Raw genomic sequence first — 111584 nt, forward strand, 5'->3', positions numbered from 1 at the left:
ATCAACTCCATCGGGGTCGACAAGATCGTCGCCGCCGGGGTGGAGACGGTCCGCGTACGCAGCGTGCTCACCTGCGAGTCCAAGCTGGGTGTCTGCGCGGCCTGCTACGGCCGGTCGCTGCCGACCGGCAAGTCGGTCGACATCGGCGAGGCGGTCGGCATCATCGCGGCCCAGTCCATCGGTGAGCCGGGTACGCAGCTGACGATGCGTACCTTCCACACCGGTGGTGTCGCGGGTGAGGACATCACCCAGGGTCTGCCGCGTGTCCAGGAAATCTTCGAGGCCCGGGTCCCGAAGGGTAAGGCGCCCATCGCCGACACCCCCGGCCGGATCCGGATCGAGGACGGCGAGCGCTCGCGGAAGATCATCGTGGTGCCGGACGACGGCAGCGACGAGATCGTCTACGACAAGATCTCCAAGCGGGTCAAGCTGCGGACCCAGGACGGCGGTCACGTCGAGGTCGGCGAGAAGCTCACCGAGGGCACCATCGACCCGCACGAGCTGCTGCGCATCCTCGGCCCGCGTGCGGTCCAGGTCCACCTGACCCAGGAGGTCCAAGAGGTCTACCGCTCGCAGGGTGTGCTCATCCACGACAAGCACATCGAGATCATCATCCGCCAGATGCTCAAGCGGGTGACGGTCATCGACTCCGGCTCGACCGAGTTCCTGCCGGGTGTGCTGGTCGACCGGGCGCTGTTCGAGTCGGAGAACCGCCGGCTCGTCGGCGAGGGTGGCGAGCCCGCCGCCGGTCGCCCGGTGCTGATGGGTATCACCAAGGCCTCGCTGGCCACGGACTCCTGGCTCTCGGCGGCCTCCTTCCAGGAGACCACCCGGGTGCTGACCGACGCTGCGATCAACTCGCGCAGCGACTCGCTGGTCGGCCTCAAGGAGAACGTGATCATCGGTAAGCTCATCCCGGCCGGTACCGGCATCAGCAAGTACCGCAACGTCCGGGTCGAGCCGACCGAGGAGGCCAAGGCCAAGGTCTACTCGATGACCGGTTACCCGGAGACCGACTACGGCTTCGGGCCGGCCAGCGGGCAGGCAGTGCCGCTGGACGACTTCGACTTCGGGTCGTACCGCTAAGCACCAACCGCACGAAGAGGCCCCCGGCACCTGCCGGGGGCCTCTTCGCGTCCCGGACCGGCGCACGAGCGAATCGGGTTCGGCATGATGGAGGCATGACGACCGCACCCGGGCAGGTGTCCGTCGCGCAGCAGGGCCTGCGCCACCCGCTCGATCCCGACCCGGCCCGCGCCACCAAGGCACGGGCGGTCTTCGCGCTGGGGCTGCTCGGCCTGCTGACCGGGCTGTTCATCGGCGGGGTGGTGCCGGCCACCGTGGCGCTCCAACTGGCTCGGCAGGCGCGTCGGGAGGCGTACGCCTCGGGGGGTTTCCTGACCGGCGGCACCTGGCTGCGGCGGGGTGAGCGGCTGGCGTGGGCCGGCCTGGTGCTGGTCGCGGTCACCGTGGTGGCCGCGGTGGTGATCGGGGTGGTCCGTCTGGCCGGTTCGCCGTTCGGCCACGACTACCCCTCGAACATGGACTGAACCACTCGGCCCGCAGCCGCGTCCGGCGCGGGCGGCACCCCCGGCGGTAGCCTGACCCGTGCCCGTCGCACGGCTGTGGCGGCCCTGTCGACAGGAGGACTTCGTGACGGAACCGGCGCGGCCCCCGGCGGACGAACCGGCCGGGCAACCTGGCGCGCCGACTGCGGCCGGGGGCCCTTCCGAGCCGAGCGGCTGGGCTCGACCCGACCCCGCTGGCGACCCCGTGACGCCGGGCTCGTCCGCCGCCGCTCGCGACGGGGGTACGCCGGCGAGGGAGTCCGCACCCGACTGGGGCACCCCCCTCGCGTCCACGCCCGGCTGGGGCGCGTCGCCGCCTTCCGCACCGGCGTCCGGTTGGGGTGCCCCGCCGCCCGGTTGGGGTGCTCCGACCATGCCGCCCGGTTCCGCCCAACCGGCACCGGTCTCCGGCGCGACGCCTCCGGTGCCGTACGGCTGGGGCCAGCCGGCGGTGGCCCACGGTGGGCCGTCCGCGCCGCCCGGGTGGGGTCAGCCGGTCCCGGGGCATGCCCCCGGCTGGGGCGCGGCCCCGGGGCATGCCCCCGGCTGGGGCGCGGCCCCGGGGCGGTTCGTTCCGCCGCCCACGGACGATCAGCGCCGCGCGCCGAAGCGGGTGGAGATGGTGCCCGGGACGCCGTTCGGCATGGTGTACCTCGACGTGCCTCCGGTCACCTCCGGGCTGGCCGTGGGCGGACTGGTGGCCGGGATCGCCTCCATCCTGGTCTCGCTACTGGTGATCTGCTTCGGGGTGGTCGGCGCGAACCGCGGCGGGCTGTGGGCGTCCGGGGCGTTCACCGTGCTCGGGGTGTTGGCCGGGGCGGCGGCGATCGTCGCCTGCCTGCTCGGTCGGCGGCAGATCCGTCGACCCGCCGCACCGCCAGCGGTCCGGTTCACCGGGCGTGGACTGGCGGTGGCGGGGATCAGTTGTGGCGCGGCAGGAGCGCTGCTCAGCCTGCTGGGCCTGGGCCTCGGGCTGCTGATCTCCCTGGCATGACGCCGGTCACTGCTCGAATCGGCCCGTCGCAGGCGGGGCGCCGGGTCCTGGGCGTCCGGCCCGGGGGCGACGGGTGGTCCGGCGGGGGAGCCGGTACACTCGTATCCGTAGGTGCCCATCGCGGGCGACGGGGCAGGACGAGATCCGGCCGGCGGGTGTGAGACAACCCCCGGGCCAATCTGTTTTGACCTGGCCGGCTGTGATAGGTACTCTTCCCTCTTGTGCCCGGGCCTGCCCGGGCAAATTGTGCGTGCGCTGGGTCCGGAGTTCGGCCGGCGGTACGACAAGCCAAAGATCCGGTGTGGGGCGACCCGCGTGCCGGTGACAGACCCCGGTACGCACGCGAGAGCGTCCGCACCGGGACCGTGACTCGGGCGACACGCCCGACCGCGGGTGCCGGGACCTCCGCAAGGTGGCCCTGGCCGGAATGTAGGAGAGCCGGTCATCAGGCCGGCTAACGAGCAGACGGCGCGGCCGCAACACTGCGGCCGAAGGGAGCGGAGAAACCCGGTGCCCACGATCCAGCAGCTGGTCCGAAAGGGCCGCCAGGCGAAGACGAGCAAGACCAAGACCCCGGCGCTGAAGGGTTCCCCTCAGCGACGCGGCGTGTGCACCCGTGTGTACACCACCACCCCGAAGAAGCCGAACTCGGCGCTGCGCAAGGTCGCTCGTGTGAAGCTCAGCAGCCAGATCGAGGTGACCGCCTACATCCCGGGCGTGGGTCACAACCTGCAGGAGCACTCGATCGTGCTCGTTCGTGGCGGCCGTGTGAAGGACCTCCCCGGCGTGCGTTACAAGATCGTTCGCGGCTCGCTGGACACCCAGGGTGTCCGCAACCGCAAGCAGGCGCGCAGCCGTTACGGCGCGAAGAAGGAGAAGAGCTGACATGCCGCGTAAGGGACCCGCTCCGCGGCGGCCGTTGGTCGCTGACCCGGTGTACAACTCGCCACTGGTCACCCAGCTGGTGAACAAGATCCTGCTGCGCGGCAAGCGTCAGCTCGCCGAGACCATCGTGTACGCGGCCCTCGAGGGCTGCCGCGAGAAGTCCGGCACCGACCCGGTCGTCACCCTCAAGCGGGCGATGGACAACGTCAAGCCGACCCTCGAGGTGCGCAGCCGCCGTGTCGGTGGCGCCACCTACCAGGTCCCGGTCGAGGTTCGCCCCACCCGGGCGACCACCCTGGGTCTGCGCTGGCTGGTCACGTACTCCCGCGCCCGCCGCGAGAAGACCATGGTCGAGCGGCTCATGAACGAGCTGCTGGACGCGAGCAACGGCCTCGGTGCCGCCGTCAAGCGGCGCGAGGACACGCACAAGATGGCCGAGTCCAACAAGGCCTTCGCGCACTACCGCTGGTAACACCCTGGTTCCGGCGCCCACGGGCGCCGGAACCGCCACCAGTTGAGTCGAGACGACGATAAGTAGGGATTGAAGTGGCCGCCGCAGACGCGCTCGCCAACGTACGCAACATCGGCATCATGGCGCACATCGATGCCGGTAAGACCACCACCACCGAGCGAATTCTGTTCTACACCGGTATCACGTACAAGATCGGTGAGGTCCACGAGGGCGCTGCCGTCATGGACTGGATGGAGCAGGAGCAGGAGCGTGGTATCACCATCACCTCCGCTGCTACCAAGTGTGAGTGGAAGGGCCACACGATCCAGATCATCGACACGCCCGGTCACGTCGACTTCACGGTCGAGGTCGAGCGGTCGCTGCGGGTGCTGGATGGTGCGGTCGCGGTCTACGACGGTGTCGCCGGCGTGGAGCCGCAGACGGAGAACGTCTGGCGGCAGGCCGACAAGTACAACGTCCCGCGGATGTGCTTCGTCAACAAGCTCGACCGGACCGGCGCCGACTTCTTCCGCTGCGTGCAGATGATGATCGACCGGCTCAACGCCACCCCGCTGGTGCTCCAGATCCCGATCGGGCTCGAGGGCGACCACATCGGTGTCGTCGACCTGATCGGCATGCGCGCGCTCACCTGGCGTGGGGAGACCCAGAAGGGTGACGACTACGCGGTCGAGGAGATCCCGGCCGACCTGGTCGACTCGGCGGCCGAGTGGCGCGAGAAGCTGATGGAGACCCTGGCCGACGTCGACGACGCGGTGATGGAGAAGTACCTGGAAGGCGAGGAGGTCTCCGTCGAGGAGATCAAGGCCGCCATCCGGCGTGCCACCATCGCCGGCAAGGCCAACCCGGTGCTCTGCGGCTCGGCGTTCAAGAACAAGGGCGTCCAGCCGATGCTCGACGCCGTGGTCGACTTCCTGCCGTCGCCGCTGGACGTTCCGGCGATCGAGGGTACGGCCACCGACGGCGAGACCCCGCTGGTTCGGAAGCCGTCCAAGTCGGAGCCCTTCTCCGGCCTGGCCTTCAAGATCCAGACGGACAAGCACCTCGGCAAGCTCACCTACGTCCGGGTCTACTCCGGCCTGCTCGAGTCCGGCTCCCAGGTGGTCAACTCCACCAAGGACCGCAAGGAGCGGATCGGCAAGATCTACCAGATGCACGCCAACAAGCGTGAAGAGCGTCCGTCGGCCCAGGCCGGCGACATCATCGCGGTGCAGGGTCTCAAGCAGACCACCACCGGCGACACGCTCTCCGACCCGGCGAACCCGGTCATCCTGGAGTCGATGACCTTCCCGGAGCCGGTCATCTCGGTGGCGATCGAGCCGAAGACCAAGTCCGACCAGGAGAAGCTGGGCACCGCCATCCAGCGGCTGGCCGAGGAGGACCCGACCTTCCGCGTCAAGCTGGACGAGGAGACCGGTCAGACGGTCATCTCCGGCATGGGCGAGCTGCACCTGGACATCCTGGTCGACCGGATGCGTCGTGAGTTCAACGTCGAGGCCAACGTCGGCAAGCCGCAGGTGGCGTACCGCGAGACCATCCGCCGCAAGGTGGAGAAGGTCGAGTACACCCACAAGAAGCAGACCGGTGGTTCCGGCCAGTACGCCCGCGTCATCGTGAGCGTCGAGCCGCTGCCGCTGGACAACGACTCGCCGACCTACGAGTTCGCGAACGCCGTCAGCGGTGGCCGCATCCCCCGGGAGTTCATCCCCTCGGTGGACGCGGGTGCGCAGGACGCCATGCAGTACGGCATCCTGGCTGGCTTCCCGCTGGTCGGTGTCAAGCTGACGCTGCTGGACGGCCAGTACCACGAGGTCGACTCGTCGGAAATGGCATTCAAGATCGCCGGCTCGATGGTGATGAAGGACGCGGCCCGCAAGGCCGATCCCGCGTTGCTCGAGCCGATGATGGCCGTTGAAGTCACCACTCCTGAGGAGAACATGGGTGACGTCATCGGTGACCTCAACTCCCGCCGCGGCATCATCCAGGCGATGGAGGAGCGCAGCGGCGCCCGCATCGTCCGGGCTCTGGTGCCGTTGTCGGAGATGTTCGGCTACGTCGGCGACCTGCGGTCGAAGACCCAGGGCCGGGCTAGCTACAGCATGCAGTTCGACTCCTACGCCGAGGTTCCGCAGAGCGTCGCCAAGGAGATCATCGCCAAGGCAACGGGCGAGTAACACCCTGAGCTGGTGATTCGTGGTTGGTCGCGGGTGGGATCACCCGCCCGCGGCCACCACGAACGAACCGCGTGAGACCGGGCCTGTAGGCTTCATCGCCGCAGAACCCACAAAAGCTCTCCGGCCGTCAGGCCGGAAAGGCTGTCGACAGAGTCCTAAGCGCCGACCGGCGCGCCGGGCGTACGAACCAAGAAGTCCACAGGAGGACACCAGTGGCGAAGGCTAAGTTCGAGCGGACTAAGCCGCACGTCAACATCGGCACCATTGGTCACATCGACCACGGTAAGACGACGCTGACGGCGGCCATCACCAAGGTCCTGCACGACCAGTACCCGGACCTGAACCCTTACACGCCGTTCGACGAGATCGACAAGGCGCCTGAGGAGAAGGCCCGCGGTATCACGATCTCGATCGCGCACGTCGAGTACCAGACCGAGTCGCGGCACTACGCGCACGTCGACTGCCCCGGTCACGCCGACTACATCAAGAACATGATCACCGGTGCCGCGCAGATGGACGGCGCGATCCTGGTGGTGGCGGCGACCGACGGCCCGATGCCGCAGACCCGCGAGCACGTGCTGCTGGCCCGTCAGGTCGGTGTGCCGTACATCGTCGTGGCGCTCAACAAGAGCGACATGGTCGACGACGAGGAGCTCCTGGAGCTCGTCGAGCTCGAGGTCCGCGAGCTGCTCTCCTCGCAGGAGTACCCGGGTGACGACCTGCCGGTCGTCCGGGTTTCGGCGCTGAAGGCCCTCGAGGGTGACCCCGAGTGGACCGGCAAGCTGCTGGACCTGATGACCGCGGTCGACACCTCGATCCCGCAGCCGGAGCGCGAGGTCGACAAGCCGTTCCTGATGCCGGTCGAGGACGTGTTCACGATCACCGGTCGTGGCACCGTCGTCACCGGTCGCGTGGAGCGCGGCGTTCTCCTGCCGAACGAGGATGTTGAGCTCGTCGGTATCAAGGAGAAGAGCTTCAAGACCAAGGTCACCGCGATCGAGATGTTCCGGAAGACCCTGGACGACGCCCGCGCAGGTGAGAACGTCGGCCTGCTGCTGCGTGGCACCAAGCGCGACGAGGTCGAGCGCGGCATGGTCGTCGTGAAGCCGGGCTCGAACACTCCGCACACGGAGTTCGAGGCGACGGTCTACATCCTCTCCAAGGAGGAGGGCGGCCGGCACACCCCGTTCTTCCAGAACTACCGCCCGCAGTTCTACTTCCGGACCACGGACGTCACCGGTGTCGTCACCCTCCCCGAGGGCACCGAGATGGTCATGCCGGGTGACAACACCACCATGACGGTGAAGCTGATCCAGCCCATCGCCATGGAGGAGAACCTCAAGTTCGCGATCCGCGAGGGTGGCCGCACCGTCGGCGCCGGGTTCGTCACCAAGATCATCAAGTGAGCTAGGTAACCCCGATTAGACCCGCCGCCGGTCGTGCGGCATACTAGTCAGGTTGCGTAACGACAGTTCGTCGCCTGTGTTCGGCTTTCGCTGAACCTCCGGGTGGCGAGACAGTCGAGCGTCGGGTGGTTGGCGGCTAGCCGCCAACCACCCTCGCACGGCGTTCAGGTCGCGGTAGTGCGATCGGCGCCTTGACCCACCGTGCGGTCAGCACCGCTCCGGAGTCCCGGGGCGGAGCCCGGCCCGAGGGCGCGACACGCCCGACCGCGGGGGTCGGCGAAGTGGGCCTGTGCCAGCCGGCACAGGCGCCCGCAACACAGCGGCATCGAGAGAAGGAACAGAAGCCACCATGGCGGGACAGAAGATCCGCATCCGGCTCAAGGCCTATGACCACGAGGTCGTCGACTCCTCGGCTCGGAAGATCGTCGAGACGGTGACGCGCACCGGGGCGCAGGTCGCGGGCCCGGTGCCGCTGCCCACGGAGATCAACCGTTTCTGCGTTATCCGCTCGCCGCACAAGTACAAGGACTCGCGCGAGCACTTCGAGATGCGCACGCACAAGCGGCTGATCGACATCATCGACCCGACCCCGAAGACGGTCGACTCGCTCATGCGCCTCGACCTGCCGGCTGGCGTCGACATCGAGATCAAGCTGTAGGGACCGGACAAATGGACAGGCAAGTCAAGGGGATCCTGGGCGCCAAGCTCGGCATGACCCAGGTCTGGGACAACAACCGTGTTGTTCCCGTGACCGTGGTCGAGGCCGGCCCGTGCGTCATCAGTCAGGTTCGTAGCGCCGAGAAGGACGGTTACTCCGCGGTCCAGCTGGCGTACGGCATCATCGACCCGCGCAAGGTCAAGAAGCCGGTCAGCGGGCACTACGCGAAGGCGGACGTGGCGCCGCGCCGGCACATCGTCGAGCTGCGCACCACGGACGCCGCGGACTACTCGCTCGGCCAGGAAGTCACGGTCGAGGAGTTCCCGGTCGGCGTCACGATCGACGTCACCGGAAAGACCAAGGGCAAGGGCTATGCCGGCCCGATGAAGCGGCACGGCTTCCACGGTCTGCGCGCCAGCCACGGTGTCGAGCGCAAGCACCGCTCGCCAGGCTCCATCGGCGCCTGCGCCACCCCGGGTCGTGTCTTCAAGGGCACCCGGATGGCCGGCCGGATGGGTGGCGTTCGCTACACCGTGCAGAACCTGACCGTTCAGGCGGTCGACACCGAGAACAACCTCCTGCTCGTTCGTGGTGCCATTCCTGGTCCCAAGGGCGCGCTGGTTCTGGTCCGTACCGCGGCCAAGAGCAAGGTGAAGAAGGGCGGTGCGGCCAAGTGACCACCGTTGACGTGCGCACCGTCGAAGGCAGCACGAGCGGCTCCGTGGAGCTGCCGGCTGACATCTTCGACGTGCAGGCCAACGTCGCGCTGATGCACCAGGTCGTGGTGGCCCAGCTCGCGGCGGCCCGACAGGGCACGCACAAGGCCAAGACCCGCGGCGAGGTCGCTGGTGGCGGCAAGAAGCCTTACAAGCAGAAGGGCACCGGTCGCGCCCGGCAGGGCTCGATCCGCGCGCCGCAGTTCGCCGGCGGTGGCGTGGTGCACGGTCCCGTGCCGCGCGACTACAGCCAGCGGACCCCGAAGAAGATGAAGGCCGCCGCGCTGCGCGGTGCCCTCTCGGACCGGGCCCGCGCCGGGCAGGTGCACGTCGTCGAGGCGTTCGTCTCGGGCGAGAAGCCGTCGACCAAGGCGGCCCTGGCCACGCTGACCAAGCTCACCGAGGCCCGTCGGGTCCTGGTCGTGCTGAGCAGCACCGACGAGCTGAACTGGGTGTCGCTGCGCAACGAGCCGCGGGTGCACCTGATCGAGTCCGGCCAGCTCAACACGTATGACGTGCTGGTGGCCGACGACGTGGTCTTCACCAAGGACGCCCTGGACGAGTTCCTGGGCGTGCCCGCCGAGACCACCGAGGAGGGTGGCAAGTGAGCACGATCGCCGACCCGCGCGACATCATCGTGGCGCCGGTCGTCTCGGAGAAGAGCTACAGCGAGCTGAACCGGAACTGGTACACCTTCCTGGTGCACCCGGACGCGAACAAGACCGAGATCAAGATCGCTATCCAGCAGATCTTCGACGTCCGCGTCCTGACGGTCAACACGCTCAACCGCCAGGGTAAGCGCAAGCGCACCAAGACCGGTTTCGGTCAGCGCAAGGCGACCAAGCGGGCGATCGTGAAGCTGGCTGACGGTGACCGCATCGAGGCCTTCGGCGGCCCGGTCAGCTGAGGGGTGTAGACAATGGCTATCCGTAAGTACAAGCCGACGACGCCGGGCCGACGCGGCTCCAGCGTTGCCGACTTCGCCGAGATCACCCGGTCCACGCCGGAGAAGTCGCTGCTGGCTCCGTTGCCGAAGAAGGGCGGGCGTAACGCCCACGGCCGGATCACCACGCGGCACCACGGTGGCGGTCACAAGCGCCAGTACCGTCTGATCGACTTCAAGCGGGTCGACAAGGACGGCGTGCCGGCGAAGGTCGCCCACATCGAGTACGACCCGAACCGCACCGCGCGCATCGCGCTGCTGCACTACGCCGACGGCGAGAAGCGGTACATCATCGCGCCGAAGGACATGAAGCAGGGCGACCGCGTCGAGTCCGGCCCGGGCGCCGACATCAAGCCGGGTAACAACCTGCCGCTGCGCAACATCCCGGTCGGTACCACGATCCACAACGTGGAGCTGCGTCCGGGTGGCGGGGCCAAGCTGGCCCGTTCCGCCGGCGTCGGCATCCAGCTGCTCGGCCGCGAGGGCGCGTACGCGACCCTGCGTATGCCGTCCGGTGAGATCCGGCGGGTGGACGTGCGCTGCCGCGCGAGCATCGGCGAGATCGGCAACGCCGACCAGTCGAACATCAACTGGGGCAAGGCCGGCCGTATGCGGTGGAAGGGCAAGCGCCCGACCGTCCGTGGTGTCGCCATGAACCCGGTCGACCACCCGCACGGTGGTGGTGAGGGTAAGACCTCCGGTGGTCGCCACCCGGTCAACCCGCAGGGTAAGCCCGAGGGCCGCACCCGCCGTAAGGGCCAGCCGAGTGACCGGCTGATCGTCCGCCGCCGCTACGCCACGCGTAAGCGCGGCTGAGGGAGATAAGACATGCCTCGCAGCCTGAAGAAGGGCCCGTTCGTAGACGACCACCTGCTCAAGAAGGTGGAAGTGCAGAACGACAAGGGCTCGAAGAACGTGATCAAGACCTGGTCGCGGCGCTCGACGATCATCCCGGAGATGCTCGGGCACACGATCGCCGTGCACGACGGACGCAAGCACGTCCCGGTGTTCGTGACCGAGGCGATGGTCGGGCACAAGCTCGGCGAGTTCGCGCTGACCCGCACGTTCAAGGGTCACGAGAAGGACGACCGGAAGAGCCGTCGGCGCTGACGCCGCGGGCATACGGATAGAGGGAACAAGGGGTTACAGCGATGCCAGGAAAGGGCGACGCTCCGGTGCTTCCGGGCGCGCGGGCGGTTGCGCGGCACGTGCGCATCTCGCCGATGAAGGCGCGCCGGGTGGTCAACCTCGTCCGCGGCCTGCCCGCGAAGGAGGCTCTCACGGTGCTGCAGTTCGCGCCGCAGGCTGCGAGCGAGCAGGTATACAAGGTGCTCGCGAGCGCGATCGCCAACGCGGAAAACAACGAGCGGCTGGACCCCGATGCGCTGCTCGTTAGCGAGGCGTTCGTGGACGAGGGCCCGACGATGAAGCGGTTCCAGCCGCGGGCGCAGGGCCGCGCATTCCGGATCCGCAAGCGCACCTGCCACATCACCGTGGCGGTCGAGGCGGTCGCGCCGGCAGCGCCGAGGAAGGCCGCGGCGAAGAAGGCCGCCCCGGCGACGCAGGCCGCACCGGCCGAAGCGGAGAGCAAGACGGAGGGCGCCGAGTAATGGGTCAGAAGGTTCACCCCACTGGGTTCCGGCTCGGCATCTCGACCGACTGGAAGTCCCGCTGGTTCGCGGACAAGCTCTACAAGGACTACATCGGCGAGGATGTCAAGATCCGCCGCATGATGTCCAAGGGCCTCGAGCGTGCCGGCATTTCCAAGGTCGACATCGAGCGCACCCGCGACCGGGTCCGGGTCGACATCCACACCGCCCGGCCGGGCATCGTCATCGGCCGTAAGGGTGCGGAGGCCGACCGGATCCGCGGCGAGCTCGAGAAGCTCACCGGCAAGCAGGTGCAGCTGAACATCATCGAGGTGAAGAACCCCGAGTCGGACGCTCAGCTCGTCGCGCAGGGCGTGGCCGAGCAGCTGTCCAGCCGGGTCAGCTTCCGTCGGGCGATGCGCAAGGCCATGCAGTCCGCGATGAAGAACCCGGTCTGCAAGGGCATCCGGGTGCAGGTCTCGGGTCGCCTCGGCGGTGCCGAGATGAGCCGGACCGAGTTCTACCGTGAGGGTCGGGTTCCGCTGCACACGCTGCGGGCCAACATCGAGTACGGCTTCTTCGAGGCCCGTACGACGTTCGGCCGGATCGGTGTGAAGGTCTGGATCTACAAGGGCGACGCGGTTCCTGGCCGGGAGGCTCCGGCCGAGGCCGGTCCGTCCCGCCCGCGTCGTGGTGAGCGTGGCGACCGCCCGGAGCGGCCGCGCCGCGGCCGGTCGGGTTCGTCCGGCACGACGGCTGGTGGCACCGAGGCTGGCCGGGCTGCCGCGACGACGATCGCGCAGCAGGCCGAGACGCCGAGCGGCGAGCCGGTTGACAGCGCTGCTGTCGCCGCCACGGCTTCCGCTCCGGCAGAAACGCAGCAGGAGGGCTGACAGATGCTGATGCCGCGCAAGCCCCCGAAGGGCTTCCGCAAGCCGCACCACCCGGACCGCAGTGGCGCGTCCAAGGGTGGTAACCGGGTGGTGTTCGGCGAGTTCGGGATCCAGGCTCTCGAGCCGGCGTACGTGACCAACCGCCAGATCGAGTCGGCGCGTATCGCGATGACCCGTCACATCAAGCGTGGCGGCAAGGTCTGGATCACGATCTTCCCGGACCAGGCCCTCACCAAGAAGCCTGCCGAGACCCGGATGGGTTCCGGTAAGGGTTCGCCCGAGTGGTGGGTCGCCAACGTCAAGCCGGGGCGGGTTCTCTTCGAGATGTCCTTCCCCAACGAGCAGATCGCGCGAGAGGCCATGCGTCGCGCGATCCACAAGCTCCCGATGAAGTGCCGCATTGTTACGCGCGAAGTGGGTGAATCCTGATGGCAGCGGGCGTTAAGGCGACCGAGCTGCGTGAGCTCTCCGAGGAGGAGCTGGTCACGAAGCTGCGGGAGGCCAAGGCGGAGCTGTTCAACCTCCGCGTGCAGGCCGCAACCGGGCAGCTGGACAACAACCGGCGGTTGCAGGTCATCCGTCGGGAGATCGCCCGGATCTACACGATCATGCGCGAGCGCGAGCTGGGGCTCTCGGCTGCGCCTACTGAGGTGACTGCATCATGACCGAAGACACCGCGACCGCCGCCGCGCGGTCCCGCCGTAAGGTCCGTGAGGGCCTGGTGGTCAGCGACAAGATGGACAAGACCGTCGTGGTCGAGGTCGAGGACCGGGTTCGGCACGCGCTGTACGGCAAGATCATGCGCCGTACGAGCAAGCTGAAGGTGCACGACGAGCAGAACGCCGCTGGCACCGGCGACCGGGTCCTGATCATGGAGACCCGGCCGCTGAGCGCCACCAAGCGTTGGCGGATCGTGGAGATCCTGGAAAAGGCCAAGTAGCGAAGGCTCGAGCTCGCCCGGCGTTGCGTCGGGCGTAGGTTCCGCCAGGCTCCGGCCGCTCCGGCGGCCGGAGAACCGGCAGACATAGGAGATAGACGTGATTCAGCAGGAGTCGCGACTGCGCGTCGCCGACAACACGGGTGCTCGGGAGATCCTGTGCATCCGGGTTCTCGGTGGCTCCGGTCGGCGCTACGCGAGCATCGGCGACGTCATCGTGGCCACCGTCAAGGACGCGATCCCGGGTGCCGGTGTCAAGAAGGGCGACGTCGTCAAGGCGGTCGTCGTTCGCACCGCCAAGGAGAGGCGGCGTCCGGACGGCTCGTACATCCGCTTCGACGAGAACGCCGCCGTCATCATCAAGGACGGCGGGGACCCGCGCGGTACCCGTATCTTCGGCCCGGTGGGCCGGGAGCTGCGGGACAAGCGGTTCATGAAGATTATTTCCCTCGCGCCGGAGGTGTTGTGACCGTGAAGGTCAAGAAGGGCGACACGGTCGTCGTCATCGCCGGCAAGGACAAGGGTGCCAAGGGCAAGGTCATCGCGGCCTACCCGCGGCAGGACAAGGTCCTGGTCGAGGGCGTGAACCGGGTCAAGAAGCACACCCGAATCAGCACCACCCAGCGTGGCGCCAAGACCGGCGGCATCGTCACTCAGGAGGCCCCGATCCACGTCTCGAACGTGCAGGTCCTGGACTCCGACGGCAAGCCGACCCGCGTCGGTTACCGGTTCGACGACAACGGCCAGAAGGTCCGCATCGCGCGTAGCACCGGTAAGGACCTGTGATGACCACGGCTACCGAAAAGACCCTGCCGCGCCTCAAGGAGCGGTACCGCAACGAGATCGTGGCCCAGCTGCGTGAGCAGCACAGCTACGGCAACCCCATGCAGGTGCCGCGGCTGGTCAAGATCGTCGTCAACATGGGTGTCGGCGAGGCTGCTCGCGACGCCAAGCTGATCGACGGCGCGGTCCGCGACCTCGCCACGATCACCGGCCAGAAGCCGCAGGTGCGGCGGGCGACCAAGTCCATCGCGCAGTTCAAGCTCCGCGAGGGCATGCCGATCGGTGCGAAGGTGACCCTCCGCGGCGACCGGATGTGGGAGTTCCTGGACCGGCTGCTGTCCATCGCGCTTCCGCGTATCCGCGACTTCCGCGGTCTGGACGGGCGCAAGCTGGACGGGCACGGCAACTACACGTTCGGTCTGACCGAGCAGTCGGTGTTCCACGAGATCGACCAGGACCGGATCGATCGCCAGCGGGGCATGGACATCACGGTGGTCACCACCGCCACGACCGACGACGAGGGCCGGGCGCTGCTCAAGCTCCTGGGCTTCCCGTTCAAGGAGAACTGAGATGGCCAAGAAGGCGCTGATCCTCAAGGCGGCCGCGAAGCCGAAGTTCTCGGTTCGCGCGTACACCCGCTGCCAGCGGTGCGGGCGTCCGAAGGCGGTCTACCGCAAGTTCGGGCTCTGCCGGGTCTGCATCCGGGAGATGGCCCACCGCGGTGAGCTGCCGGGTGTGTCCAAGGCTTCCTGGTAAGGGCGACCGCGTCCCGGCTGTCGGCCGGGAACTCCTGCACCGATTAGGTATTGCTCTTCGCCGTAGGCCCGGGGCTGATGCCCCGGGAACCCCGGCGAGAAAGGCTGACGAAATCCATGACGATGACCGACCCGATCGCAGACATGCTCACGCGTCTGCGTAACGCCAACCAGGCGTACCACGACCAGGTGAAGATGCCCTACTCCAAGATCAAGGCGAACATCGCCGAGGTCCTGAAGGCCGAGGGTTACATCGCCACCTGGTCGGTCGAGGAGCCCGAGGAGGGCGCCGTCGGCAAGCGACTGGTCGTCGAGCTGAAGTACGGCCAGAACCGCGAGCGGAGCCTGGCCGGCATCAAGCGCGTGTCCAAGCCCGGTCTCCGGGTTTACGCCAAGTCGGACGGGCTCCCGCGGGTGCTCGGTGGGCTGGGCGTGGCGATCATTTCGACGTCCCAGGGGCTGCTGACCGACCGGCAGGCCCGCAAGCGGAGTGTTGGCGGGGAAGTCCTCGCCTTCGTCTGGTAACGGGAGACAGGTAGAAATGTCGCGAATTGGACGTAAGTCGATCCCGGTGCCAGCCGGCGTCGACATCACGATCGACGGGCAGACCGTCAAGGTCAAGGGCCCGAAGGGCCAGCTCCAGCACACCCTCGCCGAGCCGATCACGATCGAGCGGGCCGAGGACGGGCAGCTGAGCGTCAACCGGCCGAACGACGAGCGCAAGGCCAAGGAACTGCACGGCCTGAGCCGTACGCTGGTTGCCAACATGATCGTCGGGGTCACCGAGGGCTACCGCAAGAGCCTGGAGATCGCCGGCACCGGTTACCGGGTCACCGCCAAGGGCCAGGACCTCGAGTTCGCTCTCGGGTTCTCGCACCCGGTCGTGGTCCCCGCGCCGGCGGGCATCACCTTCACGGTGGAGCGGCCGACCCTGTTCCACGTGGCCGGTATCGACAAGCAGCAGGTCGGCGAGGTTGCCGCCAACATCCGGAAGATCCGTCCGCCGGAGCCCTACAAGGGCAAGGGCGTGAAGTACCAGGGCGAGGTCATCCGCCGCAAGGCTGGAAAGGCAGGTAAGAAGTGACCGCCACGCTGCTCAAGCGCCGCCGCGGCGTCGCCGCCAAGCGCGCCGTCGGGCGGGCGCGTCGGCACTTCCGGGTCCGCAAGAACATCAGCGGTACGGCCGAGCGTCCGCGCCTGGTCGTCACCCGTTCGCTGCGGCACATGGTCGCCCAGATCGTCGACGACACCAAGGGTCACACCCTGGCGTCGGCGTCGACCCTGGACGCCTCGCTGCGCGGTACCGAGGGCGACAAGAGCGCCCTGGCCGGCAAGGTCGGCGCACTGCTGGCCGAGCGGGCCAAGGCCGCCGGCATCTCCAAGGTCGTCTTCGACCGCGGTGGCAACCGGTACGCGGGGCGTGTCGCCGCGCTTGCCGACGCCGCCCGCGAAGCCGGGCTCGAGTTCTAACAACCCCGTCACGAGAGAGAAGGAAGGCTGCTGATGCCAGGTCAACAGCGCCGTGGCGGCGGGTCCGGTGGCAACGAGGGTGGTCGCCGCGACAACCGCCGTGAGGGCGGCCGCGGAAACGCGCCCGTCGAGAAGACCCCGCACCTTGAGCGGGTCGTCGCGATCAACCGCGTCGCCAAGGTCGTGAAGGGTGGTCGTCGCTTCAGCTTCACCGCCCTTGTGATCGTGGGCGACGGCGACGGCACGGTCGGCGTGGGCTACGGAAAGGCCAAGGAGGTGCCCGCGGCGATCGCCAAGGGTGTCGAGGAGGCCAAGAAGCACTTCTTCAAGGTGCCGCGCATCGGCGCCTCGATCCCGCACCCGGTCACGGGTGAGGACGCCGCCGGCGTGGTGCTGCTCAAGCCGGCCTCGGCCGGTACGGGTGTCATCGCCGGTGGTCCGGTGCGTGCCGTTCTGGAGTGCGCCGGTATCCACGACGTGCTCTCGAAGAGCCTCGGCTCGTCGAACCCGATCAACATCGTGCACGCCACCGTGGCGGCCCTGAAGGGGCTTGAGTCCCCCGAGCAGGTCGCGGCGCGTCGTGGCCTGCCGGTGGAGGACGTCGCGCCGGCCGCCATGCTGGCGTCGCGTGCGGGGGTGGCGTCCTGATGGCACGTCTGAAGGTCACCCAGGTCCGGTCCGGTATCGGGACCAAGCAGAACCAGCGTGATTCGCTGCGTTCGCTCGGTCTCAAGCGGATCAACGACGTGGTGGTCAAGGAGGACCGGCCCGAGATCCGCGGCATGATCTTCACTGTGAACCACCTCGTGAAGGTCGAGGAGGTCGAGTAATGACGATCAAGGTGCACCACCTGCGCCCGGCGCCCGGTTCCAAGACCGCGAAGACCCGTGTGGGTCGCGGTGAGGGTTCCAAGGGCAAGACCGCTGGTCGCGGTACCAAGGGTTCCAAGGCCCGCAAGAACATCTCGGCGGCGTTCGAGGGTGGGCAGATGCCCATCCACATGCGCCTGCCGAAGATGAAGGGCTTCAAGAACAAGTTCAAGGTGGTCTTCCAGGTGGTCAACCTGGACCGGCTCGCCGAGCTGTTCCCGAACGGCGGCCAGGTTGGCCCGCTCGAGCTGGTCGAGTCCGGCGCGGTCCGCAAGGGCCACCCGGTCAAGGTCCTCGGCACCGGGGACCTTGGCGGAGTGGCTCTCCAGGTGTCGGCGCACGCGTTCAGCGCGTCGGCCAAGGAGAAGATCGCCGCCGCCGGTGGCTCCGTCACCGAGCTGTAAGGCGTACGACCCATGGCGCCCGTCCAGTTGTGAGCAACTGGCGGGCGCCATGGTCTACCTGGGGCGTATGCGCCCAGTAATATCGGATTCGGTTTATGTAGCCGGGCGCACCTGCCCGGACCGGGATGGGGCTGTTAGAGTCCCATCCCAGCCATGGATTCCGGGCGCTCGCCCGGGATCCACCCCGACCCGCCAGGGATCACCGGCGGCCCGCCTCGCGCAGGAGGAAGAAGTTGCTGTCCGCCTTTCTCAGTGCGTTCCGTACGCCTGACCTGCGCAAGAAGCTGCTGTTCACAGTAGGCATCATCGCGGTCTACCGGCTGGGTGCCACGCTCCCCAGCCCGGGCGTCTCGTACGGCAACGTGCAGAAGTGCCTCGACACCATCCAGGGTGACACCACCGGGGTCGTGAACCTGCTCAACCTCTTCTCCGGCGGGGCGCTGCTGCAGCTCTCGGTCTTCGCGCTGGGCATCATGCCCTACATCACCGCGTCGATCATCCTGCAGCTGCTGACCGTCGTGATCCCGCGCCTGGAGCAGCTCCGCAAGGAGGGCCAGGCCGGCCAGGCGAAGATCACCCAGTACACGCGCTACCTGACCCTCGGTCTCGGTGTGCTGCAGGCCTCGGCGTTCGTGGCGCTGGCCCGTTCGGGTCAGCTCTTCCAGAACCGCTGCGACCAGTTCCCGATCATCCCCGAGGGCACCGGCATCCCGGACTGGCTGACTCTCGCCATCCTGGTGATGACCATGACCGCCGGTACCGGCATGGTCATGTGGCTCGGCGAGCTGATCACCGACCGGGGCGTCGGCAACGGCATGTCGGTCCTGATCTTCACCTCGATCGCGGCTCGGCTGCCCGGCGAGGGCTGGCAAATCAAGACCACCAAGGGCTGGGACAAGTTCGCCCTGGTCATCGTGCTGGTCCTGGTTGTCATCACCCTGGTCACCTTCATCGAGCAGGCGCAGCGCCGGATCCCGGTGCAGTACGCCAAGCGGATGATCGGCCGGCGGATGTACGGCGGCACCTCGACCTACATCCCGCTCAAGGTCAACCAGGCGGGTGTGATCCCGGTCATCTTCGGTTCGTCGCTGCTCTACCTGCCGCAGTTGGCGCTGCAGTTCTTCGACCAGAACGACCCCGGCAAGACCCAGGCGTGGATCCAGGACAACCTGGTCCGGCCGAGCAGCCCGATCTACATCTCGGTCTACTTCCTGCTGATCATCTTCTTCACGTACTTCTACGTCTCGATCACGTTCAACCCGACCGAGGTCGCGGACAACATGAAGAAGTACGGCGGGTTCGTGCCGGGTATCCGCCCGGGCAAGCCGACCGCCGACTACCTGGACTTCATCCTCAGCCGGATCACCCTGCCGGGCGCGTTCTACCTCGGTCTCATCTCGATCCTGCCGAACTTCTTCTTCATCTGGCTGGACAGTCAGCAGTACCAGAACTTCCCGTTCGGCGGCACCGCTGTGCTCATCATGGTCGGCGTCGGTCTGGAGACCGTGAAGCAGATCGAGAGCCAACTCATGCAGCGGAACTACGAAGGGTTCCTGCGGTAGATGAGACTCGTTCTGGTTGGCCCGCCGGGCGCGGGTAAGGGCACTCAGGCCGAGTTCATCGCCGCACACCTCGCGGTGCCCAAGATCTCGACCGGGGACATCTTCCGGTCGAACGTCACCCAGGGCACTCCGCTCGGCGTCGAGGCGAAGCGGTACATGGATGCCGGCGAGCTGGTTCCGGACGAGGTGACCATCAACATGGTCCGGGACCGGCTGGCCGAGCCCGACGCCAGCGAGGGGTTTCTGCTCGACGGGTTCCCGCGGACCACTCCGCAGGCCGCCGCCCTGGACAAGCTCCTCGCCGACCTGGGCACCGCCCTGGATCTGGTCCTGGAGCTGGTGGTCGACGACGACGAGGTGATCCGGCGGCTGTCCGGCCGGCGTACCTGCCGGGGCTGCGGCAAGATCTGGCACGTGGAGTTCGACGCCACCACCCGGGCCAACATCTGTGACCGCTGCGGCGCCGAGCTCTTCCAGCGCGACGACGACAAGCCGGAGACCATCGCGACCCGGCTGCGGGAATACAGCGAGAAGACCGCGCCGCTGGTCGACTACTACGGCGCCCAGGGCAAGCTCGTCGGCATCGACGCCACCGGCCCGGTGGAGGACGTCACCGTCCGGGCCATCGACGCTCTGCGGTCGTACGGCGGCTGAGGTCCGGCCGGGCCACGGCGGATAGAGTGCGAACAGCGGGGTACGTGCAACGTGCCCCGCTGTTCGGCAACGAAAGGTAATCGCTCCATGCGTCGTCCCCAGCTGGACATCCAGCTGAAGACCCCTGACCAGATCGAGAAGATGCGGGCCGCCGGGCTGGTGGTGGCCGAGGCGCTGCGCCGGATGCGCGAGGCCGTGGCCCCCGGTGTCAGCACCGCCGATCTGGATGCCATCGCCGAGTCGACCATCCGCGAGGCGGGTGGCGTCCCGTCGTTCAAGGGCTACCACGGCTTCCCGGCGTCGATCTGCTCCTCGGTCAACGAGCAGATCGTGCACGCCATCCCCTCGGCCAAGCAGGTGCTCTCCGAGGGTGACCTGATCTCGATCGACTGCGGCGCGGTGCTGAACGGGTGGCACGGCGACTCGGCGATCACGGTCGGGGTCGGCGAGGTCGACCCGGCGCTGCTCAAGATGGCCGAGGTCGCCGAGGACGCGATGTGGGCCGGCATCGCCGCCGCCGCACGTGGCGCGGCCAGCGGCAAGGGCCGGCTCACCGACATCTCGCACGCGGTGGAGAGCGCGGTCCGCAAGGGCGGCCGGTACGGCATCGTCGACGGCTACGGTGGGCACGGCATCGGCACCGAGATGCACCAGGACCCACACGTGCTCAACCACGGCCGGCCGGGCAAGGGCCCGCGGCTGGTCCCCGGCCTGGCGCTGGCGATCGAGCCGATGATCACCATGGGTTCACCGCGAACGGTCGAGCTGGCCGACGGCTGGACGGTGATCACCCGGGACGGGTCGGTCGCGGCACACGTCGAGCACTCGATGGCGCTGCTCCCGGACGGCGTCTGGGTCCTCACCGCGTTCGACGGCGGCCGGGCCCGACTCGGCGACCTGGTCACCGCACGGCAGCCGGCCACCTCGACCGCGTCCTGATCGGCGCCGCCCCGGCCGCACCCCGGGACGGCCGCGGATCGTGCTCGGTACTCGGAGCGATCAAGGCGGAACGATCGGGGCGGACGTGGCTGGCGTGGCGGTGGCATGCTTGCCGGCATGGACGGGCGCGACGGGATGCGAGCCGCGGACGCGGACCGCGAGGCGGTGGCCGACCGGTTGCGGGCGGCTCTCGGCGAAGGCCGACTGGACCTGCACGAGTACGACGAGCGGCTGCAGCGGGCCTACGCCGCGCGTACCTACGCCGAGCTGGACGTCCTGCTCGCCGACCTGCCGCCGGTGACGCCCACGCAAGGCTCGGCCCTGGCGCCGGCCGCGGCCAGCGCGCCCGCTCCGGCGTCGCCGACCGGTGACCCGGGTGGCCAGCCCGGCCCTGCTGGTGGCGGTGTGACCGCCCGCTGGCTGGCCGAGGTGTGGCTGCCGTACCTGAACGTGATCACTGTCGTGGTGACCATCTGGGCGGTGACCTCGCTGCTCAACCGGGACCTGCTCTACTTCTGGCCGGTCTGGGTGGCCGGGCCGTGGGGTGCGGTGCTGGTGGTCCGTACGATCACGGGGCTGACCGGGGGAGAGCCCCGTCGGCACGCGATCGAGCGGGCCCGCCGGAAGCAGCGCCGGCAGGCCAAGCGCGCTCACCAGCGGGAGTTGGGCACCGACGGCCCGGACGAGTCCGAGGACCCGCGGCCGGCAGGTTGAGTCGGTCCGGCCGGTGACGGAGTTCACAGGGCCCGGCCTGCCGACACGGTTCTCCAGAGATCAACGGAGAACCATCGCGCCGCGGTGGGTGGCCGGTTTGGCGACGGCCCGAAGGCGGGCGTACACTTTCTGATCGGCGCACAGCGTCCACTCCGGCATGCCCACCCTGCGCTTCGGTGGGTGCTGGAGCCGCGGCTGGCGCGGGCATCTGATCTTGATCAGTTCCCCGTGTAAGACGTTGTGGGCCGCCCGGAGCAATCGACGTCAGGACAGCGGAGGACATGCCGAAAAAAGACGGAGCCATTGAGATCGAGGGTCGGGTCATCGAGCCCCTGCCGAACGCCATGTTCCGGGTGGAGCTCGCGAACGGCCACAAGGTGCTGGCTCACATCAGCGGCAAGATGCGGCAGCACTACATCCGCATCCTGCCGGAGGACCGGGTCGTCGTCGAACTCTCGCCGTACGACCTGACCCGCGGGCGCATCGTCTACCGCTACAAGTAGTCCTGACGACGGCCGGGAAGTCCCGTGTCCGTCTTCGACGTCCGGTGTCGCGCGTCGCGCGTGCCCGGGCCAGATGGGAAGTAAGGCAACCGTGAAGGTCAAGCCGAGCGTCAAGAGGATCTGCAACAAGTGCCGGGTTATCCGTCGGCACGGCCGGGTCATGGTCATCTGCAGCGACCCGCGCCACAAGCAGCGCCAGGGCTGAGTCAGCCCGTCCGGCCGTAACCACGGCCGGTGGTGTTGCCCTGGGCAGATCCCCAGCGACACACAACGCACATGCTCGTCCCAGCCACGAGCGGTACGCGAGACGTACCTCTTGGTGGCTGACCCCCGGTCGGAGGCCGGGGCCCGCTTGGGCAGCGACCGATCCCGGTCGCCGGCGCTGACAGCGTCGGAAAGACGGGACGGCCGGTAGCGGGGTGGGACGGGTCCACACCTCCGCCACACATCATGAGGAGTACGCCCGCACATGGCACGTCTAGTCGGCGTGGATCTCCCCCGCGAGAAGCGGATGGAGATCGCGCTCACCTACATCTTCGGGGTCGGTCGCACCCGTGCCCTGGAGACACTCGCCGCCACCGGCATCTCGCCGGACAAGCGCGCTCGGGACCTCACGGACGAGGAGCTCGTGCAGCTCCGCGACCACATCGAGGGCAACTACAAGGTTGAAGGCGACCTGCGCCGCGAGGTCGCCGCTGACATCCGCCGCAAGGTCGAGATCGGCTGCTACGCCGGCATCCGGCACCGCCGGGGCCTGCCCGTGCGTGGCCAGCGGACTCGCACCAACGCGCGGACCCGCAAGGGCCCGAAGCGGACCGTCGCCGGCAAGAAGAAGGCCGGCAAGAAGTAGAACTTGACCGGAATACGGGTCGATGTCGGGTCTAGCCAGACCGGCCCCGTCCGGACAGTCAACTAGGAGCGCACAGACTTATGCCACCGAAGGCTCGTGCCGGAGCCGCTGTAAAGAAGGTCCGGCGCAAGGAACGCAAGAACGTCGCCCACGGGCAGGCGCACATCAAGAGCACGTTCAACAACACCATCGTGTCCATCACGGACCCGACCGGTGCGGTCATCTCCTGGGCCTCCGCTGGCCAGGTTGGCTTCAAGGGCTCTCGCAAGTCGACCCCGTTCGCCGCGCAGCTGGCCGCCGAGGCTGCCGCGCGTCGGGCGATGGAGCACGGCATGCGCAAGGTCGACGTGTTTGTCAAGGGACCCGGCTCCGGCCGGGAGACCGCCATCCGTTCGCTGCAGGCCGTGGGCCTCGAGGTCGGGCAGATCTCCGACGTCACCCCGCAGCCGCACAACGGTTGCCGTCCGCCGAAGCGTCGCCGGGTCTGAGAGGTTAGAGAGAGATGGCTCGTTACACCGGTGCTGACTGCCGCCGTTGCCGGCGGGAGAAGATGAAGCTGTTCCTCAAGGGCAGCAAGTGCGATGGACCGAAGTGCCCGTTCGAGTCCCGGCCGTTCCCGCCCGGGCAGCACGGCCGCGGCCGCACCAAGGAGACGGAGTACCTGCTCCAGCTCCGTGAGAAGCAGAAGGCCCGCCGCGTTTACGGCGTGCTGGAGAAGCAGTTCCGCGGTTACTACGAGGAGGCCGTGGCCAAGCAGGCCAAGACCGGTGAGGTCCTCCTGCAGATCCTCGAGTCGCGGCTGGACAACGTCGTTTACCGGGCCGGCTACGCCCACTCGCGGGACATGGCCCGCCAGCTGGTCAAGCACGGTCACTTCACGGTGAACGGCAAGAAGGTCGACATCCCGTCGTACCGCGTCAAGGAGCACGACATCATCGAGGTTCGGGGCAAGAGCAAGGAGCTCACCCCGTTCATCGTGGCGCAGGCTCAGGCCGGCTCGAAGACGGTGCCGGCCTGGCTGGAGGCAATCCCCAGCCAGATGAAGGTGCTCGTGCACTCCCTCCCGGCCCGGCAGGTCATCGACACGCAGGTCCAGGAGCAGTTGATCGTCGAGCTCTACTCGAAGTAGTCGGGCTCGTTGCGGTGGCCCGTCCTGCGGGGCGGGCCACCGGAACAGTTTGTGTCGTGGGCGTCAAATAGCGGGCGCCCCGGAAGAGAAGAGACAACATGCTCATCAGCCAGCGACCCTCCCTCTCCGAGGAGTCGATCAACGAGACCCGGTCGCGGTTCGCCATCGAGCCGCTCGAGCCGGGCTTCGGCTACACCCTGGGCAACTCGCTGCGGCGCACGCTGCTGTCGTCGATCCCGGGTGCGGCGGTCACCTCGATCAAGATCGACGGCGTGCTGCACGAGTTCACCACGATCCCCGGTGTCAAGGAGGACGTGGTCGAGCTCGTCATGAACATCAAGGAGCTGTGCGTCAGCTCCGAGCACGACGAGCCGGTCAGCATGTACCTGCGCAAGCAGGGCCCGGGCGACGTGACCGCGGGTGACATCCAGCCGCCGGCCGGCGTCTCGGTGCACAACCCGGATCTCAAGCTCGCCACCCTGAACGGCAAGGGCCGGCTCGACATGGAGCTGACCGTCGAGCGGGGCCGGGGTTACGTGACGGCTGCGCAGAACAAGCAGTCCGGCGCGGAGATCGGCCGGATCCCGGTCGACTCGATCTACTCGCCGGTGCTCAAGGTGACCTACCGCGTCGAGGCGACCCGTGTCGAGCAGCGCACCGACTTCGACCGGCTGATCATCGACGTCGAGACCAAGCCGTCGATGGGTCCGCGTACCGCGCTGGCCTCCGCCGGCTCGACGCTGGTCGAGCTGTTCGGGCTGGCCCGGGAGCTGGACGAGACCGCCGAGGGTATCGACATCGGCCCGTCTCCGCAGGACGCCCAGCTGGCGGCGGACCTGGCCCTCCCGATCGAGGAGCTGGACCTCACCGTCCGCTCCTACAACTGCCTCAAGCGCGAGGGCATCAACACCGTTGGTGAGCTCATCGGGCGTACCGAGGCCGACCTCCTCGACATCCGCAACTTCGGGCAGAAGTCGATCGACGAGGTCAAGATGAAGCTCGCCGGGATGGGTCTCGGGCTGAAGGATTCGGCCCCGAACTTCGACCCGGCGCACGTCGTGGACACCTTCGGTGAGGGCGACTACGACACCGACGACTACCGCGAGACCGAGCAGCTCTAGTCGGCGCTGCCGCCACAACTGAGGAGCACCAAAAATGCCCACGCCCACCAAGGGCCCCCGCCTCGGCGGCAGCCCCTCGCACGAGCGGCTGATGCTGGCGAACCTGGCCACCGCGCTGTTCCAGCACGGCAAGATCCAGACCACCGAGACGAAGGCCCGGCGGCTCCGTCCGTTGGCCGAGCAGCTCATCACCAAGGCCAAGCGCGGCGACCTTGCCGCGCGTCGGCGGGTGCTGGGCGTCGTCAAGGACAAGGACGTGGTCTACGCCCTGTTCGACCAGATCGCGCCGCGGTACTCCAACCGCCCCGGCGGTTACACCCGGATCGTGAAGACCGGTCCGCGCAAGGGTGACAACGCGCCGATGGCGATCATCGAGCTGGTGGAGGAGCTTCAGGTCGCCGAGCCCAAGGTGAACAAGAAGACCGCCGCCCGCAAGGCCGCGCAGCAGGACAAGGTCGAGGCGCTCGCCCCGGCCGACGAGGCCCCGCAGTCGGCCCAGGCCGACCAGGACTCCGAGGCGCCGGTGTCGGCGTCCGGTGACACCGACGCCGCCCGCGAGGACAGCGACGAGGCCACCGAGAACAAGGCCTGATCAAGGGCTACGTCGGGCCCGGCACCCCATCGGGGTGTCGGGCCCGACCCATAACTGGAGGTACGAGGTGGACGAGCGGATCCGGCTGCGGCTGGACGTCTCGTACGACGGCACCGGCTTCTCCGGCTGGGCCGCCCAGCCGACCCGGCGTACGGTCGCCGGGGTGCTCGTCGAGACCCTGGACCTGGTCCTCGGTGCCGGTACGGCCACCGGGTTGACCGTGGCCGGGCGGACCGACGCGGGTGTGCACGCCACTGGGCAGGTCTGTCACCTGGACCTGCCGGTGGACGTGTGGCGGCAGCACGAGGGGCGGCTGCTGCGCCGACTGGCCCGGCTGCTCCCCACCGACGTGCGAGTGCTCGCGATCACCGAGGTGCCGGCCGACTTCGACGCCCGGTTCTCGGCCACCTTCCGGCGCTACGAGTACCGGGTCACCGACGCCGCGTACGGCGCGGAGCCGCTGCGCCGGCACGAGGTGCTGGCCTGGCCGAGGCCACTGGAGTTGGCCGCCCTGAACGCCGCCGCCGCCGGCCTGGTCGGGGAACACGACTTCGCCGCGTACTGCCGGCGCAAGGAGCACGCCACCACGCTGCGCGAGGTGACCAGGCTCAACTGGCGTCGCGACCCGGACGGCATTCTGGTGGCCACCGTGCAGGCCGACGCGTTCTGCCAGGCGATGGTCCGCAGCCTGGTGGGGGCAATGCTGGTGGCCGGGGACGGCCGCCGCCCGGTGGAGTGGCCGGGCAGCCTGCTCACCCGCCGGGAGCGGTCCAGCGAGGTGACCGTCGCGCCGGCGCACGGGCTGACCCTGGTCGCGGTGGGCTACCCGGCCGACCCGACCGAGTACGCCCGCCGCGCTGACCTCACCCGCCGCCTACGGGTCCCGGTCGAGGGTTGACCTCCGAGGGACCTCACCGGTCGTGAGGTCAGTCGCCCGGGATCGTGTCGTCGCCGTTCTGGGTTCCGGTGGTCTCGGTCGGCGGCGCCGTCGGTTGTCCGGCCGTGCCGCCGTCCACCCGCCGTTGCAGCACGCCCCGGCTGAGGTGCAGCTCGATCATGTCGAACAGGATTTCGCGGATCTTGGTGTCGCCGGACTTGACGGCCGCACCGTCGGCGCGAACCACCAGCGCGAACGCCAGGTAGTGGCCGCGGACCTGCCAGCCGACCCGGGCCGGCGCGGTGGTCACCGCGTCGGCGTCGTCGCCAGCCTCCAGGCCCCGGAACCGGCCCTGCCGCTCGTCGAGCAGGGGCCGGATCCGGTCCCTGGCCCGTTCCGCGCTGACCTTGTCGGTGAGGTTGAACAACCCGGTGGTGACCAGGTGGTCGCCGTCCGGGGTGCGCAGCGTCGCCCGGACGACCTGGTTGCAGCCGAGCCGGACCAGCAGGTCGCCCACCTCACCGGTGGCGGCGACGGCGCAACTGCCGCTGGAGTGCGTCTTGAGCACCTGGTAGCCCGGCTGGCCGTCGGCAATCTTCAGTTCCCTGCCGGGGAACAGTTCCTTGGCGGTGAGCGGAGCCTGATCGGTGTCCCGCGAGTCGAGGTCCTGCCGCTCCGCGGGTGCGGACGGAGCGGCGTTCGGCTGGTACGTCGGGGCGGTCTGCGGCTGCTGCGGGTCGCGATCGGTCAGCAGCGCGGCAGCTCCGAGCCCACAGAGCGCGAGCAGGACGAGGACCGCCGCGCCGCCGATCAGCACCTGCCAGAGTCGGCCGCCACCACGTCCGGCGGGTGACTCGATCGGCTGCGCCGAGGTGTAGATCTGGTCGCGTGGCGCGGCGACCGGAACCTCGGTGCGGGCCGGCTGCGGCTCGGACGACGGCAGTACGAGTCTGTTCGGCCGAGGCAGTGACGGGGCCGGGAAGCGCGACGGTGACGGCCCGGCCGGCGGGAGCGGCCCGGCGTCGAGCGGGGCCAGGTCGGACCCGGGCTCCGGGTACTCCATGAAAGCGTCCTCATCGGACTCGTACCGATACACCATGTCGCCTAGAGTAGGAGCCATTGTCCCTTTAGGGGGTAATAATGGGAAATGTGCGCGTGGGCCGTGTCGTGACGTGCCCGGGGCGATGCGAGAATTGCCGGCGTGACCGGCGACCACTACTTCACCGCTCAGCCCGCCAGCGACGCCCCGCCGCGCGAGGTCGAGTTCTCCGTCGCCGACCGCGACTACCGGCTCGTCTCAGCCGGCGGGGTCTTCTCCGCCAGCCGCCTGGATCCGGGCACGGCGGTCCTGCTGCGCAAGGCCGAGCTGCCTGTCGCCGGCACGACCGGCGACCTGCTCGACCTCGGCTGCGGGTTCGGGCCGATCGCCTGCGTACTGGCCGACAGGGCGCCGGCGAGCACCGTCTGGGCGGTCGACGTCAACGCCCGCGCCCGCGAGCTGACCGCCGCCAACGCGGCCCGGGTCGGCGCCGGCGAGCGGGTCCGGGTCGCCGCGCCGGACGACGTACCGGCCGAGGTCAGCTTCGCCCAGCTCTGGTCCAACCCGCCGATCCGGATCGGCAAGGACGGGCTGCACGACCTGCTGCTGCGCTGGTTGCCCCGGCTCGCCCCGGACGGCGTGGCCTGGCTGGTGATCGCCCGGCACCTCGGTGGCGACTCGTTGCACCGCTGGCTCGTCGACCAGGGCTGGCAGGTCGATCGGCACGCGAGCCAGAAGGGCTTCCGGGTGCTGCGGGTCACCCGGTAATTGGATATCCCCCCGGCTCTCGCTGGGGCAGGATCCCGGCGTGGGATACGTGGACGTGGCAGCGGTCGGGCACATCCTGCCCGACGGTCGGGAACTCTTCGCCGACGTGTCGTTCCGGGTCGGGGAGGGCGGCAAGGTCGCCCTGGTCGGGCCGAACGGCGCGGGTAAGACGACGCTGCTGCGGATGGTCGCCGGTGACCTGCCGGTGCGTACCGGCGCCGTCGCGCGGGCCGGCGGACTGGGCGTGATGCGCCAGTTCATCGGCATGATCGGCGACGAGTCGACGCTGGCCGACCTGGCGCTGTCGCTGGCACCGCCACCGCTGCGCGAGGCCGGCCGGCAGCTCCGCGAGACCGAGGCGGCCATGCGTGCGGCCGAGGTCCGCGGCAAGTACAGCACCGCCGCCGGCAAGGCCCAGCTGGCGTACGCCGACGCGCTCGCCGCCTGGGGCGAGGCCGGCGGGTACGACGCCGAAGTGCTCTTCGACACCGTCGCCATCATCGTGCTCGACCTGCCCTGGGACTCGGTTCGGGACCGACCGGTCCGTACCCTCTCCGGCGGCCAGCAGAAGCGCTTCGCGCTGGAGCTGTTGCTGCGCGGCCCGGACGAGGTGCTGCTGCTCGACGAGCCGGACAACTTCCTCGACGTGCCCGGCAAGCGCTGGCTGGAGGCGCGGCTGCGCGAGTCGACCAAGTCGGTGCTCTACGTCTCGCACGACCGTGAGCTGCTGGCACAGACCGCCGATCGGGTGGTCGCCGTGGAGGGTGGCAGCGCCTGGGTGCACCCGGGCGGCTTCGCCAGCTGGCACTCCGCGCGGGTGGCCCGGCATGCCCGGCTCGACGAGCTGCGCCGACGCTGGGACGAGGAGCACCAGAAGCTGCGCGAGCTGATGCTGATGTACAAGCAGAAGGCGGCGTACAACGACGGGTTGGCCTCCCGGTACCAGGCCGCGCAGACCCGGCTGCGCAAGTTCGAGGAGGCCGGGCCGCCGCCCGTACCGCCGAAGGACCAGGACATCCGGATGCGGCTGACCGGCGGGCGGACCGGCAAGCGCGCGGTCATCTGCGACCAGCTTGAGCTCGACGGCCTGACCTACCCCTTCGACCTGGAGATCTGGTACGGCGACCGGGTGGCGGTGCTCGGTGCCAACGGCACCGGCAAGTCGCACTTCCTGCGGCTGCTGGCCCGGGGCGGCACCGACCCGGACCCGGCCAACGGGCCGGTCGACGGGGCCGGCGCGCTCGCCCCGGTGGCGCACGACGGCACGGCACGGCTCGGCGCCCGGGTCCGCCCGGGGCACTTCTCGCAGACCCACGACCGGCCGGAGCTGACGTCGAAGACGCTGGTCGAGATCCTCTGGCGGGGTGACGAGCACCGGACCGGCATGGACCGGCACACGGCGATGGGGGTGCTCAGTCGGTACGAGCTGGCCGGGCAGGGTGACCAGCGGTTCGGCACCCTCTCCGGTGGGCAGCAGGCGCGGTTCCTGGTGCTGCTGCTGGAGCTGTCCGGGGCGACCCTGCTGCTGCTCGACGAGCCGACCGACAACCTCGACCTGGCCAGCGCCGAGGCGCTGGAGGCGGGCCTGAACGCGTTCGAGGGGACGGTGGTCGCCGTCACCCACGACCGCTGGTTCACCCGCTCCTTCGACCGGTTCGTGCTGTTCCGCGGGGACAGCGAGGTGGTGGAGACCCCGGAGCCGGTCTGGGACGTCGGCTGAGTGCAAGATCTTTAAATGCAAGGAAGGGCCCCTTACTAACGCCTGGCGTTAGTAAGGGGCCCTTCCTTGCACAGGCATAGGGTGGATCTCGTGACTGAGATGACCTATCGCCGGCTGGGCGACTCCGGGCTCGTGGTGTCCGTGGTCGGCATCGGCTGCAACAACTTTGGCCGCAAGCTCGACCTCGACGGCACCCGCGCGGTGGTGGACGCCGCCCTGGACGCCGGAATCAACCTGTTCGACACCGCCGACATCTACGGCGAGCCGCAGGGCGGCTCTGAGGAACTGCTCGGGCAGGCGCTCAAGGGCCGCCGGGACGACGTGGTGGTGGCCACCAAGTTCGGCATGGACATGAACGGCGCGAACGGGCCGGACCACGGCGCGCGGGGCGCGCGGCGCTACATCGCCCGGGCGGTGGAGGCGTCGCTGCGCCGACTCGACACCGACCACATCGACCTCTACCAGATGCACGAGCCCGACCCGGGCACCCCGATCGACGAGACGCTGGCCGCGCTCGACGACCTGGTCCGCGACGGCAAGGTGCGCTACCTGGGCAACTCCAACTTCACCGGCTGGCAGATCGCCGACGCGGACTGGGTCGCCTCGTCCAACGGCCGGGCCCGTTTCATCAGCGCCCAGAACCACTACAGCCTGCTGGAGCGCTCCGTGGAGACCGAGGTGATCCCGGCCTGCGAGCGGTTCGGCCTCGGCATGCTGCCGTTCTTCCCGCTCGCCAACGGCCTGCTCACCGGCAAGTACAAGCGCGAGGAGCAGCCGCCGGCCGGCAGCCGGCTCGCCGGTGGTGGCCGGTACGCGGAACGGCTCGCCGCGGCCAACTGGGACACCATCGAGGCGATCGAGGCGTACGCGGCTGAGCGGGGGCTCTCGGTGCTCCAGGTGGCGATCGGCGGGCTGGCAGCCCAGCCCGCGGTGACCTCGGTGATCGCCGGTGCCACCACGCCCGAGCAGGTGCACGCCAACGCCGCTGCCGGCACCTGGGAGCCCACCGACGAGGACCTGACGGCGCTGCGCGAGATCCTCTGATCCGTCCGTTCGGAGGGAGGCCCCTCCCCGGCGCCGGAGCGTCGGGGAGGGGCCTCGTCCGGATCAGAGCTGGCGACCGGGAGCGAGCCGGGTGGCATCGCCACCGAGCCGTCCGGTGCCCTTGACCGGTTTGTCGTCGTTCGCCCGTACACCGGCCTTGCTGGCCGTGCCGCCGAGCCGGACGATCATGGCGTCGGCGTCCCGGATCAGGACGTCCCGGATCTCGGCCTCCGGCACCAGGGTGGCGTTGGCGGCGAGCGCCCGGAACGCGGTCAACTGCTTGATCGCCTGCGCGTCCTTGCCGGATGCCTCGGCCTTGCGAGCCGCGTCGAGCTTCGCCGTCAACTGCTTGTGCGCGTTGGCCGAGAGCCGCCCCGTCGCCTTGAACCGGTCCAGCAGGTTCTGCATGTCCCGGAACGAGGTGGTGACGAAGAACCGGACCGCCGAGGTGGTCTTGTTGCCCGCCTTGTCGGTCGCGGTGACGGTCAGCTCGTGCAGGCCGAGCGGTAGCTCGTACATGGCCTGCAGGGTGCCGCTGACGTACGGACGGCCGTCCAGGTCGCCGACCACGGACGCGATGCCCGAGGTCGGGTCGACCGCCTGCCAGGACACCCGGACGTCCTGGCTGTCCCCGTAGAGCTGGCCGTCGGCGATCCCGGACACCAGCAGCGTCGGCTTGGTGCCGTCGATCCGCAGCACCGCCGACTTGAGCGTCTCGGCGTTGCCCGCCTTGTCGGTGGCCCGGAACAGCAGCTCGTGCTGCCCGTCGCCGGTCACCTCGACCGGCGTCGAGTACGGAGTCCACGCGCCACCGTCCAGCGACCACTCCACGGTCCCGACCCCGGACCCGCCATCGGTCGAGGTCAGCACGACCGGGATGGTCCCGTTGTGCCAGCCGGCGTCGTTCGCGGGGGCGAACGTCGCCGAGGTGACCGGTGCCGTCGCGTCGATCTTGACCGCGACGCTCTTGGTCGACTCCACGTTGCCCGCCTCGTCCGACGAGCGGAACCGCAGTTCGTGCTCGCCGTCTCCGCTGACCGTCACCGGGCCGGTGTAGTCCGTCCAGGTGGTGGCACCGTCGAGCTGGTACGCCGTGCCGGCCAACCCACTGCCGCCGGCCTCGTCGGCACCGGTCAGGGTGACCGTCACCGGCCCGGTGTACCAACCACCGGTCGGGGTGCCGGAGACCGCCGCGGTGGTCACCGGGGCGGTCTGGTCGGCCGCCGTGGTGGTGAGCCGGAAGTAGTCGAACGCGGCGGTCTTCGAGGCGGTCTGGTTGGCGCCGAGGGTGAAGAGCCCGATCTTCGGGGTGGCCCCGACCGCGGCGTTGGTGAGCGCCGTCAACGCGGTCCAGGTCGTCCCGTCGGCCGAGTACGACGCGGTGAAGGTGTCGCCGCTGCGGGCCAGCCGCAGATGCCACACCGCGGCGGTCAGGTTGCCCGCCTCCGGCTGCGGGTTCTGGACCACCCCGCCGATCTCGCTGCGGAACTCGATCCGCCGCACCACCGGCTGGCCGGCCTGGTTGTCCGCGATGTAGTCGAACTTCAGGTAGTTGTCGTCGTCCGCCTGCACGATCAGGCCGGCCTGCTGGTACTGCTCGTTCAGCAGGCTGCCGTCGACCTTCGTCTCCAGGGTCCAGTCGCCGCTCGGCGCGGTCTGCAGGATGAAGTTCTTCGGCCCGGTGTTGTCGGTGCCGTAGATGTCGCCGTTGGGCACGTCGACCCGCAGCGCGCCACCGGTGACCCGGTAGCCGGTCGGGTCCTCCCGCATGATCGCGTTCCACCGGCACTTGTCCAGCGTGTCACCGGTGAACTCGTCCGTCGGGTTCACCGGTCCGGCCGGGGCGTCCGGCGAGATCTGGAACCAGTCGAACGTCGCGTCGACCACCGGCGCCTCGGTGCCGCCGTTGAGCGCGAAGAGCCCGATCTTCGGGTTGGTGATGCCGGCCAGCTCGGCCGAGCGGCCGACCGGGGCGAAGGTCTGCCCGTCGGCCGAGACGGCCGCCGTCAGGGTCGTCCCGTCGCTGGCGATCCGCAGGTACAGCGTGTCACCGGCCGGCGCGGCGACGTTGTCGGCCGCCTCGTTGCGGGGCGTGCCGGACGCCTCCCGGATGAACTCCACCCGTCGGCTGCCCGAGTAGAGCAGGTCCAGCTTGGCGTAGTTGTCGTCGTCGCCGTACACCAGCAGGCCGGCCTGCTGGTAGTTGGTCGTGACCGGCAGGGTGACCCGGGTGGTCACCTGCCAGGCGCCGGTCGGTGCCGGCTGGAGTACCAGGTTGGTGGCGTCGTTGCGGGCGCCGTACAGGTCACCCACCGCGGTGGGCAGCCGCAACGCGCCGCCGGACACCGAGTAGAGCTGGTTCTCCCGGACCACGTTGGTCCAGCGGGCCTTGTCGAGGCTGGTACCGGTGAAGTCGTCCGAGCGCGCCCCGAAGCAGGACGTGTTCGGCGCTTCCACCCGCACCGGCACCGCGGCGTACGACTTGGCACCCTTGCTGTCGGTCACCGTGAGGGTGGCGGTGAAGGTGCCGGGGCTGGTGTAGGTATGGTTGGCGTCCAGGGTGGTCGCCGTACCTCCGTCACCGAAGTCCCAGGCGTACGTCAGCGGGGTGTCCCCCTCGGCGTCGGTGGCCGTGCCGTCGAACGCGACGGTGACCGGCGCGGTGCCGGTGGCCGGCGTGGCGGTGGCGCTCACCACCGGCGGCGCGTTCTCCGTGACGCCGCGGCCGAGGAAGTCCATCCAGTTGACGTTGAACAGCGAACCCGCGCCGCCGTTCGGGTCCCGGGCCACGAAGTACAGCGTGCCGCTCCCGGCGCCGGTCACCGGCGCGGTCACGTCCGTGTACGTCTGCCATCCGCCGGTGCCGGGCACGGTGGCCGAGGCGACCAGCGGGCCGTCGACCGCACCGGCGCGGACCTCGATCCGGCCTCCGGCGACGTCCGATGCGGCCCGGAACCGGATGTCGGTGATGTTGGTCAGGTCCGCCGGGGCGAGCGACCACCAGTCGCCGTCCTCGATGAAGCCGATGTTCTGGCCGCCGCCGGCGGTGTCGGAGCTGGTCTCCCGCTGCACGCCGGCGTCTCCGCCGCCGGTCGCCACCGGTGCCCGCCCGGTGGCGGTGAAGAACTCGGCCTGCTTGCGCTTGGGCTGCAACTGCTCGATCGCCCGTCCGGTGAGCGGACCGGCTCCGCCGGTGCCGCCCTGGTCGGTGTAGGTGGCCTCGAAGACGGCGAACACGTTCGCCTCGGCGCCGTGCCCGGAGGCGAGCGACGTCTGGACGGTGCCGGTGCAGCCGGTGTGCTGCTCCAGCGGGTGGGCGTGCTCGTCGTGGCCGAGCAGCACCTGCAGCTGGACCCGGTCACAGTCGATCTGCCCGTCCTCCGGGTCGGTCACCTTGACCGTGTAACGGACCTGGTCACCCCAGTCGAAGAAGCCGCCGTTCGGCGGGAACTCGATGGTCACCGTCGGCGCGGTGTTGCCCACGGTGACCGGCACGTTCGCCACCGCGGTACGCCCCTTCGGGTTGGTCACGGTGAGCTGGGCGTTGAAGCTGCCCGCCGTCGCGTAGGTGTGCGTCGGGTTCGCCTCGGTCGAGGTCTGCCCGTCGCCGAAGGCCCAGGCGTAGGTGAGCGTGCCACCGTCCGGGTCCCGGGAGCCCGCGCTGGAGAAGGCCACCGTCAGCGGTGCCGGCCCGGAGGTCGGGTCGGCCGCCGCCACGGCGATCGGCGCGCGTTCACCGGCGATGTAGTCGATCCGGTAGATGCCCGAGTCGTCGTTGTTGCCGCCGAAGCCGGTGCCCCACTCGATCAGGTAGAGCGCGCCGTCCGGGCCGAACTCGAAGTCCATCGGCCGGATCAGGCTCATCCCGGTGAGCAGTTGGTTGATGTCCACCAACGACTTGCCGTCGGCGGTCACCTGCATGGTGTACATCTTCGACTGGTTCCACTCGCCGAAGAGCGCCTTGCCGTCGTAGTACGCGGGCCACTTGCGGTCCGAGGCGAGGTCGGCGTCGTACCGGTAGACCGGCCCGGCCATCGGGGCACCACCCCCGCCGATCTCGGGGAAGAGCGGGTTGCCGCTGTAGTCGTAGTCGACGGTCGCCGGGATGACCGGCGGCAGGTCGGTGAGGCCCGTGTTGTTGGGCGAGTTGTTCACCGGCGCCGCGCAGTCGAACTTCGGCCCGCTCGGGCCGGAGGGGAACGGGTAGTCGTTGTAGGCGTAGTTCGCCCCGGTGCAGTACGGCCAGCCGTAGTTGCCGGGGGTCCCGACGATGTTCCACTCCACCGTGCCCTCGGGACCACGGTTGGGGTTGGCCGCGGAGGCGTCCGGCCCGTAGTCGCCGACGTAGAGGGTGTTGGTGCCGGGGTCGATGCCGATCCGGAACGGGTTCCGGAAGCCCATCGCGTAGATCTCCGGCCGGGTCTTCGCGGTCCCCGCCGGGAAGAGGTTGCCGGCCGGAACGGTGTACGTCCCGTCGTCCTCCGGGTGGATCCGGATCACCTTGCCGCGCAGGTCGTTGGTGTTGCCGGAGGTGCGCTGCGCGTCGAAGTCCTGCCGGCCCGGGCGCTCGTCGATCGGGGTGAACGCGTCCGACTCGAACGGGTTGGTGTTGTCCCCGGTGGCCAGGTAGAGGTTTCCGTTCCCGTCGAACGTCATGCTGCCGCCGGCGTGGCAGCAGGTGTTGCGCTGGGTGTCGACGCGCAGTACCTGCTTCTCGCTGGCCAGGTCGACGGTGTCGCCGGTCACGGTGAAGCGGGACAGCAGGTTGCGCGTCACGCCGTCGTTCGGGGCGTAGTAGAGATAGACCCAGTGGTTGGTGGCGAAGTCCGGGTCGAGCCGGAGACCGATCAGGCCGTCCTCGTTCCCGGTGAAGACATCCAGGTCGGCGGCGGTGACGGTGCTGCCGGTGTCCGGCTTGACGATCTGCACCCGGCCGTCGCGCTCGACGTAGAAGACCCGCCCGTCCGGGGCGATGTCCAGCTCCATCGGGTTGCTGGTGTTGCTGTCCAGCGTGACCTTCTCGAAGCTGGCGGTCTTCGAGGCGCCGCAGTCGGCGTCCGCGACGCCTGCGGCGGTCCGGATGCCGCCGAGCAGGTGGCCGAGGAACTGGGGATCGGCGTACGACTCCGGGGTGTGCCCGCCACCGGTGTACCAGGAGCGGCCACCGTCGAAGTCCTGACACCAGGAGGTCGGGTGGTCGGCGCCCATCGCACCGGTGCCCGGGGCATAGCTGGTCTCGTCGAGGCTGGCCAGCACGTGCACGTCCGGCCGGGGGTTGGTCCGGAAGTTGTACCACTCGTCGAACCGGGACCAGCGGTCCGGCAGGCCGGTCGTGGACGGGTGGGCGTGGTCCTCCACCTTGACCGTGGCCTGCTGGTTCGCCGGGTGGCTGTTGAAGTATGCGCCGACCAGGTCGCCGTACCAGGCCCAGCTGTACTCGGTGTCGGAGGCGGCGTGGATACCGACGTAACCGCCGCCGGCACGCACGTAGCGCTCGAACGCGGCCTGCTGCTCGGCGTCCAGGACGTCACCCGTGGTGGAGAGCCAGATCACCGCTCGGTACTTCGCCAGGTTGGCGTCGGTGAATGCGGCCCCGTCCTCGGAACTGTCGACGGTGAATCCGTTGGTCGCGCCGAGCTGTTGGATCGCGGCGAGGCCGGCGGGGATGGAGTCGTGCCGGAAACCGGCGGTCTTGGAGAAGACCAGGACGGAGAAGGGATCGTCGGCGGCCTGGGGCAGTGCCCGCTCGGCCGGGGCGGCCTGCACGACCGCGGGCGCGGCCTGCGCGGCCTGCGCGGCCTGCGCGGCCGGCGCGGCCGGGACGGCCTGTGCGGCCTGTGCGGGCGCGCCGAACAGGGTCGTCGCGGCGAGGGTCAGGGAGAGCAGGGTCGCGGTGAGGGGTACGCGGGCACGACGAGATTGGGACACGCCGCCTCCTATGTCGCGGTGGACAGGATCGCGGGGGCCGGCTCGCCGAAGACCGTCCCAGATGGAGCCGGCGGAACACCGTGCCAGGGTGTCCACACCGGCATTTTGTCGAATCGCTGAACAAATTAATTCGGCTGGATCAATGTCCGGCAAGATGCCGGCGGGTAACGGTTCTGCAACAGCGGGCGACAAAATCGAACAGGACCACATCAAGCGCCCAGCGGCCGTCGTCGCCCGGCACGGTCCGGGGTGGAGACGGTCGTCGCCGACCCCGCCTTGGCAGGCCGACGGATCTGTCGTACGGTGACACGCAAGTAACCCACGGGAGCCCGGTGTACCGGGCTGAGAGGGGGGCTGACAGCCCCCGACCGTCGAACCTGATCCGGGTAATGCCGGCGCAGGGAGGAGAGTTGCCGTGCCGTCCCTGGGACGACTGCATCTGATCACCGACACCCGACCCGGGCGGGATCCGCTCACCGTGGTCCGGGCCGCCCTTGCGGTGGCCCGTACCGACCTGGTGGTGCAGGTCCGGGTGGAGGACTCCGCCACCGACCGCGAGGCGTACGACCTGGCCCTACGGGTGCTGGCGCTGTGCGCGCCGTACGGGGCGAGTTGCCTGGTCAACGACCGGCTGCACGTGGCGCTGGCGGTCGACGCCGCAGGCGGGCACGTGGGAGCCGACGACCTGCCGGTCGCCGCCGCCCGCCGGGTGCTCGGGCCCACTGGCGTGCTGGGAGCCACCGCCCGCGCGCCGCAGACGGCGGCCGAGGCGGTCGCCGTCGGAGCCAACTACCTGGGCGTGGGACCGTGCCACGCCACCAGCACCAAATCCGGGCTGCCGGACCCGATCGGCCCTGCGGGGGTACGCGCGGTCAGCGGTGCCGTCGACGTGCCGGTGATCGCGATCGGTGGAGTGACCGCCGCGCGGGTACCGGCGCTGCTGGCCGCCGGGGCGTACGGGGTGGCGGTGGTGGGCGCGATCTCCGGTGCCGCCGACCCGTCCCGGGCGACCGCCGAGTTGCTCGGCGCGCTGACGTGTTAGGAGGGGTCCCTTCCTCTACAAAATCCGCTAACAAGGAGCCCTTCCTTGCGGACGTCGCGGTGGTGGGGGCGGGGCCGATCGGGCTGGCGGTCGCCTGGCGGTGCGCGGCCCGGGGGTTGCGGGTGACCGTGCACGATTCGGCACCCGGGTCCGGGGCGTCGGCGGTGGCCGCCGGCATGCTCTCCCCGGTCGCCGAGGCGTACTTCGGCGAGCGGCAGCTCACCGAACTGCTCGTCGCGTCGGCCGCCCGCTGGCCGGCGTTCGCCGCCGAGCTGACCGAGGCGGCCGGTGCCGAGATCGGCTACCGGACCGAGGGCACCCTGCTGGTGGGGCTGACCGGCGACGACCTGGCCGAGGCGAGCCGGCTCCTCGCGTACCAGCAGGGTTTGGGTCTGCCGGTGACCCCGCTGCGCCCCACGGAGCTGCGCGACCGTGAGCCGGCGCTCGCACCGAGGGTGCGCGGCGGCGCGTTCTCGCCCACCGATCACCAGGTCGACCCGCGGCGGTTGGTGCCGGCGCTGCACACGGCCGCGCGGCGGGCGGGCGCGGTCTTCGTGCCGCAGGCGGTCCGGCGGCTGTCCGAAGTGGACGCCGGGATCACCGTGGTCGCCGCCGGTTGCGGTGCCGCGGCCCTCACCGGCCTGCCTGTGCGGCCGGTGAAGGGCCAGATCCTCCGGCTGCGCGCGCCCGGTGGCGTCGCGCCGGGCTTCCGGCACGTGATCCGCGGGTACGCCGACGGCGAGTCGGTCTACCTGGTGCCCCGCGCGGACGGCGAGGTGGTGCTCGGCGCGACGGTCGAGGAGCGGGCGGACACCACGGTCACCGCCGGGGCGGTGCTGCGGCTGCTGCGCGCCGGCGTCGACCTGCTCCCCGAGCTGGCCGAGTACGACCTGGTCGAGACCATCGCCGGATTGCGCCCGGGCACTCCGGACAACGCGCCCATCCTCGGGCCGCTGCCCGGTCGGCCGGACGTGCTCGTCGCCACCGGGCACCACCGGCACGGCATCGTGCTCGCCCCGGTCACCGCCGACCTGATCGCCGACCTGGTGATCAGCGGCGTACCCGACCCGCTGCTCGCGCCCTTCCGGCCGGACCGATTCACCGGTGTGCCGGATGGTGGCGGACCTGATCGAACGACCGAGGGGGACCGGTGGAGTTGACGGTGAACGGGGCTGGACGCGACGTGCCGGGTGGCGCATCGGTGGCCGACCTGGTCCGCGACATCGTCCCGCAGCAGCGCGGGGTGGCGGTCGCGGTCAACGGCGAGGTGGTGCCCCGGGCCGGTTGGCCGGTCACACTGCTGCGCGACGGCGACCGGGTCGAGGTGCTCACCGCGGCGCAGGGCGGGTGAGCGGCGTGCCGTTCGAGCTGGGCGGGGTGACGTTCACCTCGCGGCTGATCCTCGGCACCGGTGGTGCCGCCAACCTGCACGTGCTGGAGCAGGCGATCCGGGCGTCCGGCACCGAGCTGGTCACCCTCGCGCTGCGCCGAGTGGGTACCGCCCCGGGCTCGGCCGGTGGACTGCTGGATCTGCTGGACCGGTGCGGGGTACGGCTGCTGCCGAACACCGCCGGCTGCCACACCGCCACCGAGGCGGTGAAGGTGGCCCGCCTGGCCAGGGACGCGTTCGACACCGACTGGATCAAGCTGGAGGTGATCGGCGACGAGCGGACCCTCCTGCCCGACGGGGTCGAGCTGCTCCGTGCCGCCGAGGAGTTGGTCGCGGACGGTTTCACGGTGCTGCCGTACACCAGTGACGATCCGGTGCTCGCCCGGCGACTGGCGGACGTGGGCTGCGCCGCGGTGATGCCGGCCGGCGCACCGATCGGGTCGGGGCTCGGAATCGGCAACCCGCACCACATCAGACTGATCCGGCAGGGCGTGGACGTGCCGGTGATCCTGGACGCCGGCATCGGTACCGCGTCCGACGCGACCCTGGCCATGGAGTTGGGCTGTGACGCGGTGCTGCTGGCCAGCGCGGTCACCCGGGCCGCCGACCCGGTGGCGATGGCCAACGCCATGCGGTACGCGGTCGAGGCGGGCCGGCTGGCCGCCGGTGCCGGCCGGATCGCCCGCCGTTTCCACGCCCTCGCGTCCACTCCCGACGAGGGAAGACCCGACCTGTGATCCCGCCGTCGGGTGTCGTGCCAGCCGCTGTAGATCTTGGAAGCGATCGGCCCCTGGAGGGGCTCGAATCTTCCAAGATCCCTGCGGTGCCTTCGGGTGTTGTCGTTCTGACGGATCGGGTTTCCGCGCGGGGTGCGCTGGAGCGGGTTGTGGTCGGGGTTGTGGCTGGGGGTGTGCGGTGGGTGGTCTTGCGGGAGAAGGACCTGCCCCGCGCTGAGCGCCTCGCCCTCGCCACCGAGCTGCGCGCGATCCTCGCCGATGTCGGCGGAACCCTCATCGTCGCCGGCCCCGACCCGCTCGGCGGCGACGCCGTCCACCTGCCCGCCGCCGGACCGTACCCGCCGCCGTCCCTCGCGCTGGTCGGCCGCTCCTGCCACGACGAGGCCGAGCTGGGCCGCCTGACCACCGAGCACTACGTGACCCTCTCCCCGGTCTATCCAACAAGATCAAAGCCCGGCTACGGCCCACCCCTGCGCCCCGACGGGCTGCAGAGGCTGATCCACAGCAGCCCAGTGCCCGTGCTGGCGCTAGGGGGAGTGGAAACCCCAGACCAGGTCACCGCTTGCGTCGGGGCGGGAGCCACCGGAGTGGCGGTTCTGGGCGCCCTGATGCGAGCAGACGACCCCACCGAACTTGCGACCACCCTGTGCCGAGCCTTCAGAAAGGCGTCCACCCCGATGACGGCAGACCGGCGCGGACCGACGGAGCTCTCGCAGCCCTCAAGGGCAACCACCGGAGGCCAGGCATGACACCGAGCACAGTGCTGACCATCGCCGGCTCGGACTCCGGCGGCGGTGCCGGCATCCAGGCCGACCTCAAGGTCTTCGCGGCACTCGGGGCGTACGGCACCAGCGTCCTCACCGCGGTCACCGCACAGAACACCCGGGGCGTCGACGCCGTCCTGCCGCTGCCTCCGCGCACGGTCACCGAACAGCTGGACAGCGTCCTTCTCGACTTCACCGTGTCCGCGGTCAAGACGGGGATGCTCGGCACCCCCGCCGTCGCCGACGCGGTGGCCGACGCCGCCCGGGACGGCCGGTTGCCCCACCTCGTCGTCGACCCGGTGCTGGTCGCCACCAGTGGTCACCGGCTCGGCGTGGTGGGCGCGGTCGAGCGGCTGCTCCCGTACGCCAGGGTGGCGACGCCGAACTGCGCGGAGGCCGCAGCCATCACCGGACGCCCGGTGGACGACCTGGCCGGGATGGTCGCCGCCGCGGAGGCTCTCGCGGCCGGCGGCCCGGAGTACGTGGTGGTCACCGGCGGTGACCTGGGCGGGGACGAGGCGGTCGACGTGCTGCACGGCGGCGGCGTCAGCACCCTGCTGCGCGCGCCCCGGGTGGACACCCGGCACACCCACGGCACCGGGTGCTCGTTCTCGGCGGCGATCGCCGTGCGGCTCGCGCTGGGCGATCCGGTGCCGGCGGCGGTCGGGGCCGCCAAGGAGTACGTGCTCCGCGCGCTGACCGGCGCGCGGGGTTGGGAGCTGGGCGCGGGCCGTGGGCCGCTGGACCACTTCGGCTGGTCCGCTTGATCACCAGGGAGGCTGTCATGCACGCACGAGGCAAGGTGTACGTCGAGGGCTCGCGACCGGACGTCCGGGTGCCGTTCGCCGAGGTGGCGCTGACCGGCGACCATCCGCCGGTACGGCTGTACGACACGTCCGGCCCCGGCTCGGACCCGGAGGTGGGGCTGCCGCCGCTGCGTGGGCCGTGGATCGCCGAGCGGGGTGACGTGGCACCGGTGCGTGGCGCGGGCACGCCGCTGGCCGGGGTGGCCGGTCGACGCCCCACCCAGCTCGCCTACGCGCGGGCGGGTGTGGTGACGCCGGAGATGGAGTTCGTGGCGATCCGGGAGAACGTCGACCCGGAGCTCGTCCGGACCGAGATCGCCGCCGGGCGGGCGGTGCTGCCGCTCAACGTCAACCACCCGGAGTGCGAGCCGGCAATCATCGGCAAGGCGTTCCTGGTCAAGGTGAACGCCAACATCGGCACCTCGGCGGTCAGCTCGTCGGTCGCCGAGGAGGTGGAGAAGCTGACCTGGGCGACCCGCTGGGGTGCGGACACCGTCATGGACCTGTCCACCGGCAAGCGGATCCACGAGACCCGGGAGGCGATCGTGCGGAACTCGCCGGTGCCGATCGGGACGGTGCCGATCTACCAGGCGCTGGAGAAGGTCGGCGGCGATCCGGTGAAGCTGAGCTGGGAGGTCTTCCGGGACACCGTGATCGAGCAGGCCGAGCAGGGCGTGGACTACATGACCGTGCACGCGGGGGTGCTGCTGCCGTACGTGCCGCTGGCGGTGGACCGGGTCACCGGGATCGTGTCCCGAGGCGGCTCGATCATGGCGGCGTGGTGCCTGGCGCACCACGAGGAGAACTTCCTCTACACCAACTTCGCCGAGCTGTGTGCGCTGCTGGCCCGGTACGACGTGACCTTCTCCCTCGGCGACGGGCTGCGGCCCGGCTCGATCGCGGACGCCAACGACGAGGCGCAGTTCGCTGAGCTGCGTACCCTCGGCGAGTTGACCACGATCGCCTGGGAGCACGACGTACAGGTGATGATCGAGGGCCCGGGGCACGTGCCGATGCACAAGATCAAGGAGAACGTGGACCTCCAGCAGGAGTGGTGCCACGAGGCGCCGTTCTACACGCTCGGCCCGCTGACCACCGACATCGCGCCGGCGTACGACCACATCACGTCGGCGATCGGCGCCGCCATGATCGGCATGTTCGGCACCGCCATGCTCTGCTACGTCACCCCGAAGGAACACCTCGGCCTGCCGGACCGGGACGACGTGAAGGCGGGCGTGATCGCGTACAAGATCGCGGCGCACGCGGCGGACCTGGCCAAGGGGCACCCCGGCGCGCAGGAGTGGGACGACGCGCTGTCGAAGGCACGGTTCGAGTTCCGCTGGGAGGACCAGTTCAACCTGTCGCTGGACCCGGAGACGGCCCGCTCGTACCACGACGCCACGCTCCCCGCCGAGCCCGCGAAGACGGCGCACTTCTGCTCGATGTGCGGCCCGAAGTTCTGCTCCATGAAGATCACTCAAGAGCTCAAGGAGTACGCGGCCCGCGGCATGAAGGACAAGTCGACGGAGTTCGTCTCCGGCGGCAGCCGGGTCTACCTGCCGCTGGCCTGATCTGCGGCAGACCTGACCTGCGGCCGGCCCTCTTCCGGGTGATCGACTCGGGTTCACTGATGTCGCGGTGTCCACGTGTGTGGGACCGCCCGACGTCGAGGAGCCCGAGCCGATCGGAGCCCGTGGGGCGGCGGGTCGGAGGCGAGGTCAGTCGCGGTGGTGGCGGCCGGTGGCGCGCAGTGAGCGGCGGCCGTTCTCCTGCTCCGGCTCGTTGTCCGCCACCGGCTTGCTGAGGCCGGCGACCCAGTCGACGTACTCCTCGTCCGGAGACGGCATCGGTTCCGGCGCGGCCGTCTCGTCCCGGCTCTCCTCGTCGACCCGAGGTCGGTTGCGCCGGAACAGGCCGAGCCGACCGCGCCGGGATGGCTGCTCGGCGTCGTCCTTCGCCGTCGAAGCGGACCGTTCGCCGTCGGTGCGCGTCCGGCTTTCGGCGTCGGTGCCGGTGCCGGTGCCGGTGCCGGTGCCGGTGAAAGTGTCGGTGTCGGTGTCGGTGGCAACCTCGGCGGTGGTGCCGCCCTGCTCCGGCACCACCGGAGGCGCCGGGGTGGCCGGTTCCGGCGAGGCGGGCTCGGTGCTCTGGTCCGTCGTGCGGGCCGCACGTCGCCACCGGGCGGTGGCCCGGCCCAACGGGCTGGGGCGTCCGGCCGGCGTGGCTGGCTCCGCCGGACCCGTCGGGCTCGCCGGGTCGGCGGGACTCGCGAAATCGGCGGGACTCGCCACGTCGGCCGGAGCCACCTGGTCGGTGGGAGTCGTCGACTCGCTGGTCCCGGCCGACTCGGTCGACGCCGGCCAGGAGGTGGCTGACGAACTGTCCTGCAGCTCAGCGGACCGGGGGTTGGTACGGCGCGTGGTGCCGAAGGCGTCCCAGGTGGCGGCCCGGCTCAGGTCCGGCAGTGGTGCCCGGTGGCGGGGCCGGGGCGTCCACTCGGTCGGCTCTGCCGACTCGGTCGGTGCGTCCGCTGCCGTGGCCCCGGTGTCGGCGGTCTGCGGCGTAGCTCTCCACCCCGAAGTGGCCGGCCAGGCCGACGGGGCGGGCGTCCACCGGCCGGCCTCCGGGTCATCCGATACCGCCACCTCGAACAGCGGACCGGTGGTGCGGCCCGCCGCCGAGAACCGTCCGGTGTCGGTGGCCGGGTCGGTCCCGGCCGCAATGTCGGCTGCGGAATCGGTGACCTGGCCGCTGGTGGTGGCCGTGGAACCGGCGGTCCGCTCCCCGGCGGCCACGGGTGCGCTGGCCGGGCCGCCGGTAGCGGCTGCGGATTCGGTGGCCTGTTCGGCGGTGGCGGCCGGCCGCGGGGCAGTCGGATCGCTGGCGACGGCCGGGGTGGTCCTGCCGCTGCGCCCGGCCCCGGAGGCTGACGTCCCCTCGGACACGTCGGTAGCCCCGGTGCCGTCGGTGGCCTTACCGGGCCTGGTGGCCTTTCTGCCTCGGCCGGTGGTCGTGCCAGCGACGAGGTCGGCGCCGGAGGTCGCGGCACCGGCCTCGGTCGTAGCACCGGCCTCGGTCGCGGCGTCCGACGGGCTGTCGGCTGCGGGCGGGGCGGAATCGGCGCGTGGGTGCGGGGCACCGGCCGGTGCGGGGGAGCGCGATGCTCTGGCGGTCGAACTCGGCGCGGCGTTCGGCGCGACCCCACTGACGTCGCCGGCCACGGCTGATCCGGGGGAGCCGGTCGCAGTGCCGGTGGGGCCGGCCACGGTGTCGGCCGGTGCGGTCGTGTCGGTCACCTTGTCGGCCGGTGCGGTGGTGTCGTCCGGGTCAGTGGAGGCGGCGGTGCCCTTGGACGGTGGCGCGGTCACGGACGGCGGCGCGGCCTTGGACGGTGGCGCGGCCTCGGCCTGCGGCGCGGCCTCGGCCTGCGGCGCGGCCTTGGCCTGCGGCGCGGCCTCGGCTTGCGGCGTCTCCTCGACTGCGGTCGCCGTGGTGTCGGTCAGGGTGGACTTCGACTTGCGGGTCCGGCGCGGCCTGGGCGCCGCTGACGTTGTCGCGGGGCCGGTGGCGGTGTCGCTGCTCGTCACGGGGCCGTCGGTCGGCTGCGCCGTGCCGGTGGCCGCCGCCGCGATGTCGGTTGGGCCATCACCATCACCATCACCGTCGCCCGTCGGGCCGGCGGTTGCGGCCTGCCCGGCGGTTGCGGCCTGCCCGGCGGCGTTGGTCGTCGGGGCGGAACCGCTGGTGTCGCCGGTGCTGACCGTGGAGCCGCCCCGGGCCGAGCGGACCGCGTCGGAGGCGGCCCGCCGGGTGCTGGCGGCCGGTCGGATGGCCTCGGTCGGCTCGGTCGCCTCGTGGGCGGTGCTGGCCGACGCCGGCTCGGTGTCCGCGGTGCCGCGCCGGGCGCGCGAGCCGGAGCTGCCCGCCGGACCGGGCTCGGCGACGGGGGAGGCCGTGGGTTGGTCGTCCTGGTCCGGGGTGGTCGAGGTCCGGCTGTGCCCGGCGGTGAACTCGCCGGTCGGGTCGGTGAGCCAGGTCGGCTCGACCGGGTCACGACCACCGGTACGGCGGCGCGGCCCGTGCACCGGGGTCGGGTCGGCAGCGGCCGGGCCGTGTTGGCCACTCGCCGTGGTCGTCGGCCAGTCCCAGTGTGCCGGGGCGGTGCGGATGGCACCGGTGTCGCCAACGGCGGGTACGCCCTGCCCGGTGCCCGTCAGCTCGGCGCCGCCCAGCTCACCGGTGGTGTCCTGGCTGCCGGTCGCTGTCGCCGAGCCGGTGCCCGGTAGGGCCGGGCCGGTGGGCAGCGGGCGCAGGATGTCGGTGGGCGTGATCGCCTGCGGGTCGGCGGCAGGTGTCCGGACCGGCCAACGCAGCAGTGCGGCGGCGGCAGCTCCGAGTGCGCCGGCGACGACGCCGATCAGCGCGCCGTAGTACGGGGTGGTCTGGTAGCGGTCCACCGCGTCGCCGGGACCGGCGGTCAGGTACGCGAATGCCACCAGAACCGGGCCGGCGACCCCGGTGAGCCCGCTGACCAGCGGGACCTGGCCCCGCCAGCGGGCCAGCCCAGCGGTCGCCGCACCGGCGAGCAGTGCCGCGATGGGCAGCAGGAGCAGTGCCAGTTGCTGTGCCGCGTCCCGGTCCAGCCAGCTCGGCTCCAGTACGCCGAGCCGGACCGTGGGCAATGGGCCGGTCATGCCGAGCGACGGCAGCACGGAGATCAGCGCCAGCAGCCAGACGACGCCGGCCACGGCCGCCATGTTCCAGCCCAGCTCGGGTCGGAGCAGGACGGCGATTGCCGCGCCGGCCCCGACCACCGCGCCCAGTACGGCGCAGATGCCGACCGCCCAGACCGGGTCGACGGAGATCAACTCGGCCGCACGGGCGGGCTGCATGCAGAGCGGGGCTACCGCCGTGGCGCCGAGCGCGGCGGCACCCCCGATGGCCAACTGCAGGCCGGTGCCGATGGGTACGGCGTCGCGGCGTGCCAGGCGTCCGGTCAGGACGGCGCTGGCCACGGCCGCGTTCGCGGCGAACCAGCCCACCCAGACGAGCTGTGCCGGCCACTGGTTGACGGTCGTGCCGGTGAAGGCGCCGGTGAGCCGGACGATGCCGAAGCCGTACGCGACGCCGAGCTGGCCGGCTCCGGCCAGCACGCTCACCCCGAGCGCCGTGAGCAGCAGTCTGCCCCAGGTCCGAAAGGCCATGTCGGGCACGTTACGCACCCGGTACACCCGATCGCCACCGGCGCGCCGCGCGGCGTGGCGGGCGGTCCTCCGGCGCGTCTACTTGAGTTCGACCAGTCTGGCCAGGTAGGTCGTGTCTCCGACATTGGTGAGCATGTGTACGGCGCCCGGGTCCCGGTAGACCACTCCACCGGTGGGCTCGTCGGCGTCGATCCGGGTCCCGTCGATCGTCTGTACGACGTTCTTCGCGCCCTGGATGGCCACCACCAGGTAGGGGTGGTCGTGCCGGTGCAGTGGCTGCCGCTCACCCGGCTCGAGCCGGATGTGCCAGACCCGGACCCGGTCGTTCTCGTACACGATCTCCTGGCCCACCGGCCCGAGTTCGGTTCCGTCGATCACGTCGGTCATCGTTTCCCGTCCAGTTGTGGGAGGACCTCGGAGGCGATCAGCTCGAGGTGGTCGAGGTCGGCGAAGTCGATCAGGCGTAGGTGCACCCGGGTGGCGCCGACGGCGGCGAACTCGCCGATCCGCTGCACGAGCTGCGCGGGCGAACCGACCACCGGGTCCTCCGGCGGCAGGGCGCTCTTCTCGTGCAGAGGTGCGGCCCGCCGGTGTGCCTCCGCGTCGGTCCGGCCGATGGCGACCACGATCCCGGCGGAGAGCACCAGCGGTGCCCGCCCGGACTCGGTACGGCCGGCGCGGTCGGACGCCTCGCGTACCCGGTCGTACGCCCCGGCGGTCTCGGCCACGGACTTGAACGGCATGTTGAACTCGTCGGCGTACCGGGCGGCCAGCTCCGGGGTGCGCTTGGGACCGCGCCCGCCCACGATGATCGGAGGCCCGGGCACCTGCACCGGCTTGGGCAGGGCCGGTGCGTCCACCAGCCGGTAGTGGTCGCCGGTGAAGCTGTACGTCTCGCCCGGTGGCGTCCGCCACAGCCCGGTGATCACCTCAAGCTGCTCGGCCAGCCGGTCGAAGCGCTCGCCGACAGCCGGGAACGGGATGCCGTACGAGGTGTGCTCGCGCTCGTACCAGCCGGCGCCGATGCCCAGCTCGACCCGGCCGCCGCTCATCTGATCAACCTGCGCGACCATCACCGCCAGCGGACCGGGCAGCCGGAAGGTGGCCGACGTCACAAGCGTGCCGAGCCGGATCCGTTCGGTCTCCCGGGCCAGCGCGGCGAGGGTCAGCCAGGCGTCGGTGGGGCCGGGCAGGCCCGGCTCGGTGCCCATCGACTGGTAGTGGTCGGCCCGCAGGAAGCCCTCGAAGCCACCCGCCTCGACCAGCCGGGCGAAGCGCAGCTGGTCGTCGTAGCTGGCGCCCCGGTGCGGCTCGGTGAAGACCGACACCCGCATGTTCATCGTCCTTCCGCGCCGGCCGTCGCCGGCTGGTCGCGTTCCATCAAGAGTTCGTGCAGATCGGCACTGACCTGGGCGACGTCGGCGAGGTGGGCGTTGCGGCCCAGGGTGCGGGGCCGCGGGATGTTGACCTCGACCACCTTGCGGATCCGGCCGGGACGGGGGCTCAGCACGACCACCCGGTCGGCGAGCAGCACCGCCTCGTCGATCGAGTGGGTGACGAAGACGATGCTCGGCCTGTTCTCCATGTGCACCCGCTGGAGTTCGCCGGAGAGCTCCTCGCGGGTGAGCGCGTCCAGTGCGGAGAACGGCTCGTCCATCAACATCACCCGGGGCTCGCCGATCAGCGACCGGCACAGCGAAACCCGCTGCTGCATGCCGCCGGACAGCTCGTGCGGCAGCCGCTTCTCGAAGCCGGACAGCCCGGCCACGTCGAGCAGCTGCCGGGCCCGCTCGCGGTACTTGGCCCGGCTCCAGCCGAAGATCTCCACCGGAAGCAGGACGTTGTCCAGCACGGTGCGCCAGGGCAGCAGCGCCGGCTTCTGGAACAGCATGGCGATGTCCCGGCGGGGCCGGGTGATCGGCGTACCGGCCACGGTGATCTCGCCAGAGGTCAGCGGGAGCAGCCCGGCGATCAGCCGCAGCAGGGTGGACTTGCCGCAACCGGAGCGGCCGAGCACGGCGACGAACTCGCCCTCGGCAACGTCGAGGTCGATGCCGCGCAGCGCTTCGACCTGGCCGGACCGGCCTTCGAAGGTGCGGGACACCCCGGACAGTCGGATCATCTCCGGCGGACCTCCGCTGAGTGGACGGTCAGGAATCCGACAAAGGCTAGCCGGCGAGTCTGCCTATCGCACCGTCCGGGGTGGTCGTCAGGTTGTTTCCGTTCCGCAACCCGATACGCCTGGCGTCGCAAAGGTGGGTTTCTCGTACGCTGTGCCCGCGAAGAGTCCCCCTATGACGGTGGTGCCCGGCTTCAACCCCCCTGCCGGGCCCGCCACGACAACCCCCTCCGGTGGCCTGCCGGCCCCGGTCGGAAAGGACATGGTGCACTGATGAGAAGGCTGACCCGTACGGTCGCTACGGCCGCGCTGGCCACCGCCCTCGCCCTCGTCTCCGCCTGCAGCAGCGGGTCGGATTCGTCCGACGCCAAGGGCGGCGACGGCAAGGCGCTGGAGAAGGTGACCTACCTCACCTCCTTCGGCGCGTTCGGCCGCGACTCCTACGCCTACGTGGCGAAGGAGAAGGGCTACTTCAAGGACGCTGGCTTCGAGGTCGAGATCAAGCCCGGCCAGGGCACCGGCGGTGTGATCCAGACCGTCGTCGGCGGGCAGGCCGACTTCGGCCCGATCGACCTCACCGGCGGGCTGCTCCAGATGGGCAACGGCCAGGCGAAGGACTTCGTCGCGGTGGCCGCGATCCAGCAGCGCACGATGGCTGGCATCGCCACCGTCGAGGGCAAGAACATCGCCTCCCCGAAGGACCTGGAGGGCAAGAAGCTCGCCGACACCCCCGGGTCCGTGGTCCGCAACCTGTTCCCGACGTACGCCCGGCTCGCCGGCGTGGACGCCAGCAAGGTGACCTGGGTCAACGGCGAGGCGCAGACCCTGATCGGCACGCTGGCCTCCGGCTCGGTGGACGGCATCGGTCAGTTCGTCGTCGGTCAGCCGACGATCGAGGCGGTGGCCAAGAAGAAGGCCGTCATGCTGCCGTACAGCAACGTGATGCAGGACCTCTACGGCAACGTGCTGATCACCTCCGCCAAGATCGCCAAGGAGAAGCCCGAGATGGTGAAGCGGTTCACCGCGGCGCTGCTCAAGGGCCTGGAGTACAGCCTGGCGAACCCGAAGGAGGCCGCCGACCTGCTGAAGAAGAACGTCGACGCCACCGTGGTGGCGTCCGCCGCCGCCGAGCTGGAGCTGATGGCCGCGTACGTCCGCTCCGGCAACTCCGGCACCGCGATCGGCACGCTGGACAGTGGCCGGGTCGCGAAGAGCATCGCGATCCTGCAGGGCGCCGGCGCGCTCAAGCAGAACATCACCCCCGAGCAGATCATCGACTTCAGCCTCGCGCCGAAGGCCTGATCGTCCGGTCGCCACCAGGGGGTACGTTTCGCCGGTCTCCGGTGGGGCGTACCCCCGTCGCTCGTCGGCCCCCGGGGCCGTCGGATATCGAGGAGGACAAGATGACCGACGTCCGGTCAGCGGAGCCGGCGGCGGCGGTGGCCCCACCCACGGGCTCCGGCTCCAGGGCGGGACGGACGGGTCGGGGCGCCGGCCTGCGCGCCGGGGCCGGGGCGGCGCTGCTGCCCGCCGGCGGCCTCCTGGTCGCCCTGGCGGCGTGGTGGCTGGTCGCCTGGCTGGAGCTGATCCCGCCGGCCGCCCTGCCCCCGCCGGGGGGCGTGCTCGCGGCGTTCGTCGACAAGCCCGCCCGGATGCTGGAGCACACCTGGGCGACCCTGCTGGAGATCCTGATCGGCTTCGCCCTGTCGACGGCCGCCGGTGTCCTGATCGGACTCTCCCTGGCCAGCTCCCGAGCGGTGGAGCGGATGTTCACCCCGTTGCTGGTCGCCATCAACGCGGTGCCGAAGATCACGCTGGGCCCGCTGCTGGTCGTGGCGATGGGCTGGGGTCAGAAGCCGATCCTGACCATGGTGTTCCTGCTCTGCTTCTTTCCGATCGTGCTGTCCACCGCGACCGGACTGACCACGACGCCGGCCGACCTGGCCGAGCTGGTCCGTTCCTGGAACGCCTCCCGCTGGCAGGCGTTCCGCAAGGTGCGTTTCCCGGCCGCGCTGCCGCAGATCTTCGTGGGACTCAAGGTGGCCATGCCACTGGCGGCGATCGGTGCCGTGATCGGTGAGTTCCAGGCCGGTGAGGAGGGCCTGGGTTACGTCATCCTCCAGTACGCCGGCGTCGGCGACTACGCCACCGCCTGGGCGGCGATCCTGCTGGTGGCGCTGGTGAGCATCCTGCTCTACTCGACGCTGGTGCTCCTTGAGCGGATCGCCCTGCCCTGGGTGCGGGAGACCACCAGCCGCTGATTGGTGTGTGGCCCGCCGTGCCCGGCGGGCCACACCGTCCCACTAACCCGCCAGCCGCCACCGGCCGTTGCGCGCGACCAGGGTGGTGAGCGCCTGTGGCATCAGACCCGAGTGGTTGTCCGGAGTCATCCGGATCGGGCCGGAGAGGCCGTCCATCTGGGACGTCTCCAGCACGTCCCGGATGCCGACGCGGTTGACCTTCCCCTCGGCGCCACCGGCACGCAGCTCGGCATCCGCGATCAGCTGGACCGCGTCCGCGGCGAACGACGAGGACCCGTTGTACCCGCCGAAGCGTGCGGTGTAGTCCTGGAACCACTGCCGGCGAGCCGCCTTGGCGGGCGTGGTGGCGATCACGTCGTCGATCACCATCGTCTGGGTGAAGATCAGCGTGGCCCGCTCGGTGGCCCGGGCCGCCGAGCCGAGGAAGAGATCGCCGGCCGCACCCGCGTCGAAGAACAGCGAACCCCGGAAGGTCGCCTGCTGGGCGGCGGTGGCGGCCAGCGCCGCCTGCTCCGGCGGGGTCCAGACGACCAGCGCGTCCGGCTTGCTCAGGGCGAGTCGTCGGACCTGCTGCCCGACCTCGGTGTCGGTGGTCTTCACCGACTCCTCGCGGGGCAACTTGATGCTGGCCTTGTCCAGTTCGCGGCGGAGCGCCGCCGCGCCCTCCCTGCCATAGTCGTCATCGCTGTGCAGCAGGCCCACCTTGCGGATGTTCCTGCGACGCAGTTCGGTGGTGAGCGCAGCCGCGCTGTCCGCGGCGTTCGGGCCGAGCTTGAACACGTAGCGCCGTTCCGCGACCGGGTTCGCGATCGCACCGGAAGCGGCGAGCGCAATGGTCGGAATCCGCTTCTCGTTGATGCTCCCGACCGCGCCGACCGCGCATTCGTTGCAACCACCCATGACGATGGCGCTGACCCGGGAATCGCTGCTGAAGTCGGCGATGTTGCGCAGTGACTCGGCCGCGTCGGAACGGTTGTCCTTCACGTCGAGTTTAATCTTCCGGCCGTTCAGTGCTCCGGAGGAGTTCAACTGGTCCCTCTTGAGTTCCAGCGCGCGCTGGTATGCCCGCCCGAGGGGGGCGGCGGCGCCGGAGAGTTCGAGGTCGGCGGCGATCACGATCGGACTCGTGTCCTGCTCCGCCCCGCCGAACTGGCAGCCGGTGAGCGTGGTGGCCACTACGGCCGATGCGAGCGCCGCGATGGTCGCGGAGCGGATGGGGCTCAACTCAGTCCTCCAGGTGCGGGCGCGGGCGCTGCCCGGTCACCGCCGCTAATCCGTCCTCAGTGGAGGACGGGATCTCCTCTGCCGTACGGTGTGCGCGAAGCCTGCAAAACCTTGCCAATGGCTGGCGCTGTGGTCAAGCGCGGACCCCCGGCGCATTTTCGGGACGGCCATCCCACATGCTGGGGTAACGCAATGTTTGCAAAAGCTCACTTTGCATACACGCGTGACCACTCTGGAGTTACATGCCCTGATCAGGGGCTTGCGGAAATGAAGGTATCAGTTGACCGGAACACGGGATGCGTGCCGTCCGACCGTTTCCTACCTCACTGCGGCTTCCCAAACAGGATCTTCTCTGATGAAATCGCGGCCGTGCCGCGCGTGGTCCCCTCCGCTCTCGGCACGGTTTGGCGGGTCAGGTGGGGAAGAAACGACGGAGGCGATGTCGTGAGCACCGGACCGACGACCCTGCCCGCGCACGGTGACAGTGCTCGGCGTACACGTCGAGGACTGCCGAGACTCCGCGACGCCCGGATCCGGTCCAAGCTGGCGCTGATCCTGGTCGTCCCGGTGGCGGCGGTGATCGCACTCGCGACGGTCCGACTGATCTCGGTGGGCGAGGGAGCCTTCGACGCCACCAGGGCGCGATCGCTCACCGCGCTCTCGATCGACGTCAGCGCGTTGACGCAGGACCTCCATTCCGAGCGGATGGTGGCGGCGGCCTACCTTGCCAATCCGCAGCAGCCGGCCGACGCGTACAACCTGCGGGTCCGTCAGACGCAGCAGCGGGTGGACGCGTACCGCGCCGAGCGGGGCCGCATCGGCGAGGTGCCGGCGGCGCTGCGGGACCGGCTGGCGGCCATCGACGACCACCTGGCCACCCTGGACGGCACCCGCCAGAAGGTGCTCGACCGCCGGCAGATGGCGGTCGCCGAGGCGGTGCTGCGCTACGGCGTCATCCTCACCGACCTGGTCTCCTACGGCGACGGGCTGGCCCAGCTGCCCGGCGACGAGAGCCTGTCGGACAGCCGCCGGGCGGTCGCCGCGTTCGCCCGGGCGAAGGCCGCCGTCGCCGAGGAGGAGGCGGTCGCCTTCACCGCGCTGTCCGCCGGCCAGCTCGACTCGGAGCAGTTCTCCTCCTTCGTGGCGACGCTGACCAGCCAGCAGGAGGCGCTGGTCTCCTTCTCGCTCGCCGCCGACCCGACCCAGCGGGCCCTGGTCGACAGCACCGTCTCCGGTGACGCCGTCGGCCTGGCCGACCGGGTGGCCACCGACATCACCCGCGCGGTCGGGCAGCGCCCGCTGGTCACCGCGCAGGACGCCATCGCCGCCATCGGCGCGGTCAACGACCTGATGCGGTGGGCCGAGAGTCAGCTGCAGAACCGGCTGCTGGAGCAGGCCGACCAGGCGCGCGCGGACGTCGTCCGGCAGGCCGTGGTCGAGTCGGTGCTGGTGCTGCTGACCCTGATCATCGCCGTCTCGCTGGCCGTGGTGCTGGCCCGCTCGCTCAACCACTCGCTGCGCCGACTGCGCGAGGGCGCCCTCTCGGTGGCCAACCACGACCTGCCCGACGCCGTGCAGCGGCTGCAGAACATGGGCAGCGTGGGCGACGGCGGGGTGGACGAGATCGTCCGGCAGGTTCGGGACCCGATCCAGCTCAACAGCCGCGACGAGGTCGGCCAGGTGGCGTTGGCCTTCAACGTCGTACACCGGGAGGCGGTACGCGTCGCGGCCGAGCAGGCCGCGTTGCGTACGAGCGTCTCGGCGATGTTCCTCAACCTGGCCCGCCGTAGTCAGACCCTGGTCGACCGGATGATCGGCGAGCTGGACGCGATCGAGCGCGGCGAGGAGGACCCGAAGCGGCTGGCTCAGCTCTTCGAGCTGGACCACCTGGCCACCCGAATGCGCCGCAACGACGAGAACCTGCTGGTCCTGGCCGGCGCCGACTCCGCCGCACCGCGTCACGACGACGCGCTGGTGGTGGACGTGCTGCGGGCCGCCCAGTCCGAGGTGGAGCTCTACAACCGCATCGAGTTCGGCACGGTGGACACCGACATCTCGGTGGCCGCGCACGCGGTCAACGACGTGGTACGGCTCGTCGCCGAGCTGCTCGACAACGCCACCCGGTTCTCGCCGCCGAACACGATCGTGGTCGCCGACGGCCGCCGGATCCGCGACTACGTGCTGATCCAGATCGAGGACCGCGGGCTCGGCCTCAGCGATGAGCAGCTCGACTCGCTCAACCGGCGGCTCGCTGCGCCGCCCAGCGTGGACGTCGCCGCGTTCCGCCTGATGGGTCTCGCCGTGGTGAGCCGGCTCGCCTCCCGCTACGGCGTCCGGGTCGAGTTGCGTCGCAACGTGGAAGGCGGCACCGTCGCCCAGGTGACCCTGCCCGCCGCCACCGTGGTGCTGCCCAGCAACCGGGGCCGCGAGCAGGTCCTCACCCGGCCGCGCCAGCCGATGGCGGTCGAGCAGGCGCCGCTCACCCCGGCCGGCCACGCCGAGCCGTTCGCGGGTGCCGCCACCTCGGCGGCGACGCTGCCCGACCAGTGGCGGACCAGCACACCGGCACCGGCCGCGTGGCAGTCCCCACTGGACGCCCGGGACACCACCTCGGCCGTGCAGGCCGGAGGCTTGACCGGCGCACGTTCGCCGGCGCCGTCCGCCCCGGCGCCGTCCGCCCCGGTTGCGCCGGCACGGCCGACGTACGGCAATGGCGGTGCGTCGGTGGGCAGCCCGACCGTGGCCTACCCGACCGTCGACCCGCTGCCCCACCGCGATTCGTCGACGGACGCCCCCGACGGCCGGAGCGCTCAGGTGCTGCCCGTCGGGCCGGTCGCCGGCCTCGGTTCGGTCCCGCCGCCGCCGCCGCCGCCGCCGCCGGCGCCGGCCACGCCGGTCACCAGCAGGCCCGAGTTCCCCGCCGAGGCTCCGATCTTCCGGGAGATGGAGGCGGTCTGGTTCCGGTCGCACGGCGACGACGCCACCGCGATCTTCACCCGGCCGCAGTTCGACTCGCCGCCTCCGGCGGCCAGCGCAGGTTCGGCCGACACCGGCCTGCGCCGCGGCAACACCGGCACCTCGGCCACCGCATCCGTGCCGGCACCGGCACCGGCCCGACCGCCGCTGCCCACCCGTACCCCGGGAAGTTCCAGCTCCGATGGCATCGGAACGTCGGGCACCGGCGGCACCGGCGGGTTCGGTGCGGCGACGCCGACCCCGCCGCCGTACAGCCCGTCGCCGGCGGCCCGGACGGCGCCGGCCGCGCCCGCCGCACCGAGCGCGCCCAGCGCGCCGCCGGTGGACCCGGGAGCATGGCGGACGGCTGCCGACGAGGGCTGGTCCCGGGCCAGCCGGGCGGCCGAGCCGGCCGCCGCCGGTACGACCCGCTCGGGCCTGCCCAAGCGGACGCCACAGGCGCAGCTCGTGCCGGGTGGTATCGAACCGAAGGGTGGCCGGGACCGTAGCCGGCGCACCCCCGATGAAGTACGCGGCCTGTTGTCGGCCTACCACCGCGGCGTGCAGCGCGGCCGGTCGGCCGGGACGGACCTGAACAGCACCTCGACCAAGGAGAGCCGATGAACAGGCCAGCTGCCATGCAGGACATGGGTTGGCTGCTCACCAACTTCGCCGACAGCGTGGCGGGTATCGCCCACGTGGTGGCGGTGTCCGCCGACGGGCTGCTGCTCGCCTCCTCCCGGGATCTGCCCGGGGACCGGGCGGACCAGCTCGCCGCGATCACCTCTGGCGTGGTGAGCCTGACCGAGGGCGCGGCCCGGATGTTCAGCGCGGGCGGGGTGTTGCAGACCGTCATCGAGATGGACAGCGGCTACCTCTTCCTCATGTCGATCAGCGACGGCTCGTCGATGGCTGTGCTGGCCGCGCGCAGCTGCGACGTGGGTCAGGTGGGCTACGAGATGGCGCTGTTGGTCGAGCGGGTGGGTGCCGCGCTGGTGCCGCTGCCGCGCGACGCGGTGCGCTCGTAGCAAGCAGACACGGCGCGTCAACCGCGCGCCGGACCTGGGACGGGAGGCGGCGTGTACCGGCTCCGCAGGGGACGAGGAGGTGATCGGGGATGGACAAGCGACGCGCTGACCCGCGCGGCGCTCTGGTGCGTCCGTACGCGGTCACCCGTGGTCGTACCGAGCCCCGGCAGGACATCGCCCTCGAGGCCGTCCTCACGTCCTCTCCCACCCAGGTCGCCGAGTCCCGCTTCGCCGGGCACGACAAGCACCGAATCGCCACGGTCTGCGAGGGCCGTGCACAGTCGCTGGCGGAGATCGCCGCGTACACCCGGATGCCGCTCGGCGTCGCCCGGGTACTGGTCGCCGACATGGTGGCCGAGAGCCTGCTGACGTTACACACTGCTGCTCCCGCCGAGGGGTTCGAGGAGCGGATGGAACTGCTTGGAAGGGTGCTAAGTGGACTTCGCAGGCTATGACCCCGCTGGGGGGCGGCAGAGCCGCGGAATCGTCTCGGCGAAGATCGTCGTCGCGGGCGGCTTTGGCGTCGGCAAGACGACCCTGGTCGGGTCGATCTCCGAGATCACACCGCTGACGACGGAGGCGGTGATGACCGCGGCCGGCGTCGGCATCGACGACCCGTCGAAGGTGCCGGGCAAGGAGACCACCACGGTCGCCATGGACTTCGGCCGTATCACCATGGCCCAGGACCTGATCCTGTACCTCTTCGGCACACCCGGCCAGACCCGGTTCTGGTTCATGTGGGACGAGATCATCCGGGGTGCGGTGGGTGCCGCCGTACTGGTGGACACCCGCCGGATCACCGACGCGTTCGCCCCGCTGGACTACTTCGAGAACCGCAACCTGCCGTACGTGGTGGCGCTGAACCGGTTCGACGGCGCTCCCCAGTACGAGCTGGAGGAGGTTCGCGAGGCCCTGGCCATCTCGCCGCAGGTGCCGCTCGTGATGACCGACGCCCGGCATCGGGAATCGGTCAAGCAGGTGCTGGTGACGGTGGTCGAGCACGCCATGCTCCGGCTCCAGGCCGAGCACGGTCGGGGCTTCCCCACGCCGGTCGGCTGAGCTGGCGCGGCCGGTCGGCACACGCCGGCCGGCCGCGGCCGTCAGTCGACCCGGAGCCGGTAGCCGCGCTTGACCACGGTCTGCACCACGCGGGGAGCGCGCAGGCCGGCCCGGAGTCGGGCCACCGCCATCTCCACCGCGTGCTCGTCCGCGCCCCGGGGCAGGGTCCGCAGCAGGACGGTACGGGACAGCACCCGGCCGGGTGCCTGGGCCAGCGCCCGCAGCACCGCCATCGGGGCGGGCGCAAGAGGGCGTAGCTCGCCGTCGATCACCGCGGCGTGCCCGCGCAGGGTGAGCAGGTGCCCGCCGGCCTTGAACGTCGTCGTCCGCCGGGGTAGCTCGTCGACGATGGTCCGCACCAGCGCGCCCAACCGGGCGCGACTGGGCGCGGCGACCGGCACCCCGCGTCGCAGCAGCGGCTCGGCGGTGACCGCGCCGACGCAGCTCGCCAGCACGTCACCGCGGAATGCGGACAGCACCGCGTCGGTACGGTCGCCGGCAGCGACCAGCAGCGCATCGACCGCCGGTGCCGAGGTGAACGTCACCGCGTCCACCAGCCGTCCGGCGATCAGGTCGACCAGCCGGTGCAGCGGCGCCGGATCGGTGGGCGGGGCCCAGCGGTAGACCGGCACCTCGATCACCGTGGCGCCGGCCGCCTCCAGCGCGAGCGTGCACTCCGGTTGGCGCTCGCCGTGCAGCTGCATGGCGATCACCTGCCCGGCCACTCCACGGCGGCGCAGGTGGTCGACCACCTCGTCGCAGCTCTCCGAGATCGGCGACCACTGGTCGTGCAGCCCGGCGGCCCGGATCGCGCCGCGTGCCTTGGGGCCCCGGGCCACCACGTACGAGCCGGCCAGCACCGAGCGCAGCGGCTCGGCCAGACCCCAACCCTCGGCGGCCTCCAGCCACCCGCGCATGCCGATGCCGGTGTTGGCCATCAGGATGTCCGGTGGCCGGTTCAGACAGGCGCGGGTCGCCTCGCGCAGCTCGGTGTCGTCGGACAGGGGCACGATCCGCAGTGCCGGGGCGAGCACGACCCGGGCTCCCCGCCGTTCGAGCAGGGCGGCCAACTCGTCGCGCCGCCGGTCGGCGGTCACCCCGATGGTGAAGCCGGCCAGTTCCTCCCGCATCAGCCCTCCCGGTGCAGCAGGACGCCGCACTGGAACGCGCGGTACGGGCAGTGCGCCGCCGTCTTCCGGGGCGACCGCCCCGGTCGAGTCGCCGACCGTGCACCGTCTGTCATGTCGGGAAAGCGTGCCGCTGGGCGGTTTCCGGCCCGGGTCCCGTCTGTTTCGGTCCTGTCAAGTGCGCCTCACAGCGGGTCGAGCCCCGGGTCCGGCCCAACGGTGACGCCGGTCGACCTGCCGTACGTCCGTCGGCACGCTGGGCGTTCGTGTCCCAGCGTGCGGTCGGCGGTATCGCTACCGTCGCTCTCCTGCTTAGGATATGGGACAACAATCTCATTACATGGGAGGCCCAATGAGTGTGGCGGACGCCTTCGACGCGGTGGCCGGCAGCTACGACGAGGCCCGCCGACGGCTGGTGCCCTGCTTCGACGCCTTCTACGGCGCCGCCGTGCAGGTAGCCGCGCCGCCGCTGCGCGCCGCACTGGCTGCCGGGCGTACCCCGGAGGTGCTGGATCTGGGCGCCGGCACCGGCCTGCTCTCGCTGCTGCTCGCCGCCGTGGTGCCGCAGGCCCGGCTGACCCTGGTGGACGCCGCGCCGGGGATGCTCGCCCGCGCCGCCGACCACCTGCGCGCCCGGTCCGTGCCGCACCGTACGGTCCGTGCCGATCTGGCCGACCCGCTGCCCGCTGGCCGCTACGACGCGGTGGTGAGCGCGCTGGCGATCCACCACCTGGACGACGCCGGCAAGCGGGCGCTCTACCGGCGAGCCGCCGCCGCGCTGGCACCCGGCGGTGTGTTCGTCAACGCCGAGCAGGTGGCCGGCCCGACCCCGGCCCTCGACCGACGCTACGACGAGGTGTGGACCACGCGGATCACCGAGCTGGGCTCGGACCCCGAGGAGATCGCCGCCGCGCGGGAGCGGATGCGGTACGACCGGCCGGCGACCGTCGCCGACCAGTGCCGGTGGCTCGTCGAGGCCGGCCTGGTCGACGTCGACTGCTTCTTCAAGGAGTGGCGCTTCGCGGTGTTCGGCGGCCGGCTGGCCGGGCCGGACGGCGGCGGGCGCACGCCTCGGTGACGGTGACCGCCACGTGGCGGAATGTACGTTTCGACGCCGGTGGGGGAGCGGCGAGCGCGCGGATGACTGGCGGTCATACCGATGGGTAGTCTCAGCGGCATGACTGCCAAGGTGACCCTTTCGTTCACGGACGAGACGATCGAGGAGGCCCGGCGGTTCGCCAAGCGCGAAGGGCTGTCGCTCTCCGCGTGGATGGACCAGGCCGCCAAGGAGAAGGCGCTGCGCGAGGTGTTCACCGCGCACGCCGCCGCCGTCGGTCGCGCCGGCCTGGATCTGGAGTCCGCCGCCCTCGCCGACGCCCGCGAGGTGGGCATGGTCGACGACCTGCTCTTCCGCGGACGGCCGCGTGCTGCGTAGGGGTGAGGTCTGGCGCATCGAGGGCGCTCGGGAACGCCTCGGCCTGGTGATCAGCTCGGACGTCTACAACTCCACCGACGTACCCATCGTGATCGTGGTGGAGGTGGTCGAGGAGTCCCTGCTGCGGGACTCCCCGCTCGCCGTGTCGATGGGCCGGTACGTGGTGATGCCCGATCGGCTCTCCTCGCCGATGAAGAAGTGGTTCACCGACTGTGTGGATGTCGCCGACACCGATACGATGCTCCGGGTCGGTCGCGCGCTGCGCATTCTTCAGCAGCTCTGACCGACGACGGTTGATCGCGGGTCCCGTACCCCCGCTTTGACCTGCCGATGGGGCGCCGGGTATCGTTGCCTGCTGTTGTGCGACATCCAGAGGCGTGCCCCATCAGGTACGCTTGGTCGTTCGTGCGCGCTGGTCCGGCCTGCAAGATCTGGTCACCTCGGCGCGCGACCCCAGACCGACGACGAGACAAGGTAGACCTGTGCGTACGTACAGCCCGAAGCCGGGTGAGATCGAGCGTCAGTGGCACGTCATCGACGCCTCTGATGTCGTGCTGGGCCGCCTGGCCACCCACGCCGCCACGTTGCTGCGTGGTAAGCACAAGCCGACTTTCGCGCCGCACGTCGACACGGGCGACTTTGTCGTCATCGTGAACGCGGGCAAGGTTGCGCTGACCGGCAACAAGCGCCAGACCAAGGTTGCTTACCGCCACTCCGGTTACCCGGGTGGTCTGAAGCAGGTCGGCTACGACGAGCTGCTGACCAAGCGCCCCGAGCGGGCCATCGAGCTGGCTGTGAAGGGGATGCTCCCGCACAACAAGCTCGGCCGTCAGCTGATCAAGAAGCTGAAGGTCTACGCCGGTGCCGAGCACCCGCACCTCGCGCAGCAGCCGGTGCCGTTCGAGATCAAGCAGATCGCGCAGTGAGCGCGGGCGAAGGAAGCAGCATGACCGACATCACCACCGAGACCGAGGTTGCCCCCGAGGCCACCGAGGCGCCGGCGCCCGTCGCCCGCGCGCCGCGTGGTGACCGCCCGATCCAGACCGTGGGTCGGCGCAAGGAGGCCATCGTCCGGGTCCGCATCGTTCCGGGCACCGGCAAGATCACCTGCAACGGCCGCGACCTCGAGGCCTACTTCCCGAGCAAGGTGCACCAGCAGCTGATCAAGGACCCGCTGGTCACCGCCGAGAAGCCCGAGGCGTTCGACGTCATCGCCAACCTGCGTGGCGGCGGCACCACCGGCCAGGCCGGTGCGCTGCGGCTGGCCATCGCCCGTGCGCTGATCGTCAACGAGCCGGACGACCGTCCGGCCCTCAAGAAGGCCGGCTTCCTCACCCGGGACGCCCGGGTCAAGGAGAGCAAGAAGTACGGCCTCAAGAAGGCCCGTAAGGCTCCCCAGTACTCGAAGCGCTGATCTTCACCAGCGCGTTGTACTTCTGACGGACGGCCGGTCCGCCTCCCCTCGACCGGGGAGGTGGGCCGGCCGTTCCGCTTTCTCCTCATCGGTAGTGCTCATCGGAGGTTGGCGGGTATGGGTCGGTTGTTCGGCACGGACGGCGTACGCGGGCGGGCGAACGCGGATCTCACCCCCGAATTGGCGCTCGCGCTCGCCGTGGCCGCCGCGCACACTCTCGCCGAGACGGACCGCAGCCATCCGCCGCTCGCCGTGGTCGGCCGGGACACCCGTGCCAGCGGCGAGATGCTGGAGGCCGCCGTGGTGGCCGGGCTGACCAGTGCCGGGGCCAACGTGGTGCGGGTCGGCGTGCTGCCCACCCCGGCGGTGGCGTTCCTCACCGCCGAGGCGAAGGCCGACCTCGGGGTCGTGCTCTCCGCGTCGCACAACCCGATGCCGGACAACGGGATCAAGCTCTTCGCCGCCGGTGGGCACAAGCTCCCCGACGAGATCGAGATGCAGATCGAGGCCGCCGTCGAGGCGAACGCCACCACCGCCTGGGAGCGCCCGATCGGCGCCGGCATCGGCCGGGTCCACGACCTGCTCGACGGTGCCGACCACTACGTCCAGCACCTGGTCGGTGCCCTGCCGCACCGGCTCGACGGGATCAAGGTCGTGGTCGACTGCGCCAACGGCGCAGCCGCCGAGGTCGGCCCGGTCGCCTACCGGGAGGCCGGCGCGGAGGTCATCGCGATCCACGCCGAGCCGGACGGCCTGAACATCAACGACGACTGCGGTTCCAATCACATCGAGGCGCTGCGCGCCGCCGTTGTCGAGCACGGCGCCCACCTGGGCATCGCCCACGACGGCGACGCCGACCGCATCGTGGCGGTCACCGCCGAGGGCGACGAGGTCGACGGCGACCAGGTGATGGCGATCCTCGCGCTGGCCATGCGGGATGCCGGCACGCTCACCAAGGACACCCTGGTGGCCACCGTGATGAGCAACCTCGGTCTGCGGCTGGCCATGTCCGCGCAGGGCATCCGGCTCATCGAGACCAAGGTCGGCGACCGGTACGTGCTGGAGGAGCTGCGCGCCTCCGGGCTGGCGCTCGGCGGCGAGCAGAGCGGCCACATCGTCATGCCCGCGCACGCCACCACCGGCGACGGGGTACTCACCGGCCTGCACCTGATGGCCCGGATGGCGGCCACCGGCCGGTCCCTGGCCGACCTGGCCTCGGTGGTCACCAAGCTGCCGCAGGTGCTGATCAACGTGCCGGTCGGCGACCGTACCGTCGGTGCCGCCGCCCCGGCCGTACGCGCCGAGGTCGAGCGGGCCGAGGCCGAGCTGGGCGAGACCGGCCGCGTGCTGCTGCGCCCGTCGGGTACCGAGCCGCTGGTCCGGGTGATGGTCGAGGCGGCCACCGAGCAGACCGCCCGCGAGGTCGCCGAGCGCATCGCCGAGCTGGTCCGCACCGCCAGCCCCACCAAACCCTAACCCCGCCCCACGCCCGCGCCCCGCGCCCGCGCCCCGCGCCCGTGCGCCCCGTCGATCTAGGGCAAATCGTCGTCAGTGGATCTCAAATCGCGACGATTTTCCCTAGATCGGCGCGGGGATCCGGGGTCGGCGCGGGTGTTCCGGCGAGGCGGCGCAGCCGGGTGACCGCCTCGGTCAGCACCTCGGGGCGCTTGCAGAAGGCGAACCGGACCAGCCGGCGACCGGCCTCGGCGTCGTCGTAGAAGACCTGGGTCGGCACCGCCACCACACCGCAGCGCTCCGGCAGCGAGCGGCAGAACTCCACGCCGTCGCGGCCGCCGAGGGCGGTGACGTCGGCGGTGACGAAGTACGTCCCCTCCGGCACCAGCACCTCGAACCCCGCGTCGGTGAGGCCGCTGACGAGCTGGTCACGTTGCCGTTGGAGCCCGTCCCGGAAACCGGCGTAGTAGTCGTCCGGGAGGGCCAGCGCCACGGCGACCGCCGGTTGCAGCGGGGCGGCGTTGACGAAGGTGAGGAACTGCTTCACCCGCAGCACCGCCGAGACCAGCGCCGCCGGGCCACTCACCCAGCCGACCTTCCAGCCGGTGCAGGAGAACGTCTTGCCGGCCGACGAGATGCGCAGCGTCCGCTCCCACATCCCGGGCAGGGTGGCCAGCGGTACGTGCGGGCTGCCCGCGTCGGTGAAGACCAGGTGTTCGTACACCTCGTCGGTGACCGCGTACGCGCCGTGCTCCTGGCACAGCTCGGCGATCAGCGTCAGCTCGGCGGGGGTGAATACCTTGCCGGTCGGGTTGTGCGGTGAGTTGAGCAGCACCAGCCGGGTACGCGGCCCGAACGCCGCCCGCAGCGCGGCGGGGTCGAAGGCGTACCGGCCGTCCGCGGCGGGGCGCAGGGTTACCGGCCGCCGGACCGCACCGGCCAGGGCGATCGAGGCGGCGTACGAGTCGTAGTACGGCTCGAAGCAGATCACCTCGTCGCCCGGCTCGCAGAGGCCGAGGATGCTGGCGGCGACCGCCTCGGTGGCACCCGCGGTGATCACGATCTCGCCGTCCGGGTCGTACGCGAGGTCGTGGAACCGGCGCTGGTGAGCCGCGACCGCCGCGCGCAGGGCGGGTGTCCCCGGCCCGGGCGGGTATTGGTTCTGCCCGCCGCGCAGCGCCTCGGCGGCGGCGGCCAGCATCTCCGGCGGACCGTCGGTGTCCGGGAAGCCCTGGCCGAGGTTGACCGCGCCGGTCCGGATGGCGAGCGCGGACATCTCGGCGAAGATCGTCGTGCCGAACGGCCGCATCCGGGCCACCAGCGGATCGGCATCGGTGCTCGTCGTCACCTGCGTCAGCCTACGGCCACTCCCGGCCGAACCCCAGCCTCAGGTGACCTCGCAGGTGGTCATCCAGTAGCCCCGGCTCTTGTCGATCGACGGCCTGCCGGTGCCGGTGACCGTGATGGCGCAGTCGAGGGGACCGGTGTATTCGAGTTCCGGCCAGGTGGCTTCCACCATGACCCGACTCTTGCCGTTGGTCCGGATGGTGGTGCGCCACGGCAGTGTCGCGTTGTCGACGTGCATGAGGTCGCTCTCGGCGTCGTAGTACGCGATGTCCGCCTGGCCCTGCCCGGTGACCTCGTACACCACCGTGACCGGAGCCGGCCCCGAGGTTGGGCGGGTGATCGGCTTCTTGCTGGGCGTGGGCAAGGACGAGGGTGTCGGTGCGGCGGACTCGATGCTGGGCCCGGGCCAGCCTCCGTCGTCGCCCTGGGGGTCGTCCTCGTACGGCTCCATGGGGCTCGTCTCCGAGGTAAACCAGGCGAACAGGAGAGGTGCCCCGCAGAGGCCGCCGCAGAGCAGGAGGGTGAGCACCGCGACGACCGCCACGACGATGCCGACCACCTTGCCGGTGGACGGGCCGCCACCCACCGGCGGATTTCCGGGGACGACGTAGGGCGGGGGATAGCCAGGCGGCGACCAGCCGGTGGGGTGCGGGCCCGCTGCGGCCGGCGGGGACGTCATCCACGGGGGCGGTGGTGCCCACGCCTGGCCCGGGGCCAGCGGCTCGGGTGTCGGCAGGGGGTCGGGCGGGGCCCAGGAGTACGCCGCCGTCGGGTCCGACGATGCCGGGCTCGGTGCCGTCGGATCGGGCGACGAGGCCCCGCCGGAGGAAGGCTCCGGGGACGGCGACGGCGACGGGGACTGCGACTGCGACGGCGACTGCGACGGCGACTGCGACGGGTCGGGCGGGGAAACGTCGGACATGGCTGCTCCGGACGGGAGAGATGGGACGGGGCCGTGCAGCGGGACCTGCCGCTTCCGCCGAGAGAGTCCCGTACCCGGGGGCCACCCGCAACCCCATCCCCGACGGCTGCCCATCCGGGCCTGGACGAATGTCCCGTTGCCGCCCCCCAAACCACCGATCGCTCAAATTCAGTGATTGTTTAGCCGACTTTCGAGCACCCTTGATGAGCGAAACTAGGTTAAGCTGCGGCCATGTGTGGAATCGTGGGATACGCGGGCGCGCGCCCTGCACTCGGCATCGTGCTCGACGGGTTGCGTCGGCTGGAATACCGCGGCTACGACTCGGCGGGCGTGGCGATCGTCTGCGACGACCAGCTGCTGACCGAGAAGAAGGCCGGCAAGCTGGCCAACCTGGAGAAGGTGCTCTCCGAGCGCGCCGCCGAGGACCCGGCCTCCTGCGCGGCCAGTCCGATCGGTATCGGTGACGGCACCACCGGCATCGGGCACACCCGCTGGGCCACCCACGGCGGCCCGACCGACCGCAACGCCCATCCGCACCTCGCCCCCGACGGCCGGGTCGCGGTGATCCACAACGGCATCATCGAGAACTTCGCCAAGCTCCGCGCCGAACTGGAGGCCGACGGCGTCCAGTTCACCAGTGACACCGACACCGAGTGCGCCGCACATCTGCTCTCCGCCGCGCTGGCCGACCTGCGCGCCGCCGGTCAGCCGGACGGCCCCCAGCTGCTCGCCGCCGGAATGCGCGTGGTCTGCCAGCGGCTCGAAGGTGCCTTCACCCTGCTCGCCGTCGACGCCTCGGTGCCCGGTGCGGTGGTCGGTGCCCGGCGCAACTCACCGCTGGTGGTCGGCCGGGGCGACGGGGAGAACTACCTGGCCAGTGACGTTGCCGCGTTCATCGAGCACACCCGGGAAGCGGTCGAGCTGGGCCAGGACCAGATCGTCCTGATCACCGGTGACAGCATCGAGATCACCGACTTCGAGGGTCAGCCCGCCAGCGGCAAGGACTTCCACATCGACTGGGACGCCTCGGCCGCGGAGAAGGGCGGCTACGACTGGTTCATGCTCAAGGAGATCGAGGAGCAGCCGCAGGCCATCGCCGACACGCTGCTCGGCCGGCTCACCGAGACCGGTGAGATCGCCCTCGACGAGGTTCGCCTCAGTGACCAGGATCTGCGCGACGTCGACAAGATCTTCATCGTGGCCTGCGGCACGGCGTACCACTCCGGCATGGTCGCCAAGTACGCCATCGAGCACTGGACCCGGATCCCCTGCGAGGTGGAGCTGGCCAGCGAGTTCCGCTACCGCGACCCGGTGCTCGACCGGTCCACGCTGATCGTGGTGATCTCGCAGTCCGGCGAGACCATGGACACCCTGATGGCACTGCGCCACGCCAAGGAGCAGAAGGCCCGGGTGCTGGCGATCTGCAACACCAACGGCTCGACCATCCCGCGCGAGTCCGACGCCGTGCTCTACACCCACGGCGGGCCGGAGATCGCCGTCGCCTCCACCAAGGCGTTCCTCACCCAGCTCGTCGCCTGCTACCTGATCGGCCTGCACCTCGCCCAGGTGCGCGGGATCAAGTTCGCCGACGAGGTGGGCGCGGTGGTGGCGCAGCTCCAGGAGATGCCGGGCAAGCTGCGCGAGCTGCTGGACCGGATCGAGCCCGTCCGCCAGCTGGCCCGGGAGCTGAAGTCCGAGCCGACCGTGCTGTTCATCGGCCGGCACGTCGGCTACCCGGTGGCCCTGGAGGGCGCGCTCAAGCTCAAGGAACTGGCGTACATGCACGCCGAGGGCTTCGCCGCCGGCGAGCTGAAGCACGGCCCGATCGCCCTGATCGACCAGGGCACCCCGGTGATCTGCGTGGTGCCCTCCCCGGTCGGCCGGGGCATGCTGCACGACAAGGTCGTCTCCAACATCCAGGAGGTACGGGCGCGCGGTGCCCGCACCATCGTGATCGCCGAGGAGGGCGACGAGGCCGTCGTCCGGTACGCCGACCACCTGATCTATGTGCCGCGTACGCCGACCCTGCTGGCCCCGCTGGTCACCACGGTGCCGCTCCAGGTGCTCGCGGCCGAGATCGCCGCCGCCCGGGGGCACGACGTGGACCAGCCCCGCAACCTGGCCAAGTCGGTCACCGTCGAGTAGTCGACGCCGGCATCCGAGGCCCCGGTCACCGCACCCGCGGTGGCCGGGGTCTCGTTGTCGACCCGGCCTGTCACCGGCCCAGCACGACACGGGCCATCTCGTCGAGCGCCGGGTTGCCCTGGTTCCAGTAGCCCGAATGGCCGCCTCGACCGCTGGCGAAGACGCGGCCGCCGAAGCCGGCATCGGCCGGATCGTGACCGAACCACAGCTCGTGCCCCGTCCGGTCGGGCCAGCCCAGCACGGCGGCGAGCGGCGCCGCGTTGAGCAGGGCCGGCCGACCCAGCTCGCCAACGGGGCGGGCCAGCTGGATCACGTCGTCCGGTGCGCGGCTGGCCCAGACCTGACCGGGCGGCACGCCCAACTCACCGGCGTGCGCCGCGCCGACCCCGGGCGACCCGACGAAGACCAGCGCGTCGGCGGCCAGCCCGTGCTCCCGGGCGGCCATGCCCACCACCAGCGATCCGTAGCTGTGCCCGAGCACGGTCTGCCGGGCCGGCGGCCCCTCGTGGCTGGCCCGCAGCCCCTCCTGGAAGCGGTGCAACGCCGGGCCGGCGTCCCGGGCCTGGCTGGCCGAGGCCGCCTCCGGCAGTAGGAGATCCGGTGCGTCGTAGTCCAGCCAGAGCACCGCCGCGCTGCGTTCACCCGGGGCCAGGGCCGCGCACCGGTCCAGCACCCGCGCCGCCCGGCCCAGCTCACCAGGGGCGTCGTCCAGGCCGGCGGTCGTCCCCGGCACGTGGGTCAGTACCCGATCGGCGTGGTCCGGGTCGCCGAGGGCCACCACCACCCGGCCCTCGCCGGCCGGATCAAGCCCGAGCAGGTACGCCCGTGGGCCCCTGGCTGTCGCCAGCCGCTCGGTGAGCCCGTCCAGGCCGGCCAGCCGCGCCGCCACCCCGTGCAGCCGGGCCGACGCGACCGGACCCGGCGGCACCCGGGCCAGTAACCGCCGTCGCTCCGCCAGCAACTCCTCGCGCCGGGCACCCAGCCGCAGACGGTTGGCCTGGTCGCGGGCGGCCACCGGAACCCCGTCCAGACGGCCGACCAGGGTCGGCTCGTGGCCGACCAGCCACCGTCGTTGCGCCGGGGTCAACCCGTGCCACCAGGCGCGGACCAGCGCCGGCGCGGCACCCGGAGCCGGTCGGCCGGACGGCGGCGGGGACGCCCAGCCGGAGCCGGCGGCCCGAGCCAGCTCGTCCAACCGGTCGGCGGCCGTCCGGTCCGCCGCACCGGCCCGGTCGAGCGCGTCTCGCAGTGCCGCCGCCACCCGGGCCGCCGCGGGGCCGGCCCGCTCGGTCGGCCGGCCGCGGGCCGGATCGGCGTGCACGCCGCCCGACCGGTCGACCACCAGGCCGGCCGCGTCGGCCAGGGCGACCGCCTCGGCGAGCCGTGCCTTGGCCACCGCCAGCCGGCCGGCGAGCTCGGCCAGCACCTGATCGGCCTCGATCAGCGCGGGTGCGACCGAACCCAGCTCGTCGCGTAGGCCCGCGAGCCGGGTGTCCGCAGCCACCGCGGCCCCACCCGACCAGTCGGCCCGTAGGCGCCCGCCGGCCCCGGCCAACCCGTCGGCCCGCCGGTCGACGAGACCGGTCAGCCCGGCCCAGGCCGCCCCGGCGGCCCGCCAGCCGCCCGGATCCGCGGCCCAGAGCTGCCGGTAGCCGATCGTCGTCACCGGGGCAGGCCAGCGAATCGGCCGGCGGCCCGGGAATCCACCGTCTCGTACGCCTCGGCCGCCATCCGGACCGCACCGGCGGTCGTCGCCACCCGGGCACCCAGCCGGCCGAACCAGGCGTGCCCGGCGGCCTCCAGCCCGGCCAGTGCCGTGGCGGCCCGCCAGCCGGACGCAGCCACCAGCAGCCCGGGCACCCCGGCCAGACCCAGCGCCAACCAGTGCGCCTCGTCGTCGAGGGTGACGGCCGCGGCGCGCAGCTCCTCCGGTCGGACGACGAACGGTTCCCCGGTCATGACCACACCCCCGTGTGCATCGGCGATCGACGGGCCGACGCTAGGCGGGACGGGGGTGCCCCGGGGTGCCCTGTGGACAGCTGGCGGTGGCCGTACCCCGGCCTGTCCACAGGCGTTGCCCACCGCGGACCCGACGGCTAATCTGCCGCCTCCGCCGCCGGTAGGGTGATCTGGTGATCGTCGCTGTCGGCATCGACGTCGTCCTGGTCGACCGGTTCGCCCGGTCTCTGGCGCGGACGCCGCTGCTCGCCGACCGGCTCTTCACCGAGGCCGAGCGATACACGCGCTCCGGCAACCCGCGCTCGCCGGAGTCGCTCGCCGCCCGCTTCGCCGCCAAGGAGGCCGTCGCCAAGGCCCTCGGTGCGCCGGCGGGACTGAGCTGGCACGACTGCGAGGTCGTGCCCGACCCGGACGGCCGGCCCTGGCTGACCGTCTCCGGCACCGTCGCGGCGGCGGCCGTCGAGCGTGGGGTCAACCGCTGGCATCTCTCGCTGTCGCACGATGGTGGGATCGCGTCGGCGATGGTGGTCGCGGAACGGTGACGTCGGCCGGGTGGGCCGTTCCGGCTCATCCGCGAGCGGAATGGGACACGGTGGCATGAGACCGGTGTGGCGGGTGGCCGACGTACGGGCGGCGGAAGCGGGACTGATGGGCACGCTGCCGGAGGGCACGCTGATGCAGCGAGCCGCCGCTGGACTGGCCCGTCGGGCCGCGCTGCTGCTCGCCGAGCGCGGCGGGGTGTACGGCGGCCGGGTGCTGCTGCTGGTCGGCTCCGGTGACAACGGCGGCGACGCGCTGTACGCGGGCGAGCGGCTGGCCCGTCGGGGCGTCGCCGTGTCCGCCCTGCTGCTCAGCCCCGGGCGGGCGCACGCACCGGGGCTGGCCGCACTGCGCGCCGCCGGCGGCCGAGTGGTGGACCACCCGAGCGGCCCGGTCGACCTGGTCCTCGACGGCATCGTCGGCATCGGCGGCACCGGCGGACTGCGGGCGAGCGCCGACGAGGTGGTTCAGCGGCTCGGCGAGCTGCGCGGGCGCGACGGTGGCCGGGCCACCGTGCTGGCGGTGGACGTACCGAGTGGGGTGGCGGTGGACACCGGTCACGTGCCACTTGCCGCGTCCGGCCGGCCGACCGCGGTCCGCGCCGACGTGACGGTGGCCTTCGGCGCGCTGAAGCCGGCCCTGGTGGTCGGGCCGTCCGCCGCCCTGGCCGGGGAGGTGGAGCTGGTCGACATCGGGCTCGGGCCGTGGCTGCGGGGCACCCCGGCGTTGCGGGTCACCGAGTGGTCCGACCTGGTCGACTGGTGGCCGCAGCTGGGTCCGGCGTCGGAGAAGTACACCCGGGGCGTGGTAGGGGTGGCGACCGGCTCGGCGACCTACCCGGGCGCGGCGGTGCTCTCCGTCGGCGGTGCGCTGGCCGGGCCGACCGGCCTGATCCGCTACGCCGGGGGCGCGCGGGCCGAGGTGCTGCACCAGCACCCCTCGGTGATCGCGGCCGGGCGGGTGGCCGACGCGGGTCGGGTGCAGGCCTGGGTGTGCGGCTCCGGGCTGGGCACCGACGAGCAGGCGGCGGCCGAGCTGCGCGCCGTCCTGGCTGCGCCGGTGCCGGTGGTGCTCGACGCCGACGCGCTGACCCTGCTGGTGGACGGCTCGCTCGCCGATCGCCTGCGTGGGCGGGACGCTCCGATCGTGGTCACCCCGCACGACCGCGAGTTCAGCCGGCTCTGCGGGGAGGAGCCCGGCGCCGACCGGGTCGGCGCCGCGCTACGGCTGGCCGCCTGGATGAACGCGGTGGTGCTGCTCAAGGGGGACCGCACGGTGATCGGCACCCCGGACGGCCGGGCGTACGTCAATCCGACCGGCACCCCGGCGCTGGCCACCGGCGGCACCGGCGATGTACTGGCCGGGCTGCTCGGCTCGCTGCTGGCGGCCGGTGTGCCCGCGGACCGGGCGGCGGCCTCGGCCGCGTACCTGCACGGGTTGGCCGGCCGGGAGGCGGCCCGAGGTGGGCCGGTGACCGCGCCCGACGTGGTGACCGCCCTGCGCCCGGTGATCGCCCGGCTGGGCTGAACATGTCGCTTCCGGGTGGCACGACCGGATCGACGGCCCGCGGGACCCGCGTCGCCGCCCCCGGTGATCACGGCGGAAAGTAGGCTTGGCGCATGTGGCAGGCCGAGGTACGCGTCGATCTTGATGCGATCCGTGCGAACGTGAGCCAACTGCGGTCCGGCACCACCGCGGAGTTGATGGCGGTGGTGAAGGGCGACGGGTACGGCCACGGCATGATCCCGGCTGCCCGGGCGGCCCTGGACGCCGGGGCGGACTGGCTCGGCGTCTGCACTCTCGACGAGGCGCTCACCCTGCGCCGGGCCGGGCTGACCGCACCGGTGCTGGCCTGGCTGCTCGCCCCCGGACTGCCGCTGCACGAGGGAGTCAGCGCCGGGGTGGACCTGGCCGCGGCCAGCCTGCCGCAGCTGGACGAGATGATCGAGGCGAGCCGGCTCGCGGAGCGCCCGGCCCGGCTGCACCTGAAGATCGACACCGGGCTGTCCCGAGGTGGGGCGACGGTCGCCGACTGGCCGGCGCTCCTGGACGCCGCCGCCAAGGCGCAGGCCGACGGCCTGGTCGAGGTGGTCGGCGTGTGGAGCCACTTCGTTTACGCGGACATGCCGGGCCACCCGACCACCGACCGGCAGTTGGCCGTCTTCCACGAGGGGCTGGCCATGGTCGAGCAGGCCGGGCTACGCCCGCGCTGGCGGCACCTGGCCAACTCGGCGGCGACCCTGACCCGCCCGGACACCCACTTCGACATGGTCCGACCTGGGCTGGCCATCTACGGCCTGTCCCCGGTGGCCGGCGAGACGTACGGGCTGCGGCCGGCGATGAGCGCGCGGGCCCGGGTGATGCTGACCAAGCGGGTGCCGGCCGGCACCGGTGTCTCCTACGGGCACACCTACACCACGCCGGACGACGCGAACCTGGCCGTGGTGCCGCTCGGCTACGCCGACGGGGTTCCCCGGCACGCGTCCAACAGCGGGCCGGTGCAGCTCGCCGGCTCGCGACGGACCATCTCCGGTCGGGTCTGCATGGACCAGTTCGTGCTCGACTGCGGCGACGATCCGGTGGCCGACGGCGACGTGGCGACGCTGTTCGGCAGCGGTGCCGACGGTGAGCCGACCGCCGACGACTGGGCCGAGGCCACCGGCACGATCAACTACGAGATCGTCACCCGCTTCGGCAGCACCCGGGTGCCCCGGGTCTACGACGGCGAGCGGCCGTGAGCGCGCGGAGTGAGCCGGGGTTGCGAGCCCCGCACCCACGAACCGGGGCGGCACTGTGAGTCCGTACCGCGTCCCCCGGCCGCGGACCGCGGCCGGCCGGGTCGCCGGGCTGGTCGGCGCTGCGGTCGGGGTGGCCGCGGCCGGCCTGGCGGCCGGCGTCGCGACCGAGCGCACCCTGGTCCGCCGGCTCAAGGCCGACCCCGCCGACCGCTATGCCCACGAGACGTTCGGCGCGCAGAGGTACGACGAAGCGTTCCGGCTGGAGCTTCCGGACGGCACCGACATCCACGTCGAGGTGGTCGAGCCGACCCGGCCGGTGCCCGGGCATCCCACGGTGGTGCTGGTGCACGGCTTCTGCCTGGACATGGGCACGTTCCACTTCCAGCGCCAGATGCTCGCCGCACGCGGTGACTACCGGATCGTGGCGTACGACCAGCCCGGGCACGGCCTGTCCGGGCGGCTGGAGACCGGCGAGTACGACCTCACGGTGCTCGGCCGGACGCTGCGCCAGGTGATCGACCGGACCGCGCCGGACGGGCCGCTGGTGCTGGTCGGCCACTCGATGGGTGGCATGACCATCATGGCGTTCGCCGAGCTGTTCCCGGAGCTGTTCGGTGACCGGGTGGTGGGCACCGTGCTGATGGCCACCTCGGGCGGCCTGCTGGCGGAGACGAAGCTGGTCGCGCCGGCACTGCTCGGTCGGGTCGGTGGCCCGGTGATGTTCATGGTCAGCAACGCCACCCGGTATGGCGGACCGGTGATCGACAAGGCCCGCAAGTCGACCTCGAACGTGGCCTGGCTGCTCACCCGCAAGTACGGCTTCGGCACCCGCAAGCCGAGCCCCGCGCTGGTCTCCTACGTGGAGACGATGAACTCCCGGACCTCGGCCGACACGGTCACCCGCTATCTGCGGACGTTGGCCACGCACTCGCGCTTCCCGGCTCTCGCGGCGCTGGCCGACACCCCGGTGCTGGTCGTGGTCGGCGACAAGGACATGATCACTCCGGTGACCCACTCGGAGGAGATCGTCCGGCGGCTGCCGCACGCCGAGTTCGTGAAGATCCAGGACAGCGGGCACGTGGTGATGCTGGAGCACGCCGACGAGGTCAACGCCGCGCTGGCGCGGTTCCTCGAGTCCCTGACGAGCGTGGAGGAACGGTGAGTCAGGTCGTCAAGCTGCCGACCGTCGAGGACACCCAGGAGTTCGGCCGACGGCTGGCCGGCCTCCTGCGTGCCGGTGACCTGGTCCTGTTGACCGGCCCGCTGGGTGCCGGCAAGACCGCGCTCACCCAGGGCATCGGTGCCGGGCTCGGAGTGCTCGGGGACGTCACCTCGCCGACGTTCGTGATCGCCCGGGTGCACAAACCCGACCCGGCTCGGGGCGGCCGGGTGGCCATGGTGCACGCCGACGCGTACCGGCTGGGTGCCGCCGCCGATCCGCGCGCCGAGATCGACGACCTCGACCTGGACGCCTCGGTGGACGCCTCGGTGACCGTGGTGGAGTGGGGTGAGGGCCTGGTGGAACAGTTGGTGGACGCCCACCTGCGGGTCCGCATCGACCGCCGCGACGACGACACCCGGATCATCGAGCTGGACCCGGTCGGCGGCGACTGGGCCCGGCGGCTCGCCGACCTCTAGGCTGGCGGGCTGCTGTCGTACCCGGTGCCTAGAGTGCGGGGGACCGACCCGCGCTGTGAAAGGTTGCTGATGTCCGACGACGCCCCCGCCCTGGATCTGCTGGCGCTGCTGCCGGAGCAGTGGCGTGCCGTGCTCACGCCGCACCTGGACCAGGCGCGCACCGCCGCGCTGGCCGAGTTCGTCGCCCGGGAATATGCGACCCAGACGGTCTTCCCGCCGTTGACGGACCTGTTCTCGGCATACCGGCTGTGCCCGCCGCAGAGCACCCGGGTGCTGATCCTCGGGCAGGACCCGTACCACAAGGCAGGGCAGGCGCACGGGTTGAGCTTCAGCGTCCGGGACGGCGTGCCGGTGCCACCGTCGCTGCGCAACGTCTTCAAGGAGTTGGGCGAGGACGTCGGCGTGCCCAAGCCGCGCAGCGGCAACCTCGACGGCTGGGCCGCGCAGGGCGTGCTGCTGCTCAACGCGGTGCTGACCGTCCGCCAGGCCACCCCCGGCTCACACGCCAACGCCGGTTGGGAGGAGTTCACCGACGCCACCATCCGAGCCCTGGACGCGTCGTCGGAGCGGGTGGTCTTCCTGCTCTGGGGCGGCTACGCCCGCAAGAAGGCCGCTCTGGTCACCAACCCACAGCACGTGGTGCTGGAGGCCGGCCACCCGAGCCCGATGAACCCGCGCGGCTTCCTCGGCAGCCGCCCGTTCAGCGCGGCCAACAAGGCACTCGCGGACGCCGGCCTGCCGACCATCGACTGGGAGCGCACCGCCGGCTGAGCCCGCCGGTCGCGTGCTGCTCGGCACGCGACCGGCACTGGTTCAGCCTTCGCCGGCGAGCTGCCGGGCCCGGTAGCGGCGCAGCAACTCGCTGGCCCGCGGCTCGGTCAGCTCCAGCTCGACCAGCGGCACCACCTGGTAACCCCGCCCCGCGTGGCGTACCTCGATCGTCTCGGGCAGCTCGTCACACATCGTCGCCCTGATCTCGCCGTAACGGGTCGACCAGCGGTGCTCGCCCTGCTCCTCGGGCTCCAACCACAGCCCACCGAACTCACCCCATCGGGCGTTCCACCGCTGGCCCAGGGCTGCCTCCAGCCAGCGGGTGAACTGTTTCGAGTCGCGCCAGCGTACGGCGATCTCGAGTGCGTCGACCGGCACCGGCGCGCCCTGCAACAGCGCCGCGGTGCTCCCGGTGATCACCTGCGGAAGCTCGCCGAGCCGGTCCAACACCCGATCCAGGCCCAGCTCGTCGATCTGCTCGGCCAGAGGTCGGGCGGCCAGCTGGGCGATGCGCGCGTCGAGATGCGCGTCGAGCGGCTCGACCTGGACGGTCAGTTGGACGTCCATCGCGGCGAGGAGCGCCTCGAGCACGGCGATGCTGGGCGTCCGGTCGCCGCGCTCGATCCGGGCCACCGCCGCCTGGCTGACCCCGGCCAGCTCGGCCAGCTGGGACTGGGTCAGATCGCGGAGGTGTCGTTGCTGCTGCACGACGGTGCCGAGCAAGGCGACGAGGCGAGTGGGTGGCGGCATCCCGGCATGGTGGACCACCCCGGCACGCAGCGGATACCGCTGAGGCAGATTGACGACTCGGCATGCACTCCAGCCGTGTCCGGGCCGGCGACGGGTGCTCTGGCGAGCGATATACCTGTGGGTCATATTTATGACCCACAGGTATATCGCTCATTGGGGATTGTGCGGCCCTGGCCGACGGGGTCCGGGGCGGCCAGGCGGCGGACCGGGGGCGGCCCGTGACGACCGGGCGGCGGACCGGGGGCGGCCCGTGACGACCGGGCGGCGGTTCGGGCGGTGGTCCGGGGGCGGCCCGTGGCGACCGGGCGGCGGTTCGGGCGGTGGTCCGGCGGTGGCCCGGGGGACCGGGCGGGGCGGGGCGTGACCGGGGTGGTGGGCGGGGCGGCTAGGCTGGCTTACCGTGCTCGTACTCGTGGTCGACAGCTCGACCCCCGCGGTGACCGCAGCGCTGGTGGAGGTCTCGGCGGACGGCGTCGCGTCCCGGGCACACCGGTGCACGGTCGACGCCCGCGCGCACGGCGAACTGCTCGCGCCCCAGATCGACGCGGTCCTCGCCGACATCGACGCGCGTCCGCGTGACCTGGGCGCCATCGTCGCCGGGCTCGGCCCGGGGCCGTTCACCGGGCTGCGGGTCGGCCTGGTCACCGCCGCGACCATGGGCCAGGTGCTCGGCATCCCCGCGTACGGCGTGTGTTCGCTGGACGGCATCGGTTACCCGGCGGCGAACGGCGAGCCGGTGCTGGCCGCCAGCGACGCTCGCCGCAAGGAGCTCTACTGGGCGGTCTACGACGGCGCCGGCCAGCGGATCGTCGGACCCGAGGTGACGTCGCCGGCGGTGGCCGCCGCGCGCGCCCGGGAGCTGGGAGTGACGGTCGCGGTGGGTGACGGTGCCCACCGGTACGCGGACACGCTCGGCCTGCCGGTCCGGGTCGAGCCGCGCTACCCGGACGCCACCGTGCTGGCGCTGCTCGCCGCCGAGCGGATCCGTGCCGGCGCGCCCGGTGACCAGCTAACCCCGCTCTACCTGCGTCGCCCGGACGCCGTGGCCGCGACCGGCCGCAAACCGGTCCTGCCATGACGGTGCGGCTGGAACGGTTCCGGTGGTGGCACGTCGACGAGGTGCTGCTGATCGAGGCGGACCTCTTCGGTGCCGAACAGTGGTCGCCGGGCATGTTCTGGAGCGAGTTGGCCAACGGGCATCACTACCAGGTGGCCATCGATGCCGACGGCACGGTGCTCGGCTACGCCGGGCTCGCCGGTGCCCCACCGGACGAGGTGTGGGTGCAGAACATCGCGGTCCGGCGGGACGCCCAACGGCGCGGCATCGGGCGTGCCCTCCTGGAGGAACTGCTCGCCGAGGCGGCCCGGCGCGGCGCCCGCAGCACCCTGCTGGAGGTCGCCGTGGACAACGCCGCCGCCCAACGGCTCTACGCGACCTACGGGTTCGAGCCGATCGGGGTACGGCGCGGCTACTACCAACCGAGCAACACCGACGCGCTGGTCATGCAGCTCGTCGCCGAGCCGACCGGGGACGGACCACACCACCATGGCTGACGAACCGCTGATCCTGGGCATCGAGACCTCCTGTGACGAGACCGGCGTCGGCATCGTGCGGGGGCACACCCTGCTGGCCGACGCGCTCGCGTCCAGCGTCGAGGAGCACGCCCGGTTCGGGGGCGTGGTGCCGGAGGTGGCCAGCCGGGCCCACCTGGAGGCCATCGTGCCGACCATGGAGCGGGCGCTCACCGAGGCCGGCGTCACCCTCGCCGACATTGACGCCATCGCGGTCACCTCCGGGCCCGGGTTGGCCGGCGCGCTGCTGGTCGGTGTCGCCGCCGCCAAGGGGTACGCACTCGCCGCCGAGAAGCCGGTCTACGGCGTCAACCACCTGGCCGCGCACGTGGCGGTGGACACCCTGGAGCACGGCCCGCTGCCCGAACCCGCCATCGCGTTGCTGGTCTCCGGCGGGCATTCGTCCCTCCTGATGGTCGACGACCTGGCCCGTGGCGTGACCCCACTCGGGGCCACTATCGACGATGCCGCCGGCGAGGCGTTCGACAAGGTCGCCCGGCTACTCGGGCTGCCGTTCCCGGGCGGCCCGCCGATCGACCGGGAGGCCCGGGCCGGTGACGCGGCAGCGGTGGCCTTCCCACGCGGTCTGACCGCCGCCAAGGATCTGGCCGCGCACCGGTACGACTTCTCGTTCTCCGGGCTGAAGACCGCGGTGGCCCGCTGGGTCGAGGCTCGGCAGCGCGCGGGCGAGCCGGTGCCGGTGGCCGACGTGGCCGCGTCCTTCCAGGAGGCGGTGTGCGACGTGCTGACCACCAAGGCGCTCGCCGCCTGCCGCGCGAACGGGATCGACACCCTGGTGATCGGCGGGGGAGTGGCGGCCAACTCGCGGCTGCGGGCCCTGGCCGAGCAGCGGGCCGAGAAGTACGGCATCCGGGTCCGGGTGCCCCGGCCGAAGCTGTGCACCGACAACGGGGCGATGGTGGCCGCGCTCGGCTCGCACCTGGTCGCCGCGGGAGTCGCACCGAGCCGGCTGGACCTGCCGGCGGACTCGGCGTTGCCGCTGACCACGGTCAGCGTGTGACGGGGCCGGCGGACATGATCGTACGGATGTGGGAGGCGCGCGCGGAGCCGTACGGCGTCGCCGACCTGATCACCTGGGTGTGCGACACGGCGATACCCGAGTTCGAGCACGACCCGCTGCACGTGTCCAGCGAGGTCTTCTCCTCCACCGACCACCGGGTGGTGGTCATCTCCAAGTGGCGCAGCAATCCGCGTCCGCTGCCCGAGCCGCCCGCGATGCTGGTGGCCCGTGCCCCGCACTCCTGGGACTTCACCCAGGTCGACCGCTGAGACCACCCGTCGCCGAGCCCCGCGGTAAGCTGCGGCACCTTCCGCGGTAATTGGTTCGCCCCGTGCACGTCCGGCCGCCTAGCTTCGAGCGGTCATGCGCTTCACACCGGCCGGCGATCCCGGCGTACCCGATTCCCGGTCGGCGACCCGTTACCTGATCTGGGTGGCCAGCCGACACAGGCGGCTGTTCGGCATCGGCGTCGCGTTCGGTGTGGTGTGGATGGTGGCTCAGGCGCTGATGCCGGCCGCCGTCGGCCGGGCCGTCGACGGGCTGGCCCGTCGCGACGAGGGCAGTCTGCTCACCTGGGGTCTGGTGCTGTTCGGGCTGGGCGTGCTCCAGGCGGTCGCCGGGATCCTGCGGCACCGCTGTGCGGTGCACAACTTCCTGGCCGCGGCGTACCGGACCGTGCAGTTGACCGTGTCCACGGCGAACCGGCTCGGCGCCGCGTTGCCCCGCCGGGTCGCCGCCGGCGAGGTGGTGAGCATCGGTACGGCCGACATCGGCCAGGTCGGGAACGCCGTCGAGATCACCGCCCGGGGAGTCGGGGCGCTGGTCGCGATCGCCACCGTCGCGGTGATCCTGCTGACCGCCTCGATGCCGCTCGGGCTGGTCGTGGTCCTCGGCGTACCGCTGTTGATGGCGGTGGTGGGGCTGCTCATCCGACCGCTGCACCGCCAGCAGCAGGCGTACCGGGACGCGGAGGGGGCGCTGACCACGCGGGCCGGCGACCTCGTGTCGGGGCTGCGGGTGCTGCGTGGCGTCGGTGGTGAGCCGGTGCTGTCGGCCCGCTACCGGACCGGGTCGCAGGAACTCCGCGCGCACGGCCTGCGGGTGGCCCGGGTGGAGTCGCTGCTGGAGGCGGCGCAGGTGCTGCTGCCCGGCGCGTTCCTGGTGCTGGTGACCTGGCTGGGTGCCCGGTTCGCGCTGCGCGGTGAGATCAGCGCGGGGCAGCTGGTCGCCTTCTACGGCTATACCGCGTTCCTGGTCAGCCCCTTGCGCAACCTCACCGAGGCGGTCGACAAGATGACCCGTGGGCACGTGGCGGCCCGTCGGGTGGTCCGGCTGCTGCGGCTCACTCCGGATCTGGTCGACCCGGCGCAGCCGAGGGTGCTGCCGGACGGGCCGGGTGCACTGGTCGACCCCGAGTCCGGGGTGGCGCTACAGCCCGGCCTGCTCACCGTGTTGGCGGCCAGCGCACCCGAGGACGCGGCGGCGATCGTGGACCGGCTCGGCCGGTACACCGATTCGGACGCGACGCTGCACGGCGTACCGCTGCGGGCGCTGGCGCTGGCGACGGTGCGCGCGCGGATCCTGGTGGCCGACAACGACGCACATCTGTTCACCGGCCTGCTCCGCGCGGAGCTGGACCCGCACGACCGGGGCGACGAGGCCGCGCTCGCGGCGGCCCTGGTGGCGGCGAGCGCGACGGACATCGTCGACGCCCTGCCCGACGGGCTGGACAGCACGGTCGCCGAGCGCGGCCGGGAGTTCTCCGGCGGGCAGCGACAGCGGTTGCGGTTGGCCCGCGCACTGGTCGCCGACCCGGAGACGTTGCTGCTGGTCGAGCCGACCAGCGCCGTCGACGCACACACCGAGGCCCGGATCGCGCAGCGGCTGGGTGACGCCCGGGCCGGCCGGACCACCCTGGTCTGCACCTCCAGCCCGCTGGTGCTCAGCCGGGCCGACCGGGTGATCTTCGTGGAGGACGGCAAGGTGGTGGCCGAGGGGACGCACGCCGAGCTGCTGGACGGCGAGCCGCGCTACCGGGCGACGGTCAGCCGGGAGGAGGACTGATGGCCACCGCACTGCCGGTCGCCGACGCGCGGCAGGTTCGCCGGTACGCGCGGACGCTGGTCCGCCGGCATCCTCGCGCGCTGGCCGTCGCGCTCGGCCTGCACGCGCTGGCGGCCGCCGCCGGGCTGGTCGCACCGCGGCTGCTCGGCGATCTGGTGGAGGGCATCTCCCGGGGCGTCAGCGGGTCCACGGTGGACCGTGTCGCGCTGCTCATCGGCGGCTTCGTGCTGGCCCAGTCGGTGCTGGTCCGGTTCGCCTACCTGGCCTCGGCCCGGCTCGGCGAGCGGGTCCTCGCCGAGCTGCGTGAGGAGTTCGTGGACCGGGTTCTCGATCTGCCCCTGGCCACCGTGGAACGGGCCGGCACCGGAGACCTGCTCACCCGGACGTCCCGGGACGTCTCCGCGCTGTCCCGTACCGTCCGCATGGCGGTGCCCGAGACGCTGATCGCGGTGGTCACCGTCGGGTTCGTCGTCGGCGCGCTGCTGTTGATCGGTCCGCTGCTCGCGCTGCCCTGCCTGCTCGCGGTGCCGTTGCTCTGGGCCGGCACCCGCTGGTACCTGCGCCGCGCGCCCGCCGGCTACCTGCGGGAGAACGCCGCCTACTCGGACATCACCGACGGGATCAGCGAGACCGTCGAGGGTTCGCGGACCACCGAGGCACTGCGGCAGCAGGCACGCCGCCGGGCCCGCACCGACGCCGACGTCCTCCGGTCGTACGCGGCCGAGCGGTACACCCTCAACCTGCGGACCGTGTTCTTTCCGGTGGCCGAGATCGGGTACGTGGTGCCGGTGGTCGCCACGCTGCTGCTCGGTGGCTGGTTCTATCTGCGGGGCTGGGTCAGCCTGGGCCAGGTCACCGCGGCCACGCTCTACGTGCAGCAGCTCGTGGACCCGGTCAACCGGCTGCTCTCCTGGCTGGACGAGCTTCAGATCGGCGGCGCCTCGATGGCCCGTCTGCTCGGGGTGGCCCGGAACGGTGACACCCCGGCCACCGGAGTTCCCGCCGCCACGGGTGCCGACACCGCGTCGGTCGCTGCCGCGGCGGTCGACGCCGGGCCGGAGCAGCTCGCGGCTCGGGACGTCCGGTACGCGTACCGGACGGGGCGGGACGTCTTGCACGGGGTGACCCTGGTCCCGAGGCCGGGGGAGAAGCTCGCGATGGTCGGGCCGTCCGGCGCCGGCAAGTCCACCCTCGGCCGGTTGCTGGCCGGGGTGCACGCCCCGCGCAGCGGCTCGGTCACCGTGGCCGGTCGCCGGCTGGACGAGCTGCCGTTGGACGAGCTGCGCTCGCACGTCGCCCTGGTCACCCAGGAACATCACGTCTTCATCGGTCCGCTGCGTGAGAACGTCGCGATGGTCCGGCCGGGTGCGGACCTGGCCCAGGTGCGGGCGGCGCTCGCCGCGGTGGCCGCCCTGGACTGGGCCGAGGCGCTGCCCGAGGGGCTGGACACGGTGGTGGGTGCCGGTGGCCACCCGCTCTCCCCGGCGCAGGCGCAGCAGGTGGCGCTGGCCCGGCTGGTGTTGGCCGACCCGCACACGCTGGTGCTGGACGAGGCGACCTCGCTGATCGACCCGCGTGCGGCCCGGGAGCTGGAACGCTCACTGGCCGCCGTGCTGACCGGGCGCACCGTGATCGCCATCGCGCACCGGCTCTTCTCTGCGCACGACGCCGACCGGGTGGCGGTCGTGGAGGACGGTCGGATCACCGAGCTGGGCGGGCACGACGAGCTGGTGGCGGCCGGTGGCTCCTACGCCGCGTTGTGGCGCTCCTGGCACCACAGCGACACCGACGAGCCCACCGCCGAGGAGTCGGGCAGCGGGCTCGTCGACGACGGTCAGCTGCGGCGCAGCATCCGGTAGGTGGCGATCCCGCCGGTCCCGAGTGCGGCGAGGAACACCAGCCAGACGACCGTGCTGCTGACCCCGGGCTGCGGGCCGGTGTTCGCTGCGGCGGCGGCCAGGAGTCCGTCCTTGCCTGGTGCGGGCAGCGCGGCCGGTGGCAGCTCCGCCCAGCGGACCAGCCCGGTGCTCTCCAGCATCTGCATGTGGTGCATCACGAACCCGTTGGCGTCGTCGCACAGCTTGCGGACGGTGGCGTCCCGGGTACTGGCACGCACCGCGCCGATCACCGGAAAGATCTTGCCGTGGGCCACCCGGAGCCGGGTGACGAAGATTTGGTCGAACCGGGCGCCGGAGGCGTTCTGCATCTCCTGCAGCCAGCCCTTCTGTTCGGCGGTCGGCTCGGTGGGGATGCTGGCGCGCAGCTTGTTGGCCGCGTCCACGACGAGCTGGTCGAGCCGCTGGTGCTCATTGGCGATGCCCGCGCCGATCTCCCGGACCTTGGCCGACTGCCCCTTCTCGGCGGCCATCTGGCCGGCCGGCATCTCCCACAACCCGGCCAGCCGTACCCCGTTGAGCAGGGTCATGTCGGCGGCGTTGAGCTGCTGCCCGCCGGCCGGAGCGGCAACGGCCACGCCGGGCAGGACACCGACCGCCGCGATGATCGCGATGAGCAGCAACGCCGCCCGGTGGACCCGGTTGCCCGGTCGGGGACGGGCGGATCTGAGCGGTGCCATGTCTGTAGTGCCTCCTCGGTCCGGACCGGAACGCGTCTGGACCGGGCAGCCGCACGCCGCCGGCCGCCCGTCCGTCCACTGGTACGGGCTAAGCGCTCGATCAGTTCACCGCGACACACGACCCGAAATCTGTGGCGGATGGGACCGCCCGATCGAAGGAATCGACAATCACAAATAGCCCGCCGGTGGACCTTGACGCTCGTCGATGCGCACCGTAAGAATTGGGTCTCGCAGAGCGACGATCGATGATGATGGATCCCTTCGGGATTCCGTCCAACACGGGGGTGGCGCGGTGTCGATGACCCATGTCCTGATTCGGGCGACCGAAGAATGACCGGCTCCGCCATCGCTGTGATCATCTGTGTGCTCGCCGCCGTCTTCATCTCCGCCGGCCTCGGCAAGCTCGCGGCTCCCGAAGCGAGCCGGGATGCGGTCGCCGCACTGCTCCGGTTCCCCGAACCGGCCGCGCAGCGGGCCGTACGGCTGTTGGCCGTGGCAGAGGCACTCACCGGCGTCGCCCTTCTCGTCCCCGACCTGCGGACCGCCGGGGCAGCGGTCGCCGGCGTCCTCGGCCTCGTCTTCGCCGGTGCCGGCCTGCTCGGCCGGGCACGCGGCGTGGCCACGCCCTGCGGCTGCTTCGGCCAACGGAACAGTCGCCCGCTGGGCCTCCGCTCAGTGCTCGTCGGGCTCGCTCTCGGCGTCGGGGCGCTCGCCGTGCTCCGGAACGGTTCGGCCGCCGTCCCCCACCCCGACCTGCTGCCGATCGGCGCCGCCGGCCTGATCGTGCTGCTCGCCGTCTGGATCTGGCGGGACACGGTCCGCGAACTGGTCCGCCCCCGGCCGACGCCCGCCACCCACGACTGAGGAGTCCGCCAAGACGTACGTGTTCGGGATCGCCCTGCTGATCCTCGCCGGGGCAGTGCTGGTCCTCTTCGCGATGCTCGGTCAGCTCGCCGCCCGCGAGGGCGTCATCCCATCCCAGGGCAGCGGCATCCGGCTGCTGGAGGAGGCCCACGTCGGCCGGGTGCCGGTCGCCTGGCCCACAGGTCTGGCGGGATTCGGCGACGGGCCGCTGCGGATCGTCCTGGTGCTCAGCACGGCCTGCTCCAGCTGTCGTACGGTGGCCGGTCAACTCGCCGACGAGGCCGATGTCGCGGACTTCGGGGTGGCGATCTCCACTGCGGACGCGGCTGCCGGCAGGGAGTTCGTCGCCGCGAACGGCCTGGCGCGGCTGCCGCACCACGTCGACGAGGGTGGTGACTGGGTGTCCGGCGAGTTCGGCGTCGCGGTCAGCCCGGCGGCCCTCGTGTTCCGGGACGGGATGCTGATCTCCGCGCTGGCGTTCACCGACCTCGCCAAGCTGCGCTCGACCGTCTCGCCGACCCGCCAGCGCGTGTAGGACCCCGCCGCCCGCCACACCCTCGGACAGCTGGAAGGGAGTCCTGGATGCTCGTCTGGGTCGTCCTCGGCATAACCGGCGCCATGCTGCAGGCACTCAGCCCTTGAGGCGTGTCCATGGCCGGGGTCGCCGGTCCCATGTTGCGGCGGAACGTGTTCGAGGGCATCCGGTTCCTGCTCGGCCTCGCGGTCGGTGGGGTGATCGCCGGCGTGATCCTCGCCGTTCCGGTGTATTTCGCGGGCACCCTGCTCCAGCAGGCCCTGCCCGAGTGGCTACGGCTGGTGCTGCTGGCGGCGGTCGGCGCGTGGCTGGGCGTGTCCGACCTGCGCGACCGTACGCCGCACATCTGGCGGCAGGTTCCCCAGCGGCTGGTCCGCGTCCTGCCGGGCGGAACGCTCGGCGTGGTCTGGGGCATTGACCTGGGCCTGCTCTTCACCACGCAGAAGACGGTGTCGCTGATCTGGCTCGCGCTGGCCGGCGTCCTGCTGGTCGACGCCGGGTCGGCACCGCTGGTGCTCATCTGCGTCGTGCTCGTCGCCAGCCTGCTGGTGTCGCTCTGGAGCCTGACCAGGTACGCCGACCTACCGGAGAAGAGGAGTCGCACATGGGTGGTCCGGGCACGGCGCGTCTCGGGCGTGACGATCCTGGCCGTGGCGCTGTCCCTCGTCGCGGCGGTCGTCCAGACATGACTCCGACGATCGAGCCGGACCCCGCCAAGGGGCAGGTCGTGGTGACCCGGTTCAACTGCGGCAGCCTGCCCAAGGTGCTGCTCGTCCTGGTGCTGCACCTGCGTCTGAAACGGCACGTCCGGCGGGCGGCCAAGGGCTATCTCGGCATCAAGGTGCTCGTCGACTGGCGGCACCGGACGGTGCTCAGCATCTCGCTCTGGCAGGACCTGGACAGCATCTACTCGATGGGCGGGATCCCCCGGCACGTCGGCGCGTCCCGGGCCCCGGGCCGCTTCGGCATCACGACCACCTGCGGCGTCTTCTGCTACGCCGGCGAGTGGACGCGGGTCATGTTCGGCGGGCCCACCCGTTCCACCTCACCGCTGCACCCACCGGCCCCGGCCTCCGTGCCCGAGCCCCGACCGGCCAGCACCTCGACCGGCAGGAAGGAAGGACTTCGATGAACTACCTGACGATCATCGTGCTGCTGCTCGTGGCGGGCGCGATCGTGCTGCTGTTCGCCATGGCCGGCGAGATGTACGCCCGGACCGGCGGCCTGGAGGGGTCGCCCGAGTCGACGCCCGGTGGCACCGGGGTACGACCACTCGAGGCGGCCCGGTTCGGCTCCCGGCCGGGCGCCTGGCCGGAGTCTCTCGCGCAGTTCGCCACCGGCGGGCCGTACCTGCTCCTGGTGCTCAGCACGAGTTGCGCGAGCTGCGAGGACGTCGCGGCGCAGCTCGCCGACCAACCCGACACCGGCGATGTCGGTGTCGTCGTCACCTCGGCCACGCGCGTCGACGCGGCCGAGTTCGTCCAGCGTCACGGCATTGCCCGGTTCCCGTACCACGTCGACGACGGCGCGGCCTGGGTCTCCACCGAGTTCGGCGTCAAGATCAGCCCGTCCGCAGCGGTCATCAAGGACGGACGGCTGGTTTCCGCATTGTTGTTCACCGATGTCGCGGCAGTTCAGGCCGCGGTGCAGGCAACGAAGGAGGCGGTATGAGCAACGACGAACACGAGGCCCCACGGTCTCGTGGAGGCGGGACCCGGCGCGGGTTCCTCGCCAAGCTGGGCGCGGTCGGCCTGGTCACCTCGGGCGCGGTGTTCGCCCGGTCGACTCCGGCGATGGCGGCCAACTACCAGTGCTGCAACCTGGTCTACCCGCCGCCCAGCAGCAAGTTCATCAGCTTCAGCTCGTGCCGGGCGGCGACGAACTACACCTGGTCGTGCACCACGTCCGGTGGCTTTCTCTGGTGCCAGTGCTGTGAGAAGAAGTCCGGCGGCACCACCGTGGGCTCGGCCGCGTCCTGCCAGTACGGCTGATCGTCGGCGGGCCGACCGTCAGCAACTCCGCAATTGCAGCACCGCCACTGTGAACAGAAAGGGGTCGTGCAGTGAAACTTCCCATCGACCGTGGCCTCGTCGTCGTGGACGAGAAGGCCGACGGCACACGGACCGTCCGGATCTGTGCCGACATCAGGAACGGTGAGGCCGTCGACGTCTTCGCCGAGCACAACGGGGCCGACCGGGTGAAGATCCACGACGGGGTGAACCTGACCCGGCGTGGGCACCGGAGCTTCTCCACCCAGATCCTCGAAGTGTTCGACGAGGAGGGTGTGGTCAACATCAAGAAGGTCAGCTCGCACAGCTGACCAGCTGGCCGTCGGGTGGGGCGGGACCGAGCCCCACCCGGTGGTCGCCCGGATCAGCGGGTGGCGGCGAGGAAGCTGCCGAGCAGCAGCAGGGTGAGCGCGGCGACGGCGAAGAGCACCAGCAGCTCCCGGTGGCCGTGCCCGGCGGTGCCGCTGCCCGCCGTCGCCTCGGCGGCCGGGTCGGGCAGGGTCGGCAGGTCGCGGGTCAACGCGGCCAGGTCACCGAGGGTACGCGCGGCCCACACCGCACCGACCCGGTCGGAGAACTCGTCCAGCGTGAGGCGGCCGGCCGTGGTGTGCTGGTGCAGCTCGGAGACCACCCGGTTGCGGTCGTCGTCGGAAGCGCGCAGCTCGACATCCACGCTGGACAGCGTACGCGTTCAGCCGGCGTCGAGAGGGTCCGCGAGCAGCCGTTCGAACGCCAGCTCGGCCGCCCCGATCAGAGCCGCGTCCTGACCCAGCTTGGGCGTACGCAGGCGGACGTGCTCCAGGCAGGCGCTCAGCGCGTTGGAGTTGAGCCGGCTGCGGACCTGGGCCGCCGAGGCGAGGTACAGGTCGCGGATTGTCCCGCCGAAGATGACCATCTCCGGGTTGAAGATGTTCACGAGGTTGGCCACGCCGAAGCCGAGCCAGTCGCCCGCCTGACGGACCGCCGTCTGGGCGCGCGCGTCACCACGGCCGGCGGCGTCGAAGAGAGCCAGCAGCGCGTCCCGGCCACGGGCGTCCGGCCGACTGGCGGCCCGGAACAGGCCCTGCTCGCCGATCATCGTCTCCCAGCACCCCCGGGAACCGCACTCGCAGAGCTCGCCCTCTCGGAGCACCTTCATGTGGCCGACCTCGCCGCCGTACCCACCGTGCCCGGTCAACCGCCGCCCGCCGGCGATGATCCCGGCGCCCACGCCGACGTCGCCGTACAGGTAGATGACGTTGTCGCAGCCGGCGGCCACTCCCCGGGCGTGCTCGGCGAACGCGGCCACGTCGGCCACGTTGCCCACCGTGACCGGCTGGTCGTAGCCCAGCTCGGCGTCGAGGGCGGCACCGATCGGTTCGTCGATCCAACCGGTGGCCGGTGCCAGCCATGTCCTGCCGTCGTCGCGGCGCACCATCTGACAGACGGCGACGCCGGTGCCGACGCAGATCGAGCCGGCCGGCACCGCCTGCTGCATCTCCCTGGCCGCTCCGGCCAGCAGCGGCGCGGCCTCCGCGGCCAGCAGGCCTCGGGGCCGGTCCAGCTCCCGGCGGTCCAGCACCGCGCCACCGAGACCGATCCGGGCGGCCCGCAGCCGGTCCACCTCGATGGAGTACGCGTACGCGTAGACCCGCACCGACTCGGGCTGGACCACGAGGGACGGCCGCCCGGCACGCCTGGTCTGCTTCGGCGTCGTCTCGCTGACCAGCCCTGCGCCGGCCAGGTCGGCGGTCAGCGCGCCGATGGTGCTGCGGTTCAACCCCAACGTGGTGGTCAACTCGGCGCGGGTGGTCGCCCCGTGGACGTGCACGTGGCGCAGCAGGGCTCCGAGGTTCTGCCGGCGGATCTCGTCCTGACTCGGCCCGGCGCGCATGGTCGACGACACCGTGGTGCCCGTCGTCAGCGGGCGCCGGTCGTCGACGACCGACGACGGGAGATGGCGTCGACGCTGGCGGCGAGCAGCAGCACCACGCCGGTCACCACGTACTTGACCCCCGCGCTGTTGTACCCCATCAGGCCCATTCCGTTGTCGATGACCGCGACCACCGCCCCACCGAGCACGGCGTCGAGGACGCGACCCTTGCCTCCAAAGAGGCTGGTGCCGCCGATCACCGCCGCGCCAACCGCGTAGAGCAGTACGTTACTGCCCCCGGTGTTCGGATCGACGGAGTTGGCCCGGCTGGCCGCGACGATCCCGCCCACCGCCGCCATCGACGAGCAGACCACGAAGACCGAGATGCGGATGCGGTCGACGTCGATGCCGGCTCGGCGGGCCGCCTCCTTGTTGCCACCGACCGCGTAGATGTGCCGGCCGTAGCTGGTGCGTTGCAGCACGAAGGTCAGCAGGACCAGCAGCGCCGCCATGATGGGCACCACCACCGGTACGCCGCGCAGCGAGACGACCAGCCCGGTGCGGCTGCGCTCCAGGTTGAGGACGAACACCGCGATGCCGAGCAGGACGGCGAGCCCGGCGATCCGCGCGGCGACCACCGCGATGGGGTCGGTGACCAGCCCACGGGCGACCCGGTTGCGGTGCCGCAGCAGTTGCACCGCCCCGAAGCCGGTGATCGCCACGGCGGCCAGCAGCCACCCGAGCGCCGGGCTCAGGTTCCGGTTGGCGATCGCCAGCAGCACGTCGTCGCGGACCGAGATGTTGCGGCCCTCCTTCATCAGCATCAGCACGATGCCCTGGAAGGCGAGGAAGCCCGCGAGCGTGACCACGAAGGACGGTATGCCGACCTTGGTGACCAGGACACCGAGAACGGTGCCGATGACCGCGCCGGTGACGATCGCGGCGAGCACCGCGATCCACCACGGATAGCCGAGCACGGTGGCCACGTTGGCCAGTACCGCCGCGCAGACGCCACTGGCGAAGCCGGCGGAGAGGTCGATCTCACCGACCAGCAGGACGAAGACCAGGCCCATCGCGATCAGCGTCACCGCCGCGCCCTGGGTGAAGAGGTTGGCGAAGTTTCCCGCCGACAGGAACGACGGCCGCATGATCGAGAACACCGTGCCGAGGACGACCAGCCCCAGGACGGCCGGCAGCCCGCCGACGTCGCCGGCGCGGATCCGGCTCAGCGTGGTACGCAGGTAGCTGCGGACCGTCGGCGTCCCGGGCGCGGCCGGTGGGTCCTCCCGGCGTACGGCGGTGGTGGTCATCGGACGCCTCCGGTGGTCAGATCGGCCGGCCACCGGCCGTCGTCGATGCCGCCCGAGGTCGGGTCGGGCGCGAGCCCGAGGCGGCCCGACCGACCGGAGGTGATCAGCTCGACCACCTGGGCGTGGGTGATGTCGGTGGTCCGCACCTGGGCGACCATCTGACCGAGGTACAGCGCGGCGATGCGGTCGGAGATGGCGAAGACGTCGTTCATGTTGTGCGAGATGAGCACCACGGCGAGGCCGTTGTCGGCCAGCCGGCGGACCAGTTCGAGGACCTGGGCGGTCTGCGCCACACCCAGCGCGGCGGTCGGTTCGTCGAGGATGACGAGGCGGCTGTTCCACAGCACCGCCTTGGCGATGGCGACGGTCTGGCGTTGCCCGCCGGAGAGGCTGGACACGTGCTGGCGCAGCGAGGTGACGCTGCGGACGGAGAGCCCGGCGAGGGTCTCGGCGGCCATCTGCTCCATGGTCGGCTCGTCCAGCACGATGCCGCTGCGCTTCTCCCGGCCGAGGAACATGTTCTGCACGATGTCGAGGTTCTCGCAGAGCGCGAGGTCCTGGTAGACGATCTCGATGCCGAGGGCCGCGGCGTCCCGGGGGCTGCTGATGGTCACCGGCTCACCGTTGAAGAGGAACTCACCGGCGTCGGTGGGGTGGATGCCGCTGATGCACTTGACCAGGGTCGACTTGCCGGCGCCGTTGTCACCGACGAGAGCGGTCACCTCGCCCGGGTGGGCCGAGAAGGCCACGTCGCGCAGCACCTGGACGGGACCAAAGCTCTTGTCGATGCCACGGAGTTCCAGCAGGGGTGTCCCGGACACGTGGGTCTCCTTTGGACAAGGGGGGCCGATCAGCGGACGCCGGCGTCGGCGCAGAGTTTGGCGTACGCAGCGGAGCAGACCTCGGCCCGGGTGACGAAGCCGGCCGCGATGACGTCGGCGATGTCCTCCCGGTAGACGGCCCGGGGAGTCAGCAGCACGGCGGGAACGGCCCGGCCGGTCTGCGGGTCGCGTACCGTCTGCCCGGTGTCCTTGGTCTTGCCCCGGGCCACCGCGACGGCGAGGTCGGACGCGGCCTCGGCCTGCTCCTTGATCGCCTTGTAGACCGTCATGCACTGGTCGCCGGCGAGGATGTTCTGCAGGCCCTGCGGGTCCGCGTCCTGGCCGGTGACCGGCACCCTGCCGTTGAGCTTGTTCTTCTTGAGCACCGAGATGACGGCGTTCGCCAGGCCGTCGTTGGCGGCGATCACCCCGTCGATCCGGCCCTCGGTCTGGGTCAGTTGTTGCTCGAAGATCGTGGCAGCCTGAGCGTTGTCCCAGTCCGGGACGGCGTCCACCGGTCCCTTGGTGTATTCGCCCGCGTCGAACCTCGGCTGGAGCACCGAGTCGTAGCCGCTCTTCAACTGGCTGGCGTTGTTGTCGGTCGGTGAGCCGTTCAGATAGGACACGACCGGCTGCTGGACGCCCTTACCGGACAGGCACTTCTGCAGGCCCTCGCCCTGGAGTTTGCCGACGGCCTCGTTGTCGAAGCTGACGTAGTAGAGCGCCGAGCCGCCCACGGTGAGGCGGTCGTAGTCGATGGTCGCCACCCCCTGGGACCTCGCCTTGTCCAGGACGGCCTTGCCGGTGCCGGAGTCCAGGTTCACGATCATCAGGGTGGTGACGCCATTGGTGATCATCTGCTCGGCGATGGTCTGGAACTGGCTCTTGTCACCCTGGGCGTTCTGGATGTCGTACTTGACCCCCGCGCGCTGGAACGCCTCCTCCAGGAACCTGCGGTCGGCACCCTCCCACCGCGCCGAGGACTTGCTGTCCGGCAGGATCACGCCGATCTTCGGGGTCTTGGCGGAGCCGGGCTGGTCGAGTCCGCCGAAGGTGTCGCCGCAGGCCGCCGTGCCGCCGATGGCCAGCAGGCCCACGGTGGCGAACGCGAGGAGCCCCTTACGCATGTGCAGGGTCCTTTCCCGGGTGGGGGAGCGTGGTGTTTGTTGTGCCCGGCAACGTATGGTGCTGCCGCCGTGTCCACAAGACCGCCGGGGCAAGGACTTCGTCCCTCGGGGTAACAGTTCGGCAACGTGCCCGTCACTCGGTGATCACCTGGGCGGATATCGCTCTCCCGGCCGTCCGCCACCGGCCCCGGCGGTCGGCGGTGGGACGCCGTGCCGAGTCGACGGATCGCGCGGCCACGTCGCCTCCGACGCTGGGCCCGGGTGGTCAGCGCGCCTGGAGCGCAGCGGTCCGGGCGTCGGTCAGCACGACCAGATCCGCCGCGGTGAGTTCGAGTTGAAGACCGCGTCGGCCGGCGGAGACGTAGATCGTCGGCAGGTCCAACGCGGAGTCGTCCAGCACGGTGGGCAGCCGTCGGCGCTGCCCGAGCGGGCTGATCCCGCCACGTACGTAGCCGGTGGCCCGCTCGGCGACCGCCCGGTCGGCCAGCGCCGCCCGCTTGCCGCCGACCGCCGCCGCGAGCGCCTTGAGGTCGAGTTCACCGGTCACCGGGACGACGGCCACGGTGAGCTCGCCGTCGACCTCGGTCACCAGTGACTTGAACACCCGCTCCGGCGGCACGCCGAGCGCCTCCGCCACCAGCGCGCCGTAGTTCGGCGCGTCCGCCGCCACCCGGTACGGGTGGGTGCGATGCGCGACGCCGCGCTTGGTCAGCAGCGCTGTCGCCGGAGTGCCCTGTCCCGCCACGGCACCGAACCTAGTCGACCGGCCGGCCGATCAACACGGTCGGTGCCCCGGCGACCCGGGTGAGCACCAGGCTCGCCGCCGCGTCGCCGGCCAACCGCAGGTCCCGCCGGAGCTGCTCGGGGGTGAGCGCCGACCCGCGCTTGAGGATCTCCACCCGGCCCACCCGGCGTTCCCGCAGCAGCGCCCGCAGGCGTTTGAGCGAGAACGGCAGCACGTCGGTGATCTCCAGGCAGCGCGCGTACGGGGTGCGGCTCGGACGGTCGGCATAGAGGTAGGCGATGCTCGGGTCACCGAGGGTGGCGTCCAGCTCGTCGGCCAGCTCGGCGACGAGGTGCGCGCGGACCACCGCCGGATCCGGGTCGTACAGGTAGCGGCGGGGCGGCCCGACCGGCGCCTCGGCGGCACCCGAGCCGGTGAGCTGGTGACGGCCGCCGTGCGAGTCGTGCAGGGTCGCCCGGCGCGGCACCTCAGCCAGCTCACCGCACCAGAGCGCGGCCTCGACCAGGTCGCCGTCCACGCTCACCCACTCGGCCTCGGCGCCGGTCGGGATGAGCGCGTGATCCAGCCCCGGTGCCACCTTCACCACGGTGTGCGGCACCCGCTCGGCCAACCCGGTGACGAAGTCCCACGGCGGCGAGTAGGCGCGCGGGTCGAAGATCCGCCGCCCGGTGCCGGCCCGGCGCCGGGCCGGGTCGCAGAAGACACCGTCGACCCGGGAGACGTCGAAGGAGGTGGCGTCGCCGCACTCGACCGTGAACCGCTCGGCCAGCCCGGCCGCGGTGGCGTTGGCGGCGGCCATCGCGGCGGTCACCGGGTCGGCCTCCACCCCGTACACCCGGATGCCGGCGCGGGCGGCGGCGAGTGCGTCGGCGCCCAGGCCGCACCCGAGGTCGGCCAGGGTGCGCACGCCGGCCGCGTACAGCCGGGCGGCGCGTCGGTCGGCGACCACCCGGCGGGTGGCCTGCTCCAGCCCGGCGCGGGTGAGGAACATCCCGGCGGCGGCCGGACCGAACTTGCCGACGGCCCGGTGGCGCAGCTCGGCCTGGGTGAGCGACGCGGCGGCCAGCGCGGGCGGCACCCCGGTCGCCCGCAGGGCCGACGCCGCGGCCAGTGGGTCGCCGCCGGCCAGTCCGGCCGCCGTCGCGAGCGCGGCCGACCCTTCGGGGGTACGCAGCGCAGCCAGCTGGTCGAGATCCACCCGCCCATTGTCCCGGCCCGGTCGCGCTGCCCGGACGGTGGTGTCGGTGGCGACACGGCGGGCGCGGCGTTGGCACTCTCCTTGACGGAGTGCTAGCCACGGAATAACCTGCGATTAGCACTCTCACCCTGAGGGTGCCAGCTTCCGGGTCTCGCGACCCGGTTGCGCACGCCAGGCGGACCGGCACCCGCGACGACGGCCCCGCCCGGTGGCATGAGGCAGATTGACGCTGGCCAGCCCCGCTGGCCAGCAACGAAACCAGTACCCCAGGAGGGTATGCCCGTGACTACCGCGACCAAGGTTGCGATCAAGCCGCTCGAGGACCGCATCGTGGTCCAGGCGAACGAGGCTGAGACCACCACGGCGTCGGGCATCGTGATCCCCGACACCGCCAAGGAGAAGCCGCAGGAGGGCACTGTCCTCGCTGTGGGCCCGGGGCGCGTCGATGACAACGGCAACCGGGTTCCGGTTGACGTTCAGGTCGGCGACACCGTCCTCTACTCGAAGTACGGCGGCACCGAGGTCAAGTACGCCGGCGAGGAGTACCTGGTGCTCTCCGCCCGCGACGTCCTCGCGGTCATCGAGAAGTAAGCAACCGATCAGTGCCATTGCCCCGGTCCGGCTCGCCGGGCCGGGGCAATAGCGCTTCGAAGGGACATTCATGGCGAAGATCCTGAGCTTCTCGGACGACGCCCGGCACCTGCTGGAGCACGGTGTCAACGCCCTCGCGGACGCGGTCAAGGTCACCCTCGGCCCGCGCGGGCGCAACGTCGTCCTGGACAAGAAATTCGGTGCGCCGACGATCACCAACGATGGTGTGACCATCGCCAAGGAGATCGAGCTCACCAACCCCTACGAGAACCTCGGCGCGCAGCTGGTCAAGGAGGTGGCGACCAAGACCAACGACGTCGCCGGCGACGGGACCACCACCGCGACCGTGCTGGCGCAGGCGATGGTTCGCGAGGGCCTGCGCAACGTGACCGCCGGGACCAACCCGGCCGGCCTCAAGCGGGGCATCGACGCGGCGGCCGTCAAGGTCTCCGAGGCGCTGCTCGGCCGGGCCGTGGAGGTCGTCAGCCAGGAGTCGATCGCGAACGTGGCGACGATCTCCGCGCAGGACGCCACCATCGGTGCGCTGATCGCCGAGGCGATGGAGCGGGTCGGCCGCGACGGTGTCATCACCGTCGAGGAGGGCTCCGCGCTCACCACCGAGCTGGACGTGACCGAGGGTCTCCAGTTCGACAAGGGCTTCATCTCGCCGAACTTCGTCACCGACCTGGAGGGCCAGGAGTCCGTCCTCGAGGACGCGTACATCCTGGTCACCACGCAGAAGATCTCGGCGATCGAGGAGCTGCTGCCGCTGCTGGAGAAGGTCCTCCAGAACAGCAAGCCGCTGCTGATCATCGCCGAGGACGTGGACGGCCAGGCGCTCTCCACCCTCGTGGTCAACTCGCTGCGCAAGACCCTCAAGGTCTGCGCGGTCAAGGCCCCGGGCTTCGGCGACCGCCGCAAGGCGATGCTCCAGGACATCGCGATCTCCACCGGCGCCGAGCTGGTCGCCCCGGAACTGGGCTACAAGCTCGACCAGGTCGGCCTGGAGGTGCTGGGCACCGCCCGGCGCGTGGTGGTCGACAAGGAGAACACCACGATCGTCGACGGTGGCGGCCAGTCCGCCGACGTCGCCGACCGGGTGGCCCAGATCCGCAAGGAGATCGAGGCCTCCGACTCCGACTGGGACCGGGAGAAGCTGGCCGAGCGGCTGGCGAAGCTCTCCGGCGGGATCGCCGTGATCAAGGTGGGCGCGGCGACCGAGGTCGAGATGAAGGAGCGCAAGCACCGCATCGAGGACGCCATCGCGGCGACCAAGGCCGCGGTCGAGGAGGGCACCGTCCCGGGCGGCGGCGCCGCCCTGGTGCAGATCCTGCCGGTGCTCGACGACGACCTGGGCTTCACCGGTGACGAGAAGGTCGGCGTCTCGATCGTGCGCAAGGCGCTCGTCGAGCCGCTGCGCTGGATCGCGCAGAACGCCGGTCACGACGGCTACGTCGTGGTGCAGAAGGTCGCCACCAAGGAGTGGGGCAACGGCCTCGACGCCGCCACCGGCGAGTACGTCGACCTGGTCAAGGCCGGCATCATCGACCCGGTGAAGGTGACCCGCAACGCGGTCACCAACGCCGCGTCGATCGCCGGCCTGCTGCTGACCACCGAGAGCCTCGTGGTGGAGAAGCCGGAGCAGGCCGAGCCGGCCGCCGCCGGCGGGCACGGCCACGGTCACGGCCACCAGCACGGCCCGGGTTTCTGACCCGGTAGCACCACCCTCCCGGGGCACACCGTCGTACGACGGTGTGCCCCGGTTCGTCTGCCGAGATGGCAACCGGACGAGAAGATCGCGCACACTGGGCCAATGAGCACCACGTCGCGGTGGTACGCCGCGCTGGCCGGAGTCACCGCCGCAGCCGTCGCGATCGGGATCGCGGAACCGGTGGCGGTGCTGACCGGCCCCCGGTCGGCGCCGCTGGTCGCGGTTGGCGGGGTGGTCGTCGACGCCGTCCCGCAGTCGCTGAAGCAGTTCGCCATCGACCTCTTCGGCACCGCCGACAAGATCGCCCTGCTGGTCGGTACGGCCGTGCTGCTGGGCGGGTTCGCCGCACTGCTCGGCGTGCTGGCGGTACGCCGCCTGACGATCGGTCTGGCCGGCATCGCGGCGTTCGCCGTCCTCGGTGTGGCCGCCGCGCTGACCCGTCCGGGCGCGGACCTCGCCGACGCGCTGCCGTCGCTGGTCGGCGGCGGTCTCGGTGCCCTCGTGCTCTGGCTGTTCATTGCGGGTCCACTGGAGCTGGACCCCTGGCCCTGGAGCCCGCCCACCCCGTCGGCCGCGCCCGCGACTTCGGGCGAGCGGGTCGACCCGGCGTCCCGGCGGCGCTTTCTCAGCAGCACCGGGGTGCTGCTCGGCACGGCCACGGTGGCCGGGCTCGGCGGGCACTGGCTGGCCGGGCGACGCGGGGTGTCCGCCGCCCGGGACGCGATCCGGTTGCCGGCGCCGGCCGACCCCGCGCCGGCCCTGCCCGCTGGCGTGGACCTCTCGGTGACCCAGCTCGCGCCCTACGTCACCCCGAACTTCGGGTTCTACCGGATCGACACCGCGCTGGTGGTGCCGCAGGTGGACCCGGCGACCTGGCGGCTGCGGATCCACGGGCGGGTGGGTACCGAGCGCACGTACAGCTACGCGGACCTGCTGGCCCGACCGATGGTCGAGCGGTACGTCACGCTGGCCTGCGTCTCGAACGAGGTGGGCGGGGACCTGATCGGCAACGCCCGCTGGCTCGGCGTACCCCTGCGGGAGCTGCTGGACGAGGTCGAGCCGGAGGCGGACGCCGACCAGGTGGTCGGCCGTTCGGTCGACGGCTGGACCTGCGGCACCCCGACGGCCGCGCTACGCGACGGGCGGGACGCGCTGCTGGCGGTCGGCATGAACGGCGAACCACTGCCGGTGGAGCACGGCTTCCCGGTCCGGATGGTGGTGCCGGGCCTCTACGGCTACGTGTCGGCCTGCAAGTGGGTGACCGAGCTGGAGCTGACCCGGTTCAGCGACTTCGACGCGTACTGGGTGCCGCGGGGCTGGTCCGCCCAGGGGCCGATCAAGACCCAGTCGCGGATCGACACGCCCCGGCCGCGCAACCGGCTCACCACGGGCCCGGTCACCGTGGCCGGGGTGGCCTGGGCGCAGCACCGGGGCATCCGCCGGGTCGAGGTACGCGTCGACGACGGCCCCTGGCAGGAAGCGGAGCTGGCGCCGACGGTGTCGGTGGACACCTGGGTGCAGTGGCAGTGGCGGTGGGACGCCACACCGGGCGAGCACCGGCTCCAGGTCCGGGCGACCGACGCGACCGGCGAGACCCAGACCGAGCGCACCCAGAGCGTCGCCCCCGACGGCGCCACCGGCTGGCACACGATCACCGCCACGGTCCGCTGACCGCTGGGTCCGCGCGGGAACCGCGCCCCCGGTTGGTGGAGGCGCGGTTCGCGGTGTTCAGGGTGGGTGTCGGAATCAGGCGACGTTGCGCTGGGCCGGGACGGTCGACTTGTGCGGGTGACCCAGTCGGGCCTCCAGCCGGCCCACGTCGACTCGGGCGTGCCGGCGGTCGGCCAGGTCCTCCCAACCGACGGCGAGCAGGCGCAACCGCTCCGACTCGCTGAAGCCGCCCCACACGCCGTACGGCTCGCGGACCGACAGCGCGTGTGCGGCGCACTCGGCGCGTACCGGGCAGGCGCGGCAGACCGACTTGGCGTTGGACTCCCGACGCAGCCGGGACGAGCCCCGCTCGCCGTCGGGGTGGAAGAACTGCGCGCTGTCCCGTCCTCGGCAGGCGCCGAGGCGCTGCCAGTCCCACAGATCGACGATGGGTCCGGGCAGTCTACGTACGTTCGACATCAGCACCCCTCCTCCCGCGCGGCACCGCGAGATCCTTGGCCGGCTTGCGTGCGGCGGGCCGCGCAGGCGCACCGTTCCCGGCCTGGATCTCTCGGTACCCGGGCTTTCCTCAACTCACACGTCTGTGATCGAGAACGCCCTGGAATTTGCGGCTTTTGCCCCATCTGTCGGAAAAGTTCGGAAGATTGCCGGGAACCTCCTCCCGAGGCGACCCCGTCATGGTCTGCTCGTTGGCGGAGAGGAGACCACAGTGCGTACCGTTCTTGTGTGCGTTCGGACACCACTCGCGGCGCAACACCTTACGTCTGCGGCCGCGCGGCTGGGGCTGTCCGCGATCATCCGTACGGCCGTCTCCGATCCCGAGGTGATGCTGCGGCTGGCCGAGCGGCCGGCCGACGTGGTGTTGGCCGACACGGCCCTCACCAGGCCGGACAGCGCGGGCTTCGTACGCCGGGTGCTGGCCCGAGCACCGCAGGCCGCGGTGCTGCTGCTCGGGACGGAGGAGCCCGAGGCGGCGGCGGCCACGATCAGCGCCGGTGCCCGGGGCCTCATTCAGAACGTCGACCAGGATCTGACCAGCGCGGTCGCCAAGGCCCTGCTGCTGCTCACCGCGCCCGGTCGGGCCTCCCGGCAACGGATCACCGATCCGGCCCGGGACACCGCGTCGGTCGGCGGAGCGGGCCGTTCCGCGCCGTCACTGCGTGGCTCCGGCGAGCCCGGCTGGGCCGCCTCCGCCACCGCGGGCGAGGGTTCGACGGGTGTCCCGTCGGTGCCGGTACAGCGGGGCGACGACGAGGCGGAGTCGGCGGCCGGTGAGTCGGCCGCCGAGCAGAGTGATTCCGCTCGGCCCGCTCCGAGCGCCCGGCCCGCCCGGGCGTCGATCGGGCTCACCGAGCGGGAGTTGCAGGTGTTGCTGGGCATGGCCGAGGGCAAGAGCAACGCGGAGATCGGCCGGGAGCTGTTCGTCTCGGAGGACACCGTCAAGACGCACGCCCGCCGGCTGTTCCGCAAGCTCGGCGCCCGGGACCGGGCACACGCGGTGGCCGCCGGCTTCCGTGCCGGCCTGGTCGCCTGACCCACCCGCGGCACCGACTGAACTCGCTCGATCCAGGAAATAGTGGCCTCCCCTGCGCCGGGAAGCCACTACTTCCTGGTTGCAGCACGATCTTGCGGCGCGGCGGGACAGCGGCGGGGCGGGACAGCGCGGCGGGACGCGCCCGCCCGAGGATCAGTTGGTGGAACCGGCGGTGCCCGGCTCGTCCTCGGTGCCCTCGGTCAGGGTGTCGTGCACCCCGTCGGCGTACCCGCGGGCGTAGTCCCAGGTCACGTAGTGGTCCGGGTCCGGGTCGTAGGCGGGTTCGTGCACGCGCGGGCGACCCGAGTTGAGCAGGTGCCGCAGGTTGCCGCGGAGCAGGTCCCAGTCGAAGTAGTGCGGCTCCCGGCAGTCCTCGCATTCGATCACCAGGCCGCGGACCCCGATCGGCGCCAGCAGGGCCTGGTAGATCTCCAGGTCGGCGAGGTCCTCCAGCACGTCCTGCCGCTCGACGTCGGTCAGCGGATCCGGCGTCGCGTCGTCGCCCGGATCGTCCAGCCCCGCGGTCGGGTCGGCCGGGTCGCCGTTGAACGGGTCGATGGGCTCGTCGTGCACCCCCTCACCGTAGACCCAACCCGGCGAGGCCGTCGGCCCCCGGCCCCGCGTCGGCCCGGCCCGCCACGACGAAGGTCGCGCAGCTCACTGGGTACGATGAGACGACGCGTCGGCACCATGACGCGTTCCGGTGCCGGCGCGCGCCACCTCGCTGAAGCCCATCCGAGCAGCTCAGGGGAGCAATCGTGGAAAATTCGCCCAGCACCGATCTTCCGGCCGGCGGCGAGCACGCCGACCTGGGCGGCCACCTGCCCGAGCTGCCGGCCGGCTCCGCGCGGGTGGTTCCGCTCGGCCTCACCTTCGACGACGTGCTGCTTCAGCCGGGCGAGTCGGACGTGGTGCCCAGCCGGGTCAACACCCGGACGAAGCTCACCCGCAACGTCGAGCTGTCCATCCCGCTGCTGTCCAGCGCGATGGACACCGTGACCGAGGCCCGGATGGCGATCGCCATGGCCCGCCAGGGTGGCATCGGCGTGCTGCACCGCAACCTCTCCCTGGAGGACCAGGCGCTCCAGGTCGACCTGGTCAAGCGCTCCGAGTCCGGCATGATCACCAATCCGGTGACCGCCAGCCCGAACGACACGTTGCGCGAGGTCGACGAGTTGTGCGGGCGGTACCGCATCTCCGGCGTCCCGGTGGTGGACGGCGACGGCCAGTTGGTCGGCATCGTCACCAACCGCGACATGCGTTTCGTGTCCGAGCCGGACACCCCGGTCCGCGAGATCATGACCCACACCCCGCTGGTCACCGCGCGGGTCGGTGTGAGCAAGGACGACGCGCTGGCCCTGCTGCGCCAGCACAAGGTCGAGAAGCTGCCGATCGTCGACGACTCGGGCCGGCTGCGCGGGCTGATCACCGTGAAGGACTTCACCAAGAGCGAGCAGTACCCGGACGCCAGCAAGGACGACGCCGGCCGACTCCGGGTCGCCGCCGCCATCGGCGTGGGCGAGGACGCCTACAAGCGGGCCCGGACCCTGGTCGACGCGGGCGTGGACGTGCTGATCGTGGACACCGCGCACGGCCACCAGCGGGCCGTGCTGGACATGGTCCGCCGGCTCAAGGCCGACGTCCCGATCGACATCGTGGGCGGCAACGTGGCCACGTACGCCGGTGCGAAGGCGCTGGTCGACGCCGGCGCCGACGGCGTCAAGGTGGGCGTGGGGCCGGGGGCGATCTGCACCACCCGGATCGTCGCCGGGGTCGGCGTGCCGCAGGTGACCGCGATCATGGAGGCGGCCCGGGCCGCCCGCCCGGCCGGCGTGCCGGTGATCGGCGACGGCGGCATCCAATACTCGGGCGACATCGCCAAGGCCCTGGTGGCCGGCGCCGACACGGTGATGCTCGGCAGCCTGCTGGCCGGTTGCGAGGAGAGCCCCGGCGAGCTGATCTTCGTCAACGGCAAGCAGTACAAGGCGTACCGCGGCATGGGGTCGCTGGGCGCGATGCAGTCCCGGGGTCAGGCCAAGTCGTACAGCAAGGACCGCTACTTCCAGCAGGACGTGCTCAGCGACGACAAGCTGGTCCCGGAGGGCGTGGAGGGTCAGGTGCCCTACCGGGGCCCGCTCTCCCGGGTGGCCCACCAGCTGGTCGGCGGGCTGCGGCTGGCCATGGGATATGCCGGTGCGGAGAACATCCCCGATCTGCACCACCGGGGCCAGCTCATCCGGATCACCGCGGCCGGGCTGAAGGAGAGCCACCCGCACGACATCCAGATGACCGTCGAGGCGCCCAACTACCACACCCGCTGACCATCCCCCAACAATCTGGAGTCCCCCATGCGTGACGTGGTCGAGATAGGGCTGGGCAAGACCGCGCAGCGCGGTTACCACCTGGACGACATCGCCATCGTGCCGAGCCGCCGGACCCGGGACGTCGACGACGTCTCGACCGCCTGGCAGCTGGACGCGTACCCGTTCGGCATCCCGTGCGTCGGGCACCCCTCCGACGCCACCATGAGCCCGTCGTCGGCGATCCGGCTCGGTCAGCTCGGCGGCCTCGGCGTGCTCAACGTCGAGGGGCTGTGGACCCGCTACGAGAACCCGACCAAGGTGCTGGAGGAGCTGGCCGGCCTCGACGAGGACGCCCGCGCCACCAAGCGGCTTCAGGAGGTGTACGCGGAGCCGATCCGCCCCGACCTGATCGCCGAGCGGGTCCGGGAGCTGCGTGCCGGCGGCGGTACGGTCGCGGTGCGGGTCTCCCCGCAGCACACCCTGGCGCTGGCCCCGGTGATCCTGGACGCCGGGGTGGACATCCTGGTTATCCAGGGCACCATCGTCTCGGCCGAGCACGTGTCGACCACCGACGAGCCGCTGAACCTCAAGGAGTTCATCGCGGACCTCGACCTGCCGGTGATCGTCGGCGGCTGCACCGACTACAAGACCGCGCTGCACCTGATGCGTACCGGCGCGGCCGGCGTGATCGTGGGCATCGGTGGCGACGAGTGGTCGACCACCGAGTCGGTGCTGGGCATCCGGGTGCCGATGGCCACCGCGATCGCCGACGCCGCGGCGGCCCGCCGGGACTACCTCGACGAGACCGGCGGCCGGTACGTGCACCTGATCGCCGACGGTGACCTGCAGACCTCGGGCGACATCGCCAAGGCGCTCGGTTGCGGCGCGGACGCGGTGATGCTGGGCGAGCCGCTGTCGCTCTGCGCCGAGGCGCCCGCCGGGGGTGCCTGGTGGCACTCGGCGGCCAGCCACCCGTCGCTGCCGCGCGGTGTCTTCGAGGTCTCCGGCGACCCGATCGGGTCGATGGAGCAGTTGCTGTTCGGCCCGGCCGACGAGGCCGACGGCCAGCTCAACCTGTTCGGGGGGCTGCGCCGGGCGATGGCCAAGTGCGGCTACCGCGACCTCAAGGAGTTCCAGAAGGTCGGCCTGGTCCTCGACCGCTGACCCCAACCGCACACGCCGAGAGGCCGGCCCCGCCACGTCGCGGAGCCGGCCTCTCGGCGTACCGGGGGCGTCAGCCCTCGGTGAACTCGACCCAGTTGAGGTTGACCAGGCCGCTGGTCGGGCCGCCGGGTACGGCGGTGAAGACCAGGTAGAGCTGGTGCGCCCCGGCGGGCTGGTCCACCGGCACGGTGGTGCTCGGACGGACGCCGGCCGCGCCGGAGGTCACTTCTTGAGGTAGATGGTCAGGTCGGACATGTTGCGGTAGCTGGTGGCCGCGAAGTCGAGCGACTGACCTCGGTTGGTGGTGCCGCCGGGTGCGGTGTCCATCTCCCAGTTGGCGTGGTGGAAGTCCCGCTCGCCGATGGTCTGGAAGAACTGCTGGAAGTTGAGGTCACCCTCGCCCAGCGGGGTCATCTGGTAGCCGTTGGGCACGCTGGTGTCCCGGTCGCCGTCCTTGGCGTGGAAGAGCGGGAACCGGGTGGTCCGGTCGGCCACGGTGAGGATCGGGTCGAACAGGTCGGTCACCTCGCGGCCGGCCGGGTCGACGTACTTCTGGTGCTTGTAGCGGGCCACGTACGCCCAGTAGATGTCGAGCTCGAAGAAGACGTACCGGGGGTCGGTCTTGCCGAAGAAGTACTCCAGCCGACGGACGCCGGAGGACCGGGTGGGGCGCCCCTGGTCGTCCAGCGGCCCGGAGTCCAGCAGGAAGCTGTACGCGGCGTCGTGGTTGTGCGTGTAGAGCCGCATCCGCCGGGCCCGGGCCTGCCGGCCCAACTCGTTCCAGGTGTCGGCGGCGGCGTCCCAGTCCGCCTTGTACGAGCTGCTGGTCGGGTCGCTGCCGGTGCCGATGTTGGCCATGCCGAGCTCCTCGGCGATGTCCAGTTGCTGCTGGAAGGTGTCCGCCCGGATGGTGGCGTGGGTGCCGTTGGCGACCAGGCCGTTGTCATCGAGGATCTTGCGGATCTCGGTCGGGGTGATCTGTCGGCCGAGGATCTCGGTGCTCTGGGTGTAGCCGGCGAACTCGATCTCCTTGTAGCCGATCTCGGCGAGTCGGGCGAGGACCCGCTCGAAGCCGTACGGCACGCCGCTGTCGTCCGGTGCGGCCGAGATCCGGTCCCGGACGCTGTAGAGGATGATGCCGCGGTTCCGGGACGGGATCAGCGGCTCGACACGGAGCCGGCTCTTGCCCTTGTCCTTCGAGTGGGCGAGCGCGGGGGTGCCGGTGGCGAGGACCGGCAGGCCGGCCGCCCCGAGCGCGGCGGCGGCGCCAGCGGAGGCGGCGAGCAGGGACCGGCGGCTGAGCCGGCCGGCGGAGGAGGCGTCGGGTGCGGTGCGGTCTGGCATTTGTTCCACCTTTCGCGACGGCGGTTGCCGTCGATGACGATCAGCAGAGTGCGACGAGGTGATGTCGCGGGCGCCGCCGAGCGCCCGTGCCGCGTCCCCGATGTGGCCGGGGAGTGTGCGGTGGTCGAGTCGAAGGGGCAGGTCACGCCGCCGCCACGGCGTGTCGGGTCGGGGCGCGAGCCCGTCCTGTAACGAGGCCGGCTGGGATGTTCCGAGCGCGTTACATGTTGGAAACAGACACTAACGTCGGTCGAAGTCAAAAGAAAGTATTGACCGACGCCAACTTTTGTACTTCTCGACGAAAGTAAGTTACGGGTATCGATACTTGCCTCGCGTGCGGTGGGCCTGGCTAGGCTCTTCGTGACCGCGATCGCCGCAGGAGGAGTGCGCATGCTCCGGACCGGACGGACACCCACCCGCCACCGGCTGACCGCTGCCGCCGCTGCCCTGACCTGCGCGATCGCGCTGGGCGCGGGTGGTTGCACGCGCGACGACGACGGGTTCCGGCCCGGTGCCGCCGACGTCGGTGACCCGTACGTCCCGGGCCACGGCAACGGCGGGTACGACGTCACGCACTACGGCCTGGACGTTCGCTACGACCCGGCGACGGACCGGCTTACCGGCCGGGCCACCATCGCGGCGACGGCCACCCAGGACCTGTCCCGCTTCAACCTGGACCTGGCCGGGCTGGACGTCGGCGCGGTCACCGTCGGTGGTGCCAAAGCCGATCATCGGCGCGACGACGGCGAGTTGGTGGTGACCCCGCCGGACGGGTTGCCGCGCGGCCGACCGTTCGCGGTGACCGTGGAGTACGCGGGCGTACCGGAGGCTCTGATCGGCGGCGAGCTGGGCAGCGGAGGCTTCCTGCACACGCCCGACGGGGCGATAGCGCTCGGCCAGCCCGACTCGGCGGCCACCTGGTTCCCGGTCAACGACCACCCGTCCGACAAGGCCAGCTACGACATCGCGGTGACCGTCCCGGACGGGCTGTCCGCGCTGAGCAACGGGGTGCCCGGCCCGAAGACCAGCGCCGACGGCTGGACCACCTGGCGCTGGTCCGAGCGCACCCCGATGGCCAGCTACCTGACCACCCTGGTGATCGGCGACTACCGGGTGGCCAGTGGCAGTCACGCCGGCCGGCCGTTGGTCACCGCGGTGGCGGCGAGCCTGCCGGCGACCGGCGGCGCGGCCCGCTCGCTGGAGCGCACCGGCGCGGTCGTCGACTTCCTGGCCAGCCGCTTCGGCCCGTACCCGTTCGACTCCTACGGCGGGATCGTGGTCGCCGACGACCGTGTCGGCTACGCGCTGGAGACCCAGTCCCGTCCGGTCTACGGGCCGGCCTTCTTCGCCGACGACCGGCCCAACGCGGGCGTGGTCGCGCACGAGCTGGCCCACCAGTGGTTCGGCGACAGCGTGTCGCTGAGCCGGTGGGGCGACATCTGGCTCAACGAGGGGTTCGCCAGCTACGCCGAGTGGCTGTGGGAGGAGCACGACGGCGGCCGGACCGCGCAACGCAACTTCGAGATCCAGTACGCCTCGACCGACTGGTCCCAGCCGTCGGTCGAGCCGGGCCGGGCGCGGATGTTCGGCACCGCCGTCTACAAGCGCGGGGCGCTCACCGTGCACGCGCTGCGGCGGACCGTCGGCGACGACACGTTCTTCCGCATCCTGCGCAGCTGGACCGCGGAACGGGCGGAGGGCAACGCCACCACCGCGGACTTCGTGGCGCTGGCCGAGCGGGTCGCCGGACGGCAGTTACGCGCCTTCTTCGACGCCTGGTTGGTGGGCGGTGTGGCGCCCACCCTGCCGTGACGAGGCCGTGATGATCAGTCGATAGGCTGCCGCCTGCGATCGGCCGGAAGACGCCGTTCGTGCGGGTGACGGACGCCGTCACCGCCACCGTTCGGGGAGGGCTCGTGATGCGGGTGACGCGGCACAGACTGCGGGTGGGTGTCGGTCTGCTGGTGACCGGAGCGCTCGCGCTGTCCGGATGCGACTCGTCCAGCCCGGATGCGGCCCCGCCGTCGCCGAGCGCCACTCCGACGCAGGCACGGACGTTCGCCGCGGGCGCGGCCGGGGCCGGTGACGCCTACTTCCCAACGTACGGCAACGGCGGTTACGACGTCGGGCGGTACGTCCTCAAGGTGCGCTACGACCCGGCGAAGGACCAGCTGACCGGCACGGCCACGGTGGAGGCCACCGCGACGGCCGACCTGTCGACGTTCAACCTGGACCTGGCCGGCCTGACCGTCAAGACGGTCACCGTGGACGGGACCCCGGCCACCCACACCCAGGAGAAGAACGAGCTGGTGATCAAGCCGGCCGCCGGCCTGATCACCGGCAACGGGTTCGTCGCCGAGATCGCGTACGAGGGCAAGCCCAAGGCGTTGAAGAACGAGGTGCTCGGCGAGGGCGGCTTCCTGCACACCTCCGACGGCGCCATCGCGCTCGGGCAGCCCGAGTCGGCGAGCACCTGGTTCCCGGTCAACGACCACCCGTCGGACAAGGCGGCCTACGACTTCGAGATCACCGTCCCGGACGGTCTGACCGCGGTCAGCAACGGCACGCCGGGTGGCAAGACCAGCAAGGGTGGCTGGACCACCTGGAAATGGTCGGAGAAGTCGCCGATGGCCAGCTACCTGAGCACCGTGGTGATCGGCAAGTTCCGGATCACCACCGCCCAGCACAAGGGACGGCCGGTCTACAGCGCGGTCACCACCAAGGTGGCCAAGGGCGCCGCCGACGACTCGATCGCGCAGACCGTCAAGGTGGCCGACTACCTGGAGAGCGTGTTCGGGCCGTACCCGTTCGACGCGTACGGCGGGGTGGTGGTCTCCGACAGCCGGATCGCGTACGCGCTGGAGACGCAGAGCCGCCCGGTCTACTCTGCCGGCTTCTTCCGGCAGGGCGAGAACACCGGGGTGGTGGCCCACGAGTTGGCTCACCAGTGGTTCGGCGACAGCGTGGCGCTGGCCAAGTGGGAGGACATCTGGCTCAACGAGGGCTTCGCGACGTACGCGGAGTGGCTCTGGGCCGAGCACACCAAGGTCTCCACGGCCAAGCAGGCGTTCGACGTCCGGTTCGCCAACGTTCCGGCCCGGGTGTGGAAGACGCCGCCGGGTAAGCCGGGGATGCGGGAGATCTTCAGCGAGTCCGTCTACCAGCGTGGCGGGATGACCCTGCACGCGCTGCGGGTGGCCGTCGGTGACAAGGCGTTCTTCCAGATCGTCAAGACCTGGGCGGCGGAGAAGCGCAACGGCACCGCCACCACCGCAGAGTTCGTGGCCCTCGCCGAGCGCATCTCCGGCAAGCAGCTCGACGCCCTCTTCGACGCCTGGCTCTACGGCACCAAGAAGCCCGCCGCGCCCAAGGCCCTCTGATCCTGCGCCCGTCTCCCCGCGGTCCTGCCAGACCGCGGGGAAACGGGGTTCAGGTCTTGACGCGCAGGTTGGGGTGGGCCGTCAGATAGGCGTCGGCGCGGCCGGCACGCAGCTCGGTGATGAAGTTCCGCCCCTCGGTGGTGAGTTGTTCGCCGCGGTAGGCGCTGCCCTTGCCGACGCCCGAGCCGGGCAGGCCGACCAGCACGAACTTGTCGGCCGGCAGGCCGCCCAGGGCGTACGCCAGGTCGACGATCTTCCGGCCGCCCACGTACACCAGGGTGTCGCCGAGCGCGGCGACCACCTGGTCGACCCGCTCCGGCTGCCGGGCCAGCCCCTCGTCCAGGATCTTGCGGGTCAGCGCCCGGATCAGTTGCTGCTGGTGCCGCTGCCGGGCGTAGTCGCCGCCGGTGATGTAGCGCTGCCGCGCGTAGTCCAGCGCCTGCCAGCCGTTGAGGTGCTGGTTGCCCTTCTCGTAGACCTGCTGCGGCCCGGTGTACCCGCCGGGCGCCGGGTCCCGGTATTTGCCGTCCGGCTTGCGGTGCAGCGAGGCGACCCGCTGGTCGACATAGATGTCCACCCCGCCCAGGGCGTTCACCAGCCGGTCGAACCCGGTGAAGGTGAGCACCGCGCCGGCGTCGATGCGCAGCCCGGTGTAGCCGCTGACCGTGCTGCGCAGGAGCTCGTACCCCTGGGCGGTGCTCGGCTGCTTGGGTTTGCCCGGCACCCGGCTGCCGAAGCTCATCGCGTGGGTGAGCTTGGTCTTGCTGCCCTTGTAGCCGGACTTCGGAAACGCCGGGATGTCCACCAGCAGGTCGCGGGGGAGCGAGAAGAGGTACGCCCGGCCCAGACCCTTGGGCACGTGCAGCACCAGCACCGCGTCGGCGTGCGGCTCCCAGCCGGGCACGCTGACCCGGGTGTCGACGCCGACCAGCAGCAGGTTCAGCGGGCCGGTGATGTTGGCGCCCGGCGGCGGCCCGGTCGGGCTGGGCGTGGGCGTGGCGGGCGGCGACGCGCTCGGCGAACCGGCCGCCGACGTGCCACCCTCCGGTTTGTCGTTGCCGGTCAGCCGGGTGATCACCACCGCTCCGGCCGCGACCAGCGCGACGATGGCGAGGGCCGCCAACCCGAGCAGCAGCCATCGTCGGCGCGGTGCCATCGACCCGAGGACCATGTTGGATTCCTTCCACCCGTATCCGGAACAACGCTCCGACGGGTACTCCGGGTTGCGGCCGGAAGGCGCCGGGTCGGTCGAACGCTGCATGATCGCGCGAAACTGGCGCTGGCGCGAGCGCTACTCACCGGTAATGATGCGTTCATGCGGTACGACGTGGTCGTCATCGGGTCCGGCTTCGGCGGCAGCGTCACCGCGCTCCGACTCGCCGAGAAGGGCTACGCGGTCGGCGTGCTGGAGGCCGGCCGGCGGTTCGCCGACGACGAGTTTCCGCAGACGTCCTGGCGAGCCCGTCGGTTCCTGTGGGCGCCCAGGCTGGGCTGCTACGGCATTCAGCGGCTCACCCTGCTCCGTCCCGCCGACCGCAGATCCGGGGGTGGCGTGCTGGTGCTCTCCGGCGCGGGGGTGGGCGGCGGCTCGCTGGTCTATGCCAACACCCTCTACGAGCCGTTGCCGGCCTTCTACACGGATCCGCAGTGGCGGGACATCACCGACTGGCGCGACGAGCTGGCCCGCCACTACGACCAGGCGAAGCGGATGCTCGGCGTCACCACGTACCCGGTGGACACCGGCGCGGACCGGGCGATGCGGGCGGTGGCCGAGCGGATGGGGGTGGGGCACACCTTCCACGCCACCCCGGTCGGCGTGCACATCGGACGCCCCGGCGAGCGGGTCGCCGATCCGTACTTCGGCGGCGCCGGCCCGGAACGTACCGGCTGCCTGCACTGCGGCTCGTGCATGACCGGCTGCCGGCACGGGGCGAAGAACACGCTGGTCAAGAACTACCTCTGGCTCGCCGAGCGGCTGGGTGCCACGGTGCACCCGTTGACCACGGTGACCGCCGTCCGACCGGCCGACGACGGCGGCTACGAGGTGCACACCGCGCGTACCGGGGCCTGGCTGCGGCACCGTCGCGAGGTGATCCACGCCGACCAGGTGGTCTTCGCCGCGGGTGCGCTCGGCACCCAGCGGCTGCTGCACGAGATGCGGGCCGATGGCGCGCTGCCGGGGCTGTCGTCCCGCCTCGGCGAGCTGACCCGCACCAACTCGGAGGCGATCCTGGGCGCATCGGTGCCACGCCAGCGGGCCCGGGCCGAGCGGATGGACTTCAGCCAGGGGGTGGCCATCACCAGCTCGTTCCACCCCGACCCGCAGACCCACATCGAGCCGGTCCGCTACGGGCGTGGCTCCAACGCGATGGGGCTGCTCCAGTCGCTGCTGGTCGACGGCGGGCCGCACCGGGTCCGCCGCTGGCTGGGCAGCATCGTGCGGCAACCGGGGCTGGCCGCCCGGATGCTGTCGGTGCGCGGCTGGTCGGAGCGGACGGTGATCGCCCTGGTGATGCAGTCGGTGGACAACTCGCTGACCACCCGGTGGCGGCGCGGTGTGCTCGGCCGTCGGCTGGTCACCGGTCTGGGCCACGGTGCGCCGAGCCCGACCTGGATCCCGGCCGGCAACACCGCGGCCCGAATGCTCGCCGAGGAGATCGGCGGTACGCCGGGCGGCTCGCTCACCGAGCCGTTCGACATCCCGATGACCGCGCACATCCTGGGTGGGGCGGTGATCGGAGCCTCTCCGGCCAACGGGGTGATCGACCCCTACCACCGGATGTACGGCCACCCCGGGCTGCACGTGGTCGACGGAGCCGCCGTCTCGGCCAACCTCGGGGTGAACCCGTCCCTGACGATCACCGCCCAGGCGGAACGGGCGATGTCCCTCTGGCCCAACAAGGGCGAGAGGGATCCCCGGCCGGCGCTCGGTACGCCGTACCGTCGGCTGGCCCCCGTACCCCCGAACCACCCGGCGGTGCCCGCGGACGCCCCGGCGGCCCTACGCCCCTGACCCGGTCGCGCGAAGGGGGCGAGCCGGCTCCGGGCGCGGCCGTGACTGTCGGTAGGCTTTCTGCACATGAGCCTGCCTCGCCCCGTCCTTGTAGTGGACTTCGGAGCCCAGTACGCCCAGCTCATCGCGCGCCGGGTCCGCGAGGCGAAGGTCTACTCCGAGATCGTGCCGCACTCGATGCCGGTCGCCGAGATGCTGGCGAAGAACCCGGCCGCGATCATCCTTTCCGGTGGCCCGTCCAGCGTCTACGCGCCGGACGCCCCGCAGGTCGACGCCGGTCTGTTCTCGGCCGACGTGCCGGTCTTCGGCATCTGCTACGGCTTCCAGGCGATGGCCCAGGCGCTCGGTGGCACGGTCACGCGGACCGGCAACCGCGAGTACGGCGGCACCCCGCTGCGCCCCCGCCTGCTCGACCCGGGCGTGCTGCTCCGCGACCTGCCGGCGGACCTGCCGGTGTGGATGAGCCACGGCGACGCCGTCACCGAGGCGCCCGAGGGCTTCACGGTGACCGCCGAGTCCGCCGGCGCGCCGGTGGCCGCGTTCGAGGACCGGGCCGGGCGTCGGGCCGGGGTGCAGTTCCACCCGGAGGTCGGGCACACCGCGCACGGCCAGGAGATGCTGACCCGCTTCCTGTACGACATCGCCGGCATCGAGCCGACCTGGACGCCCGAGAACATCATCGACGAGCAGGTCGCCCGGATCCGCGCCCAGATCGGCGACAAGGAGGTCATCTGCGGCCTCTCCGGCGGGGTGGACTCGGCGGTCGCCGCCGCGCTGGTGCACAAGGCGGTCGGTGACCAGCTCACCTGCGTCTTCGTCGACCACGGCCTGCTGCGCGCCGGTGAGGCCGAGCAGGTCGAGAAGGACTACGTGGCGGCCACCGGCATCAAGCTGAAGGTGGTCGACGCGGCGGACCGGTTCCTCGGCGCGCTGGCCGGGGTGACCGACCCGGAGCAGAAGCGCAAGATCATCGGGCGGGAGTTCATCCGGGTCTTCGAGGCCGCGGCCCGGGAGATCGCCTCGCACGGCGACGTGGAGTTCCTGGTCCAGGGCACCCTCTACCCGGACGTGGTGGAGTCCGGCGGCGGCACCGGCACCGCCAACATCAAGAGCCACCACAACGTCGGCGGCCTGCCGGAAGACCTGAAGTTCGCCCTGGTCGAGCCGCTGCGCACGCTGTTCAAGGACGAGGTCCGGGCGCTCGGCCTGGGCCTGGGCCTGCCCGAGGCGATGATCTGGCGGCACCCGTTCCCGGGTCCCGGCCTGGCCATCCGGATCATCGGCGCGGTCGACCGGGAACGGCTGGACCTGCTTCGCCGGGCCGACCTGATCGCCCGGGAGGAACTGACCGCCGCCGGCCTGGACCGCGGCGTCTGGCAGTTCCCGGTGGTGCTGCT

General features: G+C 71.4%; 118 protein-coding genes and 1 riboswitch (2 of these 119 cut by a window edge). Of the genes, 92 read left to right on the forward strand and 26 right to left on the reverse strand.

Going from position 1 to position 111584, the window contains the following annotated elements:
* From ACFQGL_RS01100 to truA, 40 genes are all read left to right on the forward strand, one after another.
* Nucleotides 1-1086, forward strand: the 3' portion of a protein-coding gene (locus tag ACFQGL_RS01100; protein ID WP_377504055.1) for a DNA-directed RNA polymerase subunit beta'. It extends 2802 nt beyond the left edge of the window; 1086 of the gene's 3888 nt are visible here — the last part of the coding sequence; its start codon lies beyond the left edge, outside the window; its stop codon occupies nucleotides 1084-1086.
* 95 nt (nucleotides 1087-1181) lie between these two features.
* Nucleotides 1182-1550 (forward strand): hypothetical protein, encoded by a 369-nt coding sequence (locus tag ACFQGL_RS01105; RefSeq protein ID WP_377504057.1) that lies wholly within the window; start codon nucleotides 1182-1184, stop codon nucleotides 1548-1550.
* Nucleotides 1551-2181: 631 nt separating this feature from the next.
* The gene (locus ACFQGL_RS01110) at nucleotides 2182-2562 is read left to right on the forward strand and encodes a hypothetical protein (protein ID WP_377504663.1); all 381 of its coding nucleotides are present in this window, start codon (nucleotides 2182-2184) and stop codon (nucleotides 2560-2562) included.
* A gap of 510 nt (nucleotides 2563-3072) precedes the next feature.
* The gene (gene rpsL, locus ACFQGL_RS01115) at nucleotides 3073-3447 is read left to right on the forward strand and encodes a 30S ribosomal protein S12 (protein ID WP_014440718.1); all 375 of its coding nucleotides are present in this window, start codon (nucleotides 3073-3075) and stop codon (nucleotides 3445-3447) included.
* A 1-nt stretch (nucleotide 3448) separates the two neighbouring features.
* Complete coding sequence (rpsG, locus tag ACFQGL_RS01120; RefSeq protein ID WP_030489583.1) at nucleotides 3449-3919, forward strand: 30S ribosomal protein S7; 471 nt, start codon at nucleotides 3449-3451, stop codon at nucleotides 3917-3919.
* 74 nt (nucleotides 3920-3993) lie between these two features.
* The gene (gene fusA / locus ACFQGL_RS01125) at nucleotides 3994-6090 is read left to right on the forward strand and encodes an elongation factor G (RefSeq protein ID WP_377504059.1); all 2097 of its coding nucleotides are present in this window, start codon (nucleotides 3994-3996) and stop codon (nucleotides 6088-6090) included.
* A gap of 212 nt (nucleotides 6091-6302) precedes the next feature.
* Entirely contained in the window at nucleotides 6303-7496 is a 1194-nt protein-coding gene (gene tuf, locus ACFQGL_RS01130) for an elongation factor Tu (protein WP_377504061.1), read from the forward strand.
* Nucleotides 7497-7845: 349 nt separating this feature from the next.
* A complete protein-coding gene (rpsJ, locus tag ACFQGL_RS01135) occupies nucleotides 7846-8154 on the forward strand; it encodes a 30S ribosomal protein S10 (protein WP_007073037.1) in 309 nt (102 codons plus the stop codon).
* An 11-nt stretch (nucleotides 8155-8165) separates the two neighbouring features.
* Nucleotides 8166-8831, forward strand: a complete 666-nt coding sequence (gene rplC, locus ACFQGL_RS01140; RefSeq protein WP_377504063.1) for a 50S ribosomal protein L3 — start codon at nucleotides 8166-8168, stop codon at nucleotides 8829-8831.
* Nucleotides 8828-9478: a 50S ribosomal protein L4 gene (gene rplD, locus ACFQGL_RS01145; RefSeq protein ID WP_234583436.1), complete on the forward strand. Its 651-nt coding sequence runs from the start codon at nucleotides 8828-8830 to the stop codon at nucleotides 9476-9478. The genes rplC and rplD overlap by 4 nt, the downstream gene beginning before the upstream one ends.
* The gene (gene rplW, locus ACFQGL_RS01150) at nucleotides 9475-9777 is read left to right on the forward strand and encodes a 50S ribosomal protein L23 (protein WP_088998352.1); all 303 of its coding nucleotides are present in this window, start codon (nucleotides 9475-9477) and stop codon (nucleotides 9775-9777) included. The genes rplD and rplW overlap by 4 nt, the downstream gene beginning before the upstream one ends.
* 12 nt (nucleotides 9778-9789) lie before the next feature.
* Nucleotides 9790-10629, forward strand: a complete 840-nt coding sequence (rplB, locus tag ACFQGL_RS01155; RefSeq protein WP_030329891.1) for a 50S ribosomal protein L2 — start codon at nucleotides 9790-9792, stop codon at nucleotides 10627-10629.
* Between the two features lie 12 nt (nucleotides 10630-10641).
* Entirely contained in the window at nucleotides 10642-10923 is a 282-nt protein-coding gene (rpsS, locus tag ACFQGL_RS01160) for a 30S ribosomal protein S19 (protein WP_007465299.1), read from the forward strand.
* Nucleotides 10924-10964: 41 nt separating this feature from the next.
* On the forward strand, nucleotides 10965-11423 hold the full coding sequence (rplV, locus tag ACFQGL_RS01165; protein ID WP_377504067.1) for a 50S ribosomal protein L22: 459 nt from the start codon (nucleotides 10965-10967) through the stop codon (nucleotides 11421-11423).
* Nucleotides 11423-12295, forward strand: a complete 873-nt coding sequence (gene rpsC, locus ACFQGL_RS01170; RefSeq protein ID WP_210914129.1) for a 30S ribosomal protein S3 — start codon at nucleotides 11423-11425, stop codon at nucleotides 12293-12295. Before rplV ends, rpsC begins: the two co-directional genes overlap by 1 nt.
* A gap of 3 nt (nucleotides 12296-12298) precedes the next feature.
* Nucleotides 12299-12724, forward strand: coding sequence for a 50S ribosomal protein L16 (rplP, locus tag ACFQGL_RS01175; RefSeq protein WP_007465292.1), 426 nt, complete (start codon nucleotides 12299-12301; stop codon nucleotides 12722-12724).
* Complete coding sequence (rpmC, locus tag ACFQGL_RS01180) at nucleotides 12724-12960, forward strand: 50S ribosomal protein L29 (protein ID WP_007465283.1); 237 nt, start codon at nucleotides 12724-12726, stop codon at nucleotides 12958-12960. Before rplP ends, rpmC begins: the two co-directional genes overlap by 1 nt.
* The gene (gene rpsQ, locus ACFQGL_RS01185; RefSeq protein ID WP_109817183.1) at nucleotides 12957-13235 is read left to right on the forward strand and encodes a 30S ribosomal protein S17; all 279 of its coding nucleotides are present in this window, start codon (nucleotides 12957-12959) and stop codon (nucleotides 13233-13235) included. The genes rpmC and rpsQ overlap by 4 nt, the downstream gene beginning before the upstream one ends.
* A 97-nt stretch (nucleotides 13236-13332) precedes the next feature.
* Nucleotides 13333-13701 (forward strand): 50S ribosomal protein L14, encoded by a 369-nt coding sequence (gene rplN, locus ACFQGL_RS01190; protein ID WP_007465279.1) that lies wholly within the window; start codon nucleotides 13333-13335, stop codon nucleotides 13699-13701.
* Complete coding sequence (gene rplX, locus ACFQGL_RS01195) at nucleotides 13698-14018, forward strand: 50S ribosomal protein L24 (RefSeq protein ID WP_355242147.1); 321 nt, start codon at nucleotides 13698-13700, stop codon at nucleotides 14016-14018. Before rplN ends, rplX begins: the two co-directional genes overlap by 4 nt.
* Nucleotides 14018-14584, forward strand: coding sequence for a 50S ribosomal protein L5 (gene rplE / locus ACFQGL_RS01200; protein ID WP_109817182.1), 567 nt, complete (start codon nucleotides 14018-14020; stop codon nucleotides 14582-14584). Before rplX ends, rplE begins: the two co-directional genes overlap by 1 nt.
* A gap of 1 nt (nucleotide 14585) precedes the next feature.
* Nucleotides 14586-14771, forward strand: a complete 186-nt coding sequence (locus ACFQGL_RS01205) for a type Z 30S ribosomal protein S14 (protein WP_007073023.1) — start codon at nucleotides 14586-14588, stop codon at nucleotides 14769-14771.
* Nucleotides 14772-14887: 116 nt separating this feature from the next.
* Complete coding sequence (rpsH, locus tag ACFQGL_RS01210) at nucleotides 14888-15295, forward strand: 30S ribosomal protein S8 (RefSeq protein WP_007465270.1); 408 nt, start codon at nucleotides 14888-14890, stop codon at nucleotides 15293-15295.
* Between the two features lie 16 nt (nucleotides 15296-15311).
* Nucleotides 15312-15854: a 50S ribosomal protein L6 gene (gene rplF / locus ACFQGL_RS01215; protein ID WP_377504071.1), complete on the forward strand. Its 543-nt coding sequence runs from the start codon at nucleotides 15312-15314 to the stop codon at nucleotides 15852-15854.
* On the forward strand, nucleotides 15851-16240 hold the full coding sequence (gene rplR, locus ACFQGL_RS01220; RefSeq protein ID WP_377504073.1) for a 50S ribosomal protein L18: 390 nt from the start codon (nucleotides 15851-15853) through the stop codon (nucleotides 16238-16240). The genes rplF and rplR overlap by 4 nt, the downstream gene beginning before the upstream one ends.
* A 33-nt stretch (nucleotides 16241-16273) precedes the next feature.
* The gene (gene rpsE, locus ACFQGL_RS01225) at nucleotides 16274-16888 is read left to right on the forward strand and encodes a 30S ribosomal protein S5 (protein WP_018784559.1); all 615 of its coding nucleotides are present in this window, start codon (nucleotides 16274-16276) and stop codon (nucleotides 16886-16888) included.
* Complete coding sequence (rpmD, locus tag ACFQGL_RS01230) at nucleotides 16888-17070, forward strand: 50S ribosomal protein L30 (RefSeq protein WP_074314584.1); 183 nt, start codon at nucleotides 16888-16890, stop codon at nucleotides 17068-17070. Before rpsE ends, rpmD begins: the two co-directional genes overlap by 1 nt.
* Nucleotides 17070-17513 carry a 50S ribosomal protein L15 gene (gene rplO / locus ACFQGL_RS01235; RefSeq protein ID WP_030329906.1) on the forward strand — a complete coding sequence of 148 codons (444 nt, stop codon included), beginning with the start codon at nucleotides 17070-17072 and terminating at the stop codon, nucleotides 17511-17513. Before rpmD ends, rplO begins: the two co-directional genes overlap by 1 nt.
* Nucleotides 17514-17746: 233 nt before the next feature.
* Entirely contained in the window at nucleotides 17747-19075 is a 1329-nt protein-coding gene (gene secY / locus ACFQGL_RS01240) for a preprotein translocase subunit SecY (protein ID WP_377504076.1), read from the forward strand.
* The gene (locus ACFQGL_RS01245) at nucleotides 19076-19729 is read left to right on the forward strand and encodes an adenylate kinase (RefSeq protein WP_377504078.1); all 654 of its coding nucleotides are present in this window, start codon (nucleotides 19076-19078) and stop codon (nucleotides 19727-19729) included.
* An 87-nt stretch (nucleotides 19730-19816) separates the two neighbouring features.
* Nucleotides 19817-20668 (forward strand): type I methionyl aminopeptidase, encoded by an 852-nt coding sequence (gene map, locus ACFQGL_RS01250; protein WP_377504080.1) that lies wholly within the window; start codon nucleotides 19817-19819, stop codon nucleotides 20666-20668.
* Between the two features lie 135 nt (nucleotides 20669-20803).
* Complete coding sequence (locus tag ACFQGL_RS01255) at nucleotides 20804-21382, forward strand: DUF1707 SHOCT-like domain-containing protein (RefSeq protein ID WP_377504666.1); 579 nt, start codon at nucleotides 20804-20806, stop codon at nucleotides 21380-21382.
* Between the two features lie 281 nt (nucleotides 21383-21663).
* Nucleotides 21664-21885, forward strand: coding sequence for a translation initiation factor IF-1 (gene infA, locus ACFQGL_RS01260; protein ID WP_007073013.1), 222 nt, complete (start codon nucleotides 21664-21666; stop codon nucleotides 21883-21885).
* Between the two features lie 91 nt (nucleotides 21886-21976).
* Nucleotides 21977-22090: a 50S ribosomal protein L36 gene (gene rpmJ / locus ACFQGL_RS01265; protein WP_043965539.1), complete on the forward strand. Its 114-nt coding sequence runs from the start codon at nucleotides 21977-21979 to the stop codon at nucleotides 22088-22090.
* Nucleotides 22091-22354: 264 nt separating this feature from the next.
* Entirely contained in the window at nucleotides 22355-22735 is a 381-nt protein-coding gene (rpsM, locus tag ACFQGL_RS01270) for a 30S ribosomal protein S13 (RefSeq protein WP_334630093.1), read from the forward strand.
* 80 nt (nucleotides 22736-22815) lie between these two features.
* Complete coding sequence (gene rpsK, locus ACFQGL_RS01275) at nucleotides 22816-23223, forward strand: 30S ribosomal protein S11 (RefSeq protein ID WP_007073011.1); 408 nt, start codon at nucleotides 22816-22818, stop codon at nucleotides 23221-23223.
* A 14-nt stretch (nucleotides 23224-23237) separates the two neighbouring features.
* Nucleotides 23238-23864, forward strand: a complete 627-nt coding sequence (gene rpsD, locus ACFQGL_RS01280) for a 30S ribosomal protein S4 (protein ID WP_067301470.1) — start codon at nucleotides 23238-23240, stop codon at nucleotides 23862-23864.
* 98 nt (nucleotides 23865-23962) lie between these two features.
* A complete protein-coding gene (locus tag ACFQGL_RS01285; RefSeq protein ID WP_334630091.1) occupies nucleotides 23963-24985 on the forward strand; it encodes a DNA-directed RNA polymerase subunit alpha in 1023 nt (340 codons plus the stop codon).
* A 34-nt stretch (nucleotides 24986-25019) separates the two neighbouring features.
* Nucleotides 25020-25577 (forward strand): 50S ribosomal protein L17, encoded by a 558-nt coding sequence (gene rplQ / locus ACFQGL_RS01290; RefSeq protein WP_377504084.1) that lies wholly within the window; start codon nucleotides 25020-25022, stop codon nucleotides 25575-25577.
* A 67-nt stretch (nucleotides 25578-25644) separates the two neighbouring features.
* Nucleotides 25645-26475, forward strand: coding sequence for a tRNA pseudouridine(38-40) synthase TruA (truA, locus tag ACFQGL_RS01295; RefSeq protein ID WP_377504086.1), 831 nt, complete (start codon nucleotides 25645-25647; stop codon nucleotides 26473-26475).
* Nucleotides 26476-26503: 28 nt separating this feature from the next.
* Here the strand turns inward: truA and ACFQGL_RS01300 are convergent, their stop codons facing one another.
* Nucleotides 26504-27517: a hypothetical protein gene (locus tag ACFQGL_RS01300; protein WP_377504088.1), complete on the reverse strand. Its 1014-nt coding sequence runs from the start codon at nucleotides 27515-27517 to the stop codon at nucleotides 26504-26506.
* A 138-nt stretch (nucleotides 27518-27655) separates the two neighbouring features.
* Between ACFQGL_RS01300 and ACFQGL_RS01305 the strand changes: the two genes are divergently transcribed.
* From ACFQGL_RS01305 to ACFQGL_RS01315, 3 genes are all read left to right on the forward strand, one after another.
* Entirely contained in the window at nucleotides 27656-28261 is a 606-nt protein-coding gene (locus ACFQGL_RS01305) for a class I SAM-dependent methyltransferase (RefSeq protein WP_377504090.1), read from the forward strand.
* A 40-nt stretch (nucleotides 28262-28301) separates the two neighbouring features.
* On the forward strand, nucleotides 28302-29981 hold the full coding sequence (locus ACFQGL_RS01310) for an ABC-F family ATP-binding cassette domain-containing protein (RefSeq protein WP_377504092.1): 1680 nt from the start codon (nucleotides 28302-28304) through the stop codon (nucleotides 29979-29981).
* A gap of 81 nt (nucleotides 29982-30062) precedes the next feature.
* Entirely contained in the window at nucleotides 30063-31025 is a 963-nt protein-coding gene (locus ACFQGL_RS01315) for an aldo/keto reductase (RefSeq protein ID WP_377504094.1), read from the forward strand.
* Between the two features lie 63 nt (nucleotides 31026-31088).
* Here ACFQGL_RS01315 and ACFQGL_RS01320 read toward each other — a convergent pair whose 3' ends face one another.
* Nucleotides 31089-36953: a ThuA domain-containing protein gene (locus tag ACFQGL_RS01320; RefSeq protein WP_377504096.1), complete on the reverse strand. Its 5865-nt coding sequence runs from the start codon at nucleotides 36951-36953 to the stop codon at nucleotides 31089-31091.
* A 311-nt stretch (nucleotides 36954-37264) separates the two neighbouring features.
* Nucleotides 37265-37374: riboswitch (TPP riboswitch) on the forward strand.
* Between ACFQGL_RS01320 and thiE the strand changes: the two genes are divergently transcribed.
* From thiE to thiC, 7 genes are all read left to right on the forward strand, one after another.
* The gene (gene thiE / locus ACFQGL_RS01325; protein WP_377504098.1) at nucleotides 37369-37995 is read left to right on the forward strand and encodes a thiamine phosphate synthase; all 627 of its coding nucleotides are present in this window, start codon (nucleotides 37369-37371) and stop codon (nucleotides 37993-37995) included. (Overlaps the previous riboswitch by 6 nt.)
* The gene (gene thiO, locus ACFQGL_RS01330) at nucleotides 37989-39155 is read left to right on the forward strand and encodes a glycine oxidase ThiO (RefSeq protein WP_377504100.1); all 1167 of its coding nucleotides are present in this window, start codon (nucleotides 37989-37991) and stop codon (nucleotides 39153-39155) included. Before thiE ends, thiO begins: the two co-directional genes overlap by 7 nt.
* Nucleotides 39146-39346, forward strand: a complete 201-nt coding sequence (thiS, locus tag ACFQGL_RS01335) for a sulfur carrier protein ThiS (protein WP_377504102.1) — start codon at nucleotides 39146-39148, stop codon at nucleotides 39344-39346. Before thiO ends, thiS begins: the two co-directional genes overlap by 10 nt.
* Nucleotides 39343-40122 carry a thiazole synthase gene (locus tag ACFQGL_RS01340; protein ID WP_377504104.1) on the forward strand — a complete coding sequence of 260 codons (780 nt, stop codon included), beginning with the start codon at nucleotides 39343-39345 and terminating at the stop codon, nucleotides 40120-40122. The genes thiS and ACFQGL_RS01340 overlap by 4 nt, the downstream gene beginning before the upstream one ends.
* A gap of 86 nt (nucleotides 40123-40208) precedes the next feature.
* The gene (locus ACFQGL_RS01345) at nucleotides 40209-40871 is read left to right on the forward strand and encodes a thiamine phosphate synthase (RefSeq protein ID WP_377504669.1); all 663 of its coding nucleotides are present in this window, start codon (nucleotides 40209-40211) and stop codon (nucleotides 40869-40871) included.
* Complete coding sequence (thiD, locus tag ACFQGL_RS01350) at nucleotides 40868-41653, forward strand: bifunctional hydroxymethylpyrimidine kinase/phosphomethylpyrimidine kinase (protein ID WP_377504106.1); 786 nt, start codon at nucleotides 40868-40870, stop codon at nucleotides 41651-41653. The genes ACFQGL_RS01345 and thiD overlap by 4 nt, the downstream gene beginning before the upstream one ends.
* 17 nt (nucleotides 41654-41670) lie before the next feature.
* The gene (gene thiC, locus ACFQGL_RS01355; RefSeq protein ID WP_377504108.1) at nucleotides 41671-43263 is read left to right on the forward strand and encodes a phosphomethylpyrimidine synthase ThiC; all 1593 of its coding nucleotides are present in this window, start codon (nucleotides 41671-41673) and stop codon (nucleotides 43261-43263) included.
* Between the two features lie 147 nt (nucleotides 43264-43410).
* On the opposite strand, the gene ACFQGL_RS01360 is transcribed toward thiC, so the two are convergent.
* From ACFQGL_RS01360 to ACFQGL_RS01375, 4 genes are all read right to left on the reverse strand, one after another.
* Nucleotides 43411-46896: a hypothetical protein gene (locus tag ACFQGL_RS01360; RefSeq protein WP_377504109.1), complete on the reverse strand. Its 3486-nt coding sequence runs from the start codon at nucleotides 46894-46896 to the stop codon at nucleotides 43411-43413.
* A 78-nt stretch (nucleotides 46897-46974) separates the two neighbouring features.
* Nucleotides 46975-47283 carry a cupin domain-containing protein gene (locus ACFQGL_RS01365; RefSeq protein ID WP_266246239.1) on the reverse strand — a complete coding sequence of 103 codons (309 nt, stop codon included), beginning with the start codon at nucleotides 47281-47283 and terminating at the stop codon, nucleotides 46975-46977.
* Nucleotides 47280-48230, reverse strand: a complete 951-nt coding sequence (locus ACFQGL_RS01370) for an LLM class F420-dependent oxidoreductase (RefSeq protein ID WP_377504111.1) — start codon at nucleotides 48228-48230, stop codon at nucleotides 47280-47282. The genes ACFQGL_RS01365 and ACFQGL_RS01370 overlap by 4 nt, the downstream gene beginning before the upstream one ends.
* A 2-nt stretch (nucleotides 48231-48232) precedes the next feature.
* Nucleotides 48233-49018, reverse strand: coding sequence for an ABC transporter ATP-binding protein (locus tag ACFQGL_RS01375; protein ID WP_377504113.1), 786 nt, complete (start codon nucleotides 49016-49018; stop codon nucleotides 48233-48235).
* Nucleotides 49019-49288: 270 nt separating this feature from the next.
* Between ACFQGL_RS01375 and ACFQGL_RS01380 the strand changes: the two genes are divergently transcribed.
* The gene (locus ACFQGL_RS01380) at nucleotides 49289-50317 is read left to right on the forward strand and encodes an ABC transporter substrate-binding protein (RefSeq protein WP_377504115.1); all 1029 of its coding nucleotides are present in this window, start codon (nucleotides 49289-49291) and stop codon (nucleotides 50315-50317) included.
* A gap of 101 nt (nucleotides 50318-50418) precedes the next feature.
* On the forward strand, nucleotides 50419-51276 hold the full coding sequence (locus ACFQGL_RS01385) for an ABC transporter permease (RefSeq protein ID WP_377504117.1): 858 nt from the start codon (nucleotides 50419-50421) through the stop codon (nucleotides 51274-51276).
* Between the two features lie 42 nt (nucleotides 51277-51318).
* Here ACFQGL_RS01385 and ACFQGL_RS01390 read toward each other — a convergent pair whose 3' ends face one another.
* The gene (locus tag ACFQGL_RS01390; protein WP_377504119.1) at nucleotides 51319-52500 is read right to left on the reverse strand and encodes an ABC transporter substrate-binding protein; all 1182 of its coding nucleotides are present in this window, start codon (nucleotides 52498-52500) and stop codon (nucleotides 51319-51321) included.
* Between the two features lie 444 nt (nucleotides 52501-52944).
* Between ACFQGL_RS01390 and ACFQGL_RS01395 the strand changes: the two genes are divergently transcribed.
* The 4 genes from ACFQGL_RS01395 to ACFQGL_RS01410 all read left to right on the forward strand — a co-directional run bounded on the left by ACFQGL_RS01395 (nucleotide 52945) and on the right by ACFQGL_RS01410 (nucleotide 57542).
* Nucleotides 52945-56079 (forward strand): sensor histidine kinase, encoded by a 3135-nt coding sequence (locus ACFQGL_RS01395; RefSeq protein WP_377504121.1) that lies wholly within the window; start codon nucleotides 52945-52947, stop codon nucleotides 56077-56079.
* A complete protein-coding gene (locus tag ACFQGL_RS01400; protein ID WP_007465177.1) occupies nucleotides 56076-56483 on the forward strand; it encodes a roadblock/LC7 domain-containing protein in 408 nt (135 codons plus the stop codon). The genes ACFQGL_RS01395 and ACFQGL_RS01400 overlap by 4 nt, the downstream gene beginning before the upstream one ends.
* A gap of 89 nt (nucleotides 56484-56572) precedes the next feature.
* Nucleotides 56573-56938 (forward strand): DUF742 domain-containing protein, encoded by a 366-nt coding sequence (locus ACFQGL_RS01405; protein WP_377504123.1) that lies wholly within the window; start codon nucleotides 56573-56575, stop codon nucleotides 56936-56938.
* Nucleotides 56919-57542 carry a GTP-binding protein gene (locus ACFQGL_RS01410; RefSeq protein ID WP_377504125.1) on the forward strand — a complete coding sequence of 208 codons (624 nt, stop codon included), beginning with the start codon at nucleotides 56919-56921 and terminating at the stop codon, nucleotides 57540-57542. Before ACFQGL_RS01405 ends, ACFQGL_RS01410 begins: the two co-directional genes overlap by 20 nt.
* Nucleotides 57543-57583: 41 nt before the next feature.
* Here the strand turns inward: ACFQGL_RS01410 and ACFQGL_RS01415 are convergent, their stop codons facing one another.
* Nucleotides 57584-58672: a uroporphyrinogen-III synthase gene (locus ACFQGL_RS01415; protein ID WP_377504127.1), complete on the reverse strand. Its 1089-nt coding sequence runs from the start codon at nucleotides 58670-58672 to the stop codon at nucleotides 57584-57586.
* A 349-nt stretch (nucleotides 58673-59021) separates the two neighbouring features.
* On the opposite strand from ACFQGL_RS01415, the gene ACFQGL_RS01420 reads away from it, so the two are divergent.
* From ACFQGL_RS01420 to glmM, 6 genes are all read left to right on the forward strand, one after another.
* Entirely contained in the window at nucleotides 59022-59747 is a 726-nt protein-coding gene (locus ACFQGL_RS01420) for a class I SAM-dependent methyltransferase (protein ID WP_377504129.1), read from the forward strand.
* Between the two features lie 99 nt (nucleotides 59748-59846).
* Complete coding sequence (locus ACFQGL_RS01425; RefSeq protein WP_377504131.1) at nucleotides 59847-60104, forward strand: DUF6364 family protein; 258 nt, start codon at nucleotides 59847-59849, stop codon at nucleotides 60102-60104.
* A complete protein-coding gene (locus ACFQGL_RS01430; RefSeq protein WP_074314529.1) occupies nucleotides 60094-60387 on the forward strand; it encodes a hypothetical protein in 294 nt (97 codons plus the stop codon). The genes ACFQGL_RS01425 and ACFQGL_RS01430 overlap by 11 nt, the downstream gene beginning before the upstream one ends.
* 199 nt (nucleotides 60388-60586) lie before the next feature.
* Nucleotides 60587-61030: a 50S ribosomal protein L13 gene (gene rplM / locus ACFQGL_RS01435; RefSeq protein ID WP_007465158.1), complete on the forward strand. Its 444-nt coding sequence runs from the start codon at nucleotides 60587-60589 to the stop codon at nucleotides 61028-61030.
* 20 nt (nucleotides 61031-61050) lie between these two features.
* Nucleotides 61051-61518 carry a 30S ribosomal protein S9 gene (gene rpsI / locus ACFQGL_RS01440; protein ID WP_110563055.1) on the forward strand — a complete coding sequence of 156 codons (468 nt, stop codon included), beginning with the start codon at nucleotides 61051-61053 and terminating at the stop codon, nucleotides 61516-61518.
* A 117-nt stretch (nucleotides 61519-61635) separates the two neighbouring features.
* Nucleotides 61636-62994, forward strand: coding sequence for a phosphoglucosamine mutase (gene glmM / locus ACFQGL_RS01445; protein ID WP_377504134.1), 1359 nt, complete (start codon nucleotides 61636-61638; stop codon nucleotides 62992-62994).
* 82 nt (nucleotides 62995-63076) lie between these two features.
* Here glmM and ACFQGL_RS01450 read toward each other — a convergent pair whose 3' ends face one another.
* Together ACFQGL_RS01450 and ACFQGL_RS01455 are read right to left on the reverse strand one after the other, a co-directional pair.
* Nucleotides 63077-64321, reverse strand: coding sequence for a pyridoxal phosphate-dependent aminotransferase (locus ACFQGL_RS01450; RefSeq protein WP_377504136.1), 1245 nt, complete (start codon nucleotides 64319-64321; stop codon nucleotides 63077-63079).
* Between the two features lie 39 nt (nucleotides 64322-64360).
* Entirely contained in the window at nucleotides 64361-64999 is a 639-nt protein-coding gene (locus ACFQGL_RS01455; protein WP_377504138.1) for an MmpS family transport accessory protein, read from the reverse strand.
* Nucleotides 65000-65473: 474 nt separating this feature from the next.
* Between ACFQGL_RS01455 and glmS the strand changes: the two genes are divergently transcribed.
* Nucleotides 65474-67387, forward strand: a complete 1914-nt coding sequence (glmS, locus tag ACFQGL_RS01460) for a glutamine--fructose-6-phosphate transaminase (isomerizing) (RefSeq protein ID WP_377504140.1) — start codon at nucleotides 65474-65476, stop codon at nucleotides 67385-67387.
* Nucleotides 67388-67457: 70 nt separating this feature from the next.
* Here the strand turns inward: glmS and ACFQGL_RS01465 are convergent, their stop codons facing one another.
* Both ACFQGL_RS01465 and ACFQGL_RS01470 read right to left on the reverse strand, forming a co-directional pair.
* Nucleotides 67458-69053: an alpha/beta hydrolase gene (locus ACFQGL_RS01465; RefSeq protein ID WP_377504142.1), complete on the reverse strand. Its 1596-nt coding sequence runs from the start codon at nucleotides 69051-69053 to the stop codon at nucleotides 67458-67460.
* Nucleotides 69050-69346: a hypothetical protein gene (locus tag ACFQGL_RS01470; RefSeq protein ID WP_377504144.1), complete on the reverse strand. Its 297-nt coding sequence runs from the start codon at nucleotides 69344-69346 to the stop codon at nucleotides 69050-69052. Before ACFQGL_RS01470 ends, ACFQGL_RS01465 begins: the two co-directional genes overlap by 4 nt.
* A 173-nt stretch (nucleotides 69347-69519) precedes the next feature.
* Here ACFQGL_RS01470 and ACFQGL_RS01475 point away from each other — a divergent pair, with 173 nt between their 5' ends.
* From ACFQGL_RS01475 to ung, 6 genes are all read left to right on the forward strand, one after another.
* Nucleotides 69520-69888, forward strand: a complete 369-nt coding sequence (locus ACFQGL_RS01475) for a holo-ACP synthase (protein ID WP_377504146.1) — start codon at nucleotides 69520-69522, stop codon at nucleotides 69886-69888.
* 55 nt (nucleotides 69889-69943) lie between these two features.
* Entirely contained in the window at nucleotides 69944-71413 is a 1470-nt protein-coding gene (locus tag ACFQGL_RS01480; RefSeq protein WP_377504148.1) for an NAD(P)H-hydrate dehydratase, read from the forward strand.
* 92 nt (nucleotides 71414-71505) lie between these two features.
* Nucleotides 71506-72624, forward strand: a complete 1119-nt coding sequence (alr, locus tag ACFQGL_RS01485) for an alanine racemase (protein ID WP_377504150.1) — start codon at nucleotides 71506-71508, stop codon at nucleotides 72622-72624.
* Between the two features lie 55 nt (nucleotides 72625-72679).
* Entirely contained in the window at nucleotides 72680-73786 is a 1107-nt protein-coding gene (locus ACFQGL_RS01490) for an alpha/beta fold hydrolase (protein ID WP_377504152.1), read from the forward strand.
* Nucleotides 73783-74262 (forward strand): tRNA (adenosine(37)-N6)-threonylcarbamoyltransferase complex ATPase subunit type 1 TsaE, encoded by a 480-nt coding sequence (tsaE, locus tag ACFQGL_RS01495; protein WP_377504154.1) that lies wholly within the window; start codon nucleotides 73783-73785, stop codon nucleotides 74260-74262. The genes ACFQGL_RS01490 and tsaE overlap by 4 nt, the downstream gene beginning before the upstream one ends.
* Before the next feature lie 69 nt (nucleotides 74263-74331).
* A complete protein-coding gene (ung, locus tag ACFQGL_RS01500; RefSeq protein WP_377504156.1) occupies nucleotides 74332-75033 on the forward strand; it encodes a uracil-DNA glycosylase in 702 nt (233 codons plus the stop codon).
* A 42-nt stretch (nucleotides 75034-75075) separates the two neighbouring features.
* Here ung and ACFQGL_RS01505 read toward each other — a convergent pair whose 3' ends face one another.
* Complete coding sequence (locus ACFQGL_RS01505) at nucleotides 75076-75783, reverse strand: helix-turn-helix domain-containing protein (protein ID WP_377504158.1); 708 nt, start codon at nucleotides 75781-75783, stop codon at nucleotides 75076-75078.
* 400 nt (nucleotides 75784-76183) lie between these two features.
* On the opposite strand from ACFQGL_RS01505, the gene tsaB reads away from it, so the two are divergent.
* The 6 genes from tsaB to ACFQGL_RS01535 all read left to right on the forward strand — a co-directional run bounded on the left by tsaB (nucleotide 76184) and on the right by ACFQGL_RS01535 (nucleotide 82299).
* The gene (gene tsaB, locus ACFQGL_RS01510; RefSeq protein ID WP_377504160.1) at nucleotides 76184-76861 is read left to right on the forward strand and encodes a tRNA (adenosine(37)-N6)-threonylcarbamoyltransferase complex dimerization subunit type 1 TsaB; all 678 of its coding nucleotides are present in this window, start codon (nucleotides 76184-76186) and stop codon (nucleotides 76859-76861) included.
* A complete protein-coding gene (gene rimI, locus ACFQGL_RS01515; RefSeq protein ID WP_377504162.1) occupies nucleotides 76858-77337 on the forward strand; it encodes a ribosomal protein S18-alanine N-acetyltransferase in 480 nt (159 codons plus the stop codon). Before tsaB ends, rimI begins: the two co-directional genes overlap by 4 nt.
* A complete protein-coding gene (gene tsaD / locus ACFQGL_RS01520) occupies nucleotides 77330-78376 on the forward strand; it encodes a tRNA (adenosine(37)-N6)-threonylcarbamoyltransferase complex transferase subunit TsaD (protein ID WP_377504164.1) in 1047 nt (348 codons plus the stop codon). The genes rimI and tsaD overlap by 8 nt, the downstream gene beginning before the upstream one ends.
* 14 nt (nucleotides 78377-78390) lie before the next feature.
* A complete protein-coding gene (locus tag ACFQGL_RS01525; protein WP_377504671.1) occupies nucleotides 78391-78645 on the forward strand; it encodes a hypothetical protein in 255 nt (84 codons plus the stop codon).
* A gap of 94 nt (nucleotides 78646-78739) precedes the next feature.
* Complete coding sequence (locus ACFQGL_RS01530; RefSeq protein ID WP_377504166.1) at nucleotides 78740-80440, forward strand: ABC transporter ATP-binding protein; 1701 nt, start codon at nucleotides 78740-78742, stop codon at nucleotides 80438-80440.
* Nucleotides 80440-82299: an ABC transporter ATP-binding protein gene (locus ACFQGL_RS01535; protein WP_377504168.1), complete on the forward strand. Its 1860-nt coding sequence runs from the start codon at nucleotides 80440-80442 to the stop codon at nucleotides 82297-82299. Before ACFQGL_RS01530 ends, ACFQGL_RS01535 begins: the two co-directional genes overlap by 1 nt.
* Here the strand turns inward: ACFQGL_RS01535 and ACFQGL_RS01540 are convergent.
* Entirely contained in the window at nucleotides 82275-83015 is a 741-nt protein-coding gene (locus ACFQGL_RS01540) for a DUF4142 domain-containing protein (RefSeq protein ID WP_377504170.1), read from the reverse strand. The genes ACFQGL_RS01535 and ACFQGL_RS01540 overlap by 25 nt on opposite strands.
* A 330-nt stretch (nucleotides 83016-83345) precedes the next feature.
* On the opposite strand from ACFQGL_RS01540, the gene ACFQGL_RS01545 reads away from it, so the two are divergent.
* From ACFQGL_RS01545 to ACFQGL_RS01575, 7 genes are all read left to right on the forward strand, one after another.
* Nucleotides 83346-83879: a MauE/DoxX family redox-associated membrane protein gene (locus ACFQGL_RS01545; RefSeq protein ID WP_377504172.1), complete on the forward strand. Its 534-nt coding sequence runs from the start codon at nucleotides 83346-83348 to the stop codon at nucleotides 83877-83879.
* A 19-nt stretch (nucleotides 83880-83898) separates the two neighbouring features.
* Complete coding sequence (locus ACFQGL_RS01550; RefSeq protein WP_377504174.1) at nucleotides 83899-84414, forward strand: hypothetical protein; 516 nt, start codon at nucleotides 83899-83901, stop codon at nucleotides 84412-84414.
* 116 nt (nucleotides 84415-84530) lie between these two features.
* The gene (locus tag ACFQGL_RS01555) at nucleotides 84531-85103 is read left to right on the forward strand and encodes a hypothetical protein (protein ID WP_377504176.1); all 573 of its coding nucleotides are present in this window, start codon (nucleotides 84531-84533) and stop codon (nucleotides 85101-85103) included.
* On the forward strand, nucleotides 85100-85546 hold the full coding sequence (locus tag ACFQGL_RS01560) for a hypothetical protein (protein WP_377504178.1): 447 nt from the start codon (nucleotides 85100-85102) through the stop codon (nucleotides 85544-85546). Before ACFQGL_RS01555 ends, ACFQGL_RS01560 begins: the two co-directional genes overlap by 4 nt.
* Nucleotides 85543-86085, forward strand: coding sequence for a thioredoxin domain-containing protein (locus ACFQGL_RS01565; protein ID WP_377504180.1), 543 nt, complete (start codon nucleotides 85543-85545; stop codon nucleotides 86083-86085). The genes ACFQGL_RS01560 and ACFQGL_RS01565 overlap by 4 nt, the downstream gene beginning before the upstream one ends.
* Nucleotides 86082-86405 (forward strand): hypothetical protein, encoded by a 324-nt coding sequence (locus tag ACFQGL_RS01570; protein WP_377504182.1) that lies wholly within the window; start codon nucleotides 86082-86084, stop codon nucleotides 86403-86405. Before ACFQGL_RS01565 ends, ACFQGL_RS01570 begins: the two co-directional genes overlap by 4 nt.
* A gap of 71 nt (nucleotides 86406-86476) precedes the next feature.
* A complete protein-coding gene (locus ACFQGL_RS01575) occupies nucleotides 86477-86734 on the forward strand; it encodes a hypothetical protein (RefSeq protein WP_377504184.1) in 258 nt (85 codons plus the stop codon).
* A gap of 53 nt (nucleotides 86735-86787) precedes the next feature.
* Here the strand turns inward: ACFQGL_RS01575 and ACFQGL_RS01580 are convergent, their stop codons facing one another.
* From ACFQGL_RS01580 to ACFQGL_RS01610, 7 genes are all read right to left on the reverse strand, one after another.
* On the reverse strand, nucleotides 86788-87096 hold the full coding sequence (locus ACFQGL_RS01580; protein WP_377504186.1) for a DUF1707 SHOCT-like domain-containing protein: 309 nt from the start codon (nucleotides 87094-87096) through the stop codon (nucleotides 86788-86790).
* Between the two features lie 18 nt (nucleotides 87097-87114).
* A complete protein-coding gene (locus ACFQGL_RS01585) occupies nucleotides 87115-88296 on the reverse strand; it encodes an ROK family protein (RefSeq protein WP_377504188.1) in 1182 nt (393 codons plus the stop codon).
* A 26-nt stretch (nucleotides 88297-88322) separates the two neighbouring features.
* A complete protein-coding gene (locus ACFQGL_RS01590) occupies nucleotides 88323-89585 on the reverse strand; it encodes a sugar ABC transporter permease (protein ID WP_377504190.1) in 1263 nt (420 codons plus the stop codon).
* Nucleotides 89582-90406: an ATP-binding cassette domain-containing protein gene (locus ACFQGL_RS01595; protein WP_377504191.1), complete on the reverse strand. Its 825-nt coding sequence runs from the start codon at nucleotides 90404-90406 to the stop codon at nucleotides 89582-89584. The genes ACFQGL_RS01590 and ACFQGL_RS01595 overlap by 4 nt, the downstream gene beginning before the upstream one ends.
* Before the next feature lie 29 nt (nucleotides 90407-90435).
* Nucleotides 90436-91533 carry a sugar ABC transporter substrate-binding protein gene (locus ACFQGL_RS01600; RefSeq protein ID WP_377504193.1) on the reverse strand — a complete coding sequence of 366 codons (1098 nt, stop codon included), beginning with the start codon at nucleotides 91531-91533 and terminating at the stop codon, nucleotides 90436-90438.
* A gap of 265 nt (nucleotides 91534-91798) precedes the next feature.
* The gene (ybaK, locus tag ACFQGL_RS01605; RefSeq protein WP_377504195.1) at nucleotides 91799-92278 is read right to left on the reverse strand and encodes a Cys-tRNA(Pro) deacylase; all 480 of its coding nucleotides are present in this window, start codon (nucleotides 92276-92278) and stop codon (nucleotides 91799-91801) included.
* A gap of 10 nt (nucleotides 92279-92288) precedes the next feature.
* On the reverse strand, nucleotides 92289-93476 hold the full coding sequence (locus ACFQGL_RS01610; protein WP_377504197.1) for a THUMP-like domain-containing protein: 1188 nt from the start codon (nucleotides 93474-93476) through the stop codon (nucleotides 92289-92291).
* A 276-nt stretch (nucleotides 93477-93752) separates the two neighbouring features.
* On the opposite strand from ACFQGL_RS01610, the gene groES reads away from it, so the two are divergent.
* The 3 genes from groES to ACFQGL_RS01625 all read left to right on the forward strand — a co-directional run bounded on the left by groES (nucleotide 93753) and on the right by ACFQGL_RS01625 (nucleotide 97449).
* Complete coding sequence (gene groES / locus ACFQGL_RS01615) at nucleotides 93753-94067, forward strand: co-chaperone GroES (RefSeq protein ID WP_030330046.1); 315 nt, start codon at nucleotides 93753-93755, stop codon at nucleotides 94065-94067.
* Between the two features lie 70 nt (nucleotides 94068-94137).
* Entirely contained in the window at nucleotides 94138-95778 is a 1641-nt protein-coding gene (gene groL, locus ACFQGL_RS01620; RefSeq protein WP_377504199.1) for a chaperonin GroEL, read from the forward strand.
* A 102-nt stretch (nucleotides 95779-95880) separates the two neighbouring features.
* Complete coding sequence (locus ACFQGL_RS01625; protein WP_377504201.1) at nucleotides 95881-97449, forward strand: molybdopterin-dependent oxidoreductase; 1569 nt, start codon at nucleotides 95881-95883, stop codon at nucleotides 97447-97449.
* Between the two features lie 75 nt (nucleotides 97450-97524).
* On the opposite strand, the gene ACFQGL_RS01630 is transcribed toward ACFQGL_RS01625, so the two are convergent.
* Entirely contained in the window at nucleotides 97525-97908 is a 384-nt protein-coding gene (locus ACFQGL_RS01630; RefSeq protein WP_377504203.1) for a WhiB family transcriptional regulator, read from the reverse strand.
* 250 nt (nucleotides 97909-98158) lie between these two features.
* On the opposite strand from ACFQGL_RS01630, the gene ACFQGL_RS01635 reads away from it, so the two are divergent.
* Entirely contained in the window at nucleotides 98159-98983 is an 825-nt protein-coding gene (locus ACFQGL_RS01635) for a helix-turn-helix transcriptional regulator (RefSeq protein ID WP_377504205.1), read from the forward strand.
* Between the two features lie 153 nt (nucleotides 98984-99136).
* Here ACFQGL_RS01635 and ACFQGL_RS01640 read toward each other — a convergent pair whose 3' ends face one another.
* Nucleotides 99137-99556 (reverse strand): DUF5319 domain-containing protein, encoded by a 420-nt coding sequence (locus ACFQGL_RS01640; protein WP_377504207.1) that lies wholly within the window; start codon nucleotides 99554-99556, stop codon nucleotides 99137-99139.
* A gap of 185 nt (nucleotides 99557-99741) precedes the next feature.
* On the opposite strand from ACFQGL_RS01640, the gene guaB reads away from it, so the two are divergent.
* Together guaB and ACFQGL_RS01650 are read left to right on the forward strand one after the other, a co-directional pair.
* Nucleotides 99742-101304, forward strand: a complete 1563-nt coding sequence (gene guaB, locus ACFQGL_RS01645) for an IMP dehydrogenase (RefSeq protein ID WP_377504209.1) — start codon at nucleotides 99742-99744, stop codon at nucleotides 101302-101304.
* 27 nt (nucleotides 101305-101331) lie between these two features.
* Entirely contained in the window at nucleotides 101332-102450 is a 1119-nt protein-coding gene (locus ACFQGL_RS01650) for a GuaB3 family IMP dehydrogenase-related protein (protein ID WP_377504211.1), read from the forward strand.
* Nucleotides 102451-102520: 70 nt separating this feature from the next.
* Here ACFQGL_RS01650 and ACFQGL_RS01655 read toward each other — a convergent pair whose 3' ends face one another.
* Both ACFQGL_RS01655 and ACFQGL_RS01660 read right to left on the reverse strand, forming a co-directional pair.
* Nucleotides 102521-102676 (reverse strand): carbohydrate-binding protein, encoded by a 156-nt coding sequence (locus ACFQGL_RS01655; RefSeq protein WP_377504213.1) that lies wholly within the window; start codon nucleotides 102674-102676, stop codon nucleotides 102521-102523.
* Entirely contained in the window at nucleotides 102673-103794 is a 1122-nt protein-coding gene (locus ACFQGL_RS01660; RefSeq protein WP_377504215.1) for a sugar phosphate isomerase/epimerase family protein, read from the reverse strand. The genes ACFQGL_RS01655 and ACFQGL_RS01660 overlap by 4 nt, the downstream gene beginning before the upstream one ends.
* Nucleotides 103795-104184: 390 nt before the next feature.
* Here ACFQGL_RS01660 and ACFQGL_RS01665 point away from each other — a divergent pair, with 390 nt between their 5' ends.
* Nucleotides 104185-105606, forward strand: a complete 1422-nt coding sequence (locus tag ACFQGL_RS01665) for a M1 family metallopeptidase (protein WP_377504217.1) — start codon at nucleotides 104185-104187, stop codon at nucleotides 105604-105606.
* A 107-nt stretch (nucleotides 105607-105713) separates the two neighbouring features.
* The gene (locus tag ACFQGL_RS01670; RefSeq protein WP_377504674.1) at nucleotides 105714-107174 is read left to right on the forward strand and encodes a M1 family metallopeptidase; all 1461 of its coding nucleotides are present in this window, start codon (nucleotides 105714-105716) and stop codon (nucleotides 107172-107174) included.
* Nucleotides 107175-107223: 49 nt separating this feature from the next.
* On the opposite strand, the gene ACFQGL_RS01675 is transcribed toward ACFQGL_RS01670, so the two are convergent.
* The gene (locus tag ACFQGL_RS01675; protein ID WP_377504219.1) at nucleotides 107224-108345 is read right to left on the reverse strand and encodes an LCP family protein; all 1122 of its coding nucleotides are present in this window, start codon (nucleotides 108343-108345) and stop codon (nucleotides 107224-107226) included.
* A gap of 144 nt (nucleotides 108346-108489) precedes the next feature.
* Here ACFQGL_RS01675 and ACFQGL_RS01680 point away from each other — a divergent pair, with 144 nt between their 5' ends.
* On the forward strand, nucleotides 108490-110187 hold the full coding sequence (locus tag ACFQGL_RS01680) for an FAD-dependent oxidoreductase (RefSeq protein ID WP_377504221.1): 1698 nt from the start codon (nucleotides 108490-108492) through the stop codon (nucleotides 110185-110187).
* A 66-nt stretch (nucleotides 110188-110253) separates the two neighbouring features.
* A protein-coding gene (gene guaA, locus ACFQGL_RS01685; RefSeq protein ID WP_377504223.1) for a glutamine-hydrolyzing GMP synthase crosses the window boundary here: on the forward strand, nucleotides 110254-111584 show its 5' portion. The gene runs 226 nt beyond the window's last position; only the first 1331 of its 1557 coding nucleotides appear in the window; it begins with the start codon at nucleotides 110254-110256; the stop codon falls past the right edge of the window.

It is taken from the genome of Micromonospora vulcania, assembly GCF_042658605.1.
GTDB lineage: Bacteria > Actinomycetota > Actinomycetes > Mycobacteriales > Micromonosporaceae > Micromonospora > Micromonospora vulcania.

Bases quoted from the DNA above. Each gene is read 5' to 3' on its own strand.
- ACFQGL_RS01105 (WP_377504057.1), top strand. From the start codon at position 1,182: ATGACGACCGCACCCGGGCAGGTGTCCGTCGCGCAGCAGGGCCTGCGC.
- rpsG (WP_030489583.1), top strand. From the start codon at position 3,449: ATGCCGCGTAAGGGACCCGCTCCGCGGCGGCCGTTGGTCGCTGACCCG.
- rpsJ (WP_007073037.1), top strand. From the start codon at position 7,846: ATGGCGGGACAGAAGATCCGCATCCGGCTCAAGGCCTATGACCACGAG.
- rplC (WP_377504063.1), top strand. From the start codon at position 8,166: ATGGACAGGCAAGTCAAGGGGATCCTGGGCGCCAAGCTCGGCATGACC.
- rplB (WP_030329891.1), top strand. From the start codon at position 9,790: ATGGCTATCCGTAAGTACAAGCCGACGACGCCGGGCCGACGCGGCTCC.
- rpsS (WP_007465299.1), top strand. From the start codon at position 10,642: ATGCCTCGCAGCCTGAAGAAGGGCCCGTTCGTAGACGACCACCTGCTC.
- rplV (WP_377504067.1), top strand. From the start codon at position 10,965: ATGCCAGGAAAGGGCGACGCTCCGGTGCTTCCGGGCGCGCGGGCGGTT.
- rpsC (WP_210914129.1), top strand. From the start codon at position 11,423: ATGGGTCAGAAGGTTCACCCCACTGGGTTCCGGCTCGGCATCTCGACC.
- rplP (WP_007465292.1), top strand. From the start codon at position 12,299: ATGCTGATGCCGCGCAAGCCCCCGAAGGGCTTCCGCAAGCCGCACCAC.
- rpmC (WP_007465283.1), top strand. From the start codon at position 12,724: ATGGCAGCGGGCGTTAAGGCGACCGAGCTGCGTGAGCTCTCCGAGGAG.
- rpsQ (WP_109817183.1), top strand. From the start codon at position 12,957: ATGACCGAAGACACCGCGACCGCCGCCGCGCGGTCCCGCCGTAAGGTC.
- rplE (WP_109817182.1), top strand. From the start codon at position 14,018: ATGACCACGGCTACCGAAAAGACCCTGCCGCGCCTCAAGGAGCGGTAC.
- ACFQGL_RS01205 (WP_007073023.1), top strand. From the start codon at position 14,586: ATGGCCAAGAAGGCGCTGATCCTCAAGGCGGCCGCGAAGCCGAAGTTC.
- rpsH (WP_007465270.1), top strand. From the start codon at position 14,888: ATGACGATGACCGACCCGATCGCAGACATGCTCACGCGTCTGCGTAAC.
- rplF (WP_377504071.1), top strand. From the start codon at position 15,312: ATGTCGCGAATTGGACGTAAGTCGATCCCGGTGCCAGCCGGCGTCGAC.
- rpsE (WP_018784559.1), top strand. From the start codon at position 16,274: ATGCCAGGTCAACAGCGCCGTGGCGGCGGGTCCGGTGGCAACGAGGGT.
- rpmD (WP_074314584.1), top strand. From the start codon at position 16,888: ATGGCACGTCTGAAGGTCACCCAGGTCCGGTCCGGTATCGGGACCAAG.
- rplO (WP_030329906.1), top strand. From the start codon at position 17,070: ATGACGATCAAGGTGCACCACCTGCGCCCGGCGCCCGGTTCCAAGACC.
- ACFQGL_RS01245 (WP_377504078.1), top strand. From the start codon at position 19,076: ATGAGACTCGTTCTGGTTGGCCCGCCGGGCGCGGGTAAGGGCACTCAG.
- map (WP_377504080.1), top strand. From the start codon at position 19,817: ATGCGTCGTCCCCAGCTGGACATCCAGCTGAAGACCCCTGACCAGATC.
- ACFQGL_RS01255 (WP_377504666.1), top strand. From the start codon at position 20,804: ATGCGAGCCGCGGACGCGGACCGCGAGGCGGTGGCCGACCGGTTGCGG.
- infA (WP_007073013.1), top strand. From the start codon at position 21,664: ATGCCGAAAAAAGACGGAGCCATTGAGATCGAGGGTCGGGTCATCGAG.
- rpsM (WP_334630093.1), top strand. From the start codon at position 22,355: ATGGCACGTCTAGTCGGCGTGGATCTCCCCCGCGAGAAGCGGATGGAG.
- rpsK (WP_007073011.1), top strand. From the start codon at position 22,816: ATGCCACCGAAGGCTCGTGCCGGAGCCGCTGTAAAGAAGGTCCGGCGC.
- rpsD (WP_067301470.1), top strand. From the start codon at position 23,238: ATGGCTCGTTACACCGGTGCTGACTGCCGCCGTTGCCGGCGGGAGAAG.
- ACFQGL_RS01285 (WP_334630091.1), top strand. From the start codon at position 23,963: ATGCTCATCAGCCAGCGACCCTCCCTCTCCGAGGAGTCGATCAACGAG.
- rplQ (WP_377504084.1), top strand. From the start codon at position 25,020: ATGCCCACGCCCACCAAGGGCCCCCGCCTCGGCGGCAGCCCCTCGCAC.
- ACFQGL_RS01300 (WP_377504088.1), bottom strand. From the start codon at position 27,517: ATGGAGTACCCGGAGCCCGGGTCCGACCTGGCCCCGCTCGACGCCGGG.
- thiD (WP_377504106.1), top strand. From the start codon at position 40,868: ATGACACCGAGCACAGTGCTGACCATCGCCGGCTCGGACTCCGGCGGC.
- thiC (WP_377504108.1), top strand. From the start codon at position 41,671: ATGCACGCACGAGGCAAGGTGTACGTCGAGGGCTCGCGACCGGACGTC.
- ACFQGL_RS01360 (WP_377504109.1), bottom strand. From the start codon at position 46,896: ATGGCCTTTCGGACCTGGGGCAGACTGCTGCTCACGGCGCTCGGGGTG.
- ACFQGL_RS01365 (WP_266246239.1), bottom strand. From the start codon at position 47,283: ATGACCGACGTGATCGACGGAACCGAACTCGGGCCGGTGGGCCAGGAG.
- ACFQGL_RS01370 (WP_377504111.1), bottom strand. From the start codon at position 48,230: ATGCGGGTGTCGGTCTTCACCGAGCCGCACCGGGGCGCCAGCTACGAC.
- ACFQGL_RS01375 (WP_377504113.1), bottom strand. From the start codon at position 49,018: ATGATCCGACTGTCCGGGGTGTCCCGCACCTTCGAAGGCCGGTCCGGC.
- ACFQGL_RS01380 (WP_377504115.1), top strand. From the start codon at position 49,289: ATGAGAAGGCTGACCCGTACGGTCGCTACGGCCGCGCTGGCCACCGCC.
- ACFQGL_RS01385 (WP_377504117.1), top strand. From the start codon at position 50,419: ATGACCGACGTCCGGTCAGCGGAGCCGGCGGCGGCGGTGGCCCCACCC.
- ACFQGL_RS01400 (WP_007465177.1), top strand. From the start codon at position 56,076: ATGAACAGGCCAGCTGCCATGCAGGACATGGGTTGGCTGCTCACCAAC.
- ACFQGL_RS01405 (WP_377504123.1), top strand. From the start codon at position 56,573: ATGGACAAGCGACGCGCTGACCCGCGCGGCGCTCTGGTGCGTCCGTAC.
- ACFQGL_RS01415 (WP_377504127.1), bottom strand. From the start codon at position 58,672: ATGCGGGAGGAACTGGCCGGCTTCACCATCGGGGTGACCGCCGACCGG.
- ACFQGL_RS01420 (WP_377504129.1), top strand. From the start codon at position 59,022: ATGAGTGTGGCGGACGCCTTCGACGCGGTGGCCGGCAGCTACGACGAG.
- ACFQGL_RS01425 (WP_377504131.1), top strand. From the start codon at position 59,847: ATGACTGCCAAGGTGACCCTTTCGTTCACGGACGAGACGATCGAGGAG.
- rpsI (WP_110563055.1), top strand. From the start codon at position 61,051: ATGACCGACATCACCACCGAGACCGAGGTTGCCCCCGAGGCCACCGAG.
- glmM (WP_377504134.1), top strand. From the start codon at position 61,636: ATGGGTCGGTTGTTCGGCACGGACGGCGTACGCGGGCGGGCGAACGCG.
- ACFQGL_RS01455 (WP_377504138.1), bottom strand. From the start codon at position 64,999: ATGACGTCCCCGCCGGCCGCAGCGGGCCCGCACCCCACCGGCTGGTCG.
- glmS (WP_377504140.1), top strand. From the start codon at position 65,474: ATGTGTGGAATCGTGGGATACGCGGGCGCGCGCCCTGCACTCGGCATC.
- ACFQGL_RS01470 (WP_377504144.1), bottom strand. From the start codon at position 69,346: ATGACCGGGGAACCGTTCGTCGTCCGACCGGAGGAGCTGCGCGCCGCG.
- ACFQGL_RS01480 (WP_377504148.1), top strand. From the start codon at position 69,944: ATGAGACCGGTGTGGCGGGTGGCCGACGTACGGGCGGCGGAAGCGGGA.
- alr (WP_377504150.1), top strand. From the start codon at position 71,506: ATGTGGCAGGCCGAGGTACGCGTCGATCTTGATGCGATCCGTGCGAAC.
- ung (WP_377504156.1), top strand. From the start codon at position 74,332: ATGTCCGACGACGCCCCCGCCCTGGATCTGCTGGCGCTGCTGCCGGAG.
- ACFQGL_RS01505 (WP_377504158.1), bottom strand. From the start codon at position 75,783: ATGCCGCCACCCACTCGCCTCGTCGCCTTGCTCGGCACCGTCGTGCAG.
- rimI (WP_377504162.1), top strand. From the start codon at position 76,858: ATGACGGTGCGGCTGGAACGGTTCCGGTGGTGGCACGTCGACGAGGTG.
- tsaD (WP_377504164.1), top strand. From the start codon at position 77,330: ATGGCTGACGAACCGCTGATCCTGGGCATCGAGACCTCCTGTGACGAG.
- ACFQGL_RS01525 (WP_377504671.1), top strand. From the start codon at position 78,391: ATGATCGTACGGATGTGGGAGGCGCGCGCGGAGCCGTACGGCGTCGCC.
- ACFQGL_RS01530 (WP_377504166.1), top strand. From the start codon at position 78,740: ATGCGCTTCACACCGGCCGGCGATCCCGGCGTACCCGATTCCCGGTCG.
- ACFQGL_RS01535 (WP_377504168.1), top strand. From the start codon at position 80,440: ATGGCCACCGCACTGCCGGTCGCCGACGCGCGGCAGGTTCGCCGGTAC.
- ACFQGL_RS01540 (WP_377504170.1), bottom strand. From the start codon at position 83,015: ATGGCACCGCTCAGATCCGCCCGTCCCCGACCGGGCAACCGGGTCCAC.
- ACFQGL_RS01545 (WP_377504172.1), top strand. From the start codon at position 83,346: ATGACCGGCTCCGCCATCGCTGTGATCATCTGTGTGCTCGCCGCCGTC.
- ACFQGL_RS01555 (WP_377504176.1), top strand. From the start codon at position 84,531: ATGGCCGGGGTCGCCGGTCCCATGTTGCGGCGGAACGTGTTCGAGGGC.
- ACFQGL_RS01560 (WP_377504178.1), top strand. From the start codon at position 85,100: ATGACTCCGACGATCGAGCCGGACCCCGCCAAGGGGCAGGTCGTGGTG.
- ACFQGL_RS01565 (WP_377504180.1), top strand. From the start codon at position 85,543: ATGAACTACCTGACGATCATCGTGCTGCTGCTCGTGGCGGGCGCGATC.
- ACFQGL_RS01570 (WP_377504182.1), top strand. From the start codon at position 86,082: ATGAGCAACGACGAACACGAGGCCCCACGGTCTCGTGGAGGCGGGACC.
- ACFQGL_RS01585 (WP_377504188.1), bottom strand. From the start codon at position 88,296: ATGCGCGCCGGGCCGAGTCAGGACGAGATCCGCCGGCAGAACCTCGGA.
- ACFQGL_RS01590 (WP_377504190.1), bottom strand. From the start codon at position 89,585: ATGACCACCACCGCCGTACGCCGGGAGGACCCACCGGCCGCGCCCGGG.
- ACFQGL_RS01600 (WP_377504193.1), bottom strand. From the start codon at position 91,533: ATGCGTAAGGGGCTCCTCGCGTTCGCCACCGTGGGCCTGCTGGCCATC.
- groES (WP_030330046.1), top strand. From the start codon at position 93,753: ATGCCCGTGACTACCGCGACCAAGGTTGCGATCAAGCCGCTCGAGGAC.
- groL (WP_377504199.1), top strand. From the start codon at position 94,138: ATGGCGAAGATCCTGAGCTTCTCGGACGACGCCCGGCACCTGCTGGAG.
- ACFQGL_RS01625 (WP_377504201.1), top strand. From the start codon at position 95,881: ATGAGCACCACGTCGCGGTGGTACGCCGCGCTGGCCGGAGTCACCGCC.
- ACFQGL_RS01630 (WP_377504203.1), bottom strand. From the start codon at position 97,908: ATGTCGAACGTACGTAGACTGCCCGGACCCATCGTCGATCTGTGGGAC.
- ACFQGL_RS01650 (WP_377504211.1), top strand. From the start codon at position 101,332: ATGCGTGACGTGGTCGAGATAGGGCTGGGCAAGACCGCGCAGCGCGGT.
- ACFQGL_RS01660 (WP_377504215.1), bottom strand. From the start codon at position 103,794: ATGCCAGACCGCACCGCACCCGACGCCTCCTCCGCCGGCCGGCTCAGC.
- ACFQGL_RS01665 (WP_377504217.1), top strand. From the start codon at position 104,185: ATGCTCCGGACCGGACGGACACCCACCCGCCACCGGCTGACCGCTGCC.
- ACFQGL_RS01670 (WP_377504674.1), top strand. From the start codon at position 105,714: ATGCGGGTGACGCGGCACAGACTGCGGGTGGGTGTCGGTCTGCTGGTG.
- ACFQGL_RS01675 (WP_377504219.1), bottom strand. From the start codon at position 108,345: ATGGTCCTCGGGTCGATGGCACCGCGCCGACGATGGCTGCTGCTCGGG.
- ACFQGL_RS01680 (WP_377504221.1), top strand. From the start codon at position 108,490: ATGCGGTACGACGTGGTCGTCATCGGGTCCGGCTTCGGCGGCAGCGTC.